The organism is Pseudonocardia autotrophica, assembly GCF_003945385.1.
Taxonomy (GTDB): Bacteria; Actinomycetota; Actinomycetes; order Mycobacteriales; family Pseudonocardiaceae; genus Pseudonocardia; species Pseudonocardia autotrophica.
In genome coordinates this window covers 2563148-2676560 of the sequence record NZ_AP018920.1, presented here as the reverse complement: position 1 = coordinate 2676560, position 113413 = coordinate 2563148, and the positions used below count along the sequence as shown (strand labels likewise).

Sequence of the window (113413 nt, the reverse complement as noted above, 5' to 3'; positions counted from 1 at the left end):
CCGTCGGTTTCGTCGACGGCGTGATCCGGCCCGAGGACCCGCGCGCCGCCGCCCGGCACCTGGAGACCCTGGTCCCGATCGTCCCGCGGTTCCTGCCCTGGCCGCTGCGTGCCGCGATCCGGGCGGGCGCGGTCACCGGGCGGGTGGCCCCCGGCGTCGTCGTCCCGGTGGCCAGGGCGGCGCTGCGGCGGATGGTGCGCCATCTCGTCGTGGACGCGTCCGACCGGAAGCTGGGCCCGGCGATCCGGCGGATCCGCCGCGACCGGCCGGGCACCCGGCTCAACATCAACCTGCTCGGCGAGGCGATCCTCGGCCGCGAGGAGGCGAACCGCCGGGTCGAGGGCACCCGCGCGCTGCTGGCCCGCGCCGACGTCGACTACGTGTCGATCAAGGTCTCCTCCACCGTGGCGCCGCACGACCCGTGGTCGTTCGACGCCGCCGTCGCCGACGCCGTGGAGGCGCTCGCCCCGCTCTACCGGCTGGCCCGCTCCGCGCCCGGCGGGCCGAAGTTCCTCAACCTCGACATGGAGGAGTACCGCGATCTCGACCTGACCCTCGCCGTCTTCACGACCCTGCTGGAGCGCCCCGAGTTCCACGACCTGGAGGCCGGGATCGTCCTGCAGGCCTACCTGCCCGACGCGCTCGGCGCCATGATCCGGCTGCAGGAGTGGGCGGGTGCGCGGGTCGCCGGCGGCGGCGCCCCGATCAAGGTCCGGGTGGTGAAGGGCGCGAACCTGCCGATGGAGCAGGTCGACGCCGAGCTGCACGGCTGGCCGCTCGCGACCTGCGGCAGCAAGCAGGAGTCCGACGCGTCGTACAAGGCGGTGCTGGACTACGCGCTGCGCCCCGAGCACACCGCGGCCGTCCGGGTCGGGGTGGCCGGGCACAACCTGTTCGACATCGCGCTGGCCTGGCTGCTCGCCGGGCGCCGGGGCTGCCTGGACGGCGACGGCCCGGCCGGGGTGGAGTTCGAGATGCTGCTCGGCATGGCGACCGCGCAGGCCGCCGCGGTGCGCGCGGACGTCGGGTCGCTGCTGCTCTACACCCCGGTCGTGCACCCGCAGGAGTTCGACGTGGCGATCGCCTATCTGGTCCGCCGGCTCGAGGAGGGCGCGTCACGGGAGAACTTCATGTCCGCCGCGTTCGACATCGACCAGGACCACGACCTGTTCGAGCGCGAGCGCGACCGGTTCCTGGCCTCGGTCGGGACCGTCCCCACCGCGGTGCCGTCGCCGAACCGGGTGCAGGACCGCACCCGTCCCGAGCCCGCCGCACCCACCGACGGCTTCACCAACACCCCGGACACCGACACCGCCGTCGCGGCGAACCGCAGCTGGGGAGCCGGGATCCGCGCCCGGATGCGCGACAGCGCGCTGGGCACGGCGACCGCGGACGCCGGCCGGCTGCACAGCCGAACCGAGCTCGACGACGTCGTGACCGGCGCCCGCGACGCCGGCGCGGCCTGGCGCGAGCTGGGCGCCGACCGGCGGGCGGAGATCCTGCACCGGGCCGGTGACGAGCTGGCCGCCCGGCGCGCCGATCTGCTGGAGGTCATGGGCGCGGAGTGCGGCAAGGTCCTGGAGCAGGGCGACCCGGAGGTCAGCGAGGCGATCGACTTCGCCCACTACTACGCCGAGCGGGCACGCCGGCTCGACGACGTCGCGGGTGCCCGCTTCTCCCCCGCCGCGCTGACCGTGGTGACCCCGCCGTGGAACTTCCCGGTGGCGATCCCGGCCGGATCGACGCTGGCCGCACTCGCCGCCGGCTCACCGGTCGTCCTCAAGCCGGCCGACCAGGCCCGGCGCAGCGCGGCGGTGGTCGCCGAGGCGCTGTGGGCGGCGGGCGTCCCGCGCGAGGTGCTGCGCTACGTCCAGCTCGACGAGAACGAGCTCGGCTCCGCGCTCATCTCCCATCCCGCCGTCGAGCGGGTGGTGCTCACCGGCGCCTACGAGACGGCGGAGCTGTTCCGCTCGATGCGGCCCGATCTGCCGCTGATGGCCGAGACCAGCGGCAAGAACGCGATCATCGTGACCCCCGCGGCGGATCTCGACCTGGCGGCGAAGGACGTCGCCCGCTCCGCGTTCGGGCACGCCGGGCAGAAGTGCTCGGCCGCGTCGCTGGTGATCCTGGTCGGCTCGGTCGCGACGTCCCGGCGGTTCCGGCGCCAGCTCGTCGACGCGGTGTCGTCGCTGCACGTGGACCTGCCCTGGACCGAGCGCGCGCAGGTCGGCCCGCTGATCGAGCCGGCGTCGGGCAAGCTCCTGTCCGCGCTGACCACGACCGGCCCCGGCGAGAGCTGGGTGATCACCCCCGAGCGGCTCGACGAGCACGGGACGCTCTGGCGGCCGGGCGTGCGCGAGGGCGTCGCAGCGGGCTCGGAGTTCCACCTCACCGAGTACTTCGGCCCGGTGCTCGGGATCATGACCGCCGACACCCTGGAGGAGGCGATCGGGCTGGTGAACCGGGTCGAGTACGGCCTCACCTCCGGGCTGCACTCGCTCGACGAGGACGAGATCGACACCTGGCTGCGCACCGTCGAGGCCGGGAACCTCTACGTCAACCGCGGGATCACCGGGGCGATCGTGCAGCGCCAGCCGTTCGGCGGCTGGAAGAAGGCCGCCGTCGGCACCGGCACGAAGGCGGGCGGCCCGAACTACCTGTTCGGCTTCGGGACCTGGGCCGACGAGCCCGTCGCCGCCGACGCCCCGGCCGGCGACCCGCTCGGCGCCCGGATACTCGACGCCGAGCTCTCCGGCACCGGCCTCTCCGGCACCGACCGCGACTGGCTGCGTGGCGCCCTCGCGACCGATCGGGACGCCTGGTCGTCCGAGTTCGGGACCGCGCACGACGCCACCGGCCTGACCTGCGAGCACAACGTGCTGCGCTACCACCCGGTGCCGGTCACCGTCCGGTACGCCGCCGGACGCCCGGTCGAGCTGCTGCGGGTGGTCGCCGCCGGCCTGCGGGCATCGGCGCCGCTCACCGTCAGCGTCGCCGAGCCGCTGCCCGGGCCGCTGCACGAGCAGCTGACCCGGCTCGGGATCACCGTCCGGCGCGAGGACGACGCGCGCTGGCACGAGTCGCTGCGCACGCTCGCCGCCGACGGCGGGCGGGTGCGGCTGATCGGCGGCTCGGCGCAGGAGACGGCCGAGGTGACCGGCGGCTCGCCGGCACTGGCCGTGTACGACGGCCCGGTCGTCACCGCCGGTCGGGTCGAGCTGCTGACCTTCCTGCGCGAGCAGGCCGTGTCGGTCACCGCGCACCGGTTCGGGACCCCGCATCCGGTGCCCGTCCCCGTCCCCGCGCCGCGGGACAGCGAACAGAGAGGTTCGTGATGTACGACCAGACCTTCCAGATCGTCGCGCTCGTCGTCTACTTCGCGTTGATGATGGCCATCGGCTATTACGCGTACCGGCAGACGTCCGACCACGAGGGCTACATGCTCGCGGGGCGCAAGCTCCCACCGTGGACGGCCGCGCTCAGCGCCGGGGCGTCGGACATGTCCGGCTGGCTGATGATGGGCCTGCCCGGGGCGATCTACGCGGCCGGGCTGATCGAGGCCTGGATCGCGGTCGGCCTCACCGTCGGCGCGTACCTGAATTGGCGCTTCGTGGCGCCGCGGCTGCGCTCCTACACCGAGGTGGCGCGGAACTCGATCACCATCCCGAGCTTCTTCGAGAACCGGCTGCACGACACGTCCCGGTCGCTGCGGGTCGCCTCCGGCGCGATCGTGCTGGTCTTCTTCACCTTCTACGTCTCGTCGATGATGGTGGCCGGCGGCGAGTTCTTCCAGCTCGCGTTCGGTGGGTCGTATCTGACCGGCATGCTGATCGTCGCCGTCGTCACCCTGGCCTACACGATGATCGGCGGGTTCCTCGGCGCCTCGCTGACCGACGTCGTGCAGGGCACGATGATGCTGCTGGCGCTGCTGATCGTGCCGGTGATCGCGATCTTCTCGGTCGGCGGGATCGGCGAGACCACGGCGGCGGTCACGGCCGTCGATCCGGACCGGCTGTCGCTGCTCGGCGGCGCCGCACTGTCGGGTGCGACGGTGCTCGGCATCATCTCGGCCGCGGCGTGGGGCCTGGGCTACTTCGGCCAGCCGCACATCATCGTGCGCTTCATGGCGATGCGCGACGCCGCGTCCGCCGGACCGGCCCGCCGGGTCGGGATGAGCTGGATGATCCTGTCCCTGCTCGGGGCGGTCACCTGCGGCATCGTGGGCATCGCGTTCTTCCGGACCACGCCGAACGAGCTCGACAATCCCGAGCTGGTCGTGCTCGCGATGTCGCAGATCCTGCTGCACCCGCTGGTCGTCGGCTTCGTGTTCGCCGCGGTACTGGCCGCGATCATGAGCACCGTGTCGAGCCAGCTGATCGTCAGCTCGTCGGCGTTCGTCGAGGATCTCTACAAGGTCTTCGGGCGCGACACCTCGCCGCGCACCCTGATGATCCTCGGCCGGTCCTGCGTGCTGGCGGTCGCGGTGATCGCGGGCGTCCTCGCGCTCGACCCGAGCGGCACCATCCTGGATCTCGTGGCGTTCGCCTGGGCCGGGTTCGGCGCGTCCTTCGGGCCCGCGATCCTGCTGTGCCTGTTCTGGCGCAAGCTCACCAACTGGGGTGCGCTCGCCGGCATGGTCGGCGGGGCGGTCACGGTGTTCGTGTGGGACACCTACGGTCCGCCGATCGCGGGCGTCGAGCTGTACGAGATCGTGCCCGGCTTCCTGGTGAACCTGCTGCTGGCGGTCGTGGTGAGCACGCTGACCTACACCCCGAACGCCGAGATCGAGCGGGAGTTCGACGAGGCGGTCGCGGTCGCCGAGGGCCGCGACGTCACCACGGCGAGCTGATCGCGGCGGGAACCGGATGATCCGCGTTCCGGGAGCGCAGGTGTACGCAGGATGCACCGCCGCTCCCGGAACGCGGATCTTCGCGAACCAGGCCGGGTCCCGCCGGGGTTCGCGTCGGAGCCCCGCCGGTCCGGGTCAGAGCCCTGCCCGGCCGGCGCCCCGGGAGAACAGGTCGCCGTCGAGGTAGATGTCCCAGTCCGCGCCGGACAGGCCGTGACCGCCGGACCGGAGGTGGTAGCTCATCGCCGGGCCCCGATGGCCGCGGTCGGTCTCCGGGCGCCAGTCGTTCGAGCCGAGACCGGTGTCCCCCAGGCCGTACAGCTCGTAGGCGCGGGCGGCGCCGACGTAGGCGAGGAACTCACCCTGCGGATCGGCGTTGGAGTCGTCGGTGGCACTGCCGACGACCAGGCGCCGCGGCGCGACGAGCGCCATCAGCTCGTGCTGGTCGACGGGGAGCGCGCTCTCGTTGTCGTTGTACTCGCGGTAGGTCTGCGGGAACCAGTGCGGGAACGCGCTGTTGATCCGGGCGACCGTCTCCGCTCCCACCCCGCCGTCGCCGCGGCGGGCGAGCTTCGCGCCGGTCGATCCGGAGTTGTTCGTGATGACGGCGGCGAACCGGGTGTCCTGCGCACCCGCCCACAGCGACGCCTTGCCGCTGCGCGAGTGGCCGATCACGCCGACCTTGGCCGGGTCGATGTCCGGATCGGTCTCCAGGTAGTCCATCGCCCGGCTGGCGCCCCACGCCCAGGCGCTGATCGCGCGGCCGGCGTCGTCGGGCAGGTCCTGGCCGGACGGGTGGAACAGGTTGATCACGCCGTCGCGGTAGCTGCCGCTGTCGTCGGGGGCGAGATCGTTCGCGTCGATGACGGCGAACGCGTACCCGGCGTCGGTGATCGTCGAGACGGGCGCGTAGCCCGAGGACTGGCCGGGATCGTCACCGACCGAGCCCCGATGGTCGATCATCAGGAAGGTGCCACGCGGTGTCGACTCCCCCGTCGGGACGAACAACGTCATGTCGAAGCTGCCGGAACCCTCCGGACCGGTGACGCCGATCGTGACGGTCTTGCGCACCACGTCGCCGATCTCGGTTGTCGAGACGTCGAAGGTCTGCTCGGTCGGCAGCGGCAGACTCTGCCCGTAGACGTGCTCCCGGAAATCGGCGAGCAGTTCCGGGCGACGCAGGTTCTCCCACGAATCGGGCCCGTCCACGGCGTTTCCGCTCTGCAACCGCAGCGGATTCGGATAATCGTCGCCGCCGATCGAGATCGTCGCATCGGCGACGATTCCGGGGACGTCGACCGAGAACCCGGAGGACCGGTCGTCGCCGTCGTCGACGTCCAGTTCGGACACTGCACCGACCGGGCCGAACTCGGTCTTCGTCTCCGGTGGCAGCGCTGCTCCACCTGCGGCGAACACCGCCGCGACGAGGAACAGGGCGCACTTGCCCTGCGTCACGGCGCGCAGTCGGCCGGGGCGGTCGCACCGACGGTTCGAGGTATACATCGAGCGTGACGCTACCCGAGGGTTGCCTCCCGATCGGGTTCTCTTGAATCACCGAACGGATGATGCCGGACACCTTCCGCAGCTCATCTCGGGAAATGAGAACGGAAGACCGTCCCGCAATTATCACCGGATCGACTGACGCGCGGGCCGGGCCGGCCTCGCGTCGGGCCGGGTCGGGCTCGGGTCGGACCGACCACCGAGCTCGCGTCGCGCCGGGCCGGACCGCCCGCCGGGCTCGCTCGGCGTACGCCGTCGCGAGTCCGGGACACCCTCGCCCGAGAGTTACGCGAGCCGCCGCTCCGGACGCATCACAACCATGACCCGCTGGACGCGGGACGGTTGCACCCCGGTCGGCGGCGCCTCCCGCCGCGAGGCCGACTCGGCGCCGGACCGGACAGGGCGCCGGAGTGCCGCGACGACCTGCGCCACGGATCCGGTCGATCGATGCACCGATGACCACGCTGCTCATCTCACCTGCCGGCAGGCATCGCACTCTCAGTCCCCGTTCCGCACTGGATCGCCGCACCGGTCGCCGCGCCACCACTACTCGCGCCACAGCGGGGACCGATCGCCGTCCGAGCCGACCCACGCCCCCGCCTGCCGGGATGCTTCGCACCGCAGTCCCGGTCGGAGCGGACGACCACTCAACCGTTCGCGATCGCAAACCGACGAACGGTCGTCCACCTGCGACAACGGACTGTCGAACATGGACTAAAACCGCTAGACTCGAACATATGTACGAACGGGTCGCCGCCGCGCACGCCCGCCTCGACGCGGCCGTCGACGACCTCACCGCGCTGCTCGGCACCGCCACCGACGACGAGATCTGCGCGCTCCAGATCGCCCTCGAAGCCACCGCGCGGCGCCTCGACCACGCCGCCGTCGCCGCGCTGGCCGCCGCCCGGCAACGCGGCATCTACACCGAGCGCGGCTACCGCAGCCCCGCAACCGCACTGGCCGACCTGCTGCGCTGGGAACCCCGCCGTGCCCGGCGCTTCACCACCGCCGCCGAGGCCGTCACCACCCGGACCGGGCTCGATGGCACCCCGCTGCCCGCCCGGCTCCCGGCGACCGCCACCGTGTTCGCCTCCGGCGAGGTCTCGCTGCGCCACGTCGAGGTGATCTCCGCGCTGCTCGGTTCGGCACCGGCCACCCGCCTCGACACCGGCACCCTGGCCGGCGCCGAGGAGGCCCTCGCCGGCCAGGCCCTGCTCAGCACCCCCGCCGAACTCCACACCTGGGGAACCCAGCTCCTCGAAGCCCTCGACCAGGATGGTCCCGAACCCGACGACGCCCCACCCCCGGAGACCAACCAGCTGCGCATCACCCGCCACCGCAACCGCCCCGGCGGAACCCTGCGCGCCCGCTACGACGACGCCGCCATGTTCGACCGGATCGCCGCCGCCCTCGACGCCATGTCCGCGCCATCCGATCCCGATGATGCCCGCGACCACGCCGAACGCGCCGCCGAAGCCCTCGCCGAGCTCTGCGGATTCGCCCTCACCCACGCCCCGGGCCGGATGCTGCCCGAGACCGGCGGCCGCCGCCCGCAGGTCGTGGTCACCATCCCGCTCGCCGACCTCGAACACCACGCCGGCGCCGCAACCCTCGAGTACGGCGGGCAGCTCAGCCCCGCCGCACTGCGGATGCTCGCCTGCGACGCCGCCGCTCTGCCCGTCGTCCTCGCCGGCAACGGACGGCCACTCGACGTCGGGCGCACCAAGCGCACCGTCACCGACGCCCAGCGCCGCGCCCTGACCGCCCGCGACCGCGGCTGCGCCCACCCCGGCTGCGACCGGCCACCCGCCTGGTGCGAAGCCCACCACATCGTCCCCTGGGAACAGGGCGGACCGACCGACCTCGACAACCTCGTCCTGCTCTGCCGGGTCCACCACCGCCTCGTCCACCACTCCCGGTGGGAGATCCGCACGACCAGCGGCCGGCCCGAGTTCATCCCGCCCGGCTGGATCGACCCGCAACGCCGGCCCCGCCGCACACCCGACGCCCATCCGGTCGTCCCACCACCCCGCACCCCCGACCAGCACGAGCGCCCGCCCCCCGACACCCGCGTCGAGATCGGAGCACCGGAAGTCCGGACGATCACGTTCGACGAGCTCACCGCCGGAATCACGGGCGGCGGCACCACCGTGCGGCCGGCCCCGCGATGAGGCGTCCGGCTCCGGTCGGCCGAGCGACCCGGTCGTCGGCCTCGCCGCCAGGGCGCTCGATAGCCTTGCGCCGTGCTCCCAGCGCTGCTGCTCGTGGCCGTCCTCGCGGTCCTCACGGTCTTCCAGATCGCGCTGGTGTTCGGCGCACCGCTCGGCCGGTTCACCTTCGGCGGGCGGTACCCGGGTGCACTCCCGACGGGCCTGCGGGTGGCGGCGGGGCTCTCGATCGCCGTCTACGCGCTGATGGCGACGCTCGCCCTGGACCGGGCGGGTGTCATCGCCGTGTACCCGGAGGGTGCCTCCCGGATCGGCATGTGGGTGGTGTTCGGATTCCTCGTCCTCAACATGATCCCGAACGCGTTCTCCCCGTCCCGCAGCGAGCGCCTCGTCATGACACCGCTGCTGGTCGTCATGTCCGTGCTCGCGCTGCTGGTCGCCCTGGGCTGATCGGCGGCGGACCGTCGGCCTCGGGTGACGGGACCGGCGCCCACGGTTTGGGCGACGACAGCACGATCGACGTGGCGGGCTTGCCCAGCCCGTTGAGGTCGTCGATGAGCGGTTCGAGGTCCCGGATCCGCGGCGCGACGACCCGCAGGACGTGGTCCTCGGTACCGGTGACCCGGTGGTCCTCCAGGATCGTGGGCCGGGCGGCCGCCATACGGGCGAGCTCCAGTGACTGCCGGCGGCCGGCCGTCGTCACCACGACGAACGCGTGCACCTCGTGCCCCGCGGCTATCGGATCGACCCGGGCGCCGTATCCGGTGATCACTCCACTGTGTTCCAGCCGCCGCACCCTGGCGGCAACGGCGGGCGGGCTCATCCCCACCGTGCGGCCGAGCTCCCGATACCCGAGCCGGGCGTCCGCCTGCAGGAGTGCGAGAAGCTGCTGGTCGATGGCATCGAGCGTGCTCATGCGCGCCATGAGACCGCCGGGACCGTCCGAACGGCAAGTATTCGACGGCAAGACCTTCCGATCTGCCTTCGGAAGCGACGGCGCTCGGCCTAGCGTCCCGTCCCGTGGACGGGATGGGTGGCCGGGGCTGGGCATTGTTCGCCGCGGTGTCGGTGCTGTGGGGCGTTCCGTACCTCTTCATCGGCATCGCGCTGCAGGAGGGCATCGGTCCACTCGCGACGGCCGCCGCGCGCGTCGTGCTGGCCCTGGTCGTGCTGGTCCCGATCGCGTTCCGGCACCGGCACCGGGCGCTGCTGGCCGGACGCTGGGGGCGGCTCGCCGTGCTCGCACTGGTCGAGGTCGTCGTCCCGTTCAGCCTGATCCCGCTGGGCGGGCAGACCGTCCCCTCCGGCACCTCCGGCGTCCTGATCGCCACCGAGCCGATGTTCGTGCTGGTGGTCGGCCTGGTACTCGGGACGCGGGCGCGGCCGACGCTCGCCGCGCTGATCGGGCTCGTCGTCGGCTTCGCCGGGGTGGTCGTGCTGCTCGGTGTGGACGGCTCGGGCCCCGGCGCCGGTCTGATCGTCACCGCGGCCGCCTGTTACGCCGTGGGGGCTGTGCTGGTCGGCCGCTGGTTCGGCGATCTTCCGGCGATGCCGGTGGTGGCCGCCATGATCGTGCTCGCCGCGCCGGCACTCACCGCCCTGGCGCTGGTGTCCGAACCGCTCCCTGTGCCGACGCCGGCGGGGCTCGCCGCCCTGGCCGCGCTCGGCCTGGTCGCCACACCCGGCGGCTTCGTGGCCTTCTTCCGGCTCATCGCGATCGCGGGGCCCGACCGCGCGGCGCTCATCACCTACGTCGCCCCCGTGGTGGCGGTCGCGGCCGGCGCGGTCCTCCTCGCCGAACCGGTCGGCCCACGGATGGCCGGCGGGGCGCTGCTCGTCCTCGCCGGCGCATGGTTGGCCACCCGCGGGCCGCTCGTGCCGGGCGGTGCGCCGAGGGGGCGGCCGACCGAGCCGCCCCCTCGCCTCACCAGCCCATGAGCCGGATCATGTCCTGGCGCAGATCGGGGAGCACGAACCGGTTCCACGCCATGCGCGGATCAGTGGTGTTGCCCGACGCGAACTGCCGCAACCCGATCCCGATGATGGCGATCAGCGACAGCGTGCCCAGCACCGTGTACGTGCGGACGGTCTCCGGGTCCACCTCGACGCCGCGCAGCGTCGCGTACATCTCCGCGAGCCACTCGGCCTCGGCGAAGCCACCCACCAGCGACGATCCACCGCCGGTGAACTTGCCCGCGTAGTACGGCATGGCGAGATACCCGAGATCGAACAGGGGATCGCCGAGATGCGCGAGCTCCCAGTCGATCACCGCGGTGACCCGCCCGTCGTCGAGCAGGACGTTCCCGATCCGGAAGTCCGCGTGCACCAGCCCGGGGGTGCACGGACCCGGGTCCCGCGAGAGCACCCACTCGTAGGCCTCGTCGACGATCGGATCGGCGACGTCGACGTTGTCCCGGTGGGTGGCCCGCCAGCGCCCCACCAGCTCGGCGAAACCGACCGGCGGCCCGAGGAACGCCAGGTCCGCCGCCGGGATGTCGTGCATCGCGGCCAGCGTCCTCACCAGGTCGGTGGCGACGCTACGGCGGCTGTGCCAGTTCTCCTCCAGTTCCGCACGGTCCTTCGGCCGCCACACCAGAGGCGACCTGCCCGGCGAACGGTCCATCACGAAGAACGGTCCGCCGAGCGCGGAGTCCCCCGCCCGGAAACCGTGCACGGCCGGGACCGGCAGTCCGGCCCGGCCGGCCGCGGCGTAGATCTCGTACTCCCGTCCGAGGTCGGTGTCGAGCAGCCCGCCGGGCGGCTTGACCCGCACCACGTACGCCCGTCCGGACGATCGGTCCGACAGCAGGTGGGTGTGCCGGGAGAACCCGCCGGCGAGCTGGGTGAGATCCCAGTCGCCCGCGGTGTCGATCCCGGCCTCCCCCAGCACCGCCAGCACCTCCTGCGGCGCGGTCACCGGGGCGCACCGGACGTCAACAGCGCGACGTGCCGGTCCGTCAGCTGCGCGAGCAGGCCGCGCAGCGCGCCGGTGAACTCCTGCGCCGCGGGTTCCGGGTGGGCGCGGGCCGCCCGGAGCACCTCGGTCGTCACCTCGCCGACCGGCCGGTCCCGCGCCGTCAACCCGTGATGGGCGCGGTCCAGCGCAGCCGCCCAGTCCGGCCCGACGGCCGGGCCGCGGGCCCCGTCCACGAGTGCGGTGGCCTCCTCGACGAACCAGGTCCGGTTCGGCTCGGAGCCGGCCAGCTCGGCGGCCAGGTACCGCGCGACGCTGCTCGCGGACAGCAGCTGCGAGGTGCGGAACTCGTCGAGCGGGTGCTCCCAGCGGGCGGACTCCCGCAGCAGGTCACCGAGCATCGCGACGAGCCGGTCGGGGCTGATCGGATCGAACACCGGCACTACCCCGCGTACTTCCGCAGCTCACGGCGGGCGACGGCGCGCTTGTGCACCTCGTCGGGGCCGTCGCCGATCTGCAGGTAGCGGGCCTCGACGTAGTAGTTCGCCAGGGGCAGATCATTGCTGACCCCGGCACCGCCGAACACCTGGATGGCCCGGTCCACGATCCGCGCCGTGATCCGGGGGACGACGACCTTGATCGTCGAGATCTCCACCCGCGCACCCTTGTTCCCCATCGTGTCCATCAGCCAGGCCGTCTTCATGACCAGCAGCCGGGCCTGCTCGATGTCCATCCGGGCGTCGGCGATCCACTCCTGGACAACGCCCTGCTCGGCCAGCGGGGTGCCGAACGTGGCCCGCTCGTGGGCCCGCCGGCACATCAGCTCGACGGCGCGCTCCGCGTGCCCGAGCAGCCGCATGCAGTGGTGGATCCGGCCCGGCCCGAGCCGGGCCTGGGCGATGGCGAACCCGCCGCCCTCGACACCGAGGACGTTCTCCACCGGCACCCGGACGTCGTGGAACCTGACCTCGCCGTGCCCGCCGTAGGCGTGGTGCGGGAAACCGAAGACCGGCAGCGAGCGGGTGATCTCGATGCCGGGGGCGTCCCGCGGCACGAGGACCATGCTGTGCTGCTTGCCGGGCGGTGCGTCCGGGTCCGTCAGCCCCATCACGATGATCAGCTTCGTCATCGGGCGGCAGATGCCGGTGGTCCACCACTTGTGGCCGTTGATGACGTAGTCGTCACCGTCGCGGCGGATGCGGGTCCGCAGGTTGTTGGGGTCCGAGCTGGCGACGTCCGGCTCGGTCATGGCGAAGCAGGACCGGATGCTGCCGTCGAGCAGCGGCCGGAGCCATTCCTGCTGCTGGGCCTCGGTGCCGTACTGCGCGAGCAGCTCCATGTTGCCCGCGTCGGGCGGGCTGCAGTTGAAGGTCTCCGGGGCCAGGTCGATGCTGTGCCCGGTGATCTCGGCGAGCGGCGCGTACTGCAGATTGGTCAGCCCGGCGCCGAACTCCTCGTCCGGCAGGAACAGGTTCCACAGCCCGGCGGCGCGGGCCTTCTCCTTCAGCTCGGCCTTGATCGGCGGCTCGTGATCGAACGGGTCCGCGGCGGAGGCGTACTGCTCCTCCAGGACCTTCTCGGCGGGCCGGATGTGGTCGTCGAGGAAACCCTGGACGCGCTCGCACCACTCGAGCGTCGTCGGGTCGGTGCTGAACTCCATCAGTGCGCCGCCCCCGATCCGGCCCGCATCTCGGCCCGGCGGGCCTCGGTGGCCGCGGCGTCGATCGTCAGCTGCTCCGGGTGGGTCAGCGGGTTCCCCTCCACGACGACGCCGTAGTAGCGGTACGCGCCCTCGATCGTGAGGTACTCGTCGCGGACGTCGTGCATGACGCGCTCGGGCTCCCGCTCCAGCGGATCGCCCCAGCCACCCCCGCCGCCGGTCTGGTAACGGAAGATCGTGCGGGGCTTCGTGCGCCAGATCGGGGTCGAGGCGAAGTAGTGGTACTCGCCGTCCGGGTCCAGCACCTTGGTCTGCGGATCCAGCACGCCCGCGATCGGCTGCGAGGTCGCGTAGACCTCGGGACCGGTGCCCAGCAGATCCTGGGTGCGGGCGATGTCGAAGCTCTCCGGGGGGAACATCCAGCACGCCTGGGCCACGCCCTCACCGCCGCCGTAGGCCCCGACGCCGCTGGGCTTCTTGGTGTGCAGCGGGCTGGACCAGTGCTCGGCGTCGCGCAGGTACAGCGTGTCCCGGCGGACCGAGGCGCCCCCGCGGTTCGTGCCGACGCCCGCGGTGTCCGCGGCGTACTCCTTGCGCAGCACCACGACCGGCGAGTTGGCCTCGATGGCCTCGGTCGCCGGGTCGATGTTGTTGATCAGCTGGGCGACCATGTAGCTGTCGCCGTCGCCTGCCTTCGTCGCGCCCCACGGGCCGTGCTCGCCGCCGCACTCGGCGACGGTGGTCCACGGCATGCCGTCCTCGGTGACGCCGTTGGCGTTGTGCAGCATCAGCGAGCCGTAGTCGCCGCCGACGGCATTGACGCCGAGCACCGTCGACAACGCCCGGTACACCGCCTGCAGCACCGGCATCGTGGACTCCCAGTACAGGAAGACGCAGCCGTCCGGCGGGGTGGCGCTGCAGATCGTGCCAGGTGGCACCACCACGTCGATGTTGCGGAACGAGCCCGCGTTGAACGGCGTGGTCTGGTCGATCAGCATCTTGATGCCGACGGCGATGGCCGTCTTGGCGTCGAGCGCCGTGGCGTTCACCGAGCTCCGGGCCTGCTCGGAGGTGCCGGACAGGTCCACCTCCACCCGGTCGTCCTGCTTGGAGATCCGGATCTTGAGCTGGTAGGTGATCGAGTCGTCGACCCCGTCGGCGTCGATGCCCTCCTCGGCCTCGTAGACACCGTCCGGGATGGACTCGCGCAGCGCGGTGCTCATCGCCTCGGCCGACGCGTCGCAGGTGTAGGAGATGGCACCGAGATAGGCGTCGACGCCGTAGCGGGCCACGCTCTCCAGGATCAGCCGCTCGGCGAGCAACAGCGCCTGGTAGATGCTCTTCATGTCCGGGTGGAGCAGCGCGGCCATCCGCGCGTTGTCGAAGATCAGGTTGAAGGTGGAGCGGACCGGCTTGTCCTTGATGTACAGCCGCATCGGGCTGATGACCAGACCGTTCTCGTACGAGTTGCGCTTGGTGGCGCTGAACCCGGCCGGAACCACCCCGCCCATGTCCAGCTGGTGGGCGCGGATGGTGACGAACGAGATGATCCGGCCGTCGTGGAAGACGGGGCGGATGAAGCACATGTCGTTGACGTGGTTGCCCACCCGGTAGGGATCGTTGGCGATGATGATGTCGCCTTCCTCGACCTCCTCCGGCCCGTACTCCTCGATGGTGTTGCGGACGGCGTCGCCCATCGTCCCGAGGAACACCGCGAGCGAGTTGCTCACCGTGCTCATCTGGTAGCCCTGCTCCGGCGGGCCCGCGATGGTGGCACCGAAGTCGTACCAGTCCCGCAGGATGGACGAGAAGGCGTTGTTCAGCAGGCCGGCGCACATGTGGTCGACCACGTAGCGCATCCGGTTACCCAGCACACCGGCGGTGAATCGGTCGGAGTGGTAACGAGCGGCGAACTGCTCGTCGGTGAGGTCGCGCAGCGCGGTCACGTGGTGCCTCCCAGTCGGATGTGGAGCTCGCCGAACTCGCCCACCGTGAGGTGGTGGTCCGGCGGGACGAAGGTGGTGGACAACGGCTCGCGGACGACGGCGGGGCCGGACAGCTCGTCCCCCGCGCGCAGGTCGATCCGCTGGTACTCGTGCGCGGCGAGCGGCTCGTCGGTCAGGTAGCGGATCTCCAGCTCCCGGCTCGGCACCGGACCGCCGGAGTCCCGGCGCGGGATCTTCGGGTACTCGACCTTGGCCGCCGGGAAGACGGCCTCGACCCGGTAGGTCACGCCCTGCACCGGCAGCGCCTCGAACCGGTTGCCGGTGCGCTGCTCGTAGACGTCGTGGAAGTTCGCGATCATCCGGGTGACGGTGTCGGCGGTGATGGGGCCGTCCGGGATCCCGACGAACGGGGTCTCCCAGCTCTGGCCCATCAGCAGCGCATCGAAGGTGCGGACGAACTCCACGTCCGCACCGCGGTCGCCGAACCGCTGCTTCAGGCGGTCCTCCATCTGCGCGTACACCTTCTCGATGCCCTCGGCGGCCTCGGGCGCGAGGATCGTGTAGGCGCTGCGGCTGTCGCCGTAGACCTGGTCGGAGCTGACCAGCCCGAGCGCGGAGAACAGGCCCGGGTGCGGCGGGACCACGACCTCCTTGGCGTGCAGCAGGCCGAGCGCGGCCGGCAGCAGCATCGGCCCGGCCGCGCCGAATGCGAGCAGGCTGTAGTCCCGCGGGTCGATGCCGTGCTTGACCGCGACGTTGAACAGCCCCTCGGCGACGTTGTTCACACCGACCCGGAACGCGTAGTTCACCCGCTGCTCGAACGACAACGGCGAGTCGAGATCCTCGAACGCCCGGCGCGAACGCTCCGGATCCAGCCGCATCCGGCCGCCGGCGAACCCGTCGGGATCGATGATGCCCATCAGGAGCATGGTGTCGGTGGTGGCGGGTTGCGTGCCGCCGCGGCCGTAGCAGGCCGGGCCGGGTACCGAACCGGCCGATCCGGGACCGACCATGAGCTCACCGGCCGGGCTGATCGTGACCAGGCTGCCACCGCCGGCGCCGATGCTGACGATCTCGTTCGACAGGGCGTTGACGACCAGGTCGTGCTCGAGCTCGAAGGTGGTGTCGACCGACGGCGCACCGTCGGTGACCAGGCTGATGTCGCACGAGGTTCCGCCGACGTCCGCGCACAGCAGGTCGGGGGTGTCGATGAGCGACCCGAAGTAGGCGCTCGCCATGGTGCCCGCCGCCGGGCCGGCGAACACGATCTCGTACGGGTGCTCGACGGCGATGTCCGCCGCCACCAGCTGGGCGGCACAGTTGGCGTAGTTGAGCTGCCCGGTGAAGCCCTCGGCGCGCAGGCCGGCGTCGAGCCGGGAGGTGTAGCCGTCGTAGATGATCCGCATGAACACGTCGATCACGGTGGTCGACGAGCGGGCGAACTCCTTCGCGAGCGGGGACACCTCGCTGGAGACGGAGCACGGCACCGGGCCGAGCACCTCGTGCACGAGATCACGCAGCCGCTCCTCGTGGTGGCTGCTGACGTAGGAGTTGATCAGGCAGATCGCCACGCCCTCGACCTCGCAGCGGCGCAGCACCTCCAGCTCGGCCCGGGCCTGGTCCTCGTCGAGCGGGATCAGGATGCCCCCGTCCGCCGTGATCCGCTCGCGGATCCCGCGGCGCAGGTAGCGGGCGACGAGCGGGCGGGAGGCGTCGCCGTAGGGGCGACGCCAGTGCGCGTCGGTGAGTGCCTCGGCGGGGCGCCAGGTGCGGCCGGCGTCGAGGATGTCCCGGTGCCCCATGGTGGTGAGGAAGGCGATCTTGGGCAGCTTGCGGGTGATCACGGCGTTCAGCCCGTGGGTGCTGGCGTGGTTGAACGTCGTGGCGTTCTCGACGCCCGCCTCCCGGGCGCCGGCGATCACGCCGAGCTCGGTCTGCGCCTCCGTCGCCACCTTGATGGTGCGGATCTCGCCGCCCTCGATGGCCACCACGTCGGTGAACGTCCCGCCGACGTCCACACCGATCATCGTTCCGCTCACGAGAGGTCCAATCCGTGGGAGGTGAGGTGGATGGGACCGAAGAGATCCCAGGGTTCGCGGCTGACCGACCGCAGCGTGGGCTGGTGCTTCACGACCATGAACCACCCGCCCTCGCTCAGGACGGGGTAGCGCAGGAAGTCGGCGGCGGTGGAGCCGGGGAAGTCGCGGGCGAGGTCGACGCCGAGGTCACGGAGCTCCTGCTCGGTGACCTCGGCACGATCGACCGTGCGCGCGGGTGCCACGGTCGGATGCTGGTTCGTCATGCCACATCGGTCCTTCGGGTCGGTTCCCGACAGACCACACGCGGGCGGCGCGGTGTAGGTCGCACGCGGCGCTGCGAGGGCCTAGGATTTAAGTGGACCGAGCGGTCCACGTAATTCGGGGACGGTAGCCCGGTGCGACCCGCACCACAAGGGCATCACTCGTTCGGACGATGCCCTCGTCGGGACGGGTCCGGCCGCGGCGGTGTGGCAGCCTGGGCCGACCAGTCCGGGAGCGAGGGGGACCCATGGCGACGACGGATACGCGAGCCGGCGCGCAGGCGCCACGGCGCGGCCGTCCGCAGGGGCACGGCCCGGGCTTCGAGGCGCGTCGGGCGGAAGTCGTCGACATCGCGACGACGCTGTTCGCCGAGCGCGGGTACTCCGGCACCTCGGTGAGCGACCTGACCGCCGCGACGGGCATGGGAAAGGGCGCGCTCTACCGGTACATCGAGTCGAAGGAGAACCTGCTCGTCGAGATCTCGGCACGGGTGATGGGCCCGCTCGTGGAGCGGACCCACGAGGTCTGCGCGCTCGACGAGTCGCCGCTGGTCAAGCTGAGATTGATCTCGGAGGCCATCCTGGCCGGTATCGCCGAGCGTCCCGACTCGGTCTGGGTCTACGAGCACGACTACCGCTACCTGACCGGCACCAACCGGACCCGTTTCCTCGCCCAGCGCAGCGCCTTCGAGGAGCCGCTGCTCGAACTCGGACGCGACGCGGTGGCACGAGGCCTGTTCCGGGACACCGACGTGCGGCTGCTGATGTTCCAGTTCTTCAATCTCCACAAACAGGTCGCCCAGTGGTTCCACCGCGGCGGCGGCTGGAGCCCGGAGGAGCTGTCCCGCGAGTACTGCCGCACGCTGTTCAACGGGTTCGCCGCGGACTCCACGGACTTCGCCGACGTCGAGCGGCGGGTCGCGAACCTGAGGCACTGAGCACGGGGCAGCCGGTCACGGCGCCGGATCGGCCTCCCGGCAGGGGTGCCCGGCGCGGCGCCCCTGCCCGGCCCCACCCCTCCCCCGGCCCCGCCCGCGCGGCCGTCAGCCGAACAGCGTGCTGTGCTGCCGGCGGAGCTTGTACTTCAGGATCTTCCCGCCCACGGTCTCGGGCAGGCTGTCCGCGAACACGATCGCCTTGGGCGTCTCGTAGCCGCCCAGCTTCGCCCGGCAGTGCGCGATGATCGACTCCTCGTCCGGCTCGGCGCCCGCCCGCAGCACCACGACCGCCGTGACCGCTTCGCCCCAGTGCTCGTGCGGCAGCCCGATCACCGCCGCCTTCTCCACGGCCGGATGCCCGTGCAGGACCGACTCCACCCGCAGGCTGGAGACGTTCTCCCCGCCGGACTTCACGATGTCCTTGAAGCGGTCCACCATGATCCGCAGGCCGTCGGCGTCGACCGACGCGCTGTCTCCGGAGTGGAACCAGCCGCCGCGGAAGGCCTCCCGGGTGGCCTCCTCGTTGAGGTAGTAGCCCGCCGTGACGATCGGGCTGCGGTACACCACCTCGCCCGGCACCTGCGGAGTGTCGCGCAGCGACTGCCCGGTCTCGTCCACGACGTCCGAGGCCAGCAGCGGGCTCGGGACGCCGACGTAGTTGACCGCCGGGGCGGTGCGCTCGTAGATCTCGTTCCACACCGCGGGCCAGAACCTGTGACAGGCGATCGCCTCGGTCTGCCCGAAGATGCCCAGCACCACCAGACCGGGCGCCTTCTCCTGCAGCCCCGCGTACACCGCCGGATCGAGCGCGCCCCAGCCGTAGACCAGCACGGTCAGGCTGGACAGGTCCGCACCGGCCCGCTCGGCCTCGGCGTTGATCGCGGCGACGAACTGCGGCGAGCCCGCCCACAGCGCGGTCGGGCGCTCCTCGGCGATCGTGGCGACGACCTGGTCGGGCACCGGGCGACGCCCCAGCACCAGGGAGCCGCCCGCCAGGAACGCCGAGAGCGTGAAGATCTGGTCACCGACGTGGTAGATCATCGGCAGCGCGGTGGCGACCTTGAGCTCGGTCTCCACCTGCAGGCCGCGGGTCAGCGAGACCGTGAAGTTCAGCCCGGCGAGGTGGCTCGCGCCGTGCGAGAACATCACGCCCTTGGGCATCGCCGTGGTGCCCGAGGTGTAGAGAAGCTGCCAGATGTCGTCGGAGTGGATCTCCACGTCGGGCTCGGTCGTCGGCTCGCCGTCGAGGAACTCCCCGAAGCTCACGCTGCCCGCGACCGGAGCGCCGCCGATCGTGATAGTGGCGCCGACGCCCAGACCGGTGGCGGCGAAGGCCGACTCGGCCCGCGGCCACAGCTCGGCGTCGACGATCGCCGTCGCCGGCTGCGCCTGGCCGATCAGGTGCTCGAGCACGTCCGGGGCGAGGGCCGGGTTGATCGGCACCGCCACCATGCCCGCCTTCGCGATCCCGATCTTGGCCAGATAGGCCTCGACCGAGTTCTCGCTGAACAGCACCACCCGCGCGCCCGGCTCCAGCCCGTGGCCCGCGAGTGCGTGCGCGACCTGACTGGTGATCTCGTCGGCCTCCCGGTAGGTGACCGACGCGAACCGGTCCTCGCCGTACGCGCCGGGACGCCCGGTGATCGCGGTCTTGTCCGGGTAGCTCCAGGTCAGCCGCTCGAACACGTCGCCGACCGAGGTCCGCTCCCAACGGTTCACCGCGCGCCGGCCCCGCAAGCGGGTGACATCGATCGTCTCGAGCTGTCCCTGCAGGTCCACACCAGCCTCCTTGCCGCATCACCTGATCGCGCACAGCATCGCGGCAACGGACGCCGATCACAAGCCCCTAGTCACCAGCAGTTCACATAGGTCTCCTGACCACCGACGCCGTGAGGACGCTCCACAAGCGTCACTTCCATAGTCTTCACCTGCATCTTTGCCGCGACCCGCCGAGTCGCCTTGCCAAAATCGGAGATAGTGAACGACGATGCACTTGTTGCGGGCGGTGCCGTCCGGTCGAACCAGATGGGCAGAGGAGTCGGTGTGGACTTTCGGGAGAGCTCCGAGCACAGGGATCTCCGGGCGACGGTGCGGGCGATCACCGCGGAGTTCGGTCCCGGGTACTACGTGCCACGGGCCGAGGCGGGTGAACCGACCTCCGAGCTGTGGACCCGGCTCGGCGCCGGTGGCTTCCTCGGGATCAACCTGCCCGAGGAGTACGGCGGTGGCGGGGCGGGGCTCGCGGAGCTCGCGATCGTCTGCGAGGAGACAGCCGCGGCGGGCTGCCCGCAGCTACTGCTGCTCGTCTCTGCCGCCATCTCCGGCGAGATGATCACGGGCTTCGGCACCGAGGAGCAGAAGCGGCACTTCCTGCCGCGGATGGCCTCCGGCGAGTCCAAGGTGGTGTTCGCGATCACCGAGCCGGACGCGGGCTCGAACACCCACAAGCTCTCGACCGTCGCGAAGCGCGACGGCTCCGACTGGATCGTCAACGGGGCCAAGTACTACATCTCCGGGGTCGACGAGGCCGAGGCGATCCTGCTGGTCGCCCGCACCGGGATCGACGAGACGTCCGGCCGGGCCCGGCTCTCACTATTCCTGGTGCCGACCGATACCCCCGGCCTGGAGAAGACCCCGCTGCCGGTGTCGGCGAAGCTGCCCGAGAAGCAGTTCACCCTGCACTTCGACGACATGCGGTTGCCCGGGTCGGCACTGCTCGGTGCACAGGACGAGGGCTTCCACCAGGTCTTCCACGGCCTCAATCCCGAGCGCATCACCGGCGCCGCGGTCTGTGTCGGGGTGGCCCGCCACGTACTCGCGCAGGCCTCGGCCTACGCCACGACCCGCACCGTGTGGGATGCGCCGATCGCCGCCCACCAAGGCGTGTCGCACCCGCTCGCGAAGGCCCGGATCGAGACCGACCTCGCCGCGCTGATGACGTCGAAGGCCGCCTGGCTGCACGACGAGGACCTGCCCGCGGGCGAGGCGTCGAACATGGCCAAGTACGCCGCCGCCGAGGCCGCGGGCGCCGCCGTCGAGGCCGCCATCCAGACCCACGGCGGCAACGGCCTGGCCACCGAGTACGGCCTGCTCCCCTACTGGGGAATCGCGCGCCTGCTGCGGATCGCCCCGGTCAGCCGGGAGATGGTCCTCAACTTCGTCGCCCAGCACAGCCTGGGCCTGACCCGCTCGTACTAGGGGGAACACCCGTCATGCCGACCGTCCTGCGCTCCGCGCTGAACACCTCCGACGAGATCTACCTCGCCAACCGCAAGCACTCCGAGCAGGTCCTCTCCGAGCTCGACGAGCAGATCCGGGCCACCATCGCCGGCGGCGGCGAGCGCTACCAGAAGCGCCACCGTGACCGCGGACGGCTGCTGGTCCGGGAGCGCATCGAACTACTCCTCGACCGGGACGCGGCGTTCCTCGAACTGTCCTCGCTCGCCGCCTGGGGCACCCGGTTCCCGGTGGGCGCCTCCATCGTGACCGGGATCGGCGTCGTCTCCGGCGTCGAATGCATGATCATCGCCCACGACCCGACCGTCCGCGGCGGCGCGATGAACCCGTACTCGCTGAAGAAGACGCTGCGCGCCCTGGAGATCGCCCGGATCAACCGGCTCCCCACGATCAACCTCGTCGAGTCCGGCGGGGCCGACCTGCCCACCCAGTCCGAGCTGTTCGTGCACGCGGGCAAGATCTTCCACGACCTGACCGAGCTGTCGTCGATGGCGATCCCGACGATCGCGCTGGTCTTCGGCAACTCCACCGCGGGCGGCGCCTACGTGCCCGGCATGTGCGACTACGCAGTGATGGTCGACCAGCAGGCCAAGGTGTTCCTCGGTGGCCCGCCGCTGGTCAAGATGGCCACCGGCGAGGACGCCGACGACGAGGAGCTCGGCGGCGCCGCCATGCACGCCAAGGTCTCCGGGCTCTGCGACCACTTCGCCGTCGACGAGCGGGACGCCCTCCGGATCGGGCGGCAGATCGTCTCCGAGCTCAACTGGCACAAGCTCGGTCCCGGCCCCAGCCTCCCGGCCGACGAACCGCTCTACGATCCCGACGAGCTGCTGGGCATCGCGCCGTCGGACATCAAGGTGCCGTTCGACCCGCGCGAGGTCATCGCCAGGGTCGTCGACGGATCCCGGTTCGGCGAGTACAAGGCGTTGTGGGGCACCAGCCTCGTCACCGGCTGGGCGTCGATCCACGGCTACCCGGTCGGGATCCTCGCCAACGCCCGCGGCGTGCTGTTCAGCGAGGAGGCCAAGAAGGCCTCGGAGTTCATCCAGCTGGCCAACCAGACGGACACGCCGTTGATCTTCCTGCAGAACACCACCGGCTACATGGTCGGCAAGACCTACGAGCAGGGCGGGATCATCAAGGACGGCTCGAAGATGATCAACTCGGTGGCGAACAGCAAGGTCCCGCACATCACGATGAACCTGGCCGCCTCGTTCGGCGCCGGGAACTACGGGATGTCCGGGCGGGCCTACGATCCGCGGCTGATGTTCGCCTGGGCGGGCTCGCGGCTCGCCGTCATGGGCGCCACCCAGCTGGCGGGCGTCATGTCGATCGTCGCCAGGTCCTCGGCCGCCTCGTCCGGCCGGGAGTTCGACGCCGAGGCCGACGAGCGCAACCGCGCCGCCATCGAGGCCCAGATCGAGGCCGAGTCGCACGCCTTCTTCGTCACCGCCCGGCTCTACGACGACGGCCTGATCGACCCCCGCGACACCCGCACCGTGCTCGGCATCGCCCTGTCGACCGCGCACTCGAACATCGTCGCCGGCCAGCGTGGCTACGGCGTCTTCCGGATGTGAGGCAGGGAATGACCGTCCACAAGCTGCTGGTGGCCAACCGCGGCGAGATCGCCGAGCGGATCATCCGCTCGGCCCGCGCGCTGGACATCGCCACCGTCGCCGTCCACTCCGACCCGGACGCCGACGCGCTGTTCGTCGAGGCCGCCGACGAGGCGGTGCGGCTCCCCGGCGCCGCCCCGTCGGAGACCTACCTGCGCGCCGACCGGATCATCGAGGCCGCCCGCCTGACGGGCGCGGACGCGATCCACCCCGGTTACGGGTTCCTGTCCGAGAACGCGGAGTTCGCCCGCGCCTGCGCCGATGCCGGGATCACCTTCGTGGGCCCGCCGGTCGAGGCCATCGAGGCGATGGGCTCCAAGATCGCGGCGAAGGAGCTGATGGAGAAGGCCGGGGTGCCCGTCCTGCCCGGCGCCACGATCGACGACGCCGAGGAGATCGACTCCGCTGCCGTCTCCGCCCTCGCCGACGGCATCGGCTACCCGCTGCTGGTCAAGGCAGCCTTCGGTGGCGGCGGGCGCGGCATGCGCATCGTCCGCTCCGCCGCCGACGTGCTCGACGCCGTGACCGGGGCCCGTCGCGAGGCCGCGTCGGCCTTCGGCAACGGCACCGTGTTCCTGGAACGCTTCGTCGAGGACCCGCGGCACGTCGAGGTGCAGATCTTCGGCGACACCCACGGCACCGTGGTGCACCTGTTCGAGCGCGAGTGCTCGATCCAGCGCCGCTACCAGAAGATCGTGGAGGAGGCCCCCTCCCCCGCCGTCGACGAGGCGCTGCGCACCCGTCTCGGGGACGCGGCGGTCGCGGCGGGCGCGGCGATCGGCTACACCGGCGCCGGAACCGTCGAGTTCGTGATGGCGCAGACCGGCGAGTTCTTCTTCCTCGAGGTCAACACCCGATTGCAGGTCGAGCACCCGGTCACCGAGGAGATCACCGGCCTCGACCTGGTGGCCCTGCAGATCGCGGTCGCCGAGGGCGAGCCGCTGCCCGCGGAGGTCACCGGCGCCACGATCACCGGCCACGCGATCGAGGCCCGGCTCTACGCCGAGGACCCGAGCCAGGACTACCTGCCCGGTTCGGGCACCGTGCACCGCTTCAGTGTGCCCGCGCTGCCCGGCGTGCGCGTCGACACCGGCGTCCGGGACGGCTCGGTGATCGGCACGCACTACGACCCGATGCTGGCCAAGGTGATCGCGCACGGGCGCACCCGCGCCGAGGCGGCCCGCAAGCTCGCGCGGGCGCTCGCCGAGGCCGAGATCCACGGCCCGGTCACCAACCGGGACCTGCTCGTCGCGATCCTGCGCGAGCCGGAGTTCCTGGCCGGGCGGACCGACACCGGCTATCTCACCCGGCACGAGCCCGCCGTACTGATCGGTCCCCCGGCGGAGTCCACCCTCGCCGTGCACGCCCTCGCGGCGGCACTGGCCGACCAGTCCGGCCGTCGGGACGGGGCGCGGGTCCAGCGGCCCGTGCCCACCGGCTGGCGCAACGTTCGCAGCGCCTCGCAGCACGCCGAGTACCGGATCGGCGACACCGACCTCGACGTGTCCTACCGGCTCGGCCGCGGCACGCTCGAGGCCGGTGTGAACGGGACCGCGCTCGCCGAGCCTGCCGTGCTCGGCGCCGGCCCGGAGCGGGTCGACCTGCGGGTCGGCGGCGTGCGGCGCGCCGTGCGGGTGCACCGCGTCGGCGACACCGTGTACGTGGACAGCGTGCTCGGCGCCAGCACGCTGACCGAGCGGCCGCGGCTGCCCGAGCCCGGCACCGATGCCGCCCCCGGCTCGCTCCTCGCGCCCATGCCCGGCACCGTCGTCCGGGTGGCGGCCGAGGCCGGGCAGCAGGTCGAGCAGGGCACCGTCATCGTGGTGTTCGAGGCCATGAAGATGGAGCACTCGGTGCGCGCGCCGGTGGCGGGCACCGTCGCCCGGCTGAGTGTTCAGGTCGGAGACACCGTGGAGTCCGGCGAGATCCTCGCCGTCATCGAGGAGGTTGAGGCCTGACATGAGCGACGTGACCTACGAGGTGACCGACGGCGTCGCCTGGCTGACGATCGACCGGGCCGAGGCACGCAACGCCCTGAGCAAGGCCGTCCGCGAGGGTCTGTTCGACGGCGTCCACCGGTTCAACGCCGACGGCTCGGCCAAGGTCCTGGTGCTCACCGGCTCGGGCGAGAAGGCGTTCTGCGCGGGCGGTGATCTCAAGGAGATGAACGACGTAGCCCTGCAGGTCCCGCCACCGGACTTCCTGCCCCAGCTCGGCCGCAACATCGACGTCCCCAAGCCGACGATCGCCGCGGTCAACGGGATCGCCTACGGCGGCGGGTTCCTGCTCGCCCAGCAGTGTGATCTCGTGGTGGCCGCCGAGCACGCCCGGTTCGCGGTGTCCGAGGTGAAGATCGGCCGCGGATCGCCGTGGGCGGCACCGCTGTCCTGGCTGGTCCCGCCGCGGGTCGCGATGAAGATTCTGCTCACCGGCGACCCGATCGGCGCGGCCGAGGCGCAGGGCTACGGCCTGGTCAACGACGTGGTGCCGGCCGCCGAGCTGCGCGCGCACACCCAGGAGCTGGCCGAGCGGATCGCCGCCAACGCGCCGCTGTCGGTGCTCGCGGCCAAGCGGACGGCGTACCTGTCGGCGAGCCACACCCGCGCCGAGGCCTACGAGCGCGCCGAGGAGATCTGGGAGCCGGTCTACCTCTCGCAGGACGCGCAGGAGGGTCCGCTGTCGTTCCGGGAGAAGCGTGCCCCCGTCTGGCAGGGGGTCTGACCATGGCAGCAGCGGTGTCCATGGATGCGCTCCTCGACGACCTCGAGGCCGAGAGCGCGGTCGTCCGGGCGATGGTCGCCGACCTCGACGACGCCGGTATCGGCGCCGCCACCCCGGCCGAGGGCTGGAGCATCCGCGACCAACTCACCCACCTCGCCTACTTCGACGAGGCGGCCACCCTGGCCGCGGTGGACCCGGACACCTTCCGCACCCGGGCCGCCGCGCTGCTGGAGGCGGGGCCCGGTTTTCCCGACCGGATCGCCGCGGACCACGCGGGGCTCGGCGCCGAGGAGGTCCGGGCCTGGTTCGCCGGGGCCCGCGACGCGCTCGTCGGCACCTTCCGCGGCATCGAGCCGAAGACCCGGCTGCCCTGGTACGGGCCGGACATGAGCGCCCTGTCCTCGATCACCGCCCGGCTGATGGAGACCTGGGCGCACGGCCAGGACGTCGCCGACGCGCTCGGGATGCTCCGGGAACCGACCGACCGACTGCGCCACGTCGCCCACCTGGGGATACAGACCTTCGGCTTCACCTTCCGCAACAACGGCCGCGAGATCCCGGACGCGCCCGTGCGGGTGGAGCTGGCCGCCCCCTCCGGCGCGCTGTGGACCTGGGGCCCGGCGGACGCCGCCGACCGGGTCACCGGCTCCGCGCTCGGCTTCTGCCTGGTCGCGACCCAGCGCAGGCACCGCGACGACACCGACGTGGCCACGACCGGGCCGGTCGCCGCCGAGTGGATCTCGATCGCCCAGACCTTCGCCAACCCGCCCGGCCCAGGGCGCGCCCCCGGCGCCGTCGCCGCGGCCTTCCCCACTCCGCCCCGGACACCCGCAGGAGGATCCGCATGACCCGCGCACCGGTGCGCATCGGCAACTGCTCCGGCTTCTACGGCGACCGCATCGCGGCGGCCCGCGAGATGGTCGACGGCGGGCCGATCGACGTCCTGACCGGGGACTATCTCGCCGAGCTGACCATGCTGATCCTGTACAAGGCCCGGCAGAAGGACCCGGCCGGCGGCTACGCGAAGACCTTCCTCACCCAGGTCGAGCATGTCCTCGGCTCCTGCCTGGACCGCGGCATCAAGATCGTGTCCAACGCGGGCGGGCTCAACCCGGCGGGGCTGGCCACCGACCTCGCCGCGCTGGCGGAGCGCCTCGGGCTGTCGCCGAGGATCGCCTACGTGCACGGCGACGACCTGATCGGGCGGCTCGACGACATCCAGGCCGCCGGACACTCCCTGGCGCACCTCGACACCGGCGTCGCGCTGGCCGACGCCGGGGTGGATCCGGTGTCCGCCAACGCCTATCTCGGCGGCTGGGGCATCACCGAGGCGCTGCGCGCCGAGGCCGACATCGTGGTGACGGGGCGGGTCACCGACGCCTCGGTCGTCGTCGGGCCCGCCGCCTGGTGGCACGGCTGGGAGCGCACCGACTTCGACGCCGTCGCCGGTGCGATGGCCGCCGGCCACGTCATCGAGTGCGGCCCGCAGGCCACCGGCGGGAACTACTCCTTCTTCGAGGAGGTCACCGACCGCCGCTATCCCGGCTTCCCGGTCGCCGAGGTCGCCGCCGACGGCTCCAGCGTGATCACCAAGCACGCGGACACCGGCGGGCTCGTCTCGCCGGGCACGGTCACCGCGCAGCTGCTCTACGAGATCGGCGAGCCCGCCTATCCCGGGCCGGACGCCGTGGCGCACTTCGACTCGCTGAGGCTCACCCAGGACGGCGAGCACCGGGTGCGCATCTCGGGCGCCCGCGGCAGCGCGCCGACCGACCGGCTCAAGGTCGCCCTGAACTACGAGGGCGGCTACCGCAACACGATGACGCTGGTGCTCACCGGCACGAAGATCGAGGAGAAGGCGGCCTGGGCGTCGGAGCAGCTGACCGAGCTGCTCGGCGGCGCGGACCGGTTCGAGGAGCTCGACATCCAGCTGCTGCGCTTCGACCACCCCGACGCGCCCACCAACGCACAGGCGACCGCGCACCTGCGGGTCACCGTGAAGGACCCGGACCGGCGCAAGGTCGGCCGTGCCTTCTCCAACACGACCATGGAGCTCGCGCTCGGCGGCTATCCCGGCTTCCACACCACCACCCCGCCGTCGGCCGAGAGCGCCTTCGGCGTCTACTGGCCCACCCTGGTGCCGGCCGCGCAGGTGCAGCACCTGGTCACACTGCCCGACGGCAGCACGAAGCCGGTGCCGCACAGCCCGCTCACCGCCGAGATCCCCGCCCCGGCGGAGCTGGTCACACCGGCGCCCACCGGCGGGCCCACCCGGCGGCTGCCGCTGGGCGAGATCGCGGCGGCCCGCTCCGGCGACAAGGGCGGCAACGCCAACATCGGGGTGTGGACCCGCACCGACGCCGAGTACGAGTGGCTCCGCGCCCACCTCACCGTCGAGCGTGTCCGCGAGCTGATCCCGGAGGCGGCCGAGCTGGAGATCCGCCGCTTCGACCTGCCGAACCTGCGCGCGCTGAACTTCGTCGTGGTCGGGATCCTGGACGCGGGCGTCGCGTCCACCACCCGGCCCGACCCGCAGGCCAAGGGGCTCGGCGAGTACCTGCGCAGCCGTCTCGTCGACATCCCGGCCACCCTGCTGCCGGAGCCGGAGCGGCACTCGTGACGCCACCGGTGGGCATCAACGCCGGGCACTTCTTCCGGGGGGTGCCGGCGGGCTTCGCCGACACCGTCCGGCGGATCGAGGACCTGGGTTTCGACGGCCTCTGGTTCGCCGAGGCCTACGGCTCGGACGTGTTCACGCCGCTGGCCTACGCCGCGGCGCTGACCAGCCGGATCCGGCTCGGGACCGCCGTGGCGCAGATCCCGGCCCGCACCCCTGCGGCCACCGCGACCACGGCGACGACGCTGGACCACCTCTCCGGCGGCCGGGTCGTGCTGGGGCTCGGCGCGTCCGGCCCGCAGGTCTCCGAGGGCTGGCACGGGGTCGCCTACCCCCGTCCGCTGGCCCGGACCCGGGAGTACGTCGACGTCGTACGGCAGGTGCTGGCCCGTGAGCAGCCGCTCGACCACGACGGCGAGTTCCACCAGCTCCCGCTGCGCGGCGGCACCGGGCTGGGCAAACCGCTGAGGAGCTCGCTGCACGTACTGCGCCCCGACCTGCCGATCCAGCTCGGCGCCGAGGGCCCGCGCAACATCGCCCTCGCCGCCGAGATCGCGGACGGCTGGCATGCGATGTTCTTCTCCCCCGCCTTCGACGACTTCTACCGGACCGCGCTCGAGGAGGGCTTCGCCCGCCGCGGTGGCCGTCCGGAGCACTTCGAGGTCGTCTGCACGCTGCCGGTCGTGGTGGACACCGACATCGAACGCGCCGCCGACCGGATCCGGCCCGATCTCGCCCTGTACATGGGTGGCATGGGCGCGCGGGGCGCGAACTTCCATCACGACGTGTTCGTCCGGATGGGCCACGCCGAGACGGCGGCCCGGGTGCAGGATCTGTACCTGCGGGGTGAGAAGGCCGCTGCCGCGGCCGCCGTCCCCACCTCGCTGGTCGAGGAGATCGCGCTCATCGGGCCGGTGGGCAAGATCCGCGAGGATCTGGCGCGCTGGTCGGGCACCGTGGTCGACTCGCTGGCCGTCCAGGGGCTGCCCGAGGACCTGGAGATCGTGGCGAAGGCCCTGCTCTGACGGGCCGGCCGGGCCGGGCCCGGCGCGTCACGCGCCCTCTTCGAGCTCCTCGACGACCTCGGGATGGGCGACCCGCTCGCAGCCCGTGTCCGCCGCGGGCTCGACTCCGAGAGCGGCGTGCGCGGCGCCGCTGAGCAGCGCGGACAGCCGGTCGACGGGCAGGCCGGAGTTGTGGAACAGGATGCTCTGCACGCTGCCGATCGCGGCGTGCACCAGCACCCGCACCTCGGCATCGGGAAGGTCCGGACGCAGCGGCGCGACGACCGCCACCCACTCCTCGATGTAGTGCCGCTGCGAGCGGCGCAGCCTGCGCAGGTCGTCGTCCGGCAGGTTGCGCGCCTCGCGGTGGTAGACCTGCAGGATGCGGCGGTCCTGGACGGCCACCCGCACGTGATTGCGGACCAGCTCGGTCACCGCGGCCCGGTCGTCCGGGGCCGACTCGACGATCGCCGACGCGCCGTCCCCCAGCTTCGCCATGACCTGCCCGAGCAGGGCCGCCAGGATCGATCCCTTGCTGGGGAAGTGGCGGTAGATGCCGGACCCGACGATGCCGGCCGCGGTGCCGATGTCGGCCATCCCGACCACGTGATACCCGTTGCGGGAGATCAGCTCCGCCGCCGCACCCAGGATCCGGGTCTTGCGAGCCGGATCGCGCCGCCGCGGCCCACGTTCCTGCGCCACCGCTCCTCCTCGCCCGCCTGCCGTGCACCACCATGACACACGCCGGCTCGGCCGACCGGCAGCCCGCGCGGTAGCTCCGCACGTTCGCGCCGTGCAGGCCCGGACCTCGCCGGACTTGGCGTGGGCCACTCACAAGATCACCTGCGTGGAGGGAAGAATCCCCGCCGGGGGGTGTGTCCGTGAAGGGTGTCTTCATCGCAGCCGGGGTGGCGCTGGCGGTCTCGATCCTGCTGACCCCGTACCTGATCCGGCTCTTCGCCCGCCAAGGCCTGGGCCAGGAGATCCGGGAGGAGGGCCCGCGGACCCACCGGTCGAAGCGGGGCACACCCACGATGGGTGGCGTCGCGATCCTGCTCGCCCTGTGGCTGGGCTACCTCGTCGCGCATGCCGTGACCCGCGAACCGATGACCGCGTCGGCGCTGCTGGTCCTCGGGCTGACCACGGCCCTGGGGATCGTAGGGTTCCTGGACGACTTCATCGGGATCGTCCGGGCACGCAATCTCGGCCTGAACAAGACCGGCAAGACGATCGGCCAGTTCCTCACCGCGACGATCTTCGCCGTGCTCGCGCTGCGCTTCGCCGACGGTGCGGGGACGACCCCGGGCTCGCCGTACCTGTCGTTCGTGCGGGACATCGCGTTCTGGTCGCTCGGCGCGGTCGGGTTCGTGGTCCTCGCCAACGTGATCATCTACGCCTGGTCGAACGCGGTGAACCTGACCGACGGCCTCGACGGGCTGGCCGCCGGCAGCTCGGCCCTGGTGCTCGGGGTGTACGTGATCATCAGCTTCTGGCAGTTCCGCAACGACTGCTCGGCCGGCGCGGCCGCCGGCTGCTACGAGGTCCGCGATCCGCTCGACGTCGCCGTGGTCGCCGCCGCCGCGATGGGTGCCTGTATCGGTTTCCTGTGGTGGAACGCCGCCCCGGCCGGGATCTTCATGGGCGATACCGGTTCGCTCGCACTCGGCGGCCTGCTGGCCGGCCTGTCGATCGTCACGCGCACCGAGCTGTTGCTGCTGGTGATCGGCGGGGTCTTCGTCGTCGAGGTGTTGTCGGTGTCGCTGCAGATCCTGGTGTTCCGCACGGTCAAACGGCGGATGTTCCGGATGGCGCCGTTCCACCACCACTTCGAGCTCGGCGGGTGGGCCGAGACCACGGTGATCATCCGGTTCTGGCTGCTGGGGGTCATCTGCGCAGCTCTCGGCCTCGGGGTCTTCTTCAACGAGTGGTTCGGTCTCGTCGGAGCGTGAGCCCGGCTACTCCCCCGGCGCCGGGACCGGCCCGCCGGGTGGCTGCTCGATCCGCGCCTGTTCGATCAGCTCCGGGTAGTTCTCGGCGGCCTCCTGGTCATCGAGTTGCCAGTGCGCCGACGACCACGGGATCGGGCACGGGGGTCGGTGCATCGGATCCGGGCAGAGCATCAGCTGGATCTTCTCGGTCAGCTGCTCGGCCTGCTCCGTCGTGCAGAACACACCGATCCGGAGCTCCCACACGCCGGCCGGCCCCTGGGTCGCGTCCATGGTCATGCCCGCAACTGTGGCGCCCGGGGACGGGGACGGTCATCAGGATTTCCCGTGGAATCTCCCCTTGGGCCCGGACCGTCCCCTCCGGCACCGACCGGTGCCATCCCCCCGATCAGCGCCAGCCCAGCTCCGGCGCCAGGTGGGTGAGCACGCTCTCGATCACGTGCGCGTTGTAGTCGACACCCAGCTGGTTGGGGACGGTCAGCAGCAGCGTGTCCGCCGCGGCGATCGCCTCGTCCTCGGCCAGCTCCGCGACGAGCTTGTCCGGCTCACCCGCGTAGGTGCGCCCGAACCGGGCTTCGCCGCCGTCGATGTGACCGACCTGGTCGGTGCTGTGCCGATCCCGCCAGAAGAACTGCCGATCGAGGTCGTTGACGATCGGGAAGATGCTGCGGCTGACCGAGACCCGGGGCTCGCGCTGGTGCCCGGCCGCGTCCCAGGCCGCCCGGAAACGGTGGATCTGCTCGGCCTGCAGCTGGTGGAACGGCACGCCGGTGTCCTCGGTGAGCAGCGTCGAGCTCATCAGGTTCATCCCGCGCTCGGCGGTCCACTCCGCGGTCGCCCTGCTTCCGGCGCCCCACCAGATCCGGTCCCGCAGGCCCGGTGAGTGCGGCTCGATCCGCAGCAGCCCGGGCGGGTTGGGGAACATCGGACGCGGGTTCGGCCGGGCGAACCCCTCACCACCGATCCCCTCGAAGAACTGGCGGGTGTGCTCGCGCGCCATGTCCGCGTCGGTCGAGCCCTCGGCAGGCTCGAACCCGAAGTAGCGGTACCCGTCGATGACCTGCTCCGGGGATCCGCGGCTCAGCCCCAGCTGGAGGCGGCCGCCGGAGATCAGGTCGGCGGCGCCGGCGTCCTCCGCCATGTACAGCGGGTTCTCGTAGCGCATGTCGATGACACCGGTGCCGAGCTCGATCCGGCTGGTCCGGGCGGCGGCCGCGGACAACAGCGGGAACGGCGAGGCGAGCTGCCGGGCGAAGTGGTGCACCCGGAAGTAGGCACCGTCGGCGCCGAGCTCCTCCGCCGCCACGGCGAGCTCGATCGACTGCAACAGCGTGTCGGACGCCGAGCGCGCCTCGGACTGCGGGGACGGGGACCAGTGCCCGAAGGACAGGAACCCAATCTTCTTCATGGTGCAAGTAACTGCGGCGCGATGTCCCATATTCCGGCCGGGAACCCGGGACGTGGCGGTCGCACAAGCTGACCTACACCAACCGGGTCACCGCCGACGAGATCGACGACAGCGTCACCGGGACCGCGCACCTGTTCCAGGCGTGGGTGGCCAAGCAGTACGAGATCCGGCTGACCGTCGTGGACACGGCGATGTTCGCGGTCCGGATAGACGCCGGGTCCGTCGCTGCGCAGCAGGACTGGCGCCGCGACTACCCGAGCCTGCGCTACAGCCTCGTCGAGGTCGCCGACGACGTCCGCGCTGCGGTGACGACGCTGATGGCCGCGCTCGATCTGCGGTTCGCCGCGATCGACTTCGTCGTCGACCACGACGAGCGATGGACGTTTCTCGAGGTGAACCCCAACGGGCAGTGGGCGTGGCTCGAAGATGCCACCGGGGCCCCGATAGTCTCCGCGATCGCCGACGCCCTGACCCGGGAGCAGCGATGAGATCCGAGCCGATGGGCCCCGACCCCACCCATGCCCGGCGCCGGGATCTCGCCGGGACCCTGGCCGACGGCGGCTGGCTGCGGAGCCCTGAGTGGCGCGTCGCCTTCGAGACGGTGCCGCGGCATCTGTATGTGCCGCGGGCGTTCGGTTTCACCTCCGACCGCAGCGCTCACCAGGCCATCGGCTCCGACGATCCGCGATGGCTCGACCTCGTCTACGACGATCAGGCGATCACGACCCAGCTCGACGCCGACGACACCCGCTGGGACCACGCCCGTGACCACGGGCCGGTCCTCGGGACCGTGACGTCGTCGAGCTCCCAGCCGAGCCTGATGGCCGGCATGCTCGAATCCCTCGACATCGCAGACGGGCACCAGGTCCTCGAGCTCGGCACGGGCACCGGTTACAACACGGCGCTGCTGTGCCACCGCCTCGGAGCCGACCTGGTCACCAGCGTCGAGTACGACCCCGTCGTTGCCGAGTACGCCCGCCACGTCCTGTACGAACAGGGGCTCCGGCCCAGCCTGGCCGTCGGCGACGGGGCCGCCGGTGTGCCGGAGCGGGCGCCGTTCGATCGAGTCATCGCGACCTACGGGACGACGGCGGTCCCGCCGGCCTGGGTTGCCCAGACCCGGCCCGGCGGCATCATCGTCGCCAGCCTGAACGACGGCCTCGGGGCCGGGATCATGGTGCGTCTGGTCGTCGACGACCACGGTGCGGCACACGGGCACCTCACGCCCGACGACGCGCACTTCATGCCCACCCGCACCGAGGTCCCGACGCGGATCGACGAGCTGCTGCGGGCCGCCGCGACCGGCCCCGACGGGCGGACGCGGACAGCGCGCCTCCCCGCGATCGTCCCCGATCGCGCTCCCGGCTGGGCCGTGCTCGCCGCTCTGCGGTACCCGGGCATCGCCCGCGTGACCTTGCACCGTGACGACGGCACCGTGCAGTGGCTCGTACACCCCGACGGGTCATGGGCCTACCGCGATCCCGCCACCGACCAGGTCGAGCAGGCAGGGCCCCGGCAGCTGTGGGATCTGATCGAGGACGCCCATGACCAGTGGCTCGCGCTCGGCGCCCCGGACCGGACCCGCTTCGGGATCACCGTCGTCCCCGGTGGCCGCCGGGTATGGCTCGATGACCCCGACGGCCCGCGCACCTGGCCGACCGACGCCGATGCGTCCGACGGGTGGTGCCCGTAACGGCGGGTCGCACCCGGCCCGAGCGCACTTCTCGATGGACACGATTACTCAGCTCAGTAATAATTGACCTGTGCGAGTAACAAGCAGGACCGACGACCGGAGCGTGACGCAGGAAGCCCGGCGTCAGCAGCTGATCGCTGCGACGATGGAGGTGATCGCCGAGGTCGGGCTGTCGTCAGCGTCGTTCGCGCGGATCGCCGACCGCGCCGGCGTGTCCAGCACCCGGATGATCTCGTATCACTTCGCCGACCGGGACGAGCTGATCGAAGCTGTCTTCAGCGACGTGTTCCGGCGGGCCGGCGAGTTCATCGAACCGTTCGTCGTGGCGCACGAGGATCCGGCGGGGCAGATCACCGGACTCATCGAGGGCAACGCGCGGTTCGCGGTGCAGCACCCGACGGCCGTCCTCGCCTCCGGGGAGATCTGGGCGAGCCACCGGCGACCGGACGGGTCTCGACGCTACGGCGTCGACGTTCACGATCTCGAGCTGGACGTGGTCGGGCAGATCCTCGCCGCGGGACAGGAGGCCGGGCAGTTCCGGCAGTTCGACGTCCACCTGATGGCGCTCACCCTGCGCCACGCGCTCAACGGCCTCATGGAGCTGGTCGCGGTCTCCCCCGACGTGGATGTCGAGCACCACATCGACGAGCACGTCGCGACGTTCGGTCGGGCGCTACGGACATGACCCCGGCCCAACAGCTGCTGGCCGACGACCCGATCTGGCTGATCCTGACCAAGGTCGTCGGACTGTTCGTGCTCGGCCTGCTCCTGACCATGTTCATGATCGTGTGGGAGCGCAAGGCCGTCGGCCGGATGCAGCACCGGCCCGGTCCGAATCGGACCGGCCCCGGTGGCTGGCTGCAGAGCCTCGCCGACGCGCTGAAGCTGGCGTTCAAGGAAGACATCATGCCGGCGATGGCCGACAAGAAGGTCTACTTCATCGCCCCGATCATCTCCACGATCCCGGCGTTCGTGGCCCTGTCGGTGATCCCGTTCGGCGGTGAGGTCACGATCTTCGGGCAGCAGACGGTGCTGCAGCTGGTCGACGTCCCGGTCGGCGTGCTGGTGGTGTTGGCCTGCTCCTCGATCGGTGTCTACGGCATCGTGCTCGGTGGCTGGGCGTCCGGCTCGCCGTACTCGCTGCTGGGCTCGCTGCGCTCGGCCGCCCAGGTCATCTCCTACGAGATCGCGCTCGGTCTGGCCGTGGTCGGTGTGGTGCTCTACGCCGGGTCGCTGTCCACCGCGACGATCGTCGGGGCACAGGCACAGGGCTGGTACGTCTGGCTGCTGTTCCCGAGCTTCGTGGTGTTCGTGATCGCGATGGTCGGCGAGACCAACCGGGCGCCGTTCGACCTGCCCGAGGCCGAGTCCGAGCTGGTCGGCGGTTTCCACACCGAGTACTCGTCGCTGAAGTTCGCGCTGTTCTTCCTCGCCGAGTACGTGAACATGGTGACCGTCTCGGCGATGGCGGTGACGCTGTTCCTCGGTGGCGGGATGTGGCCGTGGCCGTTGAGCTTCCTCAACGAGTACGGCTGGATGCAGTTCGTGGCCTTCATCCTGAAGACCCTGCTGTTCCTGTTCATGTTCATCTGGCTGCGCGGGACCCTGCCCCGGTTCCGCTACGACCAGTTCATGAAGCTGGGCTGGAAGGTCCTGGTCCCGGTGATGCTGGTCTGGATCGTCGCGATCTTCGGCATCCGCGCCTTCCTCGGCACCGGTTCGGACAACTATGTACTGCTGCTGTCGCTGATCGGGTTCGCGCTCAGCGTCGTCGCGGTGGTGGCGCTCCTGCTGCCCGACCGGCAGACGGAGCCGCCGCCGGTCGAACCGGCCTCGGACTACCCCGTCCCGCCGCTGGACCTGGTGGTCCCCGACTCGCCACGAATGCGGCAGGAGACCGAGCGACCCGGCCGCCGCGTGGAATAGATTTTCGCCCCCGCCCCGGCCATCGGTGTGGCGAGGACTCCCCCACCGGGGCGCTGAGCGCCGGACGACGAAGCCTGCCGTGCGTGGCCGGGAGGCAGGCGCCGTCGTCGTCCTCAGTCCGCGAGAAAGAGCGCCAGCACACCTGCCACCGATCCGATGGCGGTGATCAACAACATCACCATGTCGTAACTCCCTTGCCGGGCATTCGACCGTTCCACAGCCGACGACGGCGGAATCGAGGCGGCACCCCAGGTGCGCCCCCTGGGAGTGGAACCGTCGTTCCACTTGACCCGGAAGTACTGGCCGGGATTACGCATCCGCATCGCGGCGAAGAGCGCGTCGCGCTTGAGGTCGTCGTGGTAGTGGCAGCCGTTGAGCTTCCCTCGAACCGGATTGGCGCACCCTCGCGGACCGAGGTCGTAGCCGCACTTGGTCGGCATGATGAACAGGACCCAGATCATCAGAAGACTGCATGCGAGCAGGGTGTAGATCACCGGCCCGTAGAGGGGATCGACTACGACGTAGAGGATGCCGGCCATGAGGGCGAGCGCCCCGAGCTCCCTGAACTTGCTGCGGCCACCCTTGCCTGCCAACGCGCGCTCCCGACTCGACGCTGGGGAGCGTGTCCCTCGGAACCGTATTCAGCCAGCGCTATACGCCGGTATCAGGCATCGGAGTGGCACGACCACGTCAGGTGAGACCCCAACGCATGCCTCACCCCGAGGCGTCAGCAGGCGGACGAGTGAGACCGTTGCGCCGACAGGCTAGGAGCCGCAGTTCCGAGACACGGCGCTACCGGGACTCCGTGGCGAGCCGGACGCCGACGCCGATCAGGACCACGGCGGTGACGCGCTCGAGCCCTGCGCGTACCCGGTCACGCAGCAGAACTCCGCGCACCCGTGCCGCGATCGCGATCAGAGCCGGGTACCAGACGAAGCTGACGGCCAGATGGATCGCGACCAGCAGGGCACCCCATGCTGTGGCCGCCGGCCCCACGGGCATGAACTGGGGCAGCAAGCTGATGTAGAACACCCCGACCTTCGGATTCAACAGGTTGGTGAAGAACCCGGCCCGCAGCCCGCTGCGGACGGTCAGCCCGTTCACGTCGACCGCGTCCAGCCTGTCGCCGGTCGCGGTTCGATTCCGGGGCAGCGTCTTCCAGATCGCCGAGAGGCCGAGCCACACGAGGTAGCAGGCTCCGGCGATGCGCACGATGTCGTAGGCAACGGTCGAGGCCGCGAGCAGGGCGGTGAGGCCGGCGAGGCTCGCGCCGGCCCACACCAGGCAGCCCGCCGCGATGCCGCCGACGACGGCCAGGCCGCTGCGCCCTCCGCCGAGGATCGTGTGCCGGAGGACCAGCTTCGTGTCGATTCCGGGAGTCATGACGCCGAGCAGCGCGACCACGGTCCAGGTCGCGAGGGCCGTTCCGGACACCGAGACCTCCCTCGCTTTCGTCGAGCAACCGTCGTCAGATCAGCACACGTCGCGCGGCCCTGTCGATGGGCCGGGAGAGCGGTGTCCGGCGATCTGGCGCTCGCAGCAGGGCCGACTCCGCCGCGTCACGTGGCCCTCGATGGCCACTTCCAGGGCTGTGGGACGCGAGCTGCACGGCCAGACGTCCGGTGAATCGCGGTCCGGCCGAGGGACAGCAAGGTCAGGAGGGACCACGGGGCCGCCAACGCCCGAACCCTCCTTCGGTGTTGATCGTCTGTCCGGTGATCCAGGCGGCTTCGTCGGTGGCGAGCCAGACGATCAACCGGGCCGGGTCGTCCGGACGTCCGTAGCGACCGAAGGGGAACATCGGCGCGACGAGCCGCCACATGTCGTCGGTCAGGTATCCGGTGTCGACCGGACCGGGGTTCACGGTGTTCACGCGGATACCGAGGTCGGCGAGCTCGTCCGCGATCGTCGTGGTGATCCCGGCCATCGCCGCCTTGGCCGCTGCGTAGGCGATCTCCCCCGGCAGCGGCCCGAGCTCCTGACCGGAGGTCATGAAGACGATCGAGCCACCGGGCCGGCCGTCGTGCTGCTGGACGAAGGCTTGCGCGAGCAGGATCGACGAACGTGCGTCGACCGCCCAGTGGGCATCCAGCTGCTCCGCCGTGACGCCACCCAGCGGCCCGTCCTCCCCGGTCAGCGCATGATTGCAGACCAGCACATCGACGTGCCCGACCAGTTCGGCAGCGGCAACCATGAGGCGCGCGGGTCCGTGGGGGTCAGCGAGATCAGCACTGATCTCCGCAACGACGGCGTCGTCGAGGGCGTGGCGCCGGACCGATTCGACGACGGCATCGAGATCGTCGGCACCCCACTCCTGGGCCTCGTCATGAGGCTGGAAGTGATGCAGGACGGTGCTCGCGCCGTAGGAGGCCGCCAGGCTCGCGATCGCGTGGCCGATCCCGCCCCGTCGACCGGCGCCGGTGACGAGCACGGTGCGACCCCGCAGTGGGTGCGGATCTCGACCGTGCACGCCGTTCGTGTCGGTGGGGGCGCGTTCAGACATGACGCCGTCGTCTCCGATGGTCGCGGGAAGGCAGAGCCACGTAGTCCTGTCACCTTCGTCGGGTTCGAGCAACTCGAATTCTCACCGGCCATCGGTGGGCCCCGCGAGGCCGGCCGATATCGACGGGGTCCAGCCCGGTGGGCGGCAATCCGGTCGACGACGGCGACGTGCCCCCAGCGGACGCTGCCACAGGGCGGCCTCGTCCCGGATGACGTCGCGGGGTGCGCCTCGGTGACGACGTCCCGGTGACGGCGTTCCGGTCCCGGCGCGCTGGGACTCGATCAGCGCGCCGGCGCCGCGACCCCCTGACACCCCCCGTCTCCGACGCCCCCAGGACACCGGCGGACCCCACCGCACCGGACCCCGCCGGACGGCAGCATGGAGTCGTCGACGTACGGAGGTTCCCAGTGGTGGATCAGTCCCCCCAGGAGCGAGAGATCCTGCTGCACGGTCAGCGCGTGAGCTACCGCGAGTCCGGCCGCGGCGAGGGCCCGACGGTGCTGCTCGTGCACGGTCTCGCCGCCAGCTCACGCACCTGGGCGCCGGTGTTCGACGCGCTCGCGGGCGGCCTGCACGTCGTGGCCCCCGACCTGCTCGGGCACGGCGCCAGCGAGGCCCCGCGCAGCGGCGACTACTCCCTCGGCGGCTACGCGACCGGGCTGCGGGACCTGCTGGCGGCACTCGACGTCGAGCGGGCGACGATCGTCGGGCACTCGTTCGGCGGCGGCATCGCGATGCAGTTCGCGCACCAGTTCCCCGAGTTCACCGAGCGGGTCGTGCTCGTGTCCTCCGGGGGCCTCGGCCACGACCTGACCCTCGCGCTGCGCGCGGCGAGCCTGCCGGGCACCGAGCTGGTGCTGCGGTCGGCCGCGTCGCTGACCCCGCCGTGGATGCGCCGTGCCGCCCGCCGCCTGGCCCACCGCGTCGGGACGGCGCCGCGCTCCGACATCGACGGCGTGCACACCGCGCTGGAGACCTTCGCCGACCGTGGCACCCGCGGCGCGTTCGTCCAGACCGCCCGCGGCGCGCTGGAACCGTCGGGCCAGCGTCTCGACGGCGCGCAGCGTCTGCACCTGCTGGAGGAGGTCCCGGTGCTGCTGGTCGGTGGGAACCGCGATCGCGTCATCCCGCTCGCTCACACCCTGGCCGCGCACGACCGCCTGCCCGACAGCCGGCTGGAGGTGTTCGACGGCGCGGGGCACTTCCCGCACGCCGAGCAGCCGGACCGGTTCGTGGGGCTGCTGCGGGACTTCGTCGACGGGACGGCGCCGGCCGAGGGCGACCGCGACGCGCTGCGCCGCCGGATCCTGGGTCTCCCCCGGGCCGGCTGACTGTTCGCTCACCTCAGGTGCCGGACGAGGAACCGGGCAGCGTCGTCGCCCTCGAAGGCGGGGACGCCGGTGTGCCCGCCGGTGTTGGCGTGCAGCGTCTTCTCACGACTACCGAGGGCGTCGAACAGGTCCAGGGCGTGCTGCCGGTCGTTGCCCTCGTCGTCCCACTGCAGCAGGACCAGCAGCGGGACGGTGACCGCCCGGGCCTCCTCGACGATCGCGCGAGGCACGTAGCTGCCGGCGAACAGGACCGCGGCCGCGATGCGCGGCTCGATCACGGCCATCCGGACGCCGAGCGAGATGATCCCGCCCGACCAGGCGACCGGGCCGCACAGGTCCGGGCGGGCGAGCAGCGCGTCCAGCGCGGCCCGCCACTCCGGGACCGCCTGCTCGACCAGCGGGAGGACGAGCCGGTCGACGACGTCGTCGGGCACCGGCTCACCGGCCCGTACCGCGCGTTGCAGGTCGGCGCGGGCCCGGTCGGCCTCGGCGCGTCGGGGCCGGTCGCCGGTTCCCGGGAGCTCGAGGGTCGCCGCGGCGAACCCGGCCGCGATGCAGGACCGGGCCCGGGCGAGCAGCCGGGGGTGCATCCGGCGCAGGTCGCCGGGGTGACCGAGGAGGACCAGCGGGGACGGGGTGGTCGCGGCGGCCGGGGTGGTCGGCGTCCAGAGGATGCCGGGGACGTCGTCGAGGGAGAACGCCGTCTCGACCAGGTCGTCGTGGCGCTGTTCGGTGCGGATTCGCATGGTGGTGCCCTTCGGGAGAGGGCGCTCCCGGGCGACCTACCGCCCGGCTGTGTCCCCGGAGGGGAGCACCCGGCTGTCTGCTGCGGTCACGGGTCCCACCTCCTCGGTTCGGTGCACGGCTGCGGGCACGGTAGCGCGGGCCGCGGGTGGTCGGCCACGGGACGCAACGATGCGCTGGGTCACCGGGAAAAGCACGCGGGCGTTGAAGGGCCTCCTGAGTGGAACGTGGACATCGAGATCGGGTATCCGCGATCGGTGAGCACGTGATTCCGAGTGTGTCGAGGGGGTCCAGCAACGTCGACGCCCCGACCCGCGCTCCGTGTTGGCGACGAGTTGGCCTCGCCAGTCGATACTCACCGCCCAACCACGCCGAAGATCAGCGGGCCAGCTCGCTCGGGTTGAACCAGCTCGGCTGGTAGCCGGCCTTCGTGCACTCGACTGTCGAGGTGGTGAACGTTGTCAGCAAAGAGGTCAGGTCGGGGATGTGGTTCACGCCGGAGACGCTGCTGTCCGCGGCACCCTTCCCGGCGATCGCCGCGTCACGGACCATCCCGGTCATGGCCGACCCGATCGCTGGAGACGCCGCGGCGATCGCCGCCGCCCCGTCGATCTGCCCAGCCGGCGCACCGACGGTGGTCAGCGCCGAGGTCTGTGCCGACAGCTGGATCGGGACCGCGTCCGCGTGCCCGCCAGAGAGCATGAGCTGCTTGTAGTACCCGTTGTAGAACGCCCCGCCCACCCGGTCGAGGTCGCCGCACACCTGCTGGTCAGTCGTGGCGGCCGTAGGGACCGCGGGCGCTGAGGAGATCAATGACGGGGAGCTCGGCGCGGACGAGGTCGGCTCCGGCGTCGCGGGGCGCGCGATCGCCCAGGTGACCGATGCCGCGAGGAGCGCGCCGACCAGGACCGCAGCGACGAGCCACCACGGGCCGATCCGGCGCGCCACGGGAGCGGGAGCCGGCGGTGCGGACGGCGGACCGGCCGGACCCCACTGCTGTTCCGAGGGCGGCTCGTACGGGCTCGGGGCCCACCCCGGCGGCAGACCGGGACGCTGTTGCGGGACGACCGGACCGTTCGACGGCGGGGCGGGGTTCGGCAGGGGGGTCATGCTCCGTGTCTCGCGCGCCGGGGCCCGAATGCTGAACCCTTGTCACAAAGATCCCCAATCCTGTGGACGCCGACGTTGCAGGCGAAACGGCCGAACTGATCGACTCGACCGTCGCTCGTGTGGTTCAGATCGGGCCGGTCCAGATGGCGGAGGAACATCATGACCGGGCCGGCATGGGAGTCGTTGACACCGGGACCAGACTCGACGCGGCCAACGTGCGTCGCGGCTTCCGCCGGGTCCTCACCGCCGCCGCGATCGACGCAGCCGAATGGACGCCGCGCGAGCTACGGCACAGCTTCGTCTCCCTGCTGTCCGACAGCGGCATGACCGTCGACCAGATCGCCCGGCTCGTCGGCCACGCGGGCGGCAGCTCGGTCACCGAACTCGTCTACCGCAAGCAGATCCGGCCCGTGATCGACGACGGCGCCACGGCGATGAACGACCTGTTCCCCGAGGAACAGCGATAGTCAGGCAGTTCGACAGGCAGCACACCCGAATACGACGAAACCCCTGGCCACATCCGGCTCGTTGAGCCTGTGACCAGGGGTTTTGACTGTGGGCGATACTGGGATCGAACCAGTGACCTCTTCGGTGTGAACGAAGCGCTCTCCCCCTGAGCTAATCGCCCTCAGCGGTGTCCCGTACTTTACACAGCCCGCTCCCCCACCCCCGCACCGGGGGGTCGTTCTCGATCACTGCACCTCGGGCAGGACGTCCGGCGACGGTACGACGTCGGCCGGCGGCACGATGTGCTTCGGCCCCAGCATCGGCTTGAGCGGCGACTCCAGCCACGTCCACTCGATCCCGACCCACCCGCCGACGGTGTCGAAGACCCCGAACAGCCACGCGCACACGGCGACGACGCCCAGGATCAGCGTCATCACCGCCAGCTGCACCGGCCGGGTCTTCCGCTGCAGCCAGGCCACCCAGCCGTCGTAGCGCACCCGCACCCAGTGCAGCAGGCGCTTGGCCCAGCTGAACTCGGCGGCGAGCACGCCGAGGCCGAGGAAGATGATCGCCCAGCCGGGGCCGGGTGCCGGGAGCGCGATGATCCCGAGGATGACGATCGCGGTGCCGAGCACGCCGGCGGAGATCCGGTAGGTCAGGTCCAGCACCGGACGGCAGGCGACCTTGGCCCGGAACGCCCGGTAGCGGACCTTGGTCCGCCGGAACCACTTACGGAGACCGGTGTACCGGCGGCGGGCCCGTTCCGGCCTCGCCACCGGTGCACCGGCGTCGTTCTGCTCTGTCGTACTCAGGTCCCCACCTGCCCGGACGCGACTACTGCCGTGGGCTCGGAGGGGGCCTCCCTTCCGGGCTCCAGCGAGACGGCGTACGTCCCGAACGCCTCTCTGTCGACCGATGCTACTGACAACGGTCCGGCAGATCCCGAGCGGACGTCGAAGGTCCCGACGGCCCGGGGCGACCCGTCGGCCTCCAGCCCCCACAACACGTAGGTCTGGGCGTCGACCTGGTTCGGCTCCAGCCCCATCGGCACGATCTCGCGCCCGCCGTCGTGCACCAGCACCGCGGCGACCGCCGCCCGGCCGGCCTCCGGTGCCAGGAAGGCGTGTGTGGTGCCCGGCTGGGCGAGCGCGGTGAGCACACCCTCCATCTGCTGGGCCTGGGCGATGCTCGCGTCCCGCTCGGCACGGATGCCCTGGAACTCGTTGAACACCACACCCCCGCCGACGACGAGTGCGAGCGCCGCCACGCCGGCGACCAGCATCCGTCCGGCGCGGCGCGGCTTCCGGCGCGCACGTCCGGGTCCGCTCCCCGCACCACCGGTGGGCTGCTCCGGACGGGCCGCGGGCGGTGGCTGGGACGGCGGCGGCTGGGACGGCTGCTGCCCCGCGGGCCGACCGCCCGGCGGCGGCGAGCCCGGCCGCTGCGGTCGGCCGGTCGGCGGCACACCCGGCCCCTCGGCGCGGCGCGCGTGCCGCGGCGGCACCTGGGGTGCCGAGCCGAGCCGGTCTCCCGGCACCGGACGCTCCCCGGTCCCCCGACCCTCCTGCGGCGTCCGCCGGGCCTGCTCGACGATGGACTCGCGCAGCCGGGGCGGCGGCTCGTACTGCGGCAGCGCGGTCGCCAGTCCGGTCGTCACGTCGGAGACCTCGGCGGCCGTCCGGCGGCACTCGGCGCAGCCGGACAGGTGGTCGATCACCTCGAACTCCTCGTCAGGTTCAAGAGCGTGCAGGGCCCAGCCGACCGTCTGTTCAGCCATCGGACAGGGCCTCCTCTCGTTCCCGTTCACGACATTCCTCCGGCAAGATCGCCACCGGACTCCGAGAGCGCGGGCCCCAGCAGGTTCCGCAGCCGCGCGACACCGGTGAACATCCGGGACTTGACGGTGCCCAGCGGCACCCCGGTCATAGCCGCCACCTCGCGTTGCGTGTAGCCGCCGTAGTACGCCAGTGCGAGGACCTGGCGTTGCTCGGCCGGCAGTCTGCCCAGTGCGTCCCGCACCTGGCCGGCGACCACCGCGCCGATCGCGCCCTCGTCGGCGCCCGGGCCCGGCGGAGCGTTCCACTCCGCACCGTCATCGGTGGCGGGCACGGTCCGTCGCCGGATCGCACTCTCCCGGCGGACCGCGTCCACCGACTTGTGGTGCACGAGAGTGAGCAGCCAGGTGCCGAACCTCCCGCGGTTCGGGTCGAACCGGGACGGGTCCTTCCAGAAGGCCAGGAACACCTCCTGGACGACGTCCTCGGCCAGTCCCTCGTCCGCGCAGATACGTCGCGCCAACGAGTACGACTGCCGCCCGAACCGGTCGTAGAGCTCACCCAGCGCTGTCGAGTCCCCGGCCACGATCCGTTGCACGAGCCGAGCGTCGCCGGCGTCGTCACGACGCGGTGGCTCGCGGCGCGCGGCACCGTCGCCGGGCCGCCCGTGTTCCGGACGTTCCGGTGGATCGGCGATGCCTGCCACCAGTGTTGTCCTCACATCGAAGTCTTCGAGGTCTGCGTCCGATCGGTTCGGACTCCGGCGAGAGTAGTCGTCACCCGCCGTTCGCCTCACACGCCAGGACCGCAGAGTGCCCGTTCAGCCGCGTATCCGCAGCGGGGAGTTACACCCGTGTGACTCGAACGGGCGTCATCCCGTGGTGATCCACGTTGATGCGAACCGGACCCGTCACCCCGAGGGCCGCTTGCTCGTTCTTCCGACTGACGCCCCACGCAACGCCCCACGAAAGAGGATGACCGATGCGCGACGAGTCCAAGACGATCCGGGCGACGGCCATGTTCGAGCTCATCGCTCCGGACGCGCCGGTCGTGCCCGTGAAGGTCGAACTGTCCTACACGAGCCGCGACCCCTACGCCGTCCAGGCCTCGTTCCGGACCGGACACGACACCACCGTCGACTGGGTTTTCGCCCGCGACCTGCTCGCCGACGGCCTCGTCGACTCGGCCGGCACCGGTGACGTCCGGGTCCAGCCGATGAGCGAGGACCCGACCCGGATCGAGCTCGAGCTCACCTCGCCGTCCGGGCACGCGCTGTTCACCACCGCGGCGCAGACGCTCTCCGAGTTCCTGCAGGCGACCTACGACGCCGTCCCGGCGGCCGCCGAGTACTCGTGGCTCGACTTCGACGCCGCGCTCGCCGACCTGCTCGACACCACCGCCCGGGACTGACCCGACGCACCCCACCACCGGGCGGAGTCGATCTCCGCACGTGAGAGGACATCCGGTGGTGGAGAGGGGGGCGGACGCTCCCCCCTCGGGGCGGGTGCTAGTGTTCTCTCACCGCACCGTGGACCGGCTCCCAGCCGGAGATGCGGTGCTCGTGCGGACGTAGCGCAGCTGGTAGCGCATCACCTTGCCAAGGTGAGGGTCGCGGGTTCGAGTCCCGTCGTCCGCTCGGAGGATCGGCCCTGAGCCGGGACTTCCTGCGGGAATCCCAGATTCCGGCGGAGTGGCCGAGTGGCTTAGGCAAGGGCCTGCAAAGCCCTGTACGCGGGTTCGATTCCCGCCTCCGCCTCGCGCGATTAGCTCAGCGGGAGAGCACTACCTTGACACGGTAGGGGTCACTGGTTCAATCCCAGTATCGCGCACCATCCGAAGTCCCCGGGTCACCGACGACCCGGGGACTTCGTCGTTTCCGGGTGCTCCCACCTGCGGCCCGACGATCATGCCCACCCCCCTCGTAGCCCGCACGGAGCGTGCGCTAGTGTTCTCCCAACGCACCGGAGAACGGTGCGATGCGGACGTAGCGCAGCTGGTAGCGCATCACCTTGCCAAGGTGAGGGTCGCGGGTTCGAGTCCCGTCGTCCGCTCGGCCGGTCTCGGAACGAGTCGGGAATCCGGCGGCGTGGCCGAGTGGCTTAGGCAAGGGCCTGCAAAGCCCTGTACGCGGGTTCGATTCCCGCCGCCGCCTCGCGCGATTAGCTCAGCGGGAGAGCACTACCTTGACACGGTAGGGGTCACTGGTTCAATCCCAGTATCGCGCACCACCAGGGAAAACCCCCTGATCGACAATGTCGGTCAGGGGGTTTTCGCGTTCCGGGGGCACGCCACCGCAGTCCGCTTGACACGAGTGGACCGTGCAGTGACTATGCGCTTAGTAAGCGACGTGACCTGAGCCACCCCGGACGTGAACGGAGGACACCGATGGAGGTGTCATGCGCCTTCCCGACGAGCTTGAGCTCGCCGGACGACATCGCGCTCGCGGAGGAGCTGGGATACGACCGGGCCTGGGTCTACGACACCCCGCAGCAGAGCCCGGACGTGTGGATGACCCTCGCCCTCGCCGCCGAGCGGACCGAGCGGATCGGGCTCGGCCCGGGCGTCCTGGTCCCGAGCCTGCGCCACCCGATGGTCAACGCGGCCGGCACCGCGACGCTCGCCGCACTCGCCCCGGGCCGGGTGTCGGTGTCGTTCGGCACCGGGTTCACCGGCCGGCGCGCGATGGGCTACCGGGCGATCACCTGGGCGTTCATGGACTCCTACATCCGGGCCTACCGCGGCCTGCTCCGCGGCGAGGTCGTCGAATGGGAGGGCGCCCGGATGCAGATGCTGCACCCGGACGGCCACTCCCCCGCCCGGCCGGTCGACGTCCCGGTGCTCGTCGGCGCGCTCGGCCCGAAGGGCGACGCGGTCGCCCGCGAGCTCGGTGACGGCCTGTTCGCGACGCTGCAGGTCCCGGAGTTCATGAAGGATCACCCGCAGGCCGCGTTCCTGGTGTGGGGCACCGTCCTCGACGACGACGAGCAGATCGACAGCGACCGCGTCCGCGCGGCGGGCGGGCCCGGCTGGGCACTCGCCTACCACGGTGCCTACGAGTTCGGCGGCCCCGACGCCGTGCGCGCACTCCCCGGCGGCGACGCCTGGATGGACACCGTCGAGCGCACCCCGGACGGCGAGCGGCACCTGTCCGTGCACGCGGGCCACTGCGTGGAGCTCAACGACGCCGACCGGGCCGCCTGGGCCGCCGGTGGCCACGTGCTGCTGCGCGACGCCACCATCAGCGGCACCCGGGACGAGGTCCGGCGCAAGGTCGAGGAGCTCGGGGCCCAAGGCGTCACCGAGATCGTCTTCCAGCCCTGCGGGCCCGACACCCGCGCCGAGCTGGAGCGATTCCTGGACGCGGCCCGCGCGGTCGCGACCGTCTGAGCCGGCCCTCAGCCCGCAGGCGGGCCGGGCACCGCGGAGACCATGCTCACGGCGAGATCGGCGTAGAACCGGCCCAGCTGCTCGGGCGAATCCGGGCCGTCCGACCGGTACCAGCGCACGAGATCGACCCCCAGCGAGAGCAGGGCCCGCACCACCCGGCCGGCGTCGACCGGGGCGAAATCGCCCCGGTCGACGCCCTCGACGATCACCGCCCGGAACAGCTCCGGGAACTCCCGGCGGATCCCGGCGATCTCCTCGAGGTGCTCCGGGTTCAACGCAGCCAGCTCGTACTGGCACACCCGCGCCGCGACGTGGTGCAGGGCGTGCCAGGTGACGAAGCGCGACATCACCGCCCGCAGCCGGGACGGCGGATCGTCGGCACCGGCCAGCACCTCGGGTACGGAGACCGCCTCCAGCGCCCGCAGGTGACCGCGCCGGGCGATCTCGAACAGCACGTCCTCCTTGGAGCGGAAATGAACGTAGAGCGCCGCCGGGCTGAGTCCGGCGCCGGTCGAGATGTCCCGGGTCGTCGTGCCGGTGAAGCCGCGCCTGGCGAAGCAGTGCACCGCCGAGGTGAGCAGCGCACGCGCGACCGGAACGAGATCGTCGCCCCACAACTCCGTCACCGGATCCACGACGTTGCGCGTCATGCCGCTCCCCTCCACCGTTCCATGCTGCGTGTTCCTTGACACATCTAACAGATCCACTGACTATGCGCTTAGTAATTTGCGCCGTCGCCGCCGGAGGAATCCCCCATGCCCCGTGAGATCAGCACCATCGTCAGCGGCCTGACCTACACCGAGTGCCCGCGCTGGCACGACGGCCGCCTGTGGTTCGTCGATTTCTACACCCACCAGGTGCTCTCGGTCGCCGAGGACGGCAGTGATCAGCGCCTCGAGGCCGAGGTCCCGGAGCAGCCCTCAGGGCTCGGCTGGCTGCCCGACGGCAGGCTGCTCGTGGTCTCCATGCGCGACGCCCGGGTGCTCCGCCGCGAGCACGACGGCACCCTGGTCACCCATGCCGACGTCTCCGCGCACACCGGCGGGCACCTCAACGACATGGTGGTGGACGCCCGGGGGCGCGCCTACGCCGGTAACTTCGGCTTCGACCTGATGGGCGGGGCGCCGCTGGAGACCGCATCGCTGGTGCGGATCGACCCGGACGGCTCGGTCGCCGTCGTCGCCGACGACCTGTGGTTCCCCAACGGCAGCGTGATCACCGACGACGGCACGCTGCTGGTCAACGAGACGTTCGGCAACCGGATCACCGCGTTCGACATCGCCGAGGACGGCTCGCTGGACAACCGCCGGGAGTGGGCGTCGTTCGGTGAGCTGCCCGACCGCAGCATCGAGAAGGCGCTCGGCCAGATCGCGATCGCACCGGACGGCTGCGGACTGGACGCGGAGGGCGCCCTGTGGGTCGCCGACGCACTCAACGCCCGGCTGGTCCGGATCCGCGAGGGCGGCGAGATCGTCGACTCGATCGACACCGGGAGCGGCGTGTTCGCCTGCATCCTGGGCGGCTCCGACGGCAAGACCCTGTTCGCCAGCGTCGCGCCGGACTTCCACGAGGAGGCCCGCCGCAACGCCCGCGAGGGCAGCGTGGTGGCGGTGCGGGTGGACGTCGGGCACGGCGGCACCCCCTGACCGGGTGCGTGGCCGCCGCCCGGCGGCCACGCCGCCCCCCGGTCCGCGGCGGCATCCGCGTGCGCTACGGTTCCCGGGCAGATCGCACCGGAGACGGTGCGGGTGCGGACGTAGCGCAGCTGGTAGCGCATCACCTTGCCAAGGTGAGGGTCGCGGGTTCGAATCCCGTCGTCCGCTCCACGTTCTTCAGGGCCGCCATCCGTTGCGGTGCCGGGCGAACCCTCCCTCCGAGGCGATCACCTGCCCGGTGATCCAGTACGCCTCGTCGGTGCACAGCCAGGCGATCAGCCGGGCCGGGTCGTCCGGCTCCCCGAATCGGCCGAACGGGAACATCTCCGCCATCGTCCGGAACGCCTCCGCCCCCAGGTAGCCGGTGTCCACTGGCCCCGGATTGACGGTGTTCACCCGGATCCGCCGGTCCGCCAGCTGATCGGCCAGGGTGAGCGTGATCCCGGCGACGGCGGCCTTGGCGGCCGCGTAGGCGACCTCACCGGGCATCGGGCCCTGCGCCTGCCCGGAGGTCATCAGCACGATCGCGCCGCCGGGGCGGTCGTCGTCGTGCGCGTTCGCATAGGCCTGGGCCAGCAGGATCGACGCCCGGGCGTCGACCGCCCAGTGCCGGTCCAGCTCCTCTCCCAGCTCCCCCAGCGGCCCGTCCGACCCGGACAGTGCCTGGTTCGCGATCAGCACGTCCAGCGGCCCGGCGAGCTCGCGCGCGGTGTCCACGACGTGCTGCGGCCCGGCCGGATCGGCGAGATCGGCGTGCAGATCGGCGACGACCGCGCCGTCGGCCACGAGATGGCCGCGGACCGCCGCGACGGCGGCGGTGACGTCGTCGGCGCCCCACTCCTGGGTCGCGTCGTGCGGCGCGAAATGGTGCACGACGACGCTCGCGCCGTAGGCGGCGAGCCGGCACGCGGTCGCGTGCCCGATCCCGCCGCGGCGCCCGGCGCCGGTGACGAGCGCGGTCCGGCCGCGCAGTGGTGCCGGGTCCCGCCGCAGGCTGCTCACAGCACCGGCTTACCGGACACCGCGGGCCGCTCGCGACCGGATTCCACGCTCCGGTCCCGCGGCCCGGTTGCCGCGGCCTCGTCGCCGGCGCGGGCCGCAGGAGTGCGCGCCGGGCCCGTTCCGCGCGCCCACCACCAGACGGCCGCGGTGATCACGACGACGGCGAGCGTGGGAACGAGCTGGTACGGCGACCCGACCCCGGCCGACCGGTCCTGCAGCGCTGCGCCGAGATCGATACGCAAGAGGACCGCCACCAGGAACACACCCGTGTTGAGCACGGCGTGCAGGACGACCGCGACCTCGATGCCCCCGGTGCGCCAGGTGATGACCGCCAGACCGGCCCCCAGCACGAAGTACCACACGTTGATGTACGGATCGGTGGACCCGTGGACGGCGGTGAACAGCACGCTCGAGGCGAGGACGCCGGTGACGAGCCCCGCCCGCCTGCCGCGGGCCCAGCTCCCCAGGACCCGGAACATCAAGCCGCGGAAGCCGTACTCCTCGCCGGTCGCCTGCAGCGGGGTCAGGACGAGTACGACGAGGAACATCACCAGGAGCTCGGCCTGCGACCACGGCATCTCCTCGGCGGGCGCGACCAGGGCCCCGAGGCCGTTGACGATCAGCCAGCCGGGCCCGAGTACCAGCAGCGCCCTGCCGAGCAGGTCGAGCCGGAATCTCGACACCACCGAATGCAGCGACGCACCGGGCGCCCCGTAGAGCAGGCGCTGGACGAGCATGCTCCAGGGAGCGAGCAGCCCCAGGGCGATCATCGTCGTCGCGTGCTGGAGGGGCGTGTAGTCGGTCCCGCCGACGGTCGTGGGCGTGTTGCCGAGCTGCGCGTCGACCAGCGCACTCATCCGGCCGAGCACCGTGGGGAGGACGACCATCCCCGCCAGCAGCAGCACGATCGCGAGCACGCCGCGGCCGATCCGGCGGCGCTCACCCGCGAGGACGCGGTGGTACTCGACTCCGGCGGGCACCGCCCGCGCGCTCTCCGGTCCGGGTTCCGGGAGCCCGCCCTGTTCGGTGGTGGCGGCCATGTGGCACCTCTCGTCGGATCCGTCAGCGGGCGTCGATACCCGGCTCCGACCTGGGTGGCAGAACCGGCGCACCGAAACTAACACACTGTGCTAGTACAGCGTGTTAGATCCTTCGGTACCCCGCGGACGCCCGAGTGACCCCGGATCGGACCGCCGGGTCGCGACACCGGATCCGGACGAGCGCCTACCTCCCCCGGCCGATCGGGGCCGAGCTGATCGCGCACCGCAGACGGGCGGGCAGCGCCATCGGATCGGGCGCTCCGCCGCCCTGCAGCCAGCGGGTCACCACGCGCACGTCGGACGTACTGCGAACCGGGCCGACCGCGACCACCGGCGAGGTCGGGCGACTCCGATCCGGGACGCAGGCCTGGACGAGCAGCATCAGGCCCGGCCTGCGGGCGGCGCAGACCCCCGGGCCGAGCCGGCAGCCTGCGGTCACGAGCACGCCGTGCGGACTGTCCCGCACCACCGCGCGCAGCCCCTCGAACAGCACCTCGTCGATCCCCGGCAGCGCCGCAACGACGCCCTCCGTCGCATCAACGACGTCAGCGGCGTCAGCGGCGTCAGCGGCACTGTCGGCACCGACGGCGCTGTCGGCGACGGCGCTGTCGGCGGCGGCGCTGTCGGCGCTGTCGGCGCTGTCGGCGCTGTCGGCGCTGTCGGCGCTGTCGGCGCTGTCGAAACCGGCGTCGTCGAAGCCGGAGGGCATGTCCGCGCAGGACCCGCACCGGACCACCGTGAACCCGTCCATGGCCACCTCCTGCAAACCGAAACCGTTATCGTTTAGAGTGACGATAGCAGTCGTCGACGCAGGAGGAACCCCGTGAAGCCCGGCATCCACCCCTCGTACGGACCGGTCGTCTACCAGGACATGTCGACCGGTGACCGATTCCTCACCCGGTCCACCGCGACCTCCCGGGAGACCGTCGAGTGGTCCGACGGGAACACCTATCCGCTGATCCGGGTCGACATCACCTCGTCGTCGCACCCGTTCTGGACGGGCAACACCCGAGTGCTCGACGCCGCCGGACAGGTCGAGAAGTTCCGCCGCCGGTTCGGCGAGCGGAAGCGCTGAACGTCGGGCGGGCGGCCGCGGGGTTCCGCGACCGCCCGTCCTGGCGCCCGGTCTCGCACCGGGTGGTAGCGCCCGGGATCAGCCGGTCCGGCTGATCCGGGTCATCTCGTCACGTGGGATCACCTTGATCCGCTCACGGCCGCGGGCCTCCCCCAGGCCGCGCTCGTACTTGTCCAGGGCCAGCCAGCCGTCCCAGGTGGTGACGGCGACCCCGCGGCTCTCCAGCAGCGCGCCGAGCGCCTCCGGATCCCGCTGCGGGGCGCGTGGCAGGTCGTCGGCGTCGGCGAGCAGACTGCCGACGGTCTCCGAGGCGCAGCCCTTGGTGTGCCCGATCAGCCCGACCGGTCCACGCTTGATCCAGCCGACGGCGTACACCCCGGACAGGCCCGCGACCCGGCCCGCCTCGTGCGGGACCACGCCGCGCGCGGCGTCGAAGGGCAGCTCGTCGAGCTCGGAGCCGGTGTAGCCGACGGCCCGGTAGACCGCACCGACCGGATAGTCGGTGTACACGCCGGTGCCGCGCACGGATCCGTCGCCGGTGTACTCGGTGCGCTCGACCCGCAGGCCCTCGACCCGGTCGGTGCCCAGCACCCGGTCCGGCCGTGCGAAGAAGTGCAGGTGCACCCGCCGCGGATCGCCGCGCCGGTCGCGGATCGCCCAGTCCTGCAGGATCTTCACCACCATCTGGACGTGCTTGGTGGCGCGGATGTCGGCCATCGATCCGTCGTCGAACTCGACGCCCTCGGGATCGACGACCACCTCCAGGCCCGGCACGTGGTCGAGCTCGCGCAGCTCCATCGGGCTGAACTTCGCCTGTGCGAGGCCGCGCCGGGCGAACACGTGCACCTCGGTCGCCGGATTGACCGCCAGACCGGCGTGCACCGAGTCCGGGATCTCGGTGCTCAGCATGTCCTCGGCGGACTTCGCGAGCACCCGGGCCACGTCGAGCGCGACGTTGCCGGCGCCGATCACCGCGACCGATGACGCGTCGAGGGTCCAGTCGCGGCCGACGTCGGGATGGCCGTCGTACCACCGCACGAACTCGGCGGCGCCGTGACTGCCGGGCAGGTCGATGCCCGGGATCTCCAGATCGCGGTCGCGCTCGCAGCCGGTCGCGACGATCACCGCGTCGTAGTGTTCGCGCAGGTCGGTCAGGGTGAGGTCGGTGCCGTAGTGCACGTTGCCGAACAGCCGGACCGCCGGGTTGTCCAGCACCCGGTGCAGGGCGTTGACGATCTGCTTGATCCGCGGATGGTCGGGGGCGACGCCGTAGCGCACCAGGCCGAACGGGGCGGGCAGCTTCTCGAACAGGTCCACCGCCACCTCGGTGTCGGACTTGACCAGGGTGTCGGCGGCGTAGATCCCGGCGGGGCCGGCACCCACCACCGCGACGCGCAGCGCGTTCATCGTTCTCCTCGGGTCGACGACCCCCGAGGATAGATGAAGGTTAGCCTTACCTTAGTATGAGGAATCCAACAGTGCCGGACCGATCGCCGGACTCCTTGTAAGGCTATCCTCACCCGGTGCGGCACACCGGAAGCCCCATCGCACGAGAGCCACTGGCGGATACGCTGCGGCGGGCCGGGAATCTGCCGGGTGCCGCCGACGGGCTGCACCCGGCCGTGCCGGCGACGGGGAGCGGCTGGATCCGGTGCAGTGACGTCGACGGCGCCTGGTACCGGCAGTGGGAGCGGCGGATCGCGACCGCGCTGCACGACGAGCACGGCCGGACCGACGCCACCGCCGCCGCCGCGCTCGCCCTGATCTGGTACGCGGGGGTCCCCGGCCGGCTGGGCGGCGCCGCGTTCCGGGTGGCCCGGCGGGTCCCCCGGTTGGGACCGGACCAGGTCGGCTTCCGGATCAGCGGAGACCAGCCCTATCTCACCGGGTACGGGCTGTTCGACACCCGTTTCTGGTGCCTGCCCGACGACCCGGACGCCGCCCACCCCGACGCCACGACGGTCCCGGACGAGCAGGCGCTGGCCGACCTGCTCCGCGCCGAGGTCGGCCGGCACGCCGACCGGTTCCTGGAGGAGACCGTCCCGGGCGCCCGACTGCCCCGCAGGTCCCTCCGCGGCGCGTTCCTGGACGGCATCGCGGTGGGCATCTGGGTGGCCGGCGACCAGAGCGCCGCCGCCGGCCCCGCCATCCGCCGGGACGCCGAGCTCGTGGCCCCCGCCGACACGCCGGAGTTCGGCGCGCCGGCCACCGTCCGGGTCGTGACCGACGTCGAGGGAGGCGACCACGTGCACCTGACTCGGGTGTGCTGCTGTTACCTGTTCCGGGTGGTCGACGACGCGCGACCCTGTGCGACCTGCCCGCGGGTCCCGCAGCACCGGCGCCCGCCGCTGCTCGCACGGGATGCGCACGACCGGTGAGAACACAGCGCACCCGGCGCGCACGAACCACGCCGGCCCGCTCGCCGCTGCGCACGCTCGTCGCGGCCTACCGGCTCCGCGGCCGGGCCGTGCTCGCCGGATGGGGCTTCGGCGTCGGCTGGCAGGGCGCTCAGGTGCTCGCCCCGCTGGTGGTGGCGGCCGCAGTTGACCAGGGCATCGTCGGCCGTGACCCGTGGGCGCTCGGCGCCTGGTCGGCGGTGCTCGTCGGGCTCTGCGTGATCGAGATGACACTGACCGCGCTACGGCACCGGTTCGCGATCATCCCCGCCGTCCAGATCTCGCTGCGGCTGCGTGAGGACCTGCTGGCCCGGGCGCACCGCGCCGAACCCGCCGGTACCGGCCGCTCCCCCGGTGACCTGGTGGCCCGGTCCACCTCCGACGTCGACACGGTCGGCGGGATGGTCGACTTCACCCCGTCCACGATGGCCTGTCTGGTCTCCACCGCCGCCGTCACCGGGACGCTCGTCCTGATCGACCCGCTGCTCGCCGCCGCCGTGCTGGTCCCGCTGCTGCCGGTCGGGATCGCGTTCTGGTGGTGGAGCCGGCGCCTGCAGGACGCCGCCCGGGCCGCGCAGCGCTCCGCGGCCGCGTTGAGCACGCTGGCCGAGGCCGGACTGGACAACGACCGGATCGTGCACGGGATGGGCGCGGTCGGCGCACTGCACGCCCGCTGGGACGACGCCGTCGGGGCCGCCCGGCGGGACGGACTACGCCTGGGCAGGCTCCGTTCGCTCCTGCTCCCGGTGGTCGAGCTGCTGCGGGTGGTCGCCGCCGTCGCCGTGCTGCTCGTCGGCGCACGGCTGCTCGCCGCGGACCGGATCAGCGTCGGGGAGCTGGTCGCCGCCGCGTCCTATGTGGTGTACCTGGGTCCGTTGCTCTCCCAGATCGGGGCCTTCGTCGCAGAGTGGCGCGGCGCGCTCGCCTCCGCCGCCCGCATCGAGTCCGCCGTGCCGCAACCACACCGTGCCCGGACCGGGCCCGAGCTGCCGCCCGCAGGCCCCGCCGGGCGGCACCTGCGGGCCGAGGGCCTGACCGTGGCAGGCACCCGGATCCACGGGCTGGACCTGGACATCGCACCGGGGACGGTGTGCGCAGTCCTCGGTGGGACCGACGACGGCCTCCCCGAGCTCGCCGAGGTACTCACCGGACGCCGTGCCCCCGACGGCGGGCGGGTGCGGCTGGACGGCGTCGACGTCACCGGCCGCCCGCTCGCCGAGATCGGCGAGGTCGGTCGGTCCGCGTTCCTGTTCTCCGGCACGATCGGGGAGTCCGTCACCTTCGCCAGGCCGGACGCCTCCCACGGCGACGTCGCGGCCGCGCTGGCCCGCAGCCGGGCCGACGAGGTGCTCGGCGTCGTCCCGGACGGGCTCGGTACCGCACTGCCACCGGGCGCGACGACGCTGTCCGGCGGACAGCGGCAGCGGATCGCACTGGCGCGCGCGCTCGTCGCCGATCCCACCGTGCTGGTGTGCACCGACGTGACCGCAGCACTCGATGCGAACACCGCCTCCGCCGTCGTGCGCGGCCTGCGCGACCGCGGCCGGACGACCGTGCTGCTCACGACCGACCCGCAGGTCGCCGGATGGGCCGACCGGGAGATCGACCTGCGCCCCGGTGAACGGTCCGAGGGAGTCCCCCGGTGACCGCGCCCCGCCCACGCGCGCTGGTCCGGCGCTGGGCCCGGGGTTCGGGTCCACGGCTGGTCACGCTGGCCGCGGTCGTGCTCGTCGGCTCGGCGGCGACCGCGGCGGTACCGCTGCTGACCGGCCGGGCCGTCGATCTGCTCGCCGGCGGCGGGACGGTCGAGGGGGCCCTCCCGTTCCTCGCCGGGGTGGCCGGTGCCGGCGGCGTCGCGGCCGCGCTGCTCGGTCTCCGGACCTGGCTCGCGCACCGGATCGCCGAGGACGTGCTCGCCGCCGCCCGCCGCGACGTGCACTCGGCGGTCGGCGCGCGGAACCCGCTGATCTCCGAGCGGCATCCGCCGGGGTCGCTGCTGTCCGTCCTGACCGTCGATGTCGACGCGCTGCGGATCGCCTGCCGGGACGCCGTCCCCGAGATCGTGGCGTCCACGGCGCTGTTCGTGTGGGTCGTGGTGATGATGCTGGTGCTGTCCCCGGTGCTCACCGCCGTCGTGCTGGCCGGCCTTCCGTTCGTGCTGGTGGCGGCGGTGCACTTCCGCCGGGTCTCCGGGCCGGCCTATGCCGACCAGCGCCGTGAGCTGGCCGCGACCGTCGGCCGGTTGACCGAGGACCTGCACGGCGCCCGGACGGCGGTCGCGCTCGGCCGCGACGACGACCGCCGGACCGGGCTGATGGCCCGGCACGACCGCTATCTCGGCACCGAGTTCCGGGCCATGCGGGCGCGCAACCGGTTCTTCCCGCTCCTGGTCGGCGTCGAGGGTCTGGTCGTGGTCGCGGTGATCTGCATCGGCGGCGCGATGACGATCACCGATGCGATCGGGCTCGGGATCGTGGTGACCTTCGCGCTCGCGCTGGGCCAGGTGTTCGGACCGCTGCGGCAGCTCTCGACGTGGGTCGACCTGTTACAGGCCGCGGCCGCGGCGCTCGACCGGATCGCCGCCGTCGTACGCGAGCCGGCCACGATCGCCACGCCGGCGGACCGACCGGTCCGTCCGCTGCCGGCCACCGGCGATCTCGAGCTGGACGACGTCCGGTTCGGCTACACCCCGGATCGCCCGGCCCTCGACGGGGTGACGCTGCGGATCCGGGCCGGCGAGCGGGTGGCGCTGACCGGCGCGACCGGCGCCGGGAAATCGACCGTCGCCAGGCTGCTGGTGCGCTGGGCCGATCCCGGCTCGGGGTCCGTGCGGTTCGGCGGTGTGGACCTGCGAGACACCGACCCGGCCGAGATCGGCCGCACGATCCTGTTCGTGCCGCAGGAGGGGCTGCGGCTGCCCGGCACGGTCGGCGACATCCTGCGACTGCTCGCCCCGGAGGCGTCCGGCAGCGCCGCCGAGCAGGCGCTGCGCGAGGTCGCCGGGAGCCGGGTGCATCCCGACGACGACGCACGCACCCTCGCCGACGGGCACGCCCAGCTCGTGGTGCTCGCCGCGGTGCTGCTCGCCGACCCGGCGGCGGTGATCCTCGACGAGGCCACCGCCGCGCTGGACCCGGACGTCTCGGCCCGGGTCGACGCCGCCCTCGACCGGGTGCTGACCGGCCGGGCGGTGCTGGTGATCGCGCACCGCCCGGAGACGGTGGCCCGGTGCGACCGGGCCGTGCTGCTCGACCGGGGGCGCCTGCGACCGGTACCCGCAGCCGGATCAGCGGAGCAGTGAGTACGCCCGGTCCCACAGCCGGGCGCACTCGCCCGCCGCGAGCACCGAGCCCCGGTTCGTCCGGATGTCGGTGTGCACAACCCGGCCGGCCCGCACCGCGGGGAGCCGCGACCACAGCGGGCTCGCCTCCAGCCCCGCCCGCTGCCCCTCGGTGAACGAGGCGACCATCAGCACGTCGGCGTCGGTCAGCAGGCCGAGCTGTTCGGCACTGAACTCCGACATCCCACCGGGCGTGGGGGGTGCGACCGCCTCGACCGCGGGCAACGGTCGACCGCCGAGCTCGCGCAGCGTCCGCCCCTGGAGCAGGAACCCGTCGGACGGGGAGCTGTACCACGCGCCGTCCTCGCCCGGCTGCAGCACGACGGCGAGAGCGGTGCCCAGCGCGGCGGCGTGCCGCTCCCGGACCTCGGCGACGAGTGCCTCGTAGCGGGCGATCGCCGCGTCGACCTGCGCGCTCCGGCCGGTCCACCGGCCCGCGGCCTCCAGGTCCGGCCGCCAGGTCGTCTCGTCGATCTCGGCCGGGACGAGCGGTGCGATCCGGGCCAGCTGCTCGGCCACCGGCTCGATGTTGCTGGCCCGCCCGACGATCAGGTCGGGCTGCAGAGCCAGCACCGCCTCCAGGTCCACCTCACCACCGGGCATCAGCTGGATCCCGTCGGCGTCGAAGCCGAGGAAGCCTGCCGTCCGGCCCCGCTCGTCGACGGCGTTGTCACCCAGACCGACTGGGCGGGGCAGCTCCAGCACGACCGCGGTCTCGAGGTCCTGACGGCCCTCCAGCACGACCACGCGCTCCGGGGCAAGTGGCACGTCGAACGTCCCGAACGGCGTCTCCGCCCGGACCGTCTCCCCGGTCCGCTCCCCCACCGGCCCGGCCCCCGAGCGCCCGCAACCGGCCAGCAGCGCCGCCATGCCGGCGGCCCCGACGAGGAGGCCGCGCCGGCTCAGCTCGTCGACCAGTGCCACCCACCGGTGGTCGACCTCGGTCGGCGACAAGAAGGTGAGGGCGTTCCCGGAGGACACTGCAGACATCGGCCGCTCCCGCTGTTCGATCTCCGATTATGAGCGCAGCCTAACCGAAGTCGAGTCGGCCATCAGCCGCCGAGCACCGTGCGCGGCAACAGCTCCGGGAAGTGGCCCCCGATCCGCTCGGAGTGCCGGCGCCACTCGCGCGGGTAGCCGAGCGAGACCTCGACGAACGGGACCCCGTCGACGGTCACCGTCCGCGGGATGTGCAGGTGCCCGTGCACGACGGCCACCGCCCGGTAGCGCAGGTGCCAGTCGGCGGTCGCCGTGGTGCCGCACCACAGCGCGAACTCCGGGTAATGCAGCACGTCGCAGGGCTCGCGGACCAGCGGCCAGTGGTTGACCAGCACCGTCGGGAGGGTCTCGTCGAGCGCGTCGAGGCGCTCCGTCGTGGCCGCCACCCGGGCCACGCTCCACGCCTCCCGGGTCGGATAGGGATCCGGGTACATCAGGTGTTCGTCGGTGCACACCACCCCGGCCGCGTACGCCGCGGCCAGCCCTTCGGCCGAGGTGGAGGTGCCTGCGGGCAGGAACGAGTAGTCGTAGGGCACGAACAGCGGCGCCACGGTGGCCGGTCCCCCCGGCCCGTCCCACACCGGGTACGGGTCCTCCGGGGTGTGCACACCGATCTCGCGGCAGCGGCGGACCAGCTCGTCGTAGCGGGCCACGCCGGCGAGCTGCTCCACCTCCTCCGCCCTGGCGTTCTTGGCGCGGGTCCAGAGCTCGTGGTTGCCGGGCGTCCAGAGCACCGTGGAGAACCGCTCGCGCAGCGCCGCCAGGGTGCCGACGACGCCCTCGACGCGCTCGTCGACGTCGCCCGCGACGATCAGCCAGTCGTCCGGATGGGCCGGGGCCAGCGCATCGGCGATCGCCCGGTTCTCGGCGTGCCGGACGTGCAGGTCGCTCACCGCGAGCAGGCGCGGGCCGTTGTGGGCTGCCACCTCACCAGTAGTACCCGCCGGGCCCGCCCGGTTCGGACGGGGATGGCCGAAACGTTCCTTACCCCGAGTAGCTTACTGCCGGTAGCCTCGGACTCGGACTTCGATGACGGGGACACGACGCGGGGAGGTCGACATGGCGGGATCGCGCGGGGCACGGCGCTGGATCCGGTGGGTGCTGCGGCACGGAGCGGTACGGCGGGAGGTCTCCCGCCAGGCGGGCAAGGGCGACCTCGGCGCTCGGATGATCATCGATCCGGAGGCGGTGCGGGACCCGTACCCGCACTACGAGGCGATGCGGTCGCAGGGCCGCATGGTGCGCTCGGCGCTGAGCTGGACCACCGTCGACCACGAGATCACCACCGAGGTGCTGCGCAGCCCCGACTTCTGCGTCGGAATGCGGATGCCGGAGAACGCACCCGGCCTGCTGAAGGCGGCACTGCGGGCGGGCGGCAGCTGGCCGCTGGGGCCCGCCGAGCCGCCGTCGCTGCTCTCCATCGACCCGCCCGACCACAACCGGATCCGCAAGCTGGTCACCCGCTCGTTCAGCGCGAAGGCGATCACCCGGCTGCGCGGGCGCACCGAGGAGGTGGCCACCAGCCTGCTCGACGACATGGGTGCGGGCGGCGGGACACACCGCCGCGCCGACGTCGTCGAGCAGTACGCCTCGCTGCTGCCCGCCACCGTGATCGCCGAGATGCTCGGGGCCCCGCTGGAGATGCGCGAGGACTTCCTGCGCTGGGGCGAGGGCGGCGCCTACTCGCTCGACATGGGCCTGACCTACCCGATGTTCCGGCGCTCGGAGAAGGACATCGACGCGCTGGCCGACTGGATGGACGGGCACTTCGACGACCTGCGCCGCACCCCGAACGACAGCATCCTGTCCTCGCTGGTCCAGGCCTACGACGAGGAGGAGGGCAGGCTCACCCACGACGAGCTGCTGTCGCTGGCGCTGCTGCTGCTCGCCGCCGGGTTCGAGACCACCGTCAACCTGATCGGCAACGGCACCCGGCTGCTGCTGACCCACCCCGACCAGCTGGAGCGGCTGCGCGCCGATCCGTCGCTCTGGCCGAACGCCGTCGACGAGATCCTGCGCTTCGACTCCCCGGTGCAGCGCACCGGCCGGGTCGCCGCCCGGGACACCGAGGTGTGCGGCTTCCCGGTCAAGCGGGGCGCGCTGGTGCTGACCCAGCTCGGCGGGGCCAACCGGGACCCGGCGGTGTTCACCGATCCCGACCGGTTCGACGTCGGCCGGGAGAACGCGGACCGGCACGTCGCGTTCAGCCAGGGCATCCACTACTGCCTCGGCGCGGCGCTGGCGAAGATGGAGGGCGAGGTCGGTCTGCGGGCGCTGTTCGACCGCTACCCGGACCTGCGCAGCGACGGGCCGCCGGAGCTGCGCGGGACCCGGGTGCTGCGCGGCTACCGCAGCCTCCCGGTCCGGCTGGGCGAGGCCCGGACCGGCGCGCCGGAGCCGGTCGGCTGACCCGGTCGCCGGAGCCGCACCCGGCTCAGGTACGGGTGGACGCGCTGGTCACGGTCGTCGTGACCAGGCTGATGATCGCCATGCCGATCACCAGGTGGATCGCGCCGGTCGCGATCCGCACGGTGAGCGGCTCGGTGGAGAACGCGAGCGGGTAGACCGTCGCGACCGCCGTGAGCAGACCGGCGATCCAGCCGAAGTAGGCCATCGGGCTGGGCACCGCGACCAGCAGGAGCTGGGCCAGCCCGGTGGCCGCCAGCGCGGCGATCGCCGCGGCGATCGCGAGCTGCACGGCGCCGTCCCAGCCGCCGATCGTGTTGCCCTCGATCGGTGCCAGGTACGGGATCTGCAGCAGCACCCGCACGATCAGGAACCCGACCATCGCGATCAGCGCGGCGATCACCGCGGTCGCGACGCCACCGGCCCACAGCCGGCTCGCCTGCAGCGCCGGGCGGCGCGGGACGCGCGGGTCCCGGCTCATCTCACGGGTCCGGTCGTCCTCGGACATCGTCGTCTCCCCCGGTGCTCGCGCTGGTCTGTGGATCGGGCGGGTGGATCGCACGAGGAGTGTGACGCATCCGTACGGAGCACGCGTGATCACCCGGCGTGCCCGCACGTTACGCCGGGACCGGGGGTCACGACACCGGCCGCACCGGCCGCCTCCGGGACTCGCACCGATCGTGGGCCCGGGCCGTCGCCACCCGCCCGGCCGCAGCTCAGCGGGGTCGCGGGTGGGGCCCACCGCGCGGCCGGCCCGGCGGGCGAACTCAGCCACGCAGCGGGGTCGCGGGCGGGCTCAGCCGCGCGGCGGGCCCGGCGGGCGGACCAGGCGGTCGAGCAGCCGGTCGGCCTCGGCGACCGGGTCTGTCGTCAGGCCGGCGTGCACCGGGCCGGGGGCGACGATGGTGCTGCGCGCCGTCGTCAGCCGGCGGAAGCGGCGCCCGATGTCCTCGCCGGCGCCGGGACCGCGCGCGGCGAGCGCCCCGGTGGCGTGCCGGTCCGAGCGCGGTGGCTCCGGGACCGAGGCGACCGCCGCGATCGTCGCGAGCACGTCGGCGACGGCATCGGCGTCGCAGTGCGAGTCCAGCGCCGCGAGCCGGTCCCGGTCCAGCTCGACCCGGACCACCAGGGCGTCGTGCGGGCGGCAGTACAGCAGCACCCCGGCGTTCATCGCCTCACCGCGCTCGATCCGCGGGACCACCCGCAGCAGCGCGTACTCGTAGCCGACCGGGCCGCTCATCGGCCGGCTCCGCCGATCCGCAGCCACGACGGGTGCCGCGGCTCCCGGGCCACCGGCCGCGGCCGGCCCGCCGCGATCGTCTCGGCCACCCCCGGCAGCCAGGACGACCGCTGCGCCACCCGGCCGAGCAGGGCATCGCGGTAGGCATCCCGGACCGCGCCCGCGGAGTCGAAGCCGTCCTCGCCGTCGAGCCATTCGTCGGGTACCAGCGCCAGCACGTCGTCGAGCAGCTCCGCGGTGACCAGCGGGGCGAGCGCGGCGTCCGCGGCGGCCAGGTCCGGATGCGCGCCGAGCAGCACGTGGTCGCCTGCGTCGAACGGGCGGACCGGGAACCGGCCCGCGGCCGCCCAGTCGTGCGCGAAGGTGAGGGTCGCGCCGTGGTCGATCAGGTACGGGCTCCGGTGCCACAGCAGCATGTTCGAGTTCCGCCAGGACCGGTCGACGTTGCCGACCAGCGCGTCGAACCACAGCACCCGCCCGGCGAACCCGGGACCGACGTCGAACGCCAGCGGGTCCAGGTCGAGCGCGCCGGGCAGGAAGTCGATCGCCAGGTTCAGCCCGGCGGACTTCCGCAGCAGCTCCTGGACCTCCTGGTCCGGCTCGGTACGGCCGAGCCCCCCGTCGACGGTGATCGTCGCGATCTCCGGAACCGGCAGCCCGAGCGCGCGGGCCAGCTCGCCGGCGACGATCTCGTTGACCAGGACCGACCGGCCCTGACCGGCGCCGGTGAACTTGACCGCGTAGCTGCCGAGATCGTCGGCCTCCATCAGGCCGGGCAGCGAGCCGCCCTCACGCAGCGGGAGGACGTAGCGGATCGCGGTCACATGGCGCAGGCCCCGCTCGGGCGGGGCCGGTGGGGAGGACACGGCGTGAGAGTAGTGCCGGCCCGGGGACGCCGCGATCGAGATGCGCGACCGCCCGCACCCCGTGGCGTCGGGGTGCGGGCGGTGGGCCGATCACCGGCCCGTCCGGCGTCGGGGGTTGCGCGGACGGGCCGGGAGCTCCGGTGGGATCAGACCGAGACGGTCTGACGCGGGATGGCCTGGGTCTGCTCGATGCGGCGGTCGGCCTGCTTGGCGAGGAGCGCGTCGACGCTGAACCGGCCCGGACCGGCGGCCATCACGGCCAGCAGCCCGCAGATGATCACGCCGACCAGCGCCCAGCCGTTGTCGGCCATGAACAGCCCGTTCTGGCCGTGCACGAACCAGATGGCACCGGCCATGATGAACACCATCAGCGCGGAGGGGACCACCATCCGCAGACCCAGCAGCAGCGACGCCGACACGACCAGCTCGACGACGATCGTGAACGAGGCCGCCGCGATGGCCAGCGGGATGCCGAACTTGCTGAACACCGCGGCGGTGTCGAACAGGCCCGCCTGGACCTTGTTCCAGGCGTGCATCACCAGGATGTAGGCGAGCAGCACCCGCCCGACGAGCAGGACGACGTCGCGCGGGGTGCCGGTCAGGGAGCGGTACACGGTGCCTCCAAAGTGCGGACATGATCACGTCGGGTGACACGGTGATCACTGAATGCATAAGAGCCTAGGAGATCAACCTGCTTGAGCCACCCGGTCCAGCGACTCTGCGCGACGAGCTGACCGCATCGCGCGACGAGTGTCGCGGGACACGCAGCTCGCCGATCGACGCTCGCCACGACCGGGCGATCCGGCGCCACGACCGGTCCGGAGCGCGGCGAACGGAACCTGCCGCCGTCCGTCCGTGCAGGTCACAGGCACGGAACGTGCTCGCACCCGACCCGTCCTCACCCGGCTGCCCTATTACCGATCGGTAACTCCCGGGGCTGTCACCCACGGTTTCCGGCCACCTGCAGCCGAGCGTCCCCGACGGACCGTCCGTCGTGCACAGCGCCGCCCGCGACGGGCGGTACCCCCGGGCGGCCCAGCGTGCGCAGTACCGTCCGGCCCCGGCCCGGGTGGTGCCCGTTTCCGCCGTCCGGCGCGGCGGCGACCCGGGGGTCGTGTCGGCGCGCTGCTCCGCGGACGCTGCGGAATGATGGGCTCGTGTCCGAGACGAGCACCGACATCACCGCCACTCCTGAGTGGACCGCGCTGACCGAGCACGCGGCGGAGGTCGAGCCCCGCCACCTGCGGTCGCTGTTCGACGACGATCCGGGCCGGGCGGCCGCGCTGACCGCCCAGGGCGCCGATCTGGTCCTCGACTACTCCAAACACCGGATCACCGGGGAGACCGTCCGGTTGCTGGGTGCGCTGGCCCGCGCGGCCGGGCTCCGTGAGCGGACCGAGGCGATGTTCACCGGCGAGCGCGTCAACACCTCGGAGAACCGGGCGGTGCTGCACACCGCCCTGCGGCTGCCCCGGGACGCCACGCTCGTCGTGGACGGCCAGGACGTCGTCGCCGACGTGCACGCCGTGCTCGACCGGATGGGCGCCTTCACCGACGCGGTGCGCTCCGGCGAGTGGACCGGGTTCACCGGGAAGCCGATCCGCACCATCGTCAACATCGGCATCGGCGGCTCCGATCTCGGCCCGGTGATGGCCTACGAGGCGCTGCGCGACTACGCCCAGCGCGACCTCGAGTGCCGCTTCGTGTCCAACATCGACCCGACCGACCTGACCGAGGCCGTGACCGGGCTGGACCCGGCGACCACGCTGTTCGTGGTGTCGTCCAAGACGTTCACCACCCAGGAGACGCTGACCAACGCGCGCAACGCCCGGTCCTGGCTGCTGGCCGGGCTCGGCACCGACGACGACAAGGCGATCGCCCAGCACTTCGTCGCGGTGTCGACGAACGCGGAGAAGGTGGCCGGGTTCGGCATCTCCACCGACAACATGTTCGGCTTCTGGGACTGGGTCGGCGGCCGCTACTCGCTGGACTCCGCGATCGGGCTCTCGCTGATGTGCGCGATCGGCAAGGAGCACTTCGCCGAGTTCCTGGCCGGGATGCACGCCATGGACGAGCACTTCCGCAGCACCCCGCCGGAGGAGAACCTGCCGGTCATCGCCGGGATGCTCGGCATCTGGTACACGAACTTCTTCGGCGCCGAGACCCGCGCGGTACTCCCCTACAGTCAGTACCTGCACCGGCTGCCCGCCTACCTGCAGCAGCTGACGATGGAGTCCAACGGCAAGTCCGTCCGCGGCGACGGCACCCCGGTCAGCACCGTCACCGGCGAGATCTTCTGGGGCGAGCCCGGCACCAACGGCCAGCACGCCTTCTACCAGCTGCTGCACCAGGGCACCCGGCTCGTCCCGGCGGACTTCATCGGCTTCGCCCAGCCGCACCACTCGCTGCCCGGTGAGGAGGACGGCGACACCGCGGACATGCACGACCTGTTCATGGCGAACCTGTTCGCGCAGACCGCGGCGCTGGCGTTCGGCAAGACCGCCGAGGAGATCACCGCCGAGGGCACCCCGGCCGACGTGGTGCCGCACAAGGTGATGCCCGGTAACCGGCCGACGTCGACGATCCTGGCCGAGAAGCTGACCCCGGCCGTGCTGGGGCAGCTGATCGCGTTCTACGAGCACGTCACGTTCGTCGAGGGCACGATCTGGGGCATCGACTCCTTCGACCAGTGGGGCGTGGAGCTCGGGAAGGTGATGGCCCGGCAGTTCGGGCCCGCGCTGTCCGCGGTCGACCCGCCGGTGGCCGGCGAGGCCGGCCTGGACGCGTCCACCGCGGCGCTGATCGAGCGGTACCGGGCCTGGCGCGGGCGGTGATCACCCGCGCGCCGCGGCTGCTCGCGGTCGTCGCGTTCGTGCTGCTCGCCGCGGCGGTGGCGCTGATGGCGGTCGCGAGCTCCGGCGCGCTGGCCGAGCAGGACGTCGGCACCGCGGTCGGGCTGGCCGACGAGCGGCGTCCGGCGGCCACCACGACCGCGCTGGTCGTGACCGAGCTCGGCAACACCGCGGCCAGCGCGCTCCTCGGGCTGGCCGCGGGCGGGGTGCTGGCCTGGCGCGGGCGCCGGGCCGAGGGGCTGTGCGTGGCGTCGGTCCCGCTGCTGACCTCGGTGGTGTTCACCGTGCTGAAGCGGATCCTGGACCGGGCCCGGCCGCCCGAGGAGATCCAGGTGCTGGCGGTCGCGAACGAGTCGCTGCCGTCCGGGCACGCGGCCATGGCGGCCGCCGCCTGGACGGTGCTGGTGCTCGTCACGTGGCCACGCCTGGCGGCGTGCGGCCGCGCCCTGCTCGCCGGGTTCGCGGTGCTGTGGATCGGCGCGGTCGGCTTCACCCGGATCTACCTGGGCGTGCACTGGCTCTCCGACGTGCTCGCCGGCTGGGCGCTGGGTGCCGGGCTGGCGTTCGCCGGGGTGGCGGTGCTGTCCGTGCTGCCGGCACGGCGGCCGGCGGGGACCTGACCGGCGGGTCAGCTTCCCGGCGGCTGCTCCTCGACCGGCGGGTCCAGGGACCGGGTGACGGCCTCGGCGCGCGACCGGGTCGCGGCGAGCTCGCGGGAGGTCTCGATCCAGGCGACCACGTCGGCGCGCAGCCAGGCACCGCGCAGCACGTCCGCGCCCCGGGCCCAGGTCCGCAACACCCCCGTCGCCTCGCCCGCCGACGCCGAACGGCGCCACCGGCGGTCGGTGGCGAGGACCCTGGTCATCGCACCGACCGCGCGCATCGCCTTCGACACCTCGGCGATGTTCTCGATCGGCACCGGGAGCCCGGCGACGGCGTGCGCGACCTGCGCCCGGCGCGCCACCAGCAGCAGCGCGACCAGCATCAAGACCATCAGGACCAGCCCGACCAGCGCCGGGCCGGTGCCGAGGAAGGCACCCAGCACCGCGAGCAGCAGCACGACCGGCACCGCGAACCGCAGCCGGCGGGCCCACCAGGCCAGCGCGTAGGCGCGTTGCTGGGCGTCGCGGTCCGGCGGGCCCTGCTCGGCCCGGACCAGGCCGCGGTCGACGAACAGCAGGGCGGCATCCGAGTCGTCCGGCACGCCGAGGATCATGCCACCGGCCGGTGCGCGTGGAACACGCGCGCACCGCGGCGGTGAAACATGGCCGCACCGCGGCGGTGGAACATGCGCGCATCGCGGCGGTGTTGGCACGACCGTGAGCGAGCGGATGCGGGTACGCGCGCCGGAGCTGCGTGGGCGGCGCTGGCTGAACACCGGCGGCCGGGACCTGAGCCTGGCCGGACTGCGCGGGCGGATCGTCGTCCTGGATTTCTGGACCTTCTGCTGTGTGAACTGCCTGCACGCGCTCGACGAGCTGCGCGCCGTCGAGCAGGAGTTCGGTGACGTGCTCACCGTGATCGGGGTGCACTCACCGAAGTTCGTGCACGAGGCCGATCCGGCCGCCGTCGAGGCAGCGGTCGAGCGTTACGGCGTCGAGCACCCGGTGCTCGACGATCCGGAGCTCATCACCTGGGACGCCTACGCCGCCCGCGCCTGGCCGACACTGGCCGTCGTCGACCCGGACGGGTTCGTCGTCGCCCGGATGGCCGGTGAGGGGCACGGCCCCGGGCTGGCCGCGCTCGTCCGCGAGCTGGTCGCCGAGCACGGCGACCGGCTGCGCCGCGGCGCGGGCCCCTACCTGCCGCCACCCGCGCCGGAGACGGCGCTGCGCTTCCCGGGCAAGGTGATCCGGCTGCCGTCCGGCCGGTTCCTGGTCTCCGACAGCGCGCACCACCAGCTCGTCGAGCTGGCCGATGACCTGATCACCGAACGACGCCGGTTCGGCGACGGGAACCGCGGGCTGCGCGACGGACCGGCCGCGACCGCGCGGTTCGCCGAACCGCAGGGGCTGCTCCTGCTCCCGGACGCCGACTCCGTGCTGGTCGCCGACACCGTGAACCACGCCGTCCGGTCGCTGTCGCTGACCACGGGCACCGTCCGCACGCTCGCCGGGACCGGCCGACAGCTGCGCGAGCGGATCCCGCCCGGATCGGGCGCCGCGGAGCTGTCCTCGCCGTGGGATCTCACACTGTGGGACGGCCGGGTGGTCGTCGCGATGGCCGGCTCGCACCAGCTGTGGGCGCTCGACCCGGATACCGGGGCGGCGACCGTGCTGGCCGGGACGACCAACGAGGGCCTGCGCGACGGATCGCTCGACACGGCGTTCCTGGCCCAGCCCAGCGGGCTCGCCACCGGACCGGACGGGACTCTGTGGGTCGCCGACTCCGAGGTGTCGGCGCTGCGCCGGGTGCAGGCCGAGCCGGTCACCGGCCCGCAGCTGGGCACGTCCGTCGGGCTGGGGCTGTTCGACTTCGGGCACCGGGACGGGCCGGCCGCCGAGGCGCTGCTGCAGCACCCGCTGGGCGTCACCGTGCTGCCCGACGGCTCGGTCGCGATCGCCGACACCTACAACGGCGCGGTCCGCCGGTTCGATCCGGGCCGCGGCACCGTGTCCACCCTCGCCGAGGGCCTCGCCGAGCCGTCCGACCTGCTGGTCGACGGTGACACCCTGGTCGTCGTGGAGTCCGCGGCGCACCGGCTGGTCCGGATCCCGATCCCGGCCGGGGCCCTGGTCACCGGGGACGCGCACCGGGTCCGGCGCGCCCCGACCGCGCTGGCCGCCGGGACCACCCTGCGGATCGGGTTCACCCCGCCCGCCGGGCAGCACCTCGACGACCGGTTCGGCGACCCGACGTCGCTGACCGTGGCCGCCGACCCGCCGGAGCTGCTGCGCTCGGGCGGCGGCACCGCCACCGGTCTCAGCCGGGAACTGGACCTGGATCCGGCGGTGGCGTCCGGGGTGCTGCAGGTGGCGGTCGCGGCGGCGGCCTGCGACGCCGCGCCGGACGGGTCGTCGGGGACGTTCGCCGCCTGCCACCGCTACCAGCAGGACTGGGGCATCCCGGTCGTCGTCACCCCGGACGGACCGGACACGCTGGAACTGGACCTGCGGTCGGTCTGAGCGCGCGCTACCCCTCCAGCCAGGTCAGCACCGCCATCACCCGCCGGTGGTCGTCCGACGACGGCGGCAGCCCGAGCTTGGTGAAGATCGACGAGATGTGCTTCTCGACGGCCCCCTGGGTGATCACCATCAGGCGTCCGATGGCGGTGTTGGTGCGGCCCTGCGCCATCAGCTCCAGCACCTCGCGCTCACGCGGCGACAGCTCCTCCAGCGGGTCCCGGCGACGGCGCCTGGTGAGCAGCGCCGACACCACCTCCGGATCGAGGACGGTGCCACCCGCCGCGACCCGGGTGAGCGCGTCGGACAGGTCGGCCAGCTTCGACACCCGGTCCTTGAGCAGGTAACCGACACCGCCACCGGCCTCCAGCAGGTCGGTCGCGTAGGACTCCTCGACGTACTGGGAGAGCACCAGGATCCCGATGTCGGGATACCGGCTGCGGATCTCCAGCGCCGCCCGCAATCCCTCGTCGGTGAACGACGGCGGCATCCGCACGTCCACCACCGCCACCTCCGGATGGTGCTCGGCGACCACCTCGACCAGCGCGGCACCGTCACCGACGGCGGCCAGCACCGTCGCCCCCGCCTCCTCCAGGAGCCGGACCAGACCCTCACGCAGGAGCATCGAGTCCTCGGCGAGGACAACGCGCATCGTCATGGGGCCATCCTTGCCGGTGCGCTCCGGTGCGCTCACCCCTCCCCCAGCCCGGCGACCGGGACCTCGGCGGTGAGCACTGTCGGCCCACCCGGCGGGCTGTGCACGTCGAGGCTCCCCTCGACGATCTCCAACCGGTCGATGAGGCCCGCCAGGCCGTGTCCCTTGCCCGGGTGGGCGCCGCCGCGGCCGTCGTCGCGGACCACGACCCGCAGCAGGGTCTCGTCGGCGGTCACCGTCACCGACACCGCCGACGCGCCGGCGTGCTTGGCGATGTTGGTCAGCGCCTCGGACACCACGAAGTACGCGGTGTTCTCGACCAGCGCGGGGAGGCGGGCGCCCGCGTCGAGCCCGACATCGAGATCCACCGGGACCGGGCACCGGCCGGCCGCGGCGGCCAGCGCCGGCCCGAGACCCCGGTCGGCGAGGATCGGCGGGGCGATGCCGCGGGACAGCGCACGCAGCTCGGACAGCGCCTCGTGGGTCTGCTCCAGCGCCTCGTGCAGCAGCGGGCGGGCGCGCTCGGGATCGTCGTCCAGCCGGCGCACGGCGGACTCGAGATCCATGCCGAGCCGGACCAGTCGCTGCTGCGGCCCGTCGTGGATGTCGCGTTCCAGCCGCCGCAGCGTCTGCGCCTCCGCGGCGACCGCGGCCCGCCGGCCGGACGCGAGTGCCAGCGCGCGGGCCCGCAGCGCTGCGGTCTGGTTGGTGAGCAGGCCGCGGGCCAGCAGTGCACGCACGTCGGTCAGCCAGCGCACCACCGTCGGCAGCGTGACCAGCAGCAGGACCCCGAGGCCGGTGTTCAGCGCGATGTCCCCGACGCCCGAGTGGACTCCGGTGACCGACCGGAACAGGGTCCAGTCCTCGCTGCCCCGCGGGATCGACCACTGCCAGAACACGTAGAGCAGCCCGCCGAGCCCGGTCACCGACCAGGCGAGCGCGACGGCCGCGGTCACCGCGCGCAGCGGTAGCGCGGTGACCGCGTGCGCGACGTCGCGCCAGCTCTGCGGGTCGACCAGGGCCCGGAACAGCCTGCCCATCAGCCGCCGGCCCCGGTTGGGCCGGTAGTGGTGCGGCGGCAGCGGCATCCCGGTCGCCGCCTCGGTGGCGCGCCGCTCCAACTCGGCGAACCCGCGGGCGGCAGCCAGCGTGCCGACCGTGATCGGGATCCCGATCCAGGCGACGAACGTCCCGGCACCGAGTGCCAGCCCGATGATCACGACCAGTCCGCTGAGGATCGCCAGCGGGAGACCGGCCAGCAGGTAGGCCATCTGCGCGCCGAGCCGGGTACGGCCGGGCCAGCCGGACGGCCAGTGCATCGACTGCGGCAGGTGCAGCGGCCCCTCCCGGAACACCGGCTCGCGCACCCCCGCGGCGCCCCAGCCCTCCATCGCGCGGACCAGGTGCGGATCGAGCGCGTTTCCGGCGGGTATCCGCTCCGGCGCCGCCATCGGATCACCGGCGCCCGCCGGGTCGCCCCCGGGCACTCGGGACGTCTCGGGCATGGCGGCCCCCTCCGGTTCGGGTGGTGCGCGATCGAGGATAGGCGGCGCGCCCCGGTGCGCTCGCGATGCCGGGTGTGACGTGATGAGCTGAACCCGACGACGGCGCCGACGTGAGAGCGAGGATCTTCCGGTGGACCCCTCCGACCTGCAGGACGTGCTGGACTCGGTACGTGACTTCATCCGCACCGAGGTGGTGCCGCTGGAGGAGAGGATCGACGCCGAGGACGCGGTCCCCGAGCAGATCATCGCCCAGTGCAAGGAGATGGGGCTCTACGGCTTCACCATCCCCGAGCAGTACGGCGGACTGGGGCTGACCGCGTCGGAGGAGATGCGGATGGCCTTCGAACTCGGCTGGACGACGCCGGCGCTGCGCTCGCTGTTCGGCACCAACAACGGTATCGCCGGGCACGTCCTGCTGGAGGGCGGCACCGAGGAGCAGAAGCAGCAGTGGCTGCCGCGGCTCGCCTCGGGTGAGGTGACGGCGTCGTTCGGGCTGACCGAGGCCGACGCCGGATCCGATCCGTCGTCGCTGACCACCCGCGCCGACCGGGACGGCGACTCCTGGGTACTCAACGGCTCGAAGCGCTACATCACGAACTCCCCGATCGCCGACGTGATCATGGTGTTCGCGCGGACCGACCGGGACGCGCCCGGCAACCGCGGCCTCTCGACGTTCCTGGTGCCGCGCGACACCCCCGGCCTCACGATCGGCCCGAAGGACCACAAGATGGGCCAGTTCGGTGCCTGGACCGCCGACGTCCATCTCGACGACGTCCGGGTCCCGTTCGACGCCGTCGTCGGCGGCACCGACGGGATCGACAACGGCTTCCGCACCGCGGCCCGCTGCCTGGCTCACGGGCGGCTGCACATCGCCGCGGTGTGCGTGGGGATGGCCGACCGGCTGGTACACGAGACCGTGGAGTTCGCCAGGACCCGGGAGCAGGGCGGCAAGCCGATCGCCCGGTTCCAGCTGGTCCAGGGCCTAGTCGCGGACTCGGTGACCGATGCCAGAGCCGGTCGCGGGCTCGTCATCGACGCCGCCCGCAGCTTCGACGACGGATCCGACACCGTGTCCGGCCCGGCGACGGCGAAGTACTTCTGCTCGGAGATGGTGGGCCGGGTCGCCGACCGGGCGGTGCAGGTGCACGGCGGCGCGGGCTACATGCGCGGGGTGGCCGTCGAGCGGTTCTACCGGGACGCCCGGCTCTTCCGGATCTACGAGGGCACCAGCCAGATCCAGCAGGTGATCATCGCCAGGGACGCGCTGGGGAAGGCCGCCCGCGACTGACCCGGCCACACCCCGGCCCGGCCACACCCGCCCGCCTGCACACGGATCCCGTCGCCTGCGCGCGAATCCCCTCGCCTGCACACGGGTCCGGCGCCTGCACACGAACCGGCGCGTTCGCGGGGATCCGACGCCCGAGGTCGGGTGTGCACCGGCCCGCCGCCTGCACACCCGACCTCGGCGACCACACCGGCTCCGGCACCCGCCGCCCGTGTCCGCGTTCGCGTTCGCACGGGATCGGGCGCATTCGCATGGGGTCGTCCCGTTCGCACGGGGTCGCTGCGTTCGCACGGGGTCGGATCCCGTGCGAACGCGATGAACCCGTGCGAACGTCGGTGCGGGACGGAGGGAAGCGGCGCGAGGCGACGCAGCGCAACGCGGCCCGGCCCGGCCCGGCCCAGCGCAGCGCGGCGCGGCGCGGCGCGGCGCGGCGCGGCGCGCGGCAGCCCAGCGCAGCGCGAGGCGAGGCGCGCGGCGCCCGGGAACCGGGCGCACCCACATCCGCACGGGATCGGCGGATCCGCACGAGGTCGGATCCCGTGCGAGCGCAGCGAACCCGTGCGAGCCCGGCGCCGGACGGGCCGGGGCCGAGATCAGCGCCGAGACCGAGGCATTGGGCGCCGGGCGAGGCCCGGCCTGGCGCGGCGCGACACCGAGCCTGGCCAGGCACGAGGCACGAGGCACGAGGCACGATGGCCTCGGCGCGACACGCAGCTGGCACGCGGAAACCAGGCGCACCGCCACCCACGTCCGCACGAGTTCGTTGTATTCGCACGAGGACGGATCCCGTGCGAGCGCAGCGAACCCGTGCGAACCGAGGCGGAACGTGCCGGCGAGGCCCGGCCCCGGGCGAGGTGCCCGGCGCGCAACGGGACCGGCGCAACACAGGAACCGGCGTGGCGCGGGGCGGCGCTCGGGCGACCGCCCCCACCCCAGCCACATCCGCACGGGATCGACCCATCCGCACGGGTTCGAACCCCGTGCGAGCCCGATGAACCCGTGCGAACCCAGCGCAGGACGGGCCGCCGGGCGGGGGCGCATCGTGGCGGCGGGCGGGAGTGCGGCGGGGGCGGGGCCGGAACGACCAGCGCCCCGCCGGGCGGATGCCGGGCGGGGCGCTGGTGGACGCGGGATCAGTGGTGGGCGACGCCCCGGTGGTACTCGAACACCAGCCCACCGACGGCGATCAGGATCAGGGTCACCCCGACGACGACCAGCCAGGCGTACCAGAAGGCGAGCCCGATCGCGGTCAGCGCGGCGGCGGCCGCCACACCCAGCGGCCAGTAGCTGCCCGGCGAGAAGAAGCCGACGTCGCCTGCACCGTCGGAGATCTCTCCGTCCGGGTTGTCCTCGGGCCGCTCCTCCAGCCGGCGCGAGACGAACCGGAAGTAGGTGCCGATGATCAGCGACAGCCCGGCCGTGAGCCAGAGCGCCGTCGTACCCACGACCTCCTGGGCGATGAACATGTACGCCAGCGCGGCGATGATGAAGAACCCGGTGCAGATCTCGAAGATCCGGGACTCGATCTTCATGAGTCGTTCTCCCCCTCAGCCCGTGGCCTGCGCGGCCAGCTGGCCACGGTCGGTCGGGAACGGCGTCGTCGTGATCGCCTCGGGGGCGCACCACTCGCCGCAGTTCAACTCCTGCAGCGCCTCACCGGCGTTGTACGACTGACCGGTCGCCGGGTTCGTCTCCTTGCGGAGCTGGATGTACCGGTCGTAGAGGGCGGGCTCGAGCGCACGCACCTCGAAGTTCATCTGCGAGTGGTAGGTGCCGCAGAGCTCGGCGCACCGGCCGACGAACGCACCCTCGGTGTCGATGTTGTCGATCACGTAGGTGTTGTCCTGGTCGTTCCGCTCCGGGAACGGGAAGACGTCACGCTTGAACAGGAACTCCGGCACCCAGAACGAGTGGATCACGTCGGGCGAGCGCTGGGTGAACTCGATCGAGCGGTCGGTCGGCAGCACCATGATCGGGATCACGTCGCTGGTGCCGAGCGTGCTCACCGGCTGCCCGTCCGCCCCGGTCTCGTCCGGGTAGGAGAACTCCCAGTTCCACTGGAACCCGACGATGTCGACGCGGACGTCGGCCGGACCGCCCGCGGTCGCCTCGTCCTTGTCCACGTAGTTCTGCACGTTCACGGTGAAGCCGAACAGCACCGCGACGATCACCGTGGGGATGGCGGTGAAGACGAGCTCGACCGGCAGGTTGTACTGCGTCTGGCGGGGCAGCGAGCCGTCGTCGTCCTTGCGCTTGCGGTGGAAGATCATCGCCCAGAACATGACGCCCCAGGTGATGACGCCGACGACGAGCGCGGCGACCGAGGACCATGTCCAGAGGTTCCGCATCGCCTCGGCCTCGGGGGTGACCCCGACCGGCCAACCGAAGCGGAGGACCTCCTCCACCGAGCAGCCGGACAGCACCGGCACAGCCAGCACGCCCGCGATCCCGACCATCGCCGCCCGGGCGATCCGGGAGCGGCCTTCTGTTCGGGCCACTGCGCGCCGCCTTCCTGTCGTCTCCTGCGTCAGCCGCACTGCCAGCACGTTCTTTCCTGCCTTGCCGTCACCACGGGAACGGCCGGGACGGCAACACCCACTCGAATGGAGCACCGTCTTCGACCTCGCGTAGAGACTAGACGAAGGCCGCTCGCCGCGCGTCCTCCGGGGTCGTTGCACCGGGGCGACCGGGCTGCGGCGCGCCGCAGCGGTCGGACGGAGGAAATCAGGCAGTCTCGCAGGAAAAAGACCGCTACGCCCCGGGGCGCGCACGACCCGTCCGCATGACTCGTCATACTGGCTTTCGTGTGCGGACTGCTGGGACTGCTGACCGCCGGGGCGGACGCCGCCAACCGGGTCGAGCCGATTGCCGACGCGCTGCGCTGTGCGCGGCACCGCGGCCCCGACGAGGGCGCGACGTGGAACGACCACGATCTCGTGCTGGGGTTCAACCGGCTGTCGATCATCGACGTCGACCACTCGCACCAGCCCCTGCACTGGGGGCCGGTGCCCGGCGAGGACACCCGGTACACGATCGTCTTCAACGGCGAGATCTACAACTACCTCGAGCTCCGTGAGGAGCTGATCGAGACCTACGACGCCGCGTTCGCCACCGAGGGCGACGGCGAGGTCATCGTCGCGGCCTTCCACTACTGGGGCCCGGACGCCGTGCAGCGCCTGCGCGGGATGTTCGCGTTCGCCATCTGGGACGCCGTCGAGCGCGAGATGTTCCTCGCCCGCGACCCGTTCGGCATCAAGCCGATGTTCCTGGCGACGACCGCGACCGGCACCGCGTTCGCCAGCGAGAAGAAGTCGCTGCTGGCGCTGGCCGGCGAGCTGGGCATCGGCCTGGACCTCGAGCCCGCCGCGCTGCAGCACTACCTGACCCTGCAGTACGTGCCGGAGCCGATGTCGCTGCACCGGATGATCTCCCGCGTCGAGTCCGGCACGCACGTGACGGTCCGGCCCGGTGAGGAGCCGCTGCACCAGCGCTACTTCGCGCCGAAATTCATCTCGCTGCCCAGCCACGCCCCGGCCAGCGCCGAGGCCGAGGCGATCGTGCACGGCGAGATCGCCGACGTGCTGCGCGACTCGGTGGCCAAGCACATGCGCGCGGACGTCACCGTCGGCGCGTTCCTCTCCGGCGGCATCGACTCGACCGCGATCGCGGCGCTCGCCAAGGAGCACAACCCGAACCTGATCACCTTCACCACCGGGTTCGAGCGCGAGGGCTACTCCGAGGTCGACGTGGCCGCCGAGTCGGCCGCCGCGATCGGCGTCCGGCACGTGGTCCGCACGGTCAAGCCGGACGAGATGATGGAGTCGCTGCCGCTCATCATCTGGTACCTCGACGACCCGGTGGCCGATCCGGCACTCGTCCCGTTGTGGTTCATCGCCCGGGAGGCCCGCGAGCACGTCAAGGTCGTGCTGTCCGGCGAGGGCGCCGACGAGCTGTTCGGCGGGTACTCGATCTACCGGGAGCCGCTGTCGCTGGCCCCGTTCGAGAAGGTTCCCGGCACGCTCAAGCCGATCATGCGCCGGGCGTCGCGGCGGATGCCGGAGGGCATGCGCGGCAAGGACCTGCTGCGCCGCGGCTCGCTGAGCCTGGAGCAGCGCTACTACGGCAACGCGCGGATCTTCCGGGACGACCAGCTGCACGAGGTGCTGCGCGGCTACGACCCCCGGGTGTCGCACCAGGACGTCACGGCTCCGCACTACTTCGCGTCGCACGACTGGGACCAGGTCGCCCGGATGCAGCACGTGGACCTGTTCACCTGGCTGCGCGGCGACATCCTGGTCAAGGCCGACAAGATGACGATGGCGCACTCGCTGGAGCTGCGGGTGCCGTTCCTCGATCCCGAGGTCTTCGACATCGCCTCGTCGCTGCCGCAGTCGCAGAAGATCACCCACGGCTCGAACGGCACCACGAAGTACGCGCTGCGCCGGGCCTGCGAGGGGATCATCCCGCCGCACGTGCTGAACCGGCCCAAGCTCGGCTTCCCGGTGCCGATCCGGCACTGGCTGCGCGACGAGATGTACGCCTGGGCGCGGGACATCCTGCAGAACTCCGGTGCCGGGCACCTGATCGACCTGCAGGCCGTGCACCGCATGCTGGACGCGCACCGCGAGGGTCCGGTCGACCACTCGCGGCGGATCTGGGCGGTGCTGGTGTTCCTGATCTGGCACGGCATCTTCGTCGAGCGGCGGATCGTGCCGGACGTGCCGACCCCCACCTACCCGGTCAAGATCTGACCCGGCTCAGGTCGCGGCACAGACGCGGGACGCTGCGCCTGCGGATCCCGTGCAGCCACCGGTGCGGCGCGTACGCCAGCCGCACCAGGTGGTAGTTGACGTACTCGGCGACGCCGAACAGCCACACCCCCAGGCACAGCAGCGCCGCACCCGGGCTCGGCGGCCACCACGCCAGCAGCCCGCCGAGCCCGGCAGCGAGCAGCAGCGCGCTGCCGGCACGGGCGGCGCGGTGCCCGGCGGCCTCCCGGGGCCCCATCCGCCCGCCGGGGATCCGCTGCCGGGCGAGCAGCCAGTACACGCCGGCGTGCAGCAGGATCGCGAGCAGCCCGGCGAGTGCGGCCCACAGCGCCGGACCGGTCCCGAGCCGGGCTGCGGCCGGGACAGCGACCACGGCGAAGACGAACGCGGCGGCGAGTTCGCCGGCGCCCAGACGCAGGTACTCCCGCCGTAGCGACGCGACCGCCGTCATCCGGCGACCGTTCTCACCCGGCGACCGCTGTCATCCGAGGGACCACTGTCATCCGAGGGACCACTGTCATCCGAGGACCGCTGCCATCCGAGGACCGGCAGCATCCGCCGAGGCACACGCACCGCCTCCGGAACACGGCCGGACCCGCCTCTTCCCGGTCACGCCGGTGGCCGGGGCGCGGGGCCGGACCCGGCCGCCGGGCCGGGCCGGGTGGGGTCGCGGGTCGCGGGTCGCGGGTCGCGGGTCGGGACAGCGAACCGGCCGGCATCCGCGGGGTCGCGAATACCGGCCGGTCGGGTGTCACGGGTGCGGAACTCAGGCGGGCAGGACCGCGCGGAGCTCGTCGGCGGCGACGTCACCGAAGGTGTCGCGCAGCCGGGTCAGCGCCGCATCCCGGTCCCAGGTCCACTCCTGCGGGCCGTCGGACTCCAGCACGTAGGTCGCGATCAGCGCGCCCAGCTGGGCGGAGCGCTCCAGCGGCAGGCCACCGTTCAGCGCGGTGAGGAACCCGGCGCGCCAGGCGTCGCCGACGCCGGTCGGGTCGACCTGCTCGGTCGGCGGGACCACGTCGATCCAGGTCTCGGCGCCGCCGGACTCGACGATCACCGCGCCCTTCTCACCGTAGGTGGTGATCCGGGTGCCGACCTTGGCGCCGACCTCCTCGGCGGTCCAGCCGGTCTTCTTCAGGAGCAACTCGAACTCGTAGTCGTTGGTCACCAGGTAGGTGGCGCCATCGACGAGCCGGCGCACCTCGGGGCCCTCCATCCGGGCCAGCTGCTGCGAGGGGTCGGCGAGGAACGGGTAGCCGCGCTCGCGGCACTCGTCGGTGTGGCGGACCATGGCCTCCGGGTCGCTGGCGCCGATCAGCACCAGGTCGAACCCGCCGACGCGCTCGGCGATCGGGGCCAGCTCGATCTCCTTCGACTTGGCCATCGCGCCGGTGTAGAAGGAGGCGATCTGGCGCATGTCGTCGTCGGTGGTGCAGACGAACCGCGCGGTGTGCACGTCGTCGTGGGTGGAGACGCCGGACGTGTCGACGCCCAGGTCGTCCAGCACCTTCTTGTACTCGGCGAAGTCGGCTCCGACCGCCCCGATGAGCACCGGGTTCTGACCCAGCACACCCAGCGCGAAGGCGATGTTCCCGGCCACCCCGCCCCGGCGGACCGTCAGGTCGTCGACCAGGAAGCTGACCGAGATCCGGTCGAGCTGCTCGGCGAGGATCTGCTCGGAGAACTTCCCCGGGAAGTGCATCAGGTTGTCGGAGGCGATCGATCCCGTCACGGCAATAGGCACGGAGCGAACCCTACGTCACGCAGATGGGCCCCGTCATGATCGAAGCGATCTTGACGGGGCCCGTGCGGTGCTTTCACCAGGCAAGATGCCGGTGACGTAGACCTCAGTTGAAGCTGTCGCCGCAGGCGCAGGAGCCGCCGGCGTTCGGGTTGTCGATGGTGAAGCCCTGCTTCTCGATGGTGTCGACGAAGTCGATCGTGGCGCCCAGCAGGTACGGCGCGCTCATCCGGTCGACGCCGACCTTCAGTCCCTGGAAGTCACGGAACAGGTCGCCGTCGAGCGAACGGTCGTCGAAGAAGAGCTGGTAGCGCAGCCCGGCGCAGCCTCCCGGCTGCACCGCGATGCGCAGGTGCATGTCATCGCGGCCCTCCTGCTCGAGCAGGGTGCGCGCCTTCACGGCGGCGGAGTCGGTCAGCTCCACACCGTGGGTCTCTTCCGCGGTGGCGGCGCTTCCGGCGTTCACAGCGTTCTCGACGGTCATGGCTCTCCCAACAACGTGCGGGTCCGCCGTGTTCCCCGGCGGCGCTCTTCCTCAGCTCAATACTACGTCGCCCGACGGGCGTCCAGCCCGGTGGCGAACCCCCGTTCGGCGAGCGTGGGCGTGGCGACCGTCACCGTCTCACCGGTTCCACTGCGGCGCCACCCTCGACGCGAGCTCGGCGAGAGTGCCCGCCGGATCGGCCATCGACGCGTCCAGCCCGAGCTCGTCGGCGACACCGTGCGCGGCGTCGACACCGGCCGCGCCGGCCTCCCGGCGCCCGACACTGACCTGCCCGGCCAGCACCACGCACGGGATCCCCCGGTCCGCGGCGCCGCGGGCGACCGCGGTGATCAGCTTCCCGCGCAGCGACTGCCAGTCGAAGCTGCCCTCCCCGGTGACCGCCAGCCCGCCGGCCCCGGCGGCCGCGTCCAGCTCGGCGTCCAGCCCGACCAGTCCCCTGACCAGTCCGGCGCCGGACTCGACCCGGGCGCCGAGCGCGAGCAGTGCCGCGCCGAGCCCGCCGGCCGCACCGGCCGCGGCGTCGTCGCGGATCTCCCGGCCTGCCAGGCCGGCCAGCACCCCGGCGAAGGTGCCCAGCGCGGCGTCCAGCTCGGCGACGGTGCCGGCGTCGGCGCCCTTCTGCGGCCCGAACACCGCCGCCGCGCCGTGCTCGCCGAGCAACGGGTTGTCGACGTCGGACGCCGCGACGAGCTGCATCCCGCCCAGGTCCGGGGTCCCGTCCAGGCGGTCACACAGCGCCAGCGCGGCACCTCCGTGCGGCAGCGCGAGGCCGTCCTCGTCGACCGGCGTCGCACCGAGTGCGGCGAGCATCCCGGCGCCCCCGTCGGTGGTGGCCGATCCGCCGAGTCCGACGACGACCGTCCGTACGCCGCGGTCACGGGCATCGGCGAGCAGCTGTCCGACGCCGTAGGTGGTGGCGGTGCGGGCGACCTCCGGGATCCGGTCCTCGCGCGCGACGTGGTGCAACCCGCACGCCGAGGCGCACTCCAGGTAGCCGGTGTCGCCGACCTGCAGCCAGGAGCCCTGCACCGGGTCGCCGAGCGGACCGGTCACCTCCAGCTCGTGCACGGTGCCGCCGAGCGCGGTGTGCAGCACCTCGGCGAAGCCGGTGCCACCGTCGGCGAGCGGCACCAGCCGCAGGTCGGCATCCGGCACCGACCGTCGCCAGCCGTCGGCGATCGCCTCGGCCGCCTCACGTGCACTGAGCGTTCCGCCGAAGGAGTCCGGGGCAACCACGATCCGCATGCGGGCGAGGCTAGCCGGGGCCCGTATTGTGAGGGCTGTGAGGTTCCTGCGCCGTTCCGAGAGCTCCGACCAGGCCGGGCAGACCGCGGTCGACACCGCGGCCGCCGAGGGCGCTGACGGCGCCGGGGCCGAGGGCGCCGACGGTCAGTCGCGTCCGCACGCCACGGCAGGTAAGGGCCGGGCGACGCCGAAGCGCCGTGATGCCGAGGGCAAGCGCCGCGGCCCCGCCCCGCCCCCGCCGCGCACCCAGCGTGAGGCGGCGAAGCTGGCCAAGGCGAACCGGCCGTCCAAGGAGGACCGCCGGGCCAGGGCCGCGGAGCGCCGCCGCCGGATGGACGCCGGCGACGACCGGGTGCTGCTCCCCCGCGACCGCGGCAAGGTGCGGGCCCACGTGCGCGACATCGTCGACTCCCGGCCACACGTCATCGGGCTGTTCCTGCCGCTGGCGGCGCTGGTGCTGGTCGCCGCGCTGATCCAGAACCCGATCATCCAGCAGTACGTCACGATGTTCACGTTCCTGATGCTGGCGGTGATGGTCGGTGAGGGCACGTTCCTCGGCTACCAGGTGCTGCGCAAGGCGCGGGAGAAGTTCCCGGAGGAGGACATCCGGGGCCTCGGCACCGGCTGGTACGCGTTCTCCCGGGCGACCCAGCCGCGGCGGATGCGGGTGCCGAAGCCGCGCGTGAAGCGCGGCGACAACCCCTGACCGGACCCCGCCTGCCGGGTCACCACCGGGGGCGGCGACCGGCGTCGCGGCGCCGGAGGTGACCTTCCGGAAGCCGCGCCACAGGCGTGCGACACGATGTGCGGCATGAACGCAACGCTCGTCATCGGAGGCACCCGGTCGGGCAAGTCGCGCCATGCCGAGGAGATCCTCGGCCCGGACGTGCCCGTCCGGTACCTGGCGACCGGCCGGCGGATCGAGGGCGACGCCGAGTGGGACGCCCGGATCTCCACGCACGTCGCCCGCCGGTCGCCGGCCTGGACGACCGAGGAGGTCTCCGGCGGTGCGCTCGCCGCGGCGCTCGCGACACCCGGCCCGGTGCTCGTCGACGATCTCGGCACCTGGCTGACCGGGGTGCTCGACGACGCCGGTGCCTGGGACCGGCCCGCCGCGCTGCCCGGCGTGGACGAGCTGGTGAACGCGCTGGTCACGGCAGTGGCCGGGGCACCGGGGCCGGTGGTGCTGGTCTCCGCCGAGGTCGGGCTGGGTGTGGTTCCCGAGTCCGCCTCCGGGCGACTGTTCCGGGACCTGCTGGGCGGGCTGAACGCCGCGCTCGCCGAGGTCTGCGCGGAGACGGTGCTGGTCGTCGCCGGGCGGGCGCTGCGGCTTCCGGCGCCGGAGCGCGACCGCTCCGGCGCGGCCGGGCCCGCGGCGAACAGCGCCGGATCGGCTACGACGGGTGCCGCGGTCGGTGCCGCGGCGACCGCAGCGACTGCGGGAACCTCGACGACTGCACCAACTGCGACGGCTGCGCCAACCTCGACGACTGCGCCAACCTCGACGACTGCGACGACTGCGGCCCCGGTCACCGGTCCGGCCCCGGCCGAGGCGTCCCCCGCCGCTCCCGGCCCCGCCGACGCGGGCTCCGATGCCGCGGGCTCCGATGCCGCGGCTCCGGGCCCCGACACCGTGGCCCCGGGCTCCGAGGTGGCGGATCCGGCCGGCGACGTCGCCGGCACCCCGGCGGGCGTCCCCGGTGCGGTCACCCCGCCCACCGGCTCGTCCGCCGCGTCGGTGACCGGCCCGGAGACCGTCGAGCGCCCCTCCGCGCCCGCCGCCGTCGGTCGGCCCGATCTGCGGACCCGGCGGGCCGCCGTCGCGCTCGTCGACGGCCTCGCGCTGCCCACGGGCGGGCTGGGCAGGCTCGGCGAGCTCGGCGTCTGGCTCGCCGCCTGCCAGGGCGAGTGCCCGCCGCGGCCGCCGGTGAACGCCCGCGTGCTGCTGCTCGCCGCCGATCACGGCGTCGCCGCCGACGGTGTCTCCGCCTACCCGCCGGAGGTGTCCGCCGCCCGGGCCGCGGCCGCCGCAGCCGGACGGCTCCCGGTCACCGTCGCCGCGCGGGCGGCCGGAGCGTCGGTGCGGACCGTCGACGTCGGGCTCAACCGGGACGCCGACGGCGTCGAGACCGGTCACCGCGTCGTTCGCGGCACCGGCCGGATCGACCGCGAGGACGCGCTGAGCGACGACGACGCCGCTGCCGCATGGCGGACCGGCAGGCTGCTCGCCGACGAGGAGATCGACGCCGGGGCGGACGTCCTGGTGCCGGCCACCCTGGCGGTCGGGGCGACCACCCCGGCCGCGACGCTCGTCGCCGCGCTCACCGGGGCCGAGCCGGTGGCCGTGGTGGGTCGCGCCTCCGGCATCGACGACCGGGCCTGGATGCGCAAGGCCGTGGTGATCCGGGACGGGCTGCGCCGGGCGCGTCCGCACCTGCGCGATCCGCTGGCGCTGCTGCGGACCGTCGGCGGCACCGATCTGATCGTGCTCGCCGGATTCCTCGCCCGCGCCGCCGAGCGGAAGGTCCCGACGGTGCTCGACGGTGTCGCCGTCGGTGCCGCCGCGCTGATGGCCGAGGAGCTCGCGCCCGGCGCCAAACAGTGGTGGCTGGCGGCGCAGCCCTCCACCGAGCCGGCCGCCGGGATGGTGCTGGAGCACCTGTCGCTGACCCCGGTGCTGGATCTCGCGGTGCGCACCGAGGACGGCACGGCGGGCGTCGCGGTGCTGCCGCTGCTGACCACCGCGGCCCGCCTGCTGGGTGAGACGGCGACCGCCGAGGACACCGGCGTCGTCCCCGGTGACGCGACGGCCGCGGCGGGCGCCGCCCGGTGACCGGGGACGGCGGGCGGGCCCCGGGGCCGCTCGCCGGGCTCCGGCTCGCCGTCGGCTGGCTGACCGTGCTCCCGGTCCGGGTCGGCACCGATCCGGACGGCGGTCTCCCGCCCGGGGTCCCGGCGGCCGCGCTGAGATGGGCACCGGTGGTCGGGATCGGCCTCGGCCTGGCCGGTGGGGCGCTGCTGCTCGCGCTCACCGCGCTGGGGACGTCCCCGCTGGTCGCGGGCCTGCTCGTGGTGGGCGCGGGTGCGCTCGCGACCCGCGGGATGCACCTGGACGGAGTGGCCGACACCGCCGACGGGCTCGGCAGCTACGGGCCGCCGGAGCGGGCGCTGCGGATCATGGCCGAGGGCGGCGCGGGCCCGTTCGCCGTCGTCACGCTGGTGGTGGTGCTGGGCGGGCAGGCCGCGGCGCTGGCCCAGCTGTCCTCGGCCCCACCGGCGGCGGTGCTGGTGACCTGTGCGCTCGCCGCAGCGGTCGGCCGGGCCGGCTTCTGCTGGGTGGCCCGCCGTGGGACGCCGGCGGCCCGGCCGGGTGGGCTGGGTGCCACCGTCGCGGGCTCGCAGCCGGCCTGGGTGGCCCCGCTGTGGTGGACGGTGCTGACCGGGCTCGGTGCGACGGCCCTGGTGGCCGCGGTGGACCCGGCCGGAGGGGCCCGGCGCTACGCCGACTACCTCCCCGGCGACGCCGCGGAGCTCCCGGGGGTCCTGACCGGGCCCGGGATCGTGCTGGTCACCGTGGGCGCGGTGCTGGCCGCCGCGCTGCTCGTGGCGGGGCTGGCCCGGCACACCCGTCGCCGGTTCGGCGGGATGAGCGGCGACGTCCTGGGTGCCGCGGAGACGCTCGCGGCCACCACCGTCCTGGTCGTGCTGGCCGCCGCGCTCTGATCAGGCGCCGGGCTGCGATCGGGCCGCAGTGCGCTGGGTCAACCGCCGTCCGCTGGTCAACAGCTGTGCCTTGGTCAACAGCTGTGCTCCGAGCAACCGCTGTGGAGCGCCGCGCCCGCCTTGCGGACGCGGCGCTCCACGACCGATGGCCTCGGACCCGTGATCCCAGACCAGTGCTCCCAGACCAGTGTTCTCGGAGCGGTGATCTCAGACCGACGCCGGGGCCGGCACCATGGTGTGCATCCAGCCGTGCCGGTCCGGTGCGGCGCCCCGCTGGATCGCGGTGAGCGCCTCGCGCAGCTGAAGCGTGACCGGGCCCGGCTTCCCGTCGCCGACGGTCACCTCGCCCCCGGTGTGCTTCACGGTGCCGATCGGGGTGATCACCGCGGCGGTGCCGCAGCCGAACACCTCGGTGAGCACGCCGCTCGCGACCCCGCCGAGCCACTCCTGGCCGGCGATCCGGCGCTCCACCACGCCGATCCCCAGATCCCGGGCCACGGTGATCAGCGAGTCCCGGGTGATGCCGGACAGCACCGCGCCGCGCAGGTCCGGGGTGGCGAGCTCGACGGCGCCGTCGGGGCCGGTGAAGACGAAGAACAGGTTGTTCGAACCCATCTCGTCGATCCAGGTCCGCTCCTCGGCGTCGAGGTAGGCGACCTGGGCGCAGTCGTGCTGGGCGCCGACCGACTGCGGCAGCAGCGACGCCGCGTAGTTCCCGCCGCACTTGGCGGTGCCGGTGCCGCCCAGCGCGGCCCGGGTGTACTCGGTCTCCAGCCAGACGTCCATCGGCTGCACGCCGCCGGAGAAGTACGGCCCGGCCGGTGAGGCGAGCACCGCGTACAGGTACTCCGACGACGGCCGCACGCCGAGCCCCACCTCGGTGGCGATCATGAATGGACGCAGGTAGAGCGAGTCCTCACCGCCGGCGGCGGGCACCCACTCCGAGTCCACCGACAGCAGCTCGGCGAGCGAGGCGAGGAACAGCTCCTCGGGAAGCTCGGCCATCGCCAGCCGACGGGCGGACCCGGCGAAGCGGCGGGCGTTCTGCTCCGGACGGAACAGGGCGACGGAGCCGTCCGGCTGCCGGTAGGCCTTGAGCCCCTCGAAGATCTCCTGGCCGTAGTGCAGCACCATCGACGACGGATCGAGGGTCAGCGGCCCGTACGGCACGACCTGCGGATCGTGCCAACCGGTGCCCTCGGTGTACCGGATGGTGACCATGTGATCGGTCATGTGCCGGCCGAAGCCGGGATCGGCCAGTACCTGGGCGCGCCGCTGCGGGGACGCCGGGGCAGGATTGCGGGTGACGGTGAACTGCGGCGCGCTCATGGGTGAACGGTAACTCCGTCGGCCGCGAGAGAAGTAGTCGGATTCCCGACGGTCGGGACGCGATCCTTCCCTGCGGGACGCACGCCGGTCACATCGCCGTCATCGGACGTGCGACTCCACCAGGGGCGGCTTCACGACCTCGACCGGCAGCGCCCGCCCGCGGACGTCGATCACCAGTGCGTCACCGGGCGAGACCTTCGGGTCGGTGTCGACGAGTGCGAGCGCGATCCCGGCCTTCAGGGTGGGCGAGAAGGTGCCCGAGGTGACGGTCCCGACCGGGGTCCCGCCCTCGCCGTCCAGCACGGTCATGCCGGCCCGGGGCACGCCGCGGCCGGTCGCCCGCAGCGCGCGCAGCCGGCGGTCCGGGCCCGCCGCCCGCTCGGCGACGAGCGCCTCCCGGCCCCAGAACGACGGCTTGTCCCAGCCGACCGCCCAGGCGCTGCCCGCCTGCACCGGGCTGATCTCCTCGGACAGCTCGTGGCCGTGCAACGGGTAACCCATCTCGGTGCGCAGGGTGTCGCGTGCGGCCAGGCCGCACGGGCCGCCGCCGACCGCGCGGACCGCGTCGAGCAGCGCGTCCCACAGGGCGGGGGCCGCCTCGGCGTCGAGCACCAGTTCGTAGCCGTGTTCGCCGGTGTAGCCGGTCCGGCAGACCCGCACCGTGCCGCCCTCGATGTCGGTGAACGACATGTAGTCCAGGTCCGCGACCGCGGCGCCGGCCGCACCGAGCGCTGCCGCGAGCGCCTCCGCCGAGCGCGGCCCCTGCAGGGCGAGCACCGCGAGCTCGCGGTGCCGGTCGGTGACGGTGACCCCGTCGGGGGCGCCGTCCTGCAGCATCGCGATGATCCGGGTGGAGTTGGCGGCGTTCGGGACCAGCAGCAGGTCGTCGTCCGCGGCCAGGTAGATGATCATGTCGTCGATCACGCCGCCGGACTCGTTGCAGGCCAGCGTGTACTGCGCCCGACCCGGGCCGATCCGGCCCAGGTCGTTGCTCAGGCAGGTGTTCACGTGCGCCGCGGCGCCGGGCCCGGTGATCGGGACGGTGCCGAGGTGGCTGACGTCGAACAGCCCGGCGGCCTCGCGTACCGACGTGTGCTCGGCGACGGTGCCACCCGGGTAGGAGATCGGCATGGACCAGCCGCCGAACTCGCCGAGGGTGGCGTCGAGGGCGACGTGCCGGTCGTGCAGCGGGCTGGGCAGAAGATCGTCGGTCACGCCAGCGAACCCTAGTGCCTCAGGCGGCGCGTTCCTCGGGATCGACCGGGCCGGTCTCCTCCGGCCTGCCCCGGGCGGCGGCGGACCGCGCGGACACCGCGCACAGCACCCAGCCCGCCGCCAGCGCGCCGGCCGTCGCCAGCAGCGGCCACAGCGGCAGCGCCGCGATCAGCACCAGACAGCCGGTGCCGCCCGCGCCTGCCACGAACGCCACCGAGGCCGGACGGCCCGGCAGCCGCAGCACGGCGAGGTGCAGCAGGACGTGGTGCACCAGGGCGGCGCCCACCGCGATCGCGATGGCGGTGAGCGGCCCGACCGCCAGTGTGACCAGCAGGGTCAGTCCGCCCAGCACGAGATCGGCGACCCACGGCGTGCCGCGCGCACTGCCCCGGCCGAGGAAGCCGGGCAGCTCCCCGCCGACGGCGAGCCGGGAGGCCCCCGACGCGGCCCTGGACAGCGCCCCGAGCAGCGCGGCGGCGGTCGCCGCGGCCGCGGCGATCCGGACCAGCACACCCAGCGCCGGGCTGCCGCCGGTGTCCATCAGCGACGCGAGCGGGGTCGGCGACACCGCCAGCCGCTCGACGCCCAGCCCGTGGATCAGCGCCAGCGAGAGCACCAGCAGCAGCCCGGTGGTCACCAGCACGGCGATCGCCGGTGCGCGGCGGATCGCCCGCATCGGGTCGCGCAGGCTGCCACCGAGCTCGGCCACCCGGGACAGACCGGTATAGACGAAGAACGCGAACGCCGCGGCGGTCAGCACCCCCAGCGGACCGGGCTCGACCGCGGCCTGCAGGGTCCCGGCGACCGGGTCGTCCGGGGTTCCCGCCCCGTCCGCGACGGCACCGGCGGCGAGCTCGCTGGCCGGCATCGCCGACGACGGCCCGGCGCCCTCCGGCGCATCGGTCATCAGTCCGACGCCGGCGACCAGTGCCAGTACCAGCAGCGTCCCCACGACCAGGCCACCGGATGCCGCCGGTGAGACCCGGACCCCGGCCGCGTTGACCCCGATGACGGCGAGCACCGCGACCACCGCGACCGGCAGCGGCTGGGTGGGCAGCACGTAGGCCCCGAAGACACCGGCGGCCGCGGCGGCGGCCGCCGCCCGCGACACCAGCCGGGCCACCGCGCCGAGCCGCACCGCGGGTGCGGGCAGGTCGTCGCGGGCCGGTTCCGGGCCGGCCGGGCGGGCGGTCGCCAGGTGCGCGGTCGAGGCGACCACGCCGAGCGCGACGAGCCCGGCCAGCAGCACACCCAGCGGGAACCACGGGCCCGCCGCGGCGGCGGCCGGGGCCAGCGCCGCATACAGACCGGTACCGAACATCGCCGCGAGAGCGACGACGACCGCGGTCGCGATCGGTATCCGGTACGGGGGGCGGGGCACCCGATCACCTTCCCATTCGACCCTGTGCCGCGCGGCGCCGCGGGGGTGTCATTACCATCTCGGTCCGGTCTCACCGCGCCGCTCCCCACCCGCCCGGCGCACGGGACACGTGTGCTGGTCACCGTGTGTGCACGAGCGGTTCGCGAGGCCACCCGTCCGATACCGATCCGACCGTCCACGACCGAGGAGCTCCCCGTGCCGACCGCCGAACCGACCATCCCGGACACCGCCGCGACGACCGCGTCGCCGTCCACCGTCGAGGCCGGGGCGCTGGTGATCGGCCTGCACCCGGCGGCGTCCGCCGACGGCGCGGAGACCACCGGCGCGCCGCCGGTGCTCGCCGCCGGTGCCGCCGACGTCGACGCCGCGTTCGGTGGTGAGCTCGCCGAGCTGCTGCGGGTGGTCGGCGCGACCGGCAAGGTCGAGCAGGTCGTCTCGCTGCCGACCCGCGGGGCGGTGTCCGCGCCCCGGCTGGTGGCGGTCGGGCTCGGCGAGGCCGGCGACGACGCGGCGGCGGCCGACCGGATCCGCCGGGCGGCCGGTGCGGCGGCCCGCACGCTCGCCGGGACCCCCGGCGTGGTGAGCACGCTCGGCGCCGCCGGCGCCGAGGCCGCCGAGGCCGCCGTGGTCGGCGCGCTGCTCGGCGGCTACCGGTTCGACGCGCACCGCTCCAGCACCGACGCCGGGTCGGCACCGGTGGCGTCCTGGACGTTCACCGGCGTCGCCGACGAGCTCGTCCGCCGGGCGGCGCTGGTCGCCGAGGCCGTCGCGACCGCCCGCGACCTGGTCAACACCGCACCGAACGTGCTGGTCCCGGAGACGTTCGCGGCCCGCGCGGTGGCGCTGGGCGAGCGGGCCGGCCTGGTCACCGAGGTGCTCGACGACGAGCGGCTGCGGGACAACGGCTACGGCGGGATCACCGGGGTCGGGAAGGGCTCGTCGAACCCGCCGCGGCTGGTGCGGCTGACCTGGAACGGCGGCGCCGCGCCCGCACGGAAGGTCGCGCTGGTCGGCAAGGGCATCACGTTCGACACCGGCGGCATCTCGCTCAAGCCGAACGCCGGGATGGCCGACATGACCTCGGACATGGGCGGCGCGGCGGCCGTGGTCGCCACCGTGGTGCTCGCGGCGAAGCTGGAGCTGCCGGTCGCGGTGACCGCGACCGTGCCGATGGCGGAGAACATGCCGTCCTCGACGGCGTACAAGCCGGGCGACGTGCTCACCATGTACGGCGGCCGGACCGTCGAGGTGCTCAACACCGACGCCGAGGGCCGGCTGATCCTGGCCGACGCGCTCGTCCGGGCCGGTGAGGACGACCCCGACTACCTGGTGGAGACCTCGACGCTGACCGGGGCCCAGCAGGTCGCGCTGGGGCTGCGCACCGCCGGGATCATGGGCTCGGACGACCTGCGGGACCGGGTGGCCGGGCACGCCGTCGCCACCGGCGAGGACGGCTGGGCGATGCCGCTGCCCGAGTACCTGCGCTCCGACCTGGACTCCCGGGTCGCCGACCTCGCCAACGTCAGCGGGCAGCGGTTCGCCGGGATGCTGCTGGCCGGGCTGTTCCTGAAGGAGTTCGTGCCGGCCGGTGTGCCGTGGGCGCACATCGACGTCGCGGGTCCGGCGTACAACACCGGAGGGCCGCGCGGCTACACCACCAAGGGCGGCACGGGAGTGCCGGTGCGGACGCTGATCGCCTTCCTGGAGGACGTCGCCGCGAACGGCTGAGGATCTCCCCGGCCCGTGCCGCTCGGCTCGGCCCCATCGTCCGAGCCGGTACCGTGCGCCCGGTGGACGCCTCGACACCGGGATCCGCACATCCGGTCCTGAGCACCGGCGCGGTCGGCATGACGATCCGGGTGCTGATCGCCGTCTGTCTGCTGCTCGGGGCGAACCTGCTGGTGGGCGCCGCGACGGCGGTCCTGCCGACGCCGGCGTCGGAGGCCGTCGCGGTCGCCCTGCAGCTCACCGGCCAGGTACTGGTGTGTGTGCTCGTCGTCGCGGCCGTGTGGCTGTGGTGCCGCCGGATGGAACGGCTGCGGCTGCGCGACGTCGGCTGGTCGCGGCCGGTGCCCGGCCGGCTGCTCGCCGGTACGGCCGCCGGGATCGGACTGTTCCTCGCAGCCGCCGGGGTGCTCGCCGCGACCGGATCGCTCACGCCGGTGGACGGCGGGCCGGTCACCGAGGGTGCCACCCCGGTCGCGGTGCTGCTGGTGGTGCTGGGCCAGGCCTTCCTGCTGCAGGCGATCCCGGAGGAGCTGCTGTTCCGCGGCTGGCTGCTCACGATGCTGCGGGACCGCCCGGTGGTCGGGCTCGCCGTCTCCACGGTGGCGTTCACGCTGATCCACCTGTTCTCCTCCGGCGGCCAGACCTCACTCCTCGACCACATCGCCTACCTGGCGATCCCGTTCGGGTTCGGGCTGCTCGCGGGCGTCACCGTGTTGGTCACCGGCTCGATCTGGGCCGCGGCCGGCGTGCACGGCGGGTTCCACCTGGGCACCACGATCGTGCTGGTGGGGTGGGAGGTGACCGCGCACGGCCCGCTCGCCTGGACCGTGCTCGGCGGCGTCTACACCGTGGCCGCGCTGGTCCTGCTCGGCACCGTCGGGAGGAGTTCCGTCCACGGGTCGGTTACCAGCGGGTAGGGCATACTTCCCGGCCATGCGACGCCGCCGGCACGAGATCCCCGCGCACGCTCCCCGTTCCGCCGTGGTCACCGGCGCCGCCCGCGGCATCGGTGAGGCGATCGCGACCGAGCTGGTCGATCGTGGCTACCGGGTGCTCGTCACCGACCTCGACGCGGACGCCGCACGGGCGACCGCCGAGCGGATCGGTGCCGCGGACGGCACCGCGCACGACGTCACCGATCCGGTCGACGCGCGCGCGATCGCCGACCGGGCCCGCGGGCTCGCCCCGCTGGGCGCCTGGATCGCCAACGCGGGCGTCGGGTTCGACGGCGCCCTGACCGAGCTGTCCGAGGCACACGCCAGGGCGCTGGTCGAGGTGAACCTGCTGGGCCCGATCTGGGGTGCGAGGGCCGCCGTCGCGGCGTTCCGGGAGCAGGCCGCCGCCGGCGTCGCGCACGGCGGCGAGATCGGGGTGACGGTGTCGCTCTCGGCGCTCGGGCCGGTCCCCGGGCTGTCGGTGTACGCGGCGTCCAAGGCCGGTGCGCTGTCGGTGGTCTCCGGACTCGCCTCCGAGGTCCGCCGGGAGGGGATCCGGGTGCACGCCGTCTGCCCGGACGGCGTCAACACCGAGCTGCTGCGCGGGATGGCGCCCGGTGGCCAGGCACAGGCGCTGGTCCGGTCCGGGACGCTGGTCACCGCCGAGCAGGTCGCGCACGGCCTGGTCGGGATGTTCGGCACGCACCGCGTGTACCGGACACTGCCGGCCTGGCGCGGTGCGGTGCTGCGGCTCACCGCGCTGATCCCCGGCCCGGCCCTGCGGCTGGAGCCCGCGATGCGCGCGATCGGTGCCCGCAAGGCGCGTTCGCTGCGCGCGTAGCGCTACCGGTCGCGGTCCTTCTCGCGCAGCTGGCGCAGCATCTCCTCCTGCTTGGCCTTCTTACGCAGCGCCCGCTCCCGCGCGTCGTGGTCGCGCATCCGCTTCGGGTAACCGACCAACTGCACGTCGTAGATCGGGATCTGCATCGAGCGGGCCAGCTTCTTGGCCCGGTTCGGGTTCCCGACCCGCCGCCGGGTCCACTCGCCGTCGTGCGCGACGAACACCACGGTCGTCTCGGTCACGGTCGTGCGCGGCTCGACGAAGGCCTCCACCCCGATCCGCGCATTCGTCCATTCCCGCAGGTAGGTCTCGGCGTCCGGGGCCTTGCCGGCACCCGAGGACCGGCGGGAACGGAACCTGTCCAACAGGCCCATGGGCGTCACCCTCTCGTCGGTTCGTACGACATCCGTACCCCCCGGGCGGGCGAAACGGACACACGTGATCCGTCAGTACAACGCGCGAGGAGCATGATCTGCTCCCGAGACCCGCACTGGCGTACCGGGCGGGTAGTGACAAGATGGACGCCGCACTGCGGCGTCACGGCGGTGGAGACCCTGCCGCACGTGACCGGGAGGGAGCTGATCGGTGTCCGAGACGAGCTCGGAGAGCGGCGCCGGCGAGGCCGTGCAGGCCGACCTGGTGATCCTGGGCGGCGGCTCCGGCGGGTACGCCTGCGCACTGCGCGCCGCCGAGCTGGGACTCTCGGTCGTCCTCGTCGAGAAGGACAAGGTCGGCGGGACCTGCCTGCACCGCGGCTGCATCCCGACCAAGGCGCTGCTGCACGCCGCCGAGATCGCCGACGGTGCCCGTGACGGGGCGAAGGTCGGTGTCCGGTCGACCTTCGACGGCGTCGACATGGCCGGCGTCAACGCCTACAAGGACGGCGTCGTCGGGCGCCTCTACAAGGGCCTGCAGGGCCTGGTCGCGTCCCGCGGGATCACCGTGGTCGACGGCGCCGGGACCTTCGAGGGCCCCGGCGTGGTGCGGGTCGGCGACCGGCGCTACCGGGGGCGGCACGTGGTGCTGGCGACCGGCTCGTACGCCCGCTCGCTGCCCGGTCTGGAGCTCGACGACCGGATCGTCACCTCGGACGCCGCGCTCACCCTGGACCGGGTCCCGGAGCGGGTCGTGGTTCTCGGCGGCGGCGTGATCGGCGTGGAGTTCGCCAGCGTGTGGCGCTCGTTCGGGGCCGAGGTCACGATCGTCGAGGCGCTCCCCCGGCTGGTCCCCGCGGAGGACGAGTTCTGCTCCAGCCAGCTCGGCCGTGCCTTCCGCCGCCGGAAGATCACCGCCCGGACCGGTGTGCGGCTGAGCAAGGCCGTCCGCTCCGGCGACACCGTCACCGTCTCGCTGGAGAACGGCGAGGAGATCGAGGCCGATCTGCTGCTCGTCGCGGTCGGCCGCGGCCCCAACACCACCGGCCACGGGTTCGCCGAGGCGGGGATCGCGATGTCGGACGGGTTCGTCACCGTCGACGAGCGGCTGCGGACGAACCTGGACGGCGTCTACGCCGTCGGCGACGTCACCCCCGGATTGCAGCTGGCCCACCGCGGGTTCGCGCACGGGATCTTCGTGGCCGAGGACATCGCCGGGCTCGCACCCACCCCGCTGTCCGACGACGGCGTCCCGCGGGTGACCTACTGCGATCCGGAGATCGCCTCGGTCGGGCTGACCGAGGACGCCGCCCGCGAGCGGTACGACGAGGTGCACACCCTCACCTACGACCTGGCGGGCAACGGCAGGTCGCAGATCCTGCAGACCTCCGGGGCGATCAAGCTCGTGCAGGCCGGTGCGGCCGGCGCCGAGGGCCCGGTGGTCGGCGTGCACATGGTCGGTTCACGGGTCGGCGAGCTCGTCGGGGAGGCGCAACTGATCTACAACTGGGAAGCTCTCCCCGCCGATGTCGCCGCACTGATCCATGCCCACCCCACACAGAGCGAGGCGCTCGGCGAGGCCCACCTCGCGTTGGCCGGGAAACCGCTGCACACCCACGGCTGATCCCGGTCGCCCCATCCCAGACCCGAACACCCACGCGGAACAAGAGGAGCTCCACCCGACATGGCCGTCACCGTAGAGATGCCCGCTCTGGGCGAGAGTGTCACCGAGGGCACCGTCACCCGCTGGCTCAAGTCCGAGGGCGACACCGTCGAGGTCGACGAGCCGTTGCTCGAGGTCTCGACCGACAAGGTCGACACCGAGATCCCGTCCCCCGCGGCCGGGGTGCTGAAGCGGATCATCGCCGGCGAGGACGAGACCGTCGAGGTCGGCGGTGAGCTCGCCGTGATCGGCGACGCCGACGAGTCCGACGGCGACGCCGGTGGATCCGGTGGGGCCGAGCAGGCCACCGAGCAGACGGAGCAGGCCACCGAGGAGCCCGAGCCGGAGCCGGAGCCCGCGCACGAGGCGGCGCCGAAGCAGGAGCCCGGCGGATCGTCGGGCGGCGGGTCCGGGTCCGGGACGCCGGTCACCATGCCCGAGCTCGGCGAGTCGGTCACCGAGGGCACCGTGACCCGCTGGCTCAAGCAGGTCGGCGACACCGTCGACGTGGACGAGGCGCTGCTGGAGGTCTCGACCGACAAGGTCGACACCGAGATCCCGTCGCCGGTCGCGGGCACCGTGCTCGAGCACACCGTCGGCGAGGACGAGACCGTCGAGGTCGGCGCGCAGCTCGCCCTCGTCGGCGACGGTTCGGCCGCCCCCGCGGAGTCGTCCGCCCCCGCGCAGGAGGCCCCGGCGAAGGAGGAGGCCCCGGCTCCGAAGAAGGAGGAGCCGGCCGCGGAGAAGAAGCCCGAGCCGAAGCCGGAGCCGAAGGCCGAGCAGCCGAAGGCCGAGGCCCCGAAGCAGCAGCAGTCCCAGCCGGCCGGGTCCACCGACACCCAGGGTGGCGCGTCGTCGTCCAACGGATCGGGTGACCGGCCCTACGTGACGCCGCTGGTCCGCAAGCTGGCCCAGGAGCACGGCGTCGATCTGGAGTCGCTGACCGGCTCCGGCGTCGGTGGCCGCATCCGCAAGCAGGACGTGCTGGCCGCGGCCGAGCAGAAGTCCGCCCCGGCCGCCGAGGCCCCGGCCGCACCGGCCGCGTCCGGTGGTGCGCCGAAGCAGCCGCAGACCGTGCCGACCCGGCCGGAGGACGGCCCGCAGCCGGGCACCACCGTCAAGCTGCCGCGGCTGCGCCAGGTGATCGCCCAGCGGATGAACGAGTCGCTGGCGGTGTCCGCCCAGCTCACCACCGTGCAGGAGGTCGACCTCACCCGCATCGTCAAGCTGCGGAACAAGGTCAAGGAGGACTTCAAGCGCCGCGAGGGCGCCAACCTCACCTTCCTGGCCTTCATCGCGAAGGCGACGATCGAGGCGCTCAAGGCGTTCCCGTCGGTCAACGCCTCGATCTCCGAGGACAACAAGCAGGTCACCTACCACGGCTCGGTGCACATGGGCATCGCCGTGGACACCCCGCGCGGCCTGCTCGTCCCGGTGATCAAGGACGCCGACGACCTGTCGCTGGCCGGGATCGCCAAGAAGATCGCCGATGTCGCCGCCCGGACCCGGAACGCCAAGATCGGCCCGGACGAGCTGTCCGGCGGCACGTTCACGATCACGAACATCGGCTCCGCGGGCGCCCTGTTCGACACCCCGATCCTGAACCAGCCGCAGGTCGGCATCCTCGGCACCGGGGCGATCGTGAAGGAGCCGAAGGTCGTCACCGGCCCCGAGGGCGACGACGTGATCGCCGTCCGCTCGGTCTGCTACCTGCCGCTCACCTACGACCACCGCCTGGTCGACGGTGCCGACGCCGGACGTTTCCTGTCCGCCGTCCGGGCACGCCTGGAGGAGGGCGCCTTCGAGGCCGAGCTCGGCCTGTAGGCGACAACTCCCCCGCACACGGCGGTCGCGGCCCGTCCCGGTTCCCCCGGGGCGGGCCGCGCCCGTACCACCGTCGGGCGATCGGGTGATCACCATCGCCGCCCGCCGGGTCGCGCCGTGGCCCGGAACCGGGAAGGATCGCCGCCGTGCGCGTCGTCATAGCCGGTTCGTCCGGTCTGATCGGAACCGCCCTGGTCGCCCATCTACGGGGGGCGGGCCACGAGGTGCTGCGCCTGGTGCGGCGCTCGCCCGCCGCACCGGACGAACGGGGCTGGGACCCACCGGCGGGGACGATCGAGGACGGGACGCTGGACGGCGTCGACGCCGTGGTCAACCTCAACGGGGCCGGGCTGGCCGACCGGCCGTGGAGCGGGGCCCGCAAGCAGCTGATCCGCGACTCCCGCAATGTGCCGACCGATGTGCTCGCCACCGCGGTGGCCCGGCACGGCGTCCCGGCGTTCGTCAGCGGCTCCGCGGTCGGCTACTACGGCGACACCGGTGACCACGTCACCGACGAGTCGGCGCCGTCGGGCAGCGGCTTCCTGGCCGATGTCTGCCGGGACTGGGAGGCGGCCGCCGCGCCCGCCGCCGACGCCGGCGCCCGGGTCGTACTGATCCGGACCGGGCTGGTGCTGTCGCCGTCCGGCGGGCTGCTGGCGATGCTGCGCCCGTTGTTCCGGGGGTTCCTCGGCGGCCGGATCGGCAAGGGCACCCAGTACATGCCGTGGGTCTCGCTGGACGATCAGGTCTCCGCGCTGCGGTTCGCCGTGGAGACCGGGTCGCTGTCCGGCCCCGCCAACATCACCGGCCCGGTGCCGGTCACCAACGCCGAGTTCACCCGGGAGCTGGGCGAGGCGGTCGGACGGCCGACACCGTTCTCGGTCCCGGCACCGGTGGTCTCCACCGTGCTCGGTGAGCTGGGCCGGGAGACGCTGCTCAGCGGGCAGCGCGCGGTGCCGAAGGCGCTGCTCGACGCCGGGTTCCGGTTCCGCCACCACACCGTCGGGGACGCGCTGTCGGCCGCGGTCGGCACGTGACCCCGCCGGACGTCCTGGTCGTCGGCGCCGGCCTCGCCGGGCTGCGCGCGGCAGCCGTCCTGCACCGGCACGGATTGTCGGTGCGGGTGCTGGAGGCGTCCGACCGGGTCGGCGGCCGGATGGCGACCGACGTCGTCGACGGCTTCCGCTGCGACCGCGGGTTCCAGGTGCTGAACTCGTCGTACCCGGCGCTGCTGGCGGCACTGGCTCCGCACGGCATGGACTCGCTCGCCGTCCGCGCCTTCGAGCCGGGCGCCGCCGTCCGCGCCGGTGACGGTGAGCTGCACCGGTTCGTCAACCCGCTGCGCCGGCCGGCGTCCGCCCCGGCGACCGCCGCCGACGATCTGTTCGGCCCGCTCGACAAGGCGAAGCTGGTCGCCTGGACGGCGCGGGTGCTGGCCTCTCCCCCGGCACGCACCGCGACGCTGATCGACCGCTCGGCCGCCGACGACCTCGACGCGGCCGGGATCGGCGGAGCGGTCACCGACCGGTTCCTGCGCCCGTTCCTGTCCGGGGTGCTGGCCGATCCGGCGCTGGAGACCTCGGCCGCGTTCGTCCGGCTGGTGTGGCGCAGCTTCGCGCTGGGCACGATCGTCGTCCCCGACGACGGGATCGAGGCGCTGCCCCGGCGGCTGGCCGCCGCGCTGCCCGCCGGCGCCGTCTCGCTGCACACCCGGGTGCACGCCGTGCACGGCGGGGAGGCGCCGTCGGTGCACACCGACGACGGCACACTGCGCGCCCGCGCGGTGCTCGTCGCCGCCGATCCGCGCACCGCGGCCGCGCTGCTGCCCGGTGTCGCCGAGCCCCGGATGAACGCGCTGACCACCTACTTCCACGTTCCCCGGCAGGCGCCGGCTGCGGCGGCGCTGCTGCACCTGGACGGCACCGGCGGCCCGGTGGTGAACAGCGTGGTCATGACGGCCGTCGCGCCCGGCTACTCGGCCGACGGGCGCCCGCTGGTGGCGTCGTCGGTGGTCGGCACACCGGAGGGCAGCGGGATCGACGAGCCGGTCGTGCGCCGTGAGCTGGCCCGCATCTGGGCGGCCCCGACCGACGACTGGGAGCACCTGCACACCGCGCGGATCGACGAGGCGCTGCCGCTGCTGGAGGCCGGGCGGCCGGTGCGCCGCGACGTCGACCTGGGCCGGAACCTGTTCGTCGCGGGTGACCACCGGGACACCCCGTCCACCCAGGGCGCGCTGGTCAGCGGACGGCGCGCGGCGCAGGCGGTGCTGGCACGCCTCGGTGCGGGGCGGTCACGGGGGTAATCTCGGGGCATGCCCGATCCTCAGCAGAGCTGCCGTGCCGGAACCGACGCCGTCCGGGTGGACCGGCTGGGGCTCGTCGAGTACCTCGCCGCCTGGGACACCCAGCGGGCGCACGCCGCGGCCCGCCAGGAGGGCACCGGGCCGGACGTGCTGATGCTGCTCGAGCACCCGGCCGTCTACACCGCGGGCCGCCGGACCCGGCCGGAGGACCGGCCGCAGGACGGCACCCCGGTGATCGACGTCGACCGTGGCGGCCGGATCACCTGGCACGGGCCGGGGCAGCTGGTCGGCTACCCGATCGTCGCACTGAACGAGCCGATGGACGTCGTCGACTACGTCCGGCGGCTGGAGGAGGCGCTGATCCGGGTCTGCCACGATCTCGGACTCACGACGGCCGGCCGGGTCGAGGGCCGGTCCGGGGTGTGGCTGCCCGCCGAGGGGCTGCGCCCGGAGCGCAAGGTCGCCGCGATCGGGGTCCGGATCTCCGGCGGGGTGACCCAGCACGGGTTCGCCATCAACTGCGACGCCGACCTGGGCGACTTCGGCCGGATCGTGCCCTGTGGGATCGCCGACGCCGGCGTCACCACGCTGAGCACCGAACTCGGCCGTGAGATCACCGTCGACGACGTCGCCGACGCCGTGACCACCGCCGTGCTCGACGCGATCGACGGGCGGCTCCCGGTCGCCGAGCATCCGGTCGCCCGGATGGTCGATCTGATGAGCGGCCTCGGCTGATCGACCGTTTCTCCGTAGTTCCGTAGAATAGTGGAGTGACCGAGGACCGACTGGCCGATCTGGAGCGTCGCGTCGAGCTGCTCGAGCGCCGGCTGGACGGGGCGCTGGCACCGGCTCCCGCAGCATGCAGTCCGTCCGCGGATGCGGGCAGCGTGCCCGCCGGCACGGGTGCCGCGTCTCCGGGCGCGGGCACCGCATCGACGGGCGCGGGCGCTGCATCGACGGGCGCCGGCGTCGTGCGCTACTCCGGCGAGGTCGCGCTGCACGGTGAGGTCAGCTGGGCCGTCGAGTACGACGCCGGCGCCGCGCTCGCCCTCGACGACGAGCCGCGCACCGCGGTACTGGCCGCACTCGGGCATCCGGTGCGGGTCCGGATCGTCCGCGGCCTGCTGCACGGCCCGCGCGGCACGGCCGAGCTGACCGAAGTCGCCGAGCTGGCCTCGACCGGGCAGCTCTACCACCACCTCAAGGCGCTGACCCACGCCGGGCTCGTCGAGCAGGACGGCCGCGGCAGCTACCGGATCGCGCCGCGAGCCGTGGTGCCGACACTGGCGCTGCTGACCGCGGCCGCCGACGTCGGCGGCCAACTGGGCACCTGAGCCGCGCCCCGCGCGCTCAGCCGAGCTGCCCCATCACCGACGTGGCGAACTGCTCCACGTGGTCCAGATCGGACAGATCGAGGATCTGCAGGTAGAACCGGGTCGCACCGGTCCGCTCGGACCAGCGGCCGAGCTGGTCGACCACCTCGTCGGGGGTGCCGGCCAGGCAGTTCGCACGCACCTCGGCGACGTCCCGGCCGACCGCGGCGGCGCGGTGGGCGATCTCGGCGTCGTCGCGGCCCAGGCACAGCATCTGGGCCACCGAGTAGGTCAGCTCGGCCGGGTCGCGGCCGATCGCGCGGCAGGCGTCGCGGACCCGGCCGAACTGCGCGGCGACCGCGTCGGGCTCCTGGAACGGCACGTTGAACTCGGACGCGAAGCGGGCCGCGAGCGCGGGCGTCCGGCGCTTGCCCTTCCCGCCCACGACGACCGGTGGGGCGTCCTGCACCGGGCGCGGCAGTGCCGGCGAGTCGGTGATCGTGTAATGCGTGCCCCGGTGGTCGAACCGTCCGCCCTGCGGCGTCGCCCACAGCCCGGTGAGGATCTCCAGCTGCTCGGTGAGGATCTCGAAACGCTGCCCGAGCGGCGGGAACGGGATCCCGAGGGCGGCGTGCTCGGCCTCGAACCAGCCCGCGCCGATGCCGAGCTCGATCCGGCCGCCGGACATCTCGTCGGCCTGCGCGACGGCCACCGCGAGCGGCCCGGGCAGCCGGAACGTCGCACTGGTGACGAGCGTGCCCAGCCGGATCCGCTCGGTCTCGCGGCCGAGCGCGGCGAGGGTCACCCAGGCGTCGGTCGGTCCGGGCAGGCCCGTGCCGTCGCCCATCGCCAGGAAGTGGTCGGAGCGGAAGAAGGCGTCGTAGCCGGCGTCCTGCGTCGCACGGGCGACCCGGAGCAGCTCGGAGTAGCTCGCGCCCTGCTGGGGTTCGGTGAAGATCCGGAAGTCCACGATGCCGCACGGTAGCCGCGGCCCGCCGGTCCGCGCCCGCTACCGTCCCCGCTTGTGTATCCGCTCCCCGATCTCGCCGGCCGCACGGTGCTCGTCACCGGTACGACGTCGGGGCTCGGCCTGGCGTTGTCCGGCGCGCTGGCCGGGGCCGGCGCCCGGGTCCTGATGGCGGCCCGGGACACCAACCGGGGCCAGCTCGCGGCGGAGCGGGCCGGCGGCGAGCTCGTACTGCTCGATCTCGCCGACCTGTCCTCGGTGCGCTCCGCCGCGCTCGAGATCCGGGAGCGCACCGGCGACCGGCTGGACGTGCTGGTCAACAACGCCGGCGTCGCGATGGGCCCGCGTGCGGAGACCACGGACGGCTTCGAGCTGCAGATCGGTACGAACCATCTCGGCCCCGCGGCGCTGACCTGGCTGCTCATGCCTGCGCTGCGCGCCGCCGGTGACCGGGAGCAGCCGTCCCGGGTGGTGACGACCACGAGTCTCGGGCACCGGACCGGCCGGCTCGACGTCGACGACCTGCACTGGCGGGCGCGCCGCTACTCGCCGAACGCCGCCTACGGGGCCTCGAAGCTGGCGAACCTGCTGTTCGCCGCCGAGCTGGACCGCAGGCTGCGGCTCGCCGGGGATCCGGTCCTGTCGGTGGCCGCGCACCCGGGGATGACCGAGTCGTCGCTGCTGGCGAACTCCTTCCGGCGCGGCGGGCGCGGCGCCTGGAAGGGGCACGTGTACGGCCTGCTCGACCGGTGGCTCGTCCAGCCGGTCGAGCAGGGCATCGGACCTCAGCTGGCCGCCGCGACCGGGCCGGTGCACGGCGGCGACCACATCGGTCCGTCCGGCCCCGGGGAGATGCACGGACCGCCCGGCCCGGCGCGCCGTTCCACCGCCGCGCAGGACCCGGTTCTGGCCGGTCGGTTGTGGCACGTCACGGCCGCCGCGACCGGCATCACACCGGACCCCGGGCGTACGGTGTAGCCGTGACCGTCGCACCCGAAGGCCGCAAGCTGCTCCGCCTCGAGGTCCGCAACTCGGAGACCCCGATCGAGCGGAAGCCCTCCTGGATCCGTACCCGCGCCCGCACCGGCCCGCAGTACACCGAACTCAAGGGCCTGGTCCGCTCCGGCGGCCTGCACACGGTCTGCGAGGAAGCCGGCTGCCCCAACATCTACGAATGCTGGGAAGACCGCGAAGCCACCTTCCTCATCGGCGGCGAACAGTGCACGCGGCGCTGCGACTTCTGCCAGATCGACACCGGCAAACCCACCGACCTCGACCGCGACGAACCCCGCCGGGTCGCCGAATCGGTCCAGCAGATGGGCCTGCGCTACTCCACCGTCACCGGCGTCGCCCGCGACGACCTCGACGACGGCGGCTCCTGGCTCTACGCCGAGACCGTCCGCCAGATCCACGCACTCAACCCCGGCACCGGCGTCGAACTGCTGATCCCCGACTTCAACTCCCGCGACGACCAGCTCGGCCCGGTCTTCGACGCCCACCCCGAGGTCCTCGCACACAACCTCGAGACCGTCCCCCGGATCTTCAAGCGGATCCGCCCCGCGTTCCGCTACGAACGCTCCCTCGAGGTCATCACCAAGGCCCGGGACAAGGGCCTGGTCACCAAGTCCAACCTGATCCTGGGCATGGGCGAAACCCCCGACGAGGTCACCAGCGCACTACACGACCTGCACGACGCCGGCTGCGAGATCATCACCATCACCCAGTACCTGCGCCCCACCAAACGCCACCACCCCGTCGAACGCTGGGTCAAGCCCGAGGAGTTCGTCGAACACTCGCGCGCCGCCGAACAGATCGGCTTCGCCGGCGTCATGGCCGGCCCGCTGGTGCGCTCGTCCTACCGGGCCGGACGGCTCTACGCCCAGACCGTCGCGCACCGCGGCGAGCAGCTGCACCCGGACCTGGCACACCTCGCCGAGTCCGGCCCGGCCTCCCAGGAAGCGAGCTCGCTGCTCGCCCGCAGCTGACCACCTCCGCGTACCGTTGATCACGGTGGGGACGTAGGCTGGGCACATGCCCGGCAAGCCCCGCAAGCCCACGCCCGAAGAAAAGAAGGCGCGCAAGGCCGCGAAGAAGGCCGCGTCGAAGCAGCGCCGCCAGCAGATCTGGCAGGCGTTCCAGATGCAGCGCAAGGAGGACAAGAAACTCCTCCCGATCATGATCGGCATTTTTGTCGGTGCGATCGCGCTGGTCACCCTCATCGGCTGGCTCTTCGGGCTCACCTGGCTCTTCGTCCCGTTCGGCGTGATGATCGGTGCGCTGGGGGCGTTCAGCGTGTTCGGGCGCCGGGTACAGCGCTCGATCTACACCAAGGCCGACGGGCAGCCGGGTGCAGCGGGCTGGGCGCTGGACAACATGCGCGGGCAGTGGCGGATCACGCAGGGCATCGCGGGAACCACGCACCTCGACGCGGTGCACCGGGTCGTCGGGCGGCCCGGGATCATCTTCGTCGCCGAGGGGGCCCCGCACCGGGTGAAGAGCCTCATCGCGCAGGAGAAGAAGCGCACCGCGCGGGTCGCCGGCAGCACCCCGATCTACGACATCCTGGTCGGCAACGACGACGGTCAGGTTCCGCTGAAGAAGCTCCAGCGTCACCTCATGAAGCTGCCGCGGAACATCTCCGCCGCCGAGATGGACTCGCTGGAGAACAAGCTCAACGCGCTCGGCAACCGGACGGCCGCCATGCCGAAGGGCCCGCTCCCCCAGGGCGCGAAGATGCGCAGCATCCAGCGCACCGTCCGCCGCCGCTGAGAGTCCGGCCCGGCGAATCCGGGCCTGCGAATCCGGCCCTGGAGTCGAGGGCGGAGCGTCAGCCGCGCACGACACGCACGACGATCGTCGTGCTCGCGCGGTCCTGCCAGCCCCGGCCGTCCGGGTCACGCAGGAACGGCGGGAGCACCAGCGCGATCAGCGCGGTGCGCAGCAGCGCCCGCGGGACGCCCACGTACTGGGCCATGTCCGTGCGCGCGACCCGCATTCCGAGCGCGATGTGTCCCGGGGTCATCCCGAACACCGACACCATCAGTGCGGTGATCACGAACCACGCGCCGAGCACACCCCAGCTGAAGTCCGGGGTACCGATCGCGTCGGCGCCGGCGACCAGCAGCACCAGCAGGTACGCCAGTGCCCAGTCGATGCACACGCCGCCGATCCGTCGGCCGAGACCCGCCACCGAGTAGTGCCCGGTCTCGGGCAGACCGAAGCGCTGTCCCGGGTAGCCACCCGGCTCCGGAGCGGGGCCGACGGGTGAACCGGGAAGCCAGGACTCGATCCAGCGGGCCATGCCTTCTAGCCTAGGCGTCGCAGCGGGACAGCCGCCGTCGGCCACTACCGGACATGCAGGACGATTGTGATCGTCGTCGCGGTCGGTTCAGTTAACGTCGGCGAAACAGGTGAGTGATGGGTGGGCAACACGGCACTCCTACCGTCGCCCACGATCTCCACCAGCGATCGAAGGAGCCCGAGAGAGTGTTCAGCAACGCCGAAGAGGTACTCAAGTACATCTCGGACGAGAAGGTCGAGTACGTCGACATCAGGTTCTGCGACCTGCCCGGCGTCATGCAGCACCTCACCGTCCCCGCCAAGACGGCCGGCGACCTCCTGGAGAACGGCGCCGCGTTCGACGGTTCCTCCGTCCGCGGTTTCCAGGCGATCAACGAGTCCGACATGGCGCTGCACGCGGACCCCTCGACCGCACGTGTCGACCCGTTCCGCAAGCACCGCACCCTGAACATCAACTTCTTCGTCCACGACCCGATCACCGGCGAGCCCTACTCCCGGGACCCGCGGAACGTGGCGCGCAAGGCGCAGGAGTACCTGACCGCGACCGGCATCGCCGACACCGCGTTCATGGCGCCCGAGGCCGAGTTCTACGTCTTCGACTCGATCCGGTTCGGCACCGACCCGCACCAGGCCTACCACCACATCGACTCCGCCGAGGGCTGGTGGAACACCGGCCGCGACGAGGCCGGCGGCAACCTGGGCTACAAGGTCAACTACAAGGGCGGCTACTTCCCCGTCCCGCCGGTCGACCACTACGCCGACCTGCGTGCCGACATCGTCAGCACCATGCAGGCGTCGGGCTTCGAGGTCGAGCGTGAGCACCACGAGGTCGGCACCGCGGGCCAGGCCGAGATCAACTACAAGTTCGACACGCTGCTGCGCGCGGCCGACGACGTCATGCTCTTCAAGTACCTGGTGAAGAACGTGGCGTGGCAGAACGGCAAGACCGCGACCTTCATGCCGAAGCCGCTGTTCGGCGACAACGGCTCGGGCATGCACGTGCACTCGTCGCTCTGGAAGGACGGCCAGCCGCTCTTCCACGACGAGTCCGGCTACGGTGGCCTGTCCGACATCGCGCGCCACTACATCGGCGGCCTGCTGCACCACGCGCCGTCGCTGCTGGCGTTCACCAACCCGACGGTGAACTCCTACCACCGCCTGGTCCCCGGCTTCGAGGCACCGGTCAACCTGGTCTACTCGGCCCGTAACCGCTCGGCCTGCATCCGGATCCCGCTGACCGGTGACAGCCCGAAGGCCAAGCGCGTCGAGTTCCGCTGCCCCGACTCGTCCGGCAACCCGTACCTCGCCTTCTCGGCGATGCTGATGGCCGGACTCGACGGGATCAAGAACAAGATCGAGCCGCCGGCGCCGATCGACAAGGACCTCTACGAGCTCCCGCCCGAGGAGGCCAAGGACATCGCGCAGGTCCCCGGCAGCCTGGGCGCGGTCATCGACAAGCTCGAGGAGGACCACGACTACCTGCTCGAGGGTGGCGTGTTCACCCCGGACCTGATCGAGACCTGGATCGCCTACAAGCGGGAGAACGAGATCGACCCGCTGCGGCTGCGCCCGCACCCGTACGAGTTCGCGCTCTACTACGACGTCTGATTCCTGCAGGTTTCTGACCTGCTGAGCTGTCCGCAAAACGGTGGTTGACCTGCGCAGATGCCTTCCGGCGTCTGCCGGCGTCAACCACCGTTTTTCGTGCTCGTGTGCCACGGATGTGCCACACCGGAGATCAACACGGCGGGTCGGGGTGCGGTGCGGATCAATCCCAGGCTGGGTGCGCGGCGGGACCGGAGTCGATTGGCGGCGCGGACGACCGTGGCCGTCGCGCGCTCGCCAGGTGGTCGTCGCGTGGTCGGTAGCCGGCGGCGCGCAGCGGACGCGGTCACCAGGCCTCCCTCAGACACGGCATCACGGCATCACGGCATCACGGCGGCAGCCAGCCGGACGAGTAGCCAGGCGACCTCCGGGGCTCGACCCGTCCGAGTGCACGATCACCTGCAGCGGATCGTGCACGACCGACGTGGCCAGCATCTGACCCTCCGGCGCGGTGGGCCGGAACCAAGACGAAACCGCCGGGTGATGGAGGGGGTTCTCTGTCACCCGGCGGTTGTTCGACGGTCCGCGACGTCGGAGCGGTCAGCCCTTCGAGTTCTTGGGGTCGCGGCTGCGGGGGTAGGTGTTGCGCTCGCCGATCCGGCCGTCCTGGTTGTGAATGACGTGCTCGACCCCACGGTCGATGGCCATCTCCCGGCCTGCGGCCTGTGCCTCCGCCTTCGTCGGTGCGCTGTTGGAGGCGCGCTGGTTGCCCTCGGCCTTGTTCACCCAGCGGTCGCCCTGTTTGCTGGTGTGGATGTCGCCCTCAGCCATGGTGGTGCCTTTCGTCGTGATCGAGTGGCGGCCGCCGGGGGACGACCGCTCGGATGGAGCCCCAGGTGCAGACCGGGGGTCACCGGTTCTCGGTGACCGTGGTGCGCGGGTGCCGGGTCGCGGTCGCCTCGGCGACGTAGCGGCCTGTGATCGCGCTGCGATGCGCGGTGCCGGTCGCCCGGCTGGCGCCCACGGCGTTGGTGACCGTGGTGCGCGGGTGCCGGGCCGCAGCGGTAGCGGTGACGTAGCGGCCTGTGATCGCGCTGCGCGCGGATCCGGAGCGGGGGGAGCGGGACATGGCCTGAACCTTCCTGTTCACGCCGCGCAGTCCCGGGTTGAGATTGCGTCGACACCGAAGGTGTAGTGCCATTTCTCGGTTTACCCCCCAAGATGTTGTGGCCGGACGGCGGCGGGGCGCCGAGCGGCGCGGTCGACGATGCGGTGGGCGACGTCGACGTCGACGCGCGCGCGGGCCTGGCGGGCGTCCCGGGCGCCGAGCGAGGACCGGGCGATGAGCACCGACATGGACGGCGTCGAGGACGCTGACTTCGGCGATCGTGATGGGGGTGTCATGCGATTCCCAGCTTCCTGATCCGGTCGCGGTTGTTGGCGAGCATCCGCTCGATCGTCTTCTCTGATAGGCCGAGGTCGACGGCGATCTCGGCCTGGGTGTGGTCAGCGGCGATCAGCTCCAGCGCGCGGTGGACACGTGGGTCGCGCACGGCGCGGGTACCCCGCCGGATGTAGCCGCGTGCCACCGCCTTCCACTCGGGGCCGTCGATCGCCGCGGTCGGTGCGTCGATGCCCGGGTCTGCGGCGGTGGGGTCGACCAGCAGCGCGCCGCCGGTCTCCTTGTCCAGCCAGGCCCTGTAGATGTTGGCGAAACGGATCTTGCACTGGCCGATGAAGTACGTAGTCAGGCTGGCGCCCTTGCGCGGATCCCATTTGCCGCGCAGCAGGACGTCGTGGTGGAACCGGTACAACGCGATCGCGACGGTCTCCCCTGCGAGCTCGTCCTGAGCGTCCCGGTCGAGAGCGCCCTCGGGTGGGTGGGCGATCCCGAGGCGGGCCTCGTTCATCTTGGCGAAGATCTTCCCGGTGCGTAGCCAGCCGGTCATCACGTCAAGGCCGTAGCGGGTCAGCTCGGTCTGGAACTCGCGATACTCCGGCCCGGTAAACCCGATCAGCGCGAGGCGCAGGTGCAGGTCGACGTCGGCGGCCAGGCGCTCGATCTTCTCCCGCCGCGCGCGGGTGGCCTCATCCTCGCGCTGCTCATGCCCGTCGTCGGCGTCGTCCTCGGCGGGTTGTAGTGCCTCATCCGCGCGCCACGGATCGCGGCGGGACTGTTCGCCCAGCCAGGGCCGGGCGGCCCGTGCACGATCCATAACGGCTGTCTCCGGTCAGGTGCATTGACTGCCTCCTCCGTACGGCAGTCGATGCTCCCTTCTAGTGCTGGCGGGGCCACCACCCCCCAGCAACTTTCAGTGACCTACATCATGCAGGCCGCCGAGGCCTTTCGGACACCGAGCAATCCCGGTTTCCACCTGCGAAGGCGTCATCGGCCCGCCGCCGCGAGCACACACCGGACCACTACCTGGCAGCGGTGGCCGCAGGGCTGATCGGGCCGCGGGCGGCGCGGACCGCGGGCGTACACCCGTGTCCGTCCCGAGCTGTTGCCAGCGCGGTCGCAGGGTCGTGCGCCGGGTGGGCGACACGCGTGGTCAGACCGTGGTCAAACCGTGGTCGGGCTGTAATCAGCGCCGGCTTCGCCGCGACCGCGCGCCCGCCGGGTCGCGGCCGGCTCCCTTGCCCGTCGTGGTCGCAGCCGAATTGCACCCGGCCACGCCCGAGCAACGCAGTCGCAGCGAACCAGCCGGACCCTCCTCGCCAACGAGAGGAGGTACACCGGTGACGACCACAGATGATCGCTGCCCGGGATTCGGGCGAGTCGGTGCGCGGGATTCGCGCCGACGACGGTTGACCGTTGCCGGTGTCGCGGGCGGCGTCGGCGCGACCACGGTCGCGACAGCGCTCGGCGCGGCCGACCGCGGGGTGTTCGTCGGCCGAGCGGTGGACGTCCTGGTGTGCCGGGCGACCGGCGACTCGTTGATCCGGGCCGGCCGGGCCGCGCAACTTGTCGCTCAGGTGACCGGACGCCGCCCGGTGCTGGCGGTGACCGCGGCGGACGCGCACGGCCCGAGCAGGCCGGTAACCGCCCGGCTGCGGTTGCTGGAGCCGCATGCCGCCGCGGTCGTCGTGCTGCCGTACGTCCGCCGCTGGCGTGAGCTCGCCGCGCCGCTCGACGAGGTCCGAGGGCTGCTCGCGACGCCCCGCACCGAGCTCCCGCGAAATCTACGCCGCTTCGCCGGCGCGCTGCGGGATCTGCGCGCCGCGGTGGACGGCCGCTCCCCCGCCGCAGCCCGCCCGGCCCCCGGGCGGGCCGCACCAACCACAGCACCTGGGAGGACACCATGAACACGATCAGAGCGTCAGTTCCCGACCCCGGACCGGTGGCCCCGCCGGGGTTCGCCGACCTCGCCGGCGATCTACTCGGTTGGCTCAAATGGGGGGTGCTCGTCGCCGGAGTGCTCGGCATCCTGATCTGCGCCCTGATGTTGATCATCGGCCGGCGGAACCGGTCGGCCACCGCCTACGAGGGGCTGGTCGGGTCGGCGTGGGTGATCGGCGGTCTCGCGCTCGCCTCGGTCGCGGCGCTGCTGGTCGGGGCGTTCCAGATATGAACCGCCTCCTGCGGCCTGCGGTGTGCGCGGTCGCGGTGCTCGCGGCGGTCAGCTGCACGACGGCACCACCCGCCCCCGAGACGACGGACCGGGTGGCGTTGGTGGCCGTGCCCGGCGGTACCGCGGCGATGTCGCCGCGGCACGGCCCGTTCGGGCACGAAGTCGACCTGGCATTCGGGTTCAGCCACGACGAGGTGGGCGCGGCGATCGCCGCGACACACATCGGGTCCCGAACCAGCTCCGGCGCGGGAGCGGCCGTCGTCGAGGCGACCCTCAACACCCAGTGCTGGGGTGACGTCGCCGCCGCCCGCGAGCGGCTCGCGGCCGCCCTGCCGGTCCCGGACCAGCCGGCGCGGGCGGACCTGACGCCCGCGGCGATCTACTTCCGGGTGATCGCCGGAGACACCCGCGGTGAGCACGTCGTCGTGTCCCTGCTGGCCGACACACCCCAGGCCCGCGTCAGTGGCGGGTACGCGCGCGTCGACACGACGCTGCGTTGGAAGGGCGGCGACTGGCGGCGGCGGGTGCCTGTTCTCCGGCCGAGCCCGCACCCCGACACTGCCGGCTACGCCCTGCTGGGGCCGACGCCGTGACCGCGCTGGCGCAGCCGGCGCCGGGCCAGGAATGCGGCGCGTTCGATCTCGGGTGCCAGGCCGGGCAGGCCGTCGGGTCGGCGTTCCAGGGCATCGTCGCCGAGGTCGCCAAGGGCGCCGCCGAGCTGGTGGTGTCGTCGGCGGCGTGGTGGGTGGAGACCGACAGCGTCGACCCGCTCAATCCGGCCGTGGCCGCCGCCCAAGGCGCCGCCCGTGACCTGATCCTGGTCATCCTGGTCGGGTCGGTGCTCGTGCAGTCGATCCGGCTGATCCTCTCGCGCAAGGGCGAGCCACTGATCATGGTCGCTACCGGGCTGATCCGCTACGCGGTGGTGTCCGCGCTCGGGCTGGTCGTGCTGCAGATCGCGCTGCGCGCCGGTGATGCGTTGGCCACCGAACTGCTCGACGGCGCCGCGAGCAACTTCGCCCTGCTGATGCAGGACGTCCTGGTCAACGGCGAGGGCGACGCGGTGTTCCTGATCCTGCTGGTGTCGCTGATCGCGGCGGTGCTCTCGCTGGTGCAGTGGGTGCTCATGGCGATGCGCCAGGCCGGGCTGCTCGTGCTGGCCGCGATGCTGCCCCTCGCCGCGTCGGGGTCGCTGACCCGCTCGACCCGGGGCTGGCTCGACAAGCTGATGGTGTGGCTGATCGCGATGGTCGTCTACAAGCCCGCGGCCGCGTTCATCTACTACATCGGCTTCTCCTACCTGTCCTCGCCGAGTGCCACCGACGCGGGCCGCACCTCCACGATGATCACCGGGATCATGGTGCTGCTGCTCGCGGTGATCGCGATGCCGGTGCTGCTGAAGTTCTTCGCCTGGTCCGGGACCCAGATCGGCGGCGGGGGCGGCGGCGGGTCCGGGTTCCTCGGCGCCGTCGGCGCCGTGGCCATGACGCAGGGCCACGGGCGCGGCGCGGTCGACCGGGCCGCAGCGATGGAGGCGAACGGCCCCGGCTCGTACGCCACGGTTGGCCAGCACCCGCCGCTCGCCGGCGCTATAGCGCCGACCGGCGCGGCCCCCACGGCCGGCGGGGCCGGCGCCGCTGGCGCTGGCGCGGCCGGTGTTGCGGCGGCGGGCGTAGCAGCAGCCGGCACGGCCGGAGCGGCCGCGGTCCGCGCAGTCGCGGGAGGGATGACCGGCGGCAAGGACGGCGGCGGTGACCCACAATGAGCGCGGGCCGCGGTGTAGACGACGGGCCCCGCCTCTACGGCAACTGGCGCGCCGAACGGGGCTGGGGTGTCGGGTCGCTGTCGACGACCGCGACCATCGTGCTGTTCGCCGCGGTGCTCGTGCCGCTGCTCGCGGTGTCGGCGTTCCCGTCCGCGACACTGCCGCTGCTGGGCGGGTCGGCCGCGGTGATCGGCGCGGTCGTGGTCCGGGTGGGCGGGGTCAGCCTCACTGACGTCGTCGTGCGCCGAGCCCGGTTCCACCGCGCCCAGGCGGCCGGCTGGACCGAGCTGTCGGGCGGGATCCTCACCGAGCACCCCCGTGGGACGGACCTGCCCGGCGTGCTCGCCCCGTTGCGCCCGCTCGACGTCGACGACGGCCGCGGCGGGCGGCATGCGCTGTTGTGGCATCGCCGCACCGGCATGCTGACCGCGGTCCTGCGCTGCTCTCCGATCGGGCTCGACCTCGCCGACCCCGAGCGCGCCGACGCGTGGGTCGCAGCGTGGGGCGCGCTGCTCGCCGACCTCGGCTACCTGCCGCTGATCCGGCACCTCGCGGTCACCGTCGACACCACCCCCACCGGAGGTGCCACGGTCCGTGACCACATCGCCTCGGCGCTCGACCCGACCGCGCCCGCCCTGTCGCGACAGATCATGGCCGAGCTGGCCGACCTCACCCCCGGCACCGCGGCCGAAGCCGACGCCCGGGTCGCGATCTGCCTCGACCCCGCGCGCGCCACCCCACGCCCGGCCGACCTGCTCGCCGCCGCGGTCGAGGTCAGCCGGCGCCTGTCCGCGATCGAGAACCAACTCGCCGCGTGCGGCGTCGCCGTCCTCGGACGCGCCACCACCGGCTGGCTCACCACCCGCATCCGCGGGGCGTTCGACCCCCACCATCGCTCCGATCTCAACCGCCCCGACCAAGCCGATGCCGTACTTGATTGGCATGACGCCGGCCCGATCGCCGCCCGCGAGCGTTGGGACACCTACCGCCACGAGGGCGGGCTCTCGGTGACCTGGGCACTGCGGGAGGCCCCGCGGCAGGCCGTCGGCGCCGGGGTGCTGGTGCCGCTGCTCGCGCCCGGCCCGTTCCCGCGCCGCACGACCTGGCTCTATCAGCCCTACCCCGCCGAGCAGGCCGCGGCGAAGGTCGAGAACGAGGTCACCTCCGGCCAGGTCCGCCGCGCGTGGGCCGAGCGCACCCGCCGCGACGAGACCCAACGCGAACGCGACGACCGCGACCGAGCGATGCAGTCCGCCCGCGAGGAAGCCCAGGGCGCCGGCGTCGGCCGGTTCACCCTCTACGTCACCACCACCGTCCTGCACGACGACGATCTCCCCGCCGCCGTCGCCGACATCGAACAACGCGCCGGCCAGTCGAAGCTGCGGCTGCGCCGCCTGCGCGGCGCCCAAGCCGCCGGGTTCGCCGCGGGCCTCGGCGTCGGGATCGACCCCGCCGACCTGCTGACCCATCGCCGCCACCGCTGACGGGAGCACACCATGGACACGGCCGTCGCCGACCAGGTTCCCCGTTCCTGGGGCTGGCCGGTACCCGGCGGAGGACGGGCCGGGCACGTGGAGGCCGGGGACCGGTTTGCCGGCACCACCAGCCAGGTGTGCGGGCTGTTCCCCTTCGCCACCGCATCGGGCTCCGACGTCCGCGGGGTCCCGATTGGCCGTCACTTGCACACCGCCGAACCCATCGGCCTCGATCCCGCCCACTGGCTACGCACCGGCCTGGTGTCCAACACCGGGGTGTGGGTGCAGGGCCAACCCGGGATCGGGAAGTCCTCGATCACCAAACGCATGCTCGCCGGCCTGGTCGCGTTCGGGATGCGCGCCGTCGTACCCGGAGACGTCAAGGGCGAGTACACACCGCTGGTCACCGCCCTGGGCGGCTCGGTCTGGCACCTCGGCCGTGGACTGCAGGCGCTCAACCCACTCGACGCCGGCCCACTCCGCGCCGCCCTGACATCGGCGCCCGCGGCAGACCGGAGCAGGCTGCGCGAGACCCTGCGAGCCAGACGGCTGACCCTGCTCGAAGCGTTGATCACCATCGTCCGGCGCGACGAACCCGACGTCACCGAACGGCGACTGCTCGGGGCCGCGCTCGACCTCGCCGTCGACACCGCAGGCGCGCGCGAGCCGCTGATCCCCGACGTCCTCGCCGTCCTGCTCTCCGGCGCCGCGCCGCTGCTGA

General features: G+C 72.7%; 104 protein-coding genes and 8 tRNA genes (2 of these 112 cut by a window edge). 62 read left to right on the top strand and 50 right to left on the bottom strand.

Annotation, left to right across the window (positions count from 1 at the left end; all coding sequences use genetic code 11):
* Both Pdca_RS12680 and putP read left to right on the top strand, forming a co-directional pair.
* Positions 1 to 3335 carry the 3' portion of a proline dehydrogenase family protein gene (locus tag Pdca_RS12680; RefSeq protein ID WP_085911515.1) on the top strand. 157 nt of this gene lie to the left of the window's left edge, so 3335 of the gene's 3492 nt are visible here — the last part of the coding sequence; its start codon lies beyond the left edge, outside the window; it ends in the stop codon at positions 3333 to 3335.
* Positions 3335 to 4849 carry a sodium/proline symporter PutP gene (putP, locus tag Pdca_RS12675; RefSeq protein WP_085911311.1) on the top strand — a complete coding sequence of 505 codons (1515 nt, stop codon included), beginning with the start codon at positions 3335 to 3337 and terminating at the stop codon, positions 4847 to 4849. Before Pdca_RS12680 ends, putP begins: the two co-directional genes overlap by 1 nt.
* Positions 4850 to 4984: 135 nt before the next feature.
* Here the strand turns inward: putP and Pdca_RS12670 are convergent, their stop codons facing one another.
* Positions 4985 to 6304 (bottom strand): glucuronyl esterase domain-containing protein, encoded by a 1320-nt coding sequence (locus Pdca_RS12670; protein WP_232021546.1) that lies wholly within the window; start codon positions 6302 to 6304, stop codon positions 4985 to 4987.
* A 782-nt stretch (positions 6305 to 7086) separates the two neighbouring features.
* On the opposite strand from Pdca_RS12670, the gene Pdca_RS12665 reads away from it, so the two are divergent.
* Positions 7087 to 8520: an HNH endonuclease signature motif containing protein gene (locus Pdca_RS12665; RefSeq protein WP_158092066.1), complete on the top strand. Its 1434-nt coding sequence runs from the start codon at positions 7087 to 7089 to the stop codon at positions 8518 to 8520.
* Between the two features lie 72 nt (positions 8521 to 8592).
* Positions 8593 to 8967, top strand: coding sequence for a hypothetical protein (locus Pdca_RS12660; RefSeq protein ID WP_085911309.1), 375 nt, complete (start codon positions 8593 to 8595; stop codon positions 8965 to 8967).
* Here the strand turns inward: Pdca_RS12660 and Pdca_RS12655 are convergent.
* Positions 8930 to 9433: an Lrp/AsnC family transcriptional regulator gene (locus tag Pdca_RS12655; RefSeq protein WP_085911513.1), complete on the bottom strand. Its 504-nt coding sequence runs from the start codon at positions 9431 to 9433 to the stop codon at positions 8930 to 8932. The genes Pdca_RS12660 and Pdca_RS12655 overlap by 38 nt on opposite strands.
* 113 nt (positions 9434 to 9546) lie before the next feature.
* Here Pdca_RS12655 and Pdca_RS12650 point away from each other — a divergent pair, with 113 nt between their 5' ends.
* Complete coding sequence (locus Pdca_RS12650; protein ID WP_085911308.1) at positions 9547 to 10455, top strand: DMT family transporter; 909 nt, start codon at positions 9547 to 9549, stop codon at positions 10453 to 10455.
* Here Pdca_RS12650 and Pdca_RS12645 read toward each other — a convergent pair.
* The 6 genes from Pdca_RS12645 to Pdca_RS12620 are packed head-to-tail and all read right to left on the bottom strand — an operon-like array spanning position 10442 to position 17339.
* Positions 10442 to 11434 (bottom strand): phosphotransferase family protein, encoded by a 993-nt coding sequence (locus tag Pdca_RS12645; RefSeq protein ID WP_197719978.1) that lies wholly within the window; start codon positions 11432 to 11434, stop codon positions 10442 to 10444. The genes Pdca_RS12650 and Pdca_RS12645 overlap by 14 nt on opposite strands.
* The gene (locus Pdca_RS12640) at positions 11431 to 11868 is read right to left on the bottom strand and encodes a hypothetical protein (protein ID WP_125911378.1); all 438 of its coding nucleotides are present in this window, start codon (positions 11866 to 11868) and stop codon (positions 11431 to 11433) included. The genes Pdca_RS12645 and Pdca_RS12640 overlap by 4 nt, the downstream gene beginning before the upstream one ends.
* A gap of 5 nt (positions 11869 to 11873) precedes the next feature.
* Positions 11874 to 13091, bottom strand: coding sequence for an acyl-CoA dehydrogenase family protein (locus tag Pdca_RS12635; RefSeq protein ID WP_085911306.1), 1218 nt, complete (start codon positions 13089 to 13091; stop codon positions 11874 to 11876).
* Complete coding sequence (locus tag Pdca_RS12630; RefSeq protein WP_232021545.1) at positions 13091 to 15037, bottom strand: hydantoinase B/oxoprolinase family protein; 1947 nt, start codon at positions 15035 to 15037, stop codon at positions 13091 to 13093. The genes Pdca_RS12635 and Pdca_RS12630 overlap by 1 nt, the downstream gene beginning before the upstream one ends.
* Positions 15034 to 17076: a hydantoinase/oxoprolinase family protein gene (locus Pdca_RS12625; protein WP_232021544.1), complete on the bottom strand. Its 2043-nt coding sequence runs from the start codon at positions 17074 to 17076 to the stop codon at positions 15034 to 15036. Before Pdca_RS12625 ends, Pdca_RS12630 begins: the two co-directional genes overlap by 4 nt.
* Positions 17073 to 17339, bottom strand: a complete 267-nt coding sequence (locus Pdca_RS12620; RefSeq protein WP_085911305.1) for a hypothetical protein — start codon at positions 17337 to 17339, stop codon at positions 17073 to 17075. Before Pdca_RS12620 ends, Pdca_RS12625 begins: the two co-directional genes overlap by 4 nt.
* Positions 17340 to 17584: 245 nt before the next feature.
* Here Pdca_RS12620 and Pdca_RS12615 point away from each other — a divergent pair, with 245 nt between their 5' ends.
* Positions 17585 to 18274, top strand: a complete 690-nt coding sequence (locus tag Pdca_RS12615; protein ID WP_085911304.1) for a TetR/AcrR family transcriptional regulator — start codon at positions 17585 to 17587, stop codon at positions 18272 to 18274.
* A 105-nt stretch (positions 18275 to 18379) separates the two neighbouring features.
* Here the strand turns inward: Pdca_RS12615 and Pdca_RS12610 are convergent, their stop codons facing one another.
* Entirely contained in the window at positions 18380 to 20053 is a 1674-nt protein-coding gene (locus Pdca_RS12610) for an AMP-binding protein (RefSeq protein ID WP_085911303.1), read from the bottom strand.
* A 264-nt stretch (positions 20054 to 20317) separates the two neighbouring features.
* Between Pdca_RS12610 and Pdca_RS12605 the strand changes: the two genes are divergently transcribed.
* Genes Pdca_RS12605 through Pdca_RS12575 form a run of 7 tightly spaced genes read left to right on the top strand, consistent with a single transcriptional unit; the run spans position 20318 to position 29490 of the window.
* Positions 20318 to 21472 (top strand): acyl-CoA dehydrogenase family protein, encoded by a 1155-nt coding sequence (locus tag Pdca_RS12605; protein ID WP_085911302.1) that lies wholly within the window; start codon positions 20318 to 20320, stop codon positions 21470 to 21472.
* Positions 21473 to 21486: 14 nt separating this feature from the next.
* Entirely contained in the window at positions 21487 to 23088 is a 1602-nt protein-coding gene (locus tag Pdca_RS12600) for an acyl-CoA carboxylase subunit beta (protein ID WP_085911301.1), read from the top strand.
* An 8-nt stretch (positions 23089 to 23096) separates the two neighbouring features.
* The gene (locus Pdca_RS12595; RefSeq protein WP_085911300.1) at positions 23097 to 25085 is read left to right on the top strand and encodes an ATP-binding protein; all 1989 of its coding nucleotides are present in this window, start codon (positions 23097 to 23099) and stop codon (positions 25083 to 25085) included.
* A 1-nt stretch (position 25086) separates the two neighbouring features.
* Positions 25087 to 25848 (top strand): enoyl-CoA hydratase/isomerase family protein, encoded by a 762-nt coding sequence (locus Pdca_RS12590; protein WP_085911299.1) that lies wholly within the window; start codon positions 25087 to 25089, stop codon positions 25846 to 25848.
* 2 nt (positions 25849 to 25850) lie between these two features.
* Positions 25851 to 26696: a TIGR03084 family metal-binding protein gene (locus Pdca_RS12585; RefSeq protein ID WP_085911298.1), complete on the top strand. Its 846-nt coding sequence runs from the start codon at positions 25851 to 25853 to the stop codon at positions 26694 to 26696.
* The gene (locus Pdca_RS12580) at positions 26693 to 28468 is read left to right on the top strand and encodes an acyclic terpene utilization AtuA family protein (protein ID WP_085911297.1); all 1776 of its coding nucleotides are present in this window, start codon (positions 26693 to 26695) and stop codon (positions 28466 to 28468) included. Before Pdca_RS12585 ends, Pdca_RS12580 begins: the two co-directional genes overlap by 4 nt.
* The gene (locus Pdca_RS12575) at positions 28465 to 29490 is read left to right on the top strand and encodes an LLM class F420-dependent oxidoreductase (protein ID WP_085911296.1); all 1026 of its coding nucleotides are present in this window, start codon (positions 28465 to 28467) and stop codon (positions 29488 to 29490) included. The genes Pdca_RS12580 and Pdca_RS12575 overlap by 4 nt, the downstream gene beginning before the upstream one ends.
* Before the next feature lie 27 nt (positions 29491 to 29517).
* Here the strand turns inward: Pdca_RS12575 and Pdca_RS12570 are convergent, their stop codons facing one another.
* Positions 29518 to 30171, bottom strand: a complete 654-nt coding sequence (locus tag Pdca_RS12570; protein ID WP_085911295.1) for a TetR/AcrR family transcriptional regulator — start codon at positions 30169 to 30171, stop codon at positions 29518 to 29520.
* 179 nt (positions 30172 to 30350) lie between these two features.
* Between Pdca_RS12570 and mraY the strand changes: the two genes are divergently transcribed.
* Positions 30351 to 31418 carry a phospho-N-acetylmuramoyl-pentapeptide-transferase gene (gene mraY / locus Pdca_RS12565; RefSeq protein WP_085911509.1) on the top strand — a complete coding sequence of 356 codons (1068 nt, stop codon included), beginning with the start codon at positions 30351 to 30353 and terminating at the stop codon, positions 31416 to 31418.
* Positions 31419 to 31424: 6 nt separating this feature from the next.
* On the opposite strand, the gene Pdca_RS12560 is transcribed toward mraY, so the two are convergent.
* Positions 31425 to 31694: a hypothetical protein gene (locus Pdca_RS12560; RefSeq protein WP_197719977.1), complete on the bottom strand. Its 270-nt coding sequence runs from the start codon at positions 31692 to 31694 to the stop codon at positions 31425 to 31427.
* A gap of 109 nt (positions 31695 to 31803) precedes the next feature.
* The gene (locus tag Pdca_RS12555; RefSeq protein ID WP_085911294.1) at positions 31804 to 32823 is read right to left on the bottom strand and encodes an LLM class flavin-dependent oxidoreductase; all 1020 of its coding nucleotides are present in this window, start codon (positions 32821 to 32823) and stop codon (positions 31804 to 31806) included.
* 146 nt (positions 32824 to 32969) lie between these two features.
* Here Pdca_RS12555 and Pdca_RS12550 point away from each other — a divergent pair, with 146 nt between their 5' ends.
* The 4 genes from Pdca_RS12550 to nuoH all read left to right on the top strand — a co-directional run bounded on the left by Pdca_RS12550 (position 32970) and on the right by nuoH (position 36442).
* Positions 32970 to 33311 carry an MvdC/MvdD family ATP grasp protein gene (locus tag Pdca_RS12550; protein ID WP_085911293.1) on the top strand — a complete coding sequence of 114 codons (342 nt, stop codon included), beginning with the start codon at positions 32970 to 32972 and terminating at the stop codon, positions 33309 to 33311.
* Positions 33308 to 34516: an ATP-grasp peptide maturase system methyltransferase gene (gene tgmC / locus Pdca_RS12545; protein WP_197719976.1), complete on the top strand. Its 1209-nt coding sequence runs from the start codon at positions 33308 to 33310 to the stop codon at positions 34514 to 34516. The genes Pdca_RS12550 and tgmC overlap by 4 nt, the downstream gene beginning before the upstream one ends.
* 103 nt (positions 34517 to 34619) lie before the next feature.
* Positions 34620 to 35201 (top strand): TetR/AcrR family transcriptional regulator, encoded by a 582-nt coding sequence (locus Pdca_RS12540; protein WP_085911291.1) that lies wholly within the window; start codon positions 34620 to 34622, stop codon positions 35199 to 35201.
* Positions 35198 to 36442 carry an NADH-quinone oxidoreductase subunit NuoH gene (gene nuoH / locus Pdca_RS12535; RefSeq protein ID WP_125911377.1) on the top strand — a complete coding sequence of 415 codons (1245 nt, stop codon included), beginning with the start codon at positions 35198 to 35200 and terminating at the stop codon, positions 36440 to 36442. Before Pdca_RS12540 ends, nuoH begins: the two co-directional genes overlap by 4 nt.
* 113 nt (positions 36443 to 36555) lie before the next feature.
* On the opposite strand, the gene Pdca_RS12530 is transcribed toward nuoH, so the two are convergent.
* The 3 genes from Pdca_RS12530 to Pdca_RS12520 all read right to left on the bottom strand — a co-directional run bounded on the left by Pdca_RS12530 (position 36556) and on the right by Pdca_RS12520 (position 38945).
* The gene (locus tag Pdca_RS12530) at positions 36556 to 37035 is read right to left on the bottom strand and encodes a hypothetical protein (RefSeq protein WP_085914860.1); all 480 of its coding nucleotides are present in this window, start codon (positions 37033 to 37035) and stop codon (positions 36556 to 36558) included.
* Positions 37036 to 37234: 199 nt separating this feature from the next.
* Complete coding sequence (locus Pdca_RS12525; RefSeq protein ID WP_085914861.1) at positions 37235 to 37876, bottom strand: LysE family translocator; 642 nt, start codon at positions 37874 to 37876, stop codon at positions 37235 to 37237.
* 220 nt (positions 37877 to 38096) lie between these two features.
* A complete protein-coding gene (locus tag Pdca_RS12520; RefSeq protein ID WP_085914862.1) occupies positions 38097 to 38945 on the bottom strand; it encodes an SDR family oxidoreductase in 849 nt (282 codons plus the stop codon).
* Between the two features lie 410 nt (positions 38946 to 39355).
* On the opposite strand from Pdca_RS12520, the gene Pdca_RS12515 reads away from it, so the two are divergent.
* Positions 39356 to 40276 (top strand): alpha/beta fold hydrolase, encoded by a 921-nt coding sequence (locus Pdca_RS12515; RefSeq protein WP_085914931.1) that lies wholly within the window; start codon positions 39356 to 39358, stop codon positions 40274 to 40276.
* Between the two features lie 8 nt (positions 40277 to 40284).
* Here Pdca_RS12515 and Pdca_RS12510 read toward each other — a convergent pair whose 3' ends face one another.
* Together Pdca_RS12510 and Pdca_RS12505 are read right to left on the bottom strand one after the other, a co-directional pair.
* The gene (locus Pdca_RS12510) at positions 40285 to 41022 is read right to left on the bottom strand and encodes a dienelactone hydrolase family protein (protein WP_085914863.1); all 738 of its coding nucleotides are present in this window, start codon (positions 41020 to 41022) and stop codon (positions 40285 to 40287) included.
* Between the two features lie 376 nt (positions 41023 to 41398).
* On the bottom strand, positions 41399 to 42130 hold the full coding sequence (locus tag Pdca_RS12505) for a hypothetical protein (protein WP_085914864.1): 732 nt from the start codon (positions 42128 to 42130) through the stop codon (positions 41399 to 41401).
* A gap of 62 nt (positions 42131 to 42192) precedes the next feature.
* Here Pdca_RS12505 and Pdca_RS12500 point away from each other — a divergent pair, with 62 nt between their 5' ends.
* A complete protein-coding gene (locus Pdca_RS12500; protein WP_232021543.1) occupies positions 42193 to 42597 on the top strand; it encodes a tyrosine-type recombinase/integrase in 405 nt (134 codons plus the stop codon).
* Between the two features lie 89 nt (positions 42598 to 42686).
* Here Pdca_RS12500 and Pdca_RS12495 read toward each other — a convergent pair.
* The 4 genes from Pdca_RS12495 to Pdca_RS12480 form a co-directional block, all read right to left on the bottom strand.
* Positions 42687 to 42758: transfer RNA gene (locus Pdca_RS12495), tRNA-Val, on the bottom strand.
* A gap of 64 nt (positions 42759 to 42822) precedes the next feature.
* Positions 42823 to 43353, bottom strand: coding sequence for a TIGR02611 family protein (locus Pdca_RS12490; RefSeq protein WP_085914865.1), 531 nt, complete (start codon positions 43351 to 43353; stop codon positions 42823 to 42825).
* A 32-nt stretch (positions 43354 to 43385) separates the two neighbouring features.
* Positions 43386 to 44354: an anti-sigma factor gene (locus Pdca_RS12485; RefSeq protein ID WP_085914866.1), complete on the bottom strand. Its 969-nt coding sequence runs from the start codon at positions 44352 to 44354 to the stop codon at positions 43386 to 43388.
* Positions 44355 to 44380: 26 nt separating this feature from the next.
* A complete protein-coding gene (locus tag Pdca_RS12480) occupies positions 44381 to 45058 on the bottom strand; it encodes an RNA polymerase sigma factor (protein ID WP_085914867.1) in 678 nt (225 codons plus the stop codon).
* A 275-nt stretch (positions 45059 to 45333) separates the two neighbouring features.
* On the opposite strand from Pdca_RS12480, the gene Pdca_RS12475 reads away from it, so the two are divergent.
* From Pdca_RS12475 to Pdca_RS12440, 8 genes are all read left to right on the top strand, one after another.
* Positions 45334 to 45762, top strand: a complete 429-nt coding sequence (locus tag Pdca_RS12475; RefSeq protein WP_085914868.1) for an SsgA family sporulation/cell division regulator — start codon at positions 45334 to 45336, stop codon at positions 45760 to 45762.
* Positions 45763 to 45915: 153 nt separating this feature from the next.
* Positions 45916 to 45988, top strand: a tRNA-Gly gene (locus tag Pdca_RS12470).
* A gap of 48 nt (positions 45989 to 46036) precedes the next feature.
* A tRNA-Cys gene (locus Pdca_RS12465) sits at positions 46037 to 46108 on the top strand.
* 1 nt (position 46109) lies between these two features.
* Positions 46110 to 46184: transfer RNA gene (locus Pdca_RS12460), tRNA-Val, on the top strand.
* A 146-nt stretch (positions 46185 to 46330) separates the two neighbouring features.
* Positions 46331 to 46403: transfer RNA gene (locus tag Pdca_RS12455), tRNA-Gly, on the top strand.
* Positions 46404 to 46432: 29 nt separating this feature from the next.
* A tRNA-Cys gene (locus Pdca_RS12450) sits at positions 46433 to 46504 on the top strand.
* 1 nt (position 46505) lies between these two features.
* A tRNA-Val gene (locus Pdca_RS12445) sits at positions 46506 to 46580 on the top strand.
* A 157-nt stretch (positions 46581 to 46737) separates the two neighbouring features.
* On the top strand, positions 46738 to 47739 hold the full coding sequence (locus Pdca_RS12440; protein WP_085914869.1) for an LLM class flavin-dependent oxidoreductase: 1002 nt from the start codon (positions 46738 to 46740) through the stop codon (positions 47737 to 47739).
* Between the two features lie 8 nt (positions 47740 to 47747).
* Here the strand turns inward: Pdca_RS12440 and Pdca_RS12435 are convergent, their stop codons facing one another.
* Positions 47748 to 48389 (bottom strand): TetR/AcrR family transcriptional regulator, encoded by a 642-nt coding sequence (locus tag Pdca_RS12435; protein WP_085914870.1) that lies wholly within the window; start codon positions 48387 to 48389, stop codon positions 47748 to 47750.
* Between the two features lie 105 nt (positions 48390 to 48494).
* On the opposite strand from Pdca_RS12435, the gene Pdca_RS12430 reads away from it, so the two are divergent.
* Positions 48495 to 49385 carry an SMP-30/gluconolactonase/LRE family protein gene (locus Pdca_RS12430; protein WP_085914871.1) on the top strand — a complete coding sequence of 297 codons (891 nt, stop codon included), beginning with the start codon at positions 48495 to 48497 and terminating at the stop codon, positions 49383 to 49385.
* Between the two features lie 104 nt (positions 49386 to 49489).
* Positions 49490 to 49565, top strand: a tRNA-Gly gene (locus Pdca_RS12425).
* A 6-nt stretch (positions 49566 to 49571) separates the two neighbouring features.
* Here the strand turns inward: Pdca_RS12425 and Pdca_RS12420 are convergent.
* The 3 genes from Pdca_RS12420 to Pdca_RS35525 form a co-directional block, all read right to left on the bottom strand.
* Positions 49572 to 50396, bottom strand: a complete 825-nt coding sequence (locus Pdca_RS12420; protein WP_085914872.1) for an SDR family oxidoreductase — start codon at positions 50394 to 50396, stop codon at positions 49572 to 49574.
* Complete coding sequence (locus Pdca_RS12415; protein WP_085914873.1) at positions 50393 to 51436, bottom strand: CPBP family intramembrane glutamic endopeptidase; 1044 nt, start codon at positions 51434 to 51436, stop codon at positions 50393 to 50395. The genes Pdca_RS12420 and Pdca_RS12415 overlap by 4 nt, the downstream gene beginning before the upstream one ends.
* A gap of 184 nt (positions 51437 to 51620) precedes the next feature.
* Complete coding sequence (locus Pdca_RS35525; RefSeq protein WP_125911376.1) at positions 51621 to 52187, bottom strand: hypothetical protein; 567 nt, start codon at positions 52185 to 52187, stop codon at positions 51621 to 51623.
* Positions 52188 to 52259: 72 nt separating this feature from the next.
* Here Pdca_RS35525 and Pdca_RS12405 point away from each other — a divergent pair, with 72 nt between their 5' ends.
* The gene (locus Pdca_RS12405) at positions 52260 to 52511 is read left to right on the top strand and encodes a type B 50S ribosomal protein L31 (protein ID WP_085914875.1); all 252 of its coding nucleotides are present in this window, start codon (positions 52260 to 52262) and stop codon (positions 52509 to 52511) included.
* A gap of 78 nt (positions 52512 to 52589) precedes the next feature.
* Here the strand turns inward: Pdca_RS12405 and Pdca_RS12400 are convergent, their stop codons facing one another.
* Positions 52590 to 53918, bottom strand: a complete 1329-nt coding sequence (locus Pdca_RS12400; protein ID WP_174824332.1) for an FAD-dependent oxidoreductase — start codon at positions 53916 to 53918, stop codon at positions 52590 to 52592.
* A 116-nt stretch (positions 53919 to 54034) separates the two neighbouring features.
* Here Pdca_RS12400 and Pdca_RS35520 point away from each other — a divergent pair, with 116 nt between their 5' ends.
* Genes Pdca_RS35520 through Pdca_RS12390 form a run of 3 tightly spaced genes read left to right on the top strand, consistent with a single transcriptional unit; the run spans position 54035 to position 58208 of the window.
* On the top strand, positions 54035 to 54889 hold the full coding sequence (locus Pdca_RS35520; RefSeq protein ID WP_158092261.1) for a hypothetical protein: 855 nt from the start codon (positions 54035 to 54037) through the stop codon (positions 54887 to 54889).
* Positions 54886 to 56553 carry an ABC transporter transmembrane domain-containing protein gene (locus Pdca_RS12395; protein ID WP_158092262.1) on the top strand — a complete coding sequence of 556 codons (1668 nt, stop codon included), beginning with the start codon at positions 54886 to 54888 and terminating at the stop codon, positions 56551 to 56553. The genes Pdca_RS35520 and Pdca_RS12395 overlap by 4 nt, the downstream gene beginning before the upstream one ends.
* Positions 56550 to 58208 (top strand): ABC transporter ATP-binding protein, encoded by a 1659-nt coding sequence (locus Pdca_RS12390; RefSeq protein WP_085914877.1) that lies wholly within the window; start codon positions 56550 to 56552, stop codon positions 58206 to 58208. Before Pdca_RS12395 ends, Pdca_RS12390 begins: the two co-directional genes overlap by 4 nt.
* Here the strand turns inward: Pdca_RS12390 and Pdca_RS37515 are convergent.
* Together Pdca_RS37515 and Pdca_RS12380 are read right to left on the bottom strand one after the other, a co-directional pair.
* Entirely contained in the window at positions 58194 to 59237 is a 1044-nt protein-coding gene (locus tag Pdca_RS37515) for an ABC transporter substrate-binding protein (RefSeq protein ID WP_085914878.1), read from the bottom strand. The genes Pdca_RS12390 and Pdca_RS37515 overlap by 15 nt on opposite strands.
* A gap of 62 nt (positions 59238 to 59299) precedes the next feature.
* Positions 59300 to 60172 (bottom strand): metallophosphoesterase family protein, encoded by an 873-nt coding sequence (locus Pdca_RS12380; protein ID WP_085914879.1) that lies wholly within the window; start codon positions 60170 to 60172, stop codon positions 59300 to 59302.
* 133 nt (positions 60173 to 60305) lie between these two features.
* Here Pdca_RS12380 and Pdca_RS12375 point away from each other — a divergent pair, with 133 nt between their 5' ends.
* The gene (locus Pdca_RS12375; protein WP_166665942.1) at positions 60306 to 61655 is read left to right on the top strand and encodes a cytochrome P450; all 1350 of its coding nucleotides are present in this window, start codon (positions 60306 to 60308) and stop codon (positions 61653 to 61655) included.
* Positions 61656 to 61680: 25 nt separating this feature from the next.
* Here Pdca_RS12375 and Pdca_RS12370 read toward each other — a convergent pair whose 3' ends face one another.
* The 4 genes from Pdca_RS12370 to Pdca_RS12355 form a co-directional block, all read right to left on the bottom strand.
* A complete protein-coding gene (locus tag Pdca_RS12370; protein WP_085914880.1) occupies positions 61681 to 62160 on the bottom strand; it encodes a DUF6069 family protein in 480 nt (159 codons plus the stop codon).
* A gap of 288 nt (positions 62161 to 62448) precedes the next feature.
* Entirely contained in the window at positions 62449 to 62892 is a 444-nt protein-coding gene (locus Pdca_RS12365) for a DUF3037 domain-containing protein (protein ID WP_085914881.1), read from the bottom strand.
* On the bottom strand, positions 62889 to 63758 hold the full coding sequence (locus tag Pdca_RS12360; RefSeq protein ID WP_174824331.1) for a HipA family kinase: 870 nt from the start codon (positions 63756 to 63758) through the stop codon (positions 62889 to 62891). Before Pdca_RS12360 ends, Pdca_RS12365 begins: the two co-directional genes overlap by 4 nt.
* 146 nt (positions 63759 to 63904) lie before the next feature.
* Complete coding sequence (locus tag Pdca_RS12355; RefSeq protein ID WP_085914882.1) at positions 63905 to 64372, bottom strand: DoxX family protein; 468 nt, start codon at positions 64370 to 64372, stop codon at positions 63905 to 63907.
* 543 nt (positions 64373 to 64915) lie between these two features.
* Between Pdca_RS12355 and pgi the strand changes: the two genes are divergently transcribed.
* Entirely contained in the window at positions 64916 to 66592 is a 1677-nt protein-coding gene (pgi, locus tag Pdca_RS12350; protein ID WP_085914883.1) for a glucose-6-phosphate isomerase, read from the top strand.
* On the top strand, positions 66589 to 67230 hold the full coding sequence (locus Pdca_RS12345) for a phosphatase PAP2 family protein (RefSeq protein ID WP_085914884.1): 642 nt from the start codon (positions 66589 to 66591) through the stop codon (positions 67228 to 67230). Before pgi ends, Pdca_RS12345 begins: the two co-directional genes overlap by 4 nt.
* 8 nt (positions 67231 to 67238) lie before the next feature.
* On the opposite strand, the gene Pdca_RS12340 is transcribed toward Pdca_RS12345, so the two are convergent.
* Positions 67239 to 67814: a hypothetical protein gene (locus Pdca_RS12340; RefSeq protein ID WP_125911375.1), complete on the bottom strand. Its 576-nt coding sequence runs from the start codon at positions 67812 to 67814 to the stop codon at positions 67239 to 67241.
* A 127-nt stretch (positions 67815 to 67941) separates the two neighbouring features.
* Between Pdca_RS12340 and Pdca_RS12335 the strand changes: the two genes are divergently transcribed.
* A complete protein-coding gene (locus Pdca_RS12335; protein WP_085914886.1) occupies positions 67942 to 69735 on the top strand; it encodes an NHL domain-containing thioredoxin family protein in 1794 nt (597 codons plus the stop codon).
* 7 nt (positions 69736 to 69742) lie between these two features.
* On the opposite strand, the gene Pdca_RS12330 is transcribed toward Pdca_RS12335, so the two are convergent.
* Complete coding sequence (locus Pdca_RS12330; protein WP_085914936.1) at positions 69743 to 70384, bottom strand: response regulator transcription factor; 642 nt, start codon at positions 70382 to 70384, stop codon at positions 69743 to 69745.
* Between the two features lie 38 nt (positions 70385 to 70422).
* Positions 70423 to 71892: a sensor histidine kinase gene (locus Pdca_RS12325; protein WP_085914887.1), complete on the bottom strand. Its 1470-nt coding sequence runs from the start codon at positions 71890 to 71892 to the stop codon at positions 70423 to 70425.
* 130 nt (positions 71893 to 72022) lie between these two features.
* Between Pdca_RS12325 and Pdca_RS12320 the strand changes: the two genes are divergently transcribed.
* Entirely contained in the window at positions 72023 to 73180 is a 1158-nt protein-coding gene (locus tag Pdca_RS12320; RefSeq protein ID WP_085914888.1) for an acyl-CoA dehydrogenase family protein, read from the top strand.
* Between the two features lie 1130 nt (positions 73181 to 74310).
* Here the strand turns inward: Pdca_RS12320 and Pdca_RS12315 are convergent.
* Positions 74311 to 74709 carry a cytochrome c oxidase subunit 4 gene (locus Pdca_RS12315; protein ID WP_085914889.1) on the bottom strand — a complete coding sequence of 133 codons (399 nt, stop codon included), beginning with the start codon at positions 74707 to 74709 and terminating at the stop codon, positions 74311 to 74313.
* A gap of 15 nt (positions 74710 to 74724) precedes the next feature.
* Positions 74725 to 75633 carry an aa3-type cytochrome oxidase subunit II gene (gene ctaC / locus Pdca_RS12310; protein ID WP_085914890.1) on the bottom strand — a complete coding sequence of 303 codons (909 nt, stop codon included), beginning with the start codon at positions 75631 to 75633 and terminating at the stop codon, positions 74725 to 74727.
* Between the two features lie 348 nt (positions 75634 to 75981).
* On the opposite strand from ctaC, the gene asnB reads away from it, so the two are divergent.
* Complete coding sequence (gene asnB, locus Pdca_RS12305; protein WP_085914891.1) at positions 75982 to 77928, top strand: asparagine synthase (glutamine-hydrolyzing); 1947 nt, start codon at positions 75982 to 75984, stop codon at positions 77926 to 77928.
* Here the strand turns inward: asnB and Pdca_RS12300 are convergent.
* From Pdca_RS12300 to Pdca_RS12285, 4 genes are all read right to left on the bottom strand, one after another.
* Positions 77918 to 78397: a hypothetical protein gene (locus tag Pdca_RS12300; protein WP_085914892.1), complete on the bottom strand. Its 480-nt coding sequence runs from the start codon at positions 78395 to 78397 to the stop codon at positions 77918 to 77920. The genes asnB and Pdca_RS12300 overlap by 11 nt on opposite strands.
* Positions 78398 to 78712: 315 nt before the next feature.
* Positions 78713 to 79648 carry a carbohydrate kinase family protein gene (locus tag Pdca_RS12295; protein WP_085914937.1) on the bottom strand — a complete coding sequence of 312 codons (936 nt, stop codon included), beginning with the start codon at positions 79646 to 79648 and terminating at the stop codon, positions 78713 to 78715.
* A gap of 145 nt (positions 79649 to 79793) precedes the next feature.
* Positions 79794 to 80171 (bottom strand): HesB/IscA family protein, encoded by a 378-nt coding sequence (locus Pdca_RS12290; protein WP_085914893.1) that lies wholly within the window; start codon positions 80169 to 80171, stop codon positions 79794 to 79796.
* A gap of 138 nt (positions 80172 to 80309) precedes the next feature.
* Positions 80310 to 81437: a glycerate kinase family protein gene (locus tag Pdca_RS12285; RefSeq protein WP_085914894.1), complete on the bottom strand. Its 1128-nt coding sequence runs from the start codon at positions 81435 to 81437 to the stop codon at positions 80310 to 80312.
* 37 nt (positions 81438 to 81474) lie between these two features.
* On the opposite strand from Pdca_RS12285, the gene Pdca_RS12280 reads away from it, so the two are divergent.
* The 3 genes from Pdca_RS12280 (at position 81475) to Pdca_RS12270 (ending at position 85160) form a co-directional block, all read left to right on the top strand.
* Positions 81475 to 82143, top strand: a complete 669-nt coding sequence (locus Pdca_RS12280; RefSeq protein WP_085914895.1) for a DUF3043 domain-containing protein — start codon at positions 81475 to 81477, stop codon at positions 82141 to 82143.
* Between the two features lie 105 nt (positions 82144 to 82248).
* Entirely contained in the window at positions 82249 to 84270 is a 2022-nt protein-coding gene (locus Pdca_RS36845; protein ID WP_085914896.1) for a bifunctional adenosylcobinamide kinase/adenosylcobinamide-phosphate guanylyltransferase, read from the top strand.
* Entirely contained in the window at positions 84267 to 85160 is an 894-nt protein-coding gene (locus Pdca_RS12270; protein WP_085914897.1) for an adenosylcobinamide-GDP ribazoletransferase, read from the top strand. Before Pdca_RS36845 ends, Pdca_RS12270 begins: the two co-directional genes overlap by 4 nt.
* Before the next feature lie 207 nt (positions 85161 to 85367).
* On the opposite strand, the gene Pdca_RS12265 is transcribed toward Pdca_RS12270, so the two are convergent.
* From Pdca_RS12265 to Pdca_RS12255, 3 genes are all read right to left on the bottom strand, one after another.
* Complete coding sequence (locus Pdca_RS12265; RefSeq protein ID WP_085914898.1) at positions 85368 to 86489, bottom strand: branched-chain amino acid aminotransferase; 1122 nt, start codon at positions 86487 to 86489, stop codon at positions 85368 to 85370.
* Between the two features lie 99 nt (positions 86490 to 86588).
* Positions 86589 to 87704 carry a glycine cleavage system aminomethyltransferase GcvT gene (gcvT, locus tag Pdca_RS12260; protein WP_085914899.1) on the bottom strand — a complete coding sequence of 372 codons (1116 nt, stop codon included), beginning with the start codon at positions 87702 to 87704 and terminating at the stop codon, positions 86589 to 86591.
* A 19-nt stretch (positions 87705 to 87723) separates the two neighbouring features.
* Entirely contained in the window at positions 87724 to 89085 is a 1362-nt protein-coding gene (locus Pdca_RS12255) for an APC family permease (RefSeq protein ID WP_085914900.1), read from the bottom strand.
* A gap of 195 nt (positions 89086 to 89280) precedes the next feature.
* Between Pdca_RS12255 and Pdca_RS12250 the strand changes: the two genes are divergently transcribed.
* From Pdca_RS12250 to Pdca_RS12240, 3 genes are all read left to right on the top strand, one after another.
* Entirely contained in the window at positions 89281 to 90813 is a 1533-nt protein-coding gene (locus Pdca_RS12250; protein ID WP_269462854.1) for a leucyl aminopeptidase, read from the top strand.
* A 62-nt stretch (positions 90814 to 90875) separates the two neighbouring features.
* A complete protein-coding gene (locus Pdca_RS12245) occupies positions 90876 to 91730 on the top strand; it encodes a CPBP family intramembrane glutamic endopeptidase (protein ID WP_085914901.1) in 855 nt (284 codons plus the stop codon).
* A gap of 16 nt (positions 91731 to 91746) precedes the next feature.
* Positions 91747 to 92589, top strand: a complete 843-nt coding sequence (locus Pdca_RS12240; protein ID WP_085914902.1) for an SDR family NAD(P)-dependent oxidoreductase — start codon at positions 91747 to 91749, stop codon at positions 92587 to 92589.
* Positions 92590 to 92591: 2 nt separating this feature from the next.
* Here Pdca_RS12240 and Pdca_RS12235 read toward each other — a convergent pair whose 3' ends face one another.
* Positions 92592 to 92963 carry an oxidoreductase gene (locus tag Pdca_RS12235; protein ID WP_085914903.1) on the bottom strand — a complete coding sequence of 124 codons (372 nt, stop codon included), beginning with the start codon at positions 92961 to 92963 and terminating at the stop codon, positions 92592 to 92594.
* 211 nt (positions 92964 to 93174) lie between these two features.
* On the opposite strand from Pdca_RS12235, the gene lpdA reads away from it, so the two are divergent.
* The 6 genes from lpdA to Pdca_RS12205 all read left to right on the top strand — a co-directional run bounded on the left by lpdA (position 93175) and on the right by Pdca_RS12205 (position 100089).
* Complete coding sequence (gene lpdA, locus Pdca_RS12230) at positions 93175 to 94587, top strand: dihydrolipoyl dehydrogenase (protein ID WP_232021541.1); 1413 nt, start codon at positions 93175 to 93177, stop codon at positions 94585 to 94587.
* A gap of 60 nt (positions 94588 to 94647) precedes the next feature.
* Positions 94648 to 96450: a 2-oxoglutarate dehydrogenase, E2 component, dihydrolipoamide succinyltransferase gene (gene sucB / locus Pdca_RS12225; protein ID WP_085914904.1), complete on the top strand. Its 1803-nt coding sequence runs from the start codon at positions 94648 to 94650 to the stop codon at positions 96448 to 96450.
* A gap of 146 nt (positions 96451 to 96596) precedes the next feature.
* Positions 96597 to 97487, top strand: coding sequence for a TIGR01777 family oxidoreductase (locus Pdca_RS12220; protein ID WP_085914905.1), 891 nt, complete (start codon positions 96597 to 96599; stop codon positions 97485 to 97487).
* Positions 97484 to 98755: an NAD(P)/FAD-dependent oxidoreductase gene (locus Pdca_RS12215; RefSeq protein WP_085914906.1), complete on the top strand. Its 1272-nt coding sequence runs from the start codon at positions 97484 to 97486 to the stop codon at positions 98753 to 98755. The genes Pdca_RS12220 and Pdca_RS12215 overlap by 4 nt, the downstream gene beginning before the upstream one ends.
* Positions 98756 to 98764: 9 nt before the next feature.
* Complete coding sequence (gene lipB / locus Pdca_RS12210) at positions 98765 to 99490, top strand: lipoyl(octanoyl) transferase LipB (RefSeq protein WP_085914907.1); 726 nt, start codon at positions 98765 to 98767, stop codon at positions 99488 to 99490.
* Positions 99491 to 99525: 35 nt separating this feature from the next.
* On the top strand, positions 99526 to 100089 hold the full coding sequence (locus Pdca_RS12205) for an ArsR/SmtB family transcription factor (RefSeq protein WP_232021540.1): 564 nt from the start codon (positions 99526 to 99528) through the stop codon (positions 100087 to 100089).
* 16 nt (positions 100090 to 100105) lie between these two features.
* Here the strand turns inward: Pdca_RS12205 and Pdca_RS12200 are convergent, their stop codons facing one another.
* Positions 100106 to 101038: an LLM class F420-dependent oxidoreductase gene (locus Pdca_RS12200; protein WP_085914908.1), complete on the bottom strand. Its 933-nt coding sequence runs from the start codon at positions 101036 to 101038 to the stop codon at positions 100106 to 100108.
* Positions 101039 to 101092: 54 nt separating this feature from the next.
* Here Pdca_RS12200 and Pdca_RS12195 point away from each other — a divergent pair, with 54 nt between their 5' ends.
* From Pdca_RS12195 to Pdca_RS12185, 3 genes are read left to right on the top strand one after another with little or no spacing between them, the layout of a single operon-like run.
* Positions 101093 to 102013 carry an SDR family NAD(P)-dependent oxidoreductase gene (locus Pdca_RS12195; RefSeq protein WP_085914909.1) on the top strand — a complete coding sequence of 307 codons (921 nt, stop codon included), beginning with the start codon at positions 101093 to 101095 and terminating at the stop codon, positions 102011 to 102013.
* Between the two features lie 2 nt (positions 102014 to 102015).
* Positions 102016 to 103020 (top strand): lipoyl synthase, encoded by a 1005-nt coding sequence (gene lipA, locus Pdca_RS12190; RefSeq protein ID WP_085914910.1) that lies wholly within the window; start codon positions 102016 to 102018, stop codon positions 103018 to 103020.
* A 46-nt stretch (positions 103021 to 103066) separates the two neighbouring features.
* Positions 103067 to 103804, top strand: a complete 738-nt coding sequence (locus Pdca_RS12185) for a DUF4191 domain-containing protein (RefSeq protein WP_085914911.1) — start codon at positions 103067 to 103069, stop codon at positions 103802 to 103804.
* Between the two features lie 58 nt (positions 103805 to 103862).
* Here Pdca_RS12185 and Pdca_RS12180 read toward each other — a convergent pair whose 3' ends face one another.
* Positions 103863 to 104336 (bottom strand): RDD family protein, encoded by a 474-nt coding sequence (locus Pdca_RS12180; RefSeq protein WP_085914912.1) that lies wholly within the window; start codon positions 104334 to 104336, stop codon positions 103863 to 103865.
* A gap of 185 nt (positions 104337 to 104521) precedes the next feature.
* On the opposite strand from Pdca_RS12180, the gene glnA reads away from it, so the two are divergent.
* Positions 104522 to 105943, top strand: coding sequence for a type I glutamate--ammonia ligase (glnA, locus tag Pdca_RS12175; RefSeq protein WP_085914913.1), 1422 nt, complete (start codon positions 104522 to 104524; stop codon positions 105941 to 105943).
* 537 nt (positions 105944 to 106480) lie between these two features.
* Here glnA and Pdca_RS12170 read toward each other — a convergent pair.
* The 3 genes from Pdca_RS12170 to Pdca_RS12160 all read right to left on the bottom strand — a co-directional run bounded on the left by Pdca_RS12170 (position 106481) and on the right by Pdca_RS12160 (position 108096).
* Positions 106481 to 106711: a DUF2188 domain-containing protein gene (locus Pdca_RS12170; RefSeq protein WP_085914914.1), complete on the bottom strand. Its 231-nt coding sequence runs from the start codon at positions 106709 to 106711 to the stop codon at positions 106481 to 106483.
* A gap of 79 nt (positions 106712 to 106790) precedes the next feature.
* Positions 106791 to 107009: a hypothetical protein gene (locus tag Pdca_RS12165; protein ID WP_085914915.1), complete on the bottom strand. Its 219-nt coding sequence runs from the start codon at positions 107007 to 107009 to the stop codon at positions 106791 to 106793.
* A 271-nt stretch (positions 107010 to 107280) separates the two neighbouring features.
* Positions 107281 to 108096: a helix-turn-helix domain-containing protein gene (locus tag Pdca_RS12160; protein ID WP_085914916.1), complete on the bottom strand. Its 816-nt coding sequence runs from the start codon at positions 108094 to 108096 to the stop codon at positions 107281 to 107283.
* 592 nt (positions 108097 to 108688) lie between these two features.
* On the opposite strand from Pdca_RS12160, the gene Pdca_RS12155 reads away from it, so the two are divergent.
* The 6 genes in view from Pdca_RS12155 to Pdca_RS12130 are tightly spaced (at most 12 nt apart) and all read left to right on the top strand, a layout consistent with a single transcriptional unit that may run on beyond the window.
* Positions 108689 to 109186 carry a hypothetical protein gene (locus tag Pdca_RS12155; protein WP_085914917.1) on the top strand — a complete coding sequence of 166 codons (498 nt, stop codon included), beginning with the start codon at positions 108689 to 108691 and terminating at the stop codon, positions 109184 to 109186.
* Positions 109183 to 109452, top strand: a complete 270-nt coding sequence (locus Pdca_RS12150) for a hypothetical protein (protein WP_085914918.1) — start codon at positions 109183 to 109185, stop codon at positions 109450 to 109452. Before Pdca_RS12155 ends, Pdca_RS12150 begins: the two co-directional genes overlap by 4 nt.
* Entirely contained in the window at positions 109449 to 110045 is a 597-nt protein-coding gene (locus Pdca_RS12145; RefSeq protein WP_085914919.1) for a DUF8175 domain-containg protein, read from the top strand. Before Pdca_RS12150 ends, Pdca_RS12145 begins: the two co-directional genes overlap by 4 nt.
* Entirely contained in the window at positions 110042 to 111217 is a 1176-nt protein-coding gene (locus tag Pdca_RS12140; protein WP_085914920.1) for a TrbL/VirB6 family protein, read from the top strand. The genes Pdca_RS12145 and Pdca_RS12140 overlap by 4 nt, the downstream gene beginning before the upstream one ends.
* Positions 111214 to 112701, top strand: coding sequence for an SCO6880 family protein (locus Pdca_RS12135; RefSeq protein ID WP_085914921.1), 1488 nt, complete (start codon positions 111214 to 111216; stop codon positions 112699 to 112701). The genes Pdca_RS12140 and Pdca_RS12135 overlap by 4 nt, the downstream gene beginning before the upstream one ends.
* Positions 112702 to 112713: 12 nt before the next feature.
* Positions 112714 to 113413: the 5' end (the start) of an ATP-binding protein gene (locus Pdca_RS12130; RefSeq protein WP_094927163.1), read on the top strand. 725 nt of this gene lie beyond the right edge of the window; the window shows 700 of its 1425 coding nt (coding positions 1-700); its start codon is at positions 112714 to 112716; its stop codon lies off the right edge, out of view.

What these genes read in the sequence shown, in the direction of transcription:
- putP (WP_085911311.1), top strand. Translation starts at nt 3,335, where the DNA reads ATGTACGACCAGACCTTCCAGATCGTCGCGCTCGTCGTCTACTTCGCG.
- Pdca_RS12665 (WP_158092066.1), top strand. Translation starts at nt 7,087, where the DNA reads ATGTACGAACGGGTCGCCGCCGCGCACGCCCGCCTCGACGCGGCCGTC.
- Pdca_RS12655 (WP_085911513.1), bottom strand. Translation starts at nt 9,433, where the DNA reads ATGAGCACGCTCGATGCCATCGACCAGCAGCTTCTCGCACTCCTGCAG.
- Pdca_RS12650 (WP_085911308.1), top strand. Translation starts at nt 9,547, where the DNA reads ATGGGTGGCCGGGGCTGGGCATTGTTCGCCGCGGTGTCGGTGCTGTGG.
- Pdca_RS12635 (WP_085911306.1), bottom strand. Translation starts at nt 13,091, where the DNA reads ATGGAGTTCAGCACCGACCCGACGACGCTCGAGTGGTGCGAGCGCGTC.
- Pdca_RS12620 (WP_085911305.1), bottom strand. Translation starts at nt 17,339, where the DNA reads ATGACGAACCAGCATCCGACCGTGGCACCCGCGCGCACGGTCGATCGT.
- Pdca_RS12615 (WP_085911304.1), top strand. Translation starts at nt 17,585, where the DNA reads ATGGCGACGACGGATACGCGAGCCGGCGCGCAGGCGCCACGGCGCGGC.
- Pdca_RS12600 (WP_085911301.1), top strand. Translation starts at nt 21,487, where the DNA reads ATGCCGACCGTCCTGCGCTCCGCGCTGAACACCTCCGACGAGATCTAC.
- Pdca_RS12595 (WP_085911300.1), top strand. Translation starts at nt 23,097, where the DNA reads ATGACCGTCCACAAGCTGCTGGTGGCCAACCGCGGCGAGATCGCCGAG.
- Pdca_RS12590 (WP_085911299.1), top strand. Translation starts at nt 25,087, where the DNA reads ATGAGCGACGTGACCTACGAGGTGACCGACGGCGTCGCCTGGCTGACG.
- Pdca_RS12585 (WP_085911298.1), top strand. Translation starts at nt 25,851, where the DNA reads ATGGCAGCAGCGGTGTCCATGGATGCGCTCCTCGACGACCTCGAGGCC.
- Pdca_RS12580 (WP_085911297.1), top strand. Translation starts at nt 26,693, where the DNA reads ATGACCCGCGCACCGGTGCGCATCGGCAACTGCTCCGGCTTCTACGGC.
- Pdca_RS12560 (WP_197719977.1), bottom strand. Translation starts at nt 31,694, where the DNA reads ATGACCATGGACGCGACCCAGGGGCCGGCCGGCGTGTGGGAGCTCCGG.
- Pdca_RS12555 (WP_085911294.1), bottom strand. Translation starts at nt 32,823, where the DNA reads ATGAAGAAGATTGGGTTCCTGTCCTTCGGGCACTGGTCCCCGTCCCCG.
- tgmC (WP_197719976.1), top strand. Translation starts at nt 33,308, where the DNA reads ATGAGATCCGAGCCGATGGGCCCCGACCCCACCCATGCCCGGCGCCGG.
- nuoH (WP_125911377.1), top strand. Translation starts at nt 35,198, where the DNA reads ATGACCCCGGCCCAACAGCTGCTGGCCGACGACCCGATCTGGCTGATC.
- Pdca_RS12520 (WP_085914862.1), bottom strand. Translation starts at nt 38,945, where the DNA reads ATGTCTGAACGCGCCCCCACCGACACGAACGGCGTGCACGGTCGAGAT.
- Pdca_RS12510 (WP_085914863.1), bottom strand. Translation starts at nt 41,022, where the DNA reads ATGCGAATCCGCACCGAACAGCGCCACGACGACCTGGTCGAGACGGCG.
- Pdca_RS12505 (WP_085914864.1), bottom strand. Translation starts at nt 42,130, where the DNA reads ATGACCCCCCTGCCGAACCCCGCCCCGCCGTCGAACGGTCCGGTCGTC.
- Pdca_RS12485 (WP_085914866.1), bottom strand. Translation starts at nt 44,354, where the DNA reads ATGGCTGAACAGACGGTCGGCTGGGCCCTGCACGCTCTTGAACCTGAC.
- Pdca_RS12475 (WP_085914868.1), top strand. Translation starts at nt 45,334, where the DNA reads ATGCGCGACGAGTCCAAGACGATCCGGGCGACGGCCATGTTCGAGCTC.
- Pdca_RS12440 (WP_085914869.1), top strand. Translation starts at nt 46,738, where the DNA reads ATGGAGGTGTCATGCGCCTTCCCGACGAGCTTGAGCTCGCCGGACGAC.
- Pdca_RS12435 (WP_085914870.1), bottom strand. Translation starts at nt 48,389, where the DNA reads ATGACGCGCAACGTCGTGGATCCGGTGACGGAGTTGTGGGGCGACGAT.
- Pdca_RS12430 (WP_085914871.1), top strand. Translation starts at nt 48,495, where the DNA reads ATGCCCCGTGAGATCAGCACCATCGTCAGCGGCCTGACCTACACCGAG.
- Pdca_RS12415 (WP_085914873.1), bottom strand. Translation starts at nt 51,436, where the DNA reads ATGGCCGCCACCACCGAACAGGGCGGGCTCCCGGAACCCGGACCGGAG.
- Pdca_RS35525 (WP_125911376.1), bottom strand. Translation starts at nt 52,187, where the DNA reads ATGGACGGGTTCACGGTGGTCCGGTGCGGGTCCTGCGCGGACATGCCC.
- Pdca_RS12400 (WP_174824332.1), bottom strand. Translation starts at nt 53,918, where the DNA reads ATGAACGCGCTGCGCGTCGCGGTGGTGGGTGCCGGCCCCGCCGGGATC.
- Pdca_RS37515 (WP_085914878.1), bottom strand. Translation starts at nt 59,237, where the DNA reads ATGTCTGCAGTGTCCTCCGGGAACGCCCTCACCTTCTTGTCGCCGACC.
- Pdca_RS12375 (WP_166665942.1), top strand. Translation starts at nt 60,306, where the DNA reads ATGGCGGGATCGCGCGGGGCACGGCGCTGGATCCGGTGGGTGCTGCGG.
- Pdca_RS12370 (WP_085914880.1), bottom strand. Translation starts at nt 62,160, where the DNA reads ATGTCCGAGGACGACCGGACCCGTGAGATGAGCCGGGACCCGCGCGTC.
- Pdca_RS12365 (WP_085914881.1), bottom strand. Translation starts at nt 62,892, where the DNA reads ATGAGCGGCCCGGTCGGCTACGAGTACGCGCTGCTGCGGGTGGTCCCG.
- Pdca_RS12335 (WP_085914886.1), top strand. Translation starts at nt 67,942, where the DNA reads ATGCGGGTACGCGCGCCGGAGCTGCGTGGGCGGCGCTGGCTGAACACC.
- Pdca_RS12330 (WP_085914936.1), bottom strand. Translation starts at nt 70,384, where the DNA reads ATGCGCGTTGTCCTCGCCGAGGACTCGATGCTCCTGCGTGAGGGTCTG.
- Pdca_RS12325 (WP_085914887.1), bottom strand. Translation starts at nt 71,892, where the DNA reads ATGCCCGAGACGTCCCGAGTGCCCGGGGGCGACCCGGCGGGCGCCGGT.
- Pdca_RS12315 (WP_085914889.1), bottom strand. Translation starts at nt 74,709, where the DNA reads ATGAAGATCGAGTCCCGGATCTTCGAGATCTGCACCGGGTTCTTCATC.
- ctaC (WP_085914890.1), bottom strand. Translation starts at nt 75,633, where the DNA reads ATGGTCGGGATCGCGGGCGTGCTGGCTGTGCCGGTGCTGTCCGGCTGC.
- Pdca_RS12300 (WP_085914892.1), bottom strand. Translation starts at nt 78,397, where the DNA reads ATGACGGCGGTCGCGTCGCTACGGCGGGAGTACCTGCGTCTGGGCGCC.
- Pdca_RS12295 (WP_085914937.1), bottom strand. Translation starts at nt 79,648, where the DNA reads ATGCACTTCCCGGGGAAGTTCTCCGAGCAGATCCTCGCCGAGCAGCTC.
- Pdca_RS12290 (WP_085914893.1), bottom strand. Translation starts at nt 80,171, where the DNA reads ATGACCGTCGAGAACGCTGTGAACGCCGGAAGCGCCGCCACCGCGGAA.
- Pdca_RS12285 (WP_085914894.1), bottom strand. Translation starts at nt 81,437, where the DNA reads ATGCGGATCGTGGTTGCCCCGGACTCCTTCGGCGGAACGCTCAGTGCA.
- Pdca_RS36845 (WP_085914896.1), top strand. Translation starts at nt 82,249, where the DNA reads ATGAACGCAACGCTCGTCATCGGAGGCACCCGGTCGGGCAAGTCGCGC.
- Pdca_RS12265 (WP_085914898.1), bottom strand. Translation starts at nt 86,489, where the DNA reads ATGAGCGCGCCGCAGTTCACCGTCACCCGCAATCCTGCCCCGGCGTCC.
- Pdca_RS12240 (WP_085914902.1), top strand. Translation starts at nt 91,747, where the DNA reads ATGCGACGCCGCCGGCACGAGATCCCCGCGCACGCTCCCCGTTCCGCC.
- Pdca_RS12235 (WP_085914903.1), bottom strand. Translation starts at nt 92,963, where the DNA reads ATGGGCCTGTTGGACAGGTTCCGTTCCCGCCGGTCCTCGGGTGCCGGC.
- sucB (WP_085914904.1), top strand. Translation starts at nt 94,648, where the DNA reads ATGGCCGTCACCGTAGAGATGCCCGCTCTGGGCGAGAGTGTCACCGAG.
- lipB (WP_085914907.1), top strand. Translation starts at nt 98,765, where the DNA reads ATGCCCGATCCTCAGCAGAGCTGCCGTGCCGGAACCGACGCCGTCCGG.
- Pdca_RS12185 (WP_085914911.1), top strand. Translation starts at nt 103,067, where the DNA reads ATGCCCGGCAAGCCCCGCAAGCCCACGCCCGAAGAAAAGAAGGCGCGC.
- Pdca_RS12180 (WP_085914912.1), bottom strand. Translation starts at nt 104,336, where the DNA reads ATGGCCCGCTGGATCGAGTCCTGGCTTCCCGGTTCACCCGTCGGCCCC.
- Pdca_RS12170 (WP_085914914.1), bottom strand. Translation starts at nt 106,711, where the DNA reads ATGGCTGAGGGCGACATCCACACCAGCAAACAGGGCGACCGCTGGGTG.
- Pdca_RS12165 (WP_085914915.1), bottom strand. Translation starts at nt 107,009, where the DNA reads ATGTCCCGCTCCCCCCGCTCCGGATCCGCGCGCAGCGCGATCACAGGC.
- Pdca_RS12160 (WP_085914916.1), bottom strand. Translation starts at nt 108,096, where the DNA reads ATGGATCGTGCACGGGCCGCCCGGCCCTGGCTGGGCGAACAGTCCCGC.
- Pdca_RS12150 (WP_085914918.1), top strand. Translation starts at nt 109,183, where the DNA reads ATGAACACGATCAGAGCGTCAGTTCCCGACCCCGGACCGGTGGCCCCG.
- Pdca_RS12145 (WP_085914919.1), top strand. Translation starts at nt 109,449, where the DNA reads ATGAACCGCCTCCTGCGGCCTGCGGTGTGCGCGGTCGCGGTGCTCGCG.
- Pdca_RS12135 (WP_085914921.1), top strand. Translation starts at nt 111,214, where the DNA reads ATGAGCGCGGGCCGCGGTGTAGACGACGGGCCCCGCCTCTACGGCAAC.